Raw genomic sequence first — 115343 nt, forward strand, 5'->3', positions numbered from 1 at the left:
GGAAGTGGTTAAACATCCGGCACTTACAAATATTCAAAAGCGCCCTGCAGCTCAAACTTAAACTGTGATGAGTAAAGGTAACAAGCTGACGGGGCGCTTCTGAATGCAGACCTTAACTGGTCGCGTGGAGTAGTAAACCGCTGTTGATAGGTTTCTATGTGCAGTATGGAAACCCTGACGCAGTACCTTTAAATCTTTACGGAGTAGTTAACGTATGAGTGATGATCGTATGACTGTTATTCCCGATTTCTTCGGGGAACTGGATGCAGGTGTATTCCAGAATAAGTTTGCCGCAGCTCTGAATAACGTGGCATTAGGCGTCCTTAATAATGCAGGTAAGGGCAAGGTAACTATCACCTTAAACATTGAGCGCTTGAATAACTCAATTGAGGAAAAGCGAGTTGGCATCAAGCATACCTTGTCTTTTACCACCCCTACCCCTCGCGGTAAGTCTTCTGAAGAAGACACCACTGAAACGCCAATGTACGTCAATAAAGGCGGAAAACTGACCATTTTGCAGGAAGACCAAGGTCAACTGTTCACTCTTGCAGGGAAGCCTGACGGCAAGCTGTCAGCAGCCAAGTAACCCATCAACTCATTATTAATTTTAAGGAAAGAATTCATGACTCAATTAGACGCATCAGCAATTAAAGAAGTCCGTGATCTGGCACTGGCTGAACACTTAACGCACGACTTATCCAAAACCACATTCAGTGCAGTGGTTCTACCTGACGGTTATAAAATTCAGCGATTAGAACACCTGAACGGAATTCGTGACCGCTTTCGTGGTTCCATGATCACAACCAGCATTGATGATTTTGTTCGCTATTCCATTCAAAACGCCACGCTTGAATCTAATCCTGCAGGTTGCTTCATTAATGCAGATGCTATGGAAGCGGTCAGTATTTTTAATATTGGCAATATCGACCAGCCCGGCCATGCAGATAACACTGCATCAATTGTACTGAAGAAAACAGCTCCTTTCCGTGCCCTTTTGGATATTAACGGTCGTAAGAATCGACAGAAGGATTTAGCTGAATGGCTTATCAGCCCCCTGTTCAAACCGTATTAATCCACTTTGTCAGGCGACGAAGGGGTGAAAATATAAAACACTACAGGATTTATAACGATTGATGCGATCAAAAACTGAACGCTCATCTTGATCATTTCAGAAAAACCATCAAAATATAATAACCCTATCTTTTCCGCCATCATGAAAACAGGGAAAAGAAACAGAGCATGTATCAGAGCTGTAGTCAGCGCAAAAATAGCACACTCCTTTTTGACAGGCTTTCTTGCTTTACCTTTTGCAAACATTAACGCGGCAATCAAGCTGGCAATGGCCGTCGACGCCAGGCTAATAAGAGTAGTCGTGAGCTCAAAACGGCTACCAAATACATAGCCTGAGGTAATCATTACGATAAGAGCGATAGCATAAACGCCAATATATTTTATCATCAACTTTCCTTGTTAACGTTTATTTAAAACGTATAAATTCTGACTTTGATTATATGAACTAAAGTAATTACGGAGAATAATATCACTTCCCGCGCTATTTCTGATACGCATATTAAAACTTACTATTTTTTGCATGTAATTTTCTCTCACAATTAATACCGCTCATTACATCCCTCCGGAAAACAATCACAACTACAATTTAATTCATGTATCCAATGCGTCGCTTTATTCATTCTTCACGGATGATACACAAAGGGGATGACCTATGGATATTATTGAATATGAAAGCGTCGTCATCACAGTCTACGATGGTGACATTACAACGTCGCCACCCGATGGATTGGTTATTTATGGCGAGTTCGGGCGGCATATGCTTGGCATTGTCGAAAAAGGTAAGCTAAAAACGCTTAATGTTATTCCCTACCAGAGTATCAATGCCTTACTGGATGATTTAAAGAAGTTAAGTGGGCAGGAGCCGCATCATTAATGTTTATTATTGTCTTTTATCTCTGGAGGGAAGCAGAGAAAGCAGCAATACATACAACCTGATGCGACCTCTCTGCTTAAATGTAAATACTCAATACCAACATCAAGTCAGAGTGCTTTCCCGCAACAACTCCAGATAATCATATCCGTCGAAAGTAATACGTGAAATTGACCACTTATCATCCCCATTCTGTGCGGCAATAACATAGTGCTTATCGCATAACAACTGAATATGAGCTGCAACCAGTGCCGGATCGCGGTTTGGAAAATCTTTATTCGTAATAAATGGAGCGCCCAGCGGTTGCTGTTCAACTTTCGATAAAATGACTTCCAATAGCTCAAGATCTCTTTTCATCGCACGCCTCATGTGTCTGTCAGGGATTATTACTATTCTAGCAGCCAGTAAAAAAGTAGTGCGCAGCCTCCCGGCAAACTTTTTTAATTAGTCATGACCATCCGCTCACTATGTGACCGTCCTCTGATTTACCTGCTATTTGAACTCGTATAATTAAATTTCGGTTAGGCTAACAATAGGGATGTACTATGTTTCCAGAGTACCGTGATTTGATCACTCAGCTTAAAACAACCCACCCTCGTTTCCATTCATTGTTTGATAAACATAACGACCTCGACCACGAAATTCTTCGTTTACAAGCGCAGGGTGGAAATAGTCTTAACGACAAAATAGCCACATTGAAGAAGGAAAAATTGCGTCTTAAAGATGAGCTATACCGCATTTTACGTGAGGAGTCCCAGGCCAGAGCCTGATTGTAATATCATCGTTCAAATGCAAAAAACCCGCCAAAGAGCGGGTTATTGTTAAGCGTTAATGACAGATTGTTTCCACTTATTCCATCCAAAGCATACGCAATAGCTAATCCCGGCCGTTAAACTGACAGAAAAAATCAACAGGCTGTTCATTTCGTCAGGCGTAGACTGGGCTACCATTGGGGCAACAAAGCCAATAAATGCACCGGATAATAAGCTACACAAACAAGCCCAGAGAAAAGGCCAACCTTCCCGCAACATATATCCCGTCTGGATTGCCAATAACCCAAAGGGGATTAAACCAAACAGAAAAGCAACAAACAGCGGAACAAACATCATGGCTAATCCCAGAAAACCCATTAGCGCCTCCCCAAGATCGGGAAACTCATAAGTAATACAGCCAATAAAAACACAGAGTATTGGTGCAATAATGATATGAAAAAGTGCAATAAACACCCATGGCACTACTCTTTTATTAAATTCCATTTTTTATATTCCTGATATTGACTACTCAGTCCATCATAACAAGCTTATATCTATCGAATAACTGCCTGTTGTCACAGCATTTCTAAAGCAATAGCTAAATTTTTTAGCTATCCGGAGCAGTTCCACTAAAATTTCCGTTGCATTGCAAAATTGCCTCAATATACTATATGTATATACAGTATTATATGGATGCTACTGAGGTTCAAAATGCAAGTTGAAATTTCTATTCGTAAAGAAGATCCGTTACCGGGTGGAGCAGAAGCCGCATTAAAAGAAGAGCTGGAAAAACGTCTGCTATGCCATTTTGCCGATGTTCGCGTCAGAGTTCGGCGTGGTAGTGCTAATGATGTAACCGTACTTGGCGGCATGAAAACCGACAAAGAACTGGTCACTGAAATACTGCAACAAACCTGGGAAAGCGCTGACGACTGGTTCGAAGCCTACCAGTAAATAGAAAGCCCCCAAATCTTTATCAGAAATTGGGGGCTTTTGAGCTTGCTAAAGGGATTACCTTAACGGTTACTCTTCATCAGACTCTGGTGCTGCATCATCCGATGGCTGATTTTGCATTTCTTCGGTGTTTTCATCACCGCAGATGTTTTCATCATCATCTTCTTCCGGCTCAACAACACGTTGCAAGCCAACAACATTCTCATCTTCTGCTGTACGAATCAGAGTAACACCATGAGTATTACGACCCACTACGCTGACTTCGGATACACGCGTACGAACCAAAGTACCTGCATCGGTAATCATCATAATTTGATCGCACTGATCGACCTGAACCGCGCCAACTACACGACCATTACGCTCACTCACTTTAATGGAGATTACGCCCTGAGTCGCACGAGACTTGGTAGGATAATCAGACAATCCGGTACGTTTACCGTAGCCGTTTTGCGTGACAGTCAGAATTTCACCCTCGCCACGTGGAACAATCAGTGATACAACGCGATCGTCATCACTCAGTTTGATACCACGTACACCGGCAGCGGTACGTCCCATTGGGCGTACGCCTTTAATGGTGCCATCTTCCAGTTTCTCTTCTTCCAGGAAGCGAACAACCTTCCCTTCGGCAGAGAACAACATGATCTCATTAGTGCCGTCAGTTAAATCAACACCAATCAGCTCATCACCCTCATTCAGATTAACGGCAATGATACCGGCACTGCGTGGGCGGCTAAATTCGGTCAGCTGAGTTTTCTTCACGGTACCATTGGCGGTAGCCATAAAGACATTCAGACCAGCCTCATATTCGCGTACCGGCAGAATGGCGGTAATACGCTCATCCTGTTCCAGCGGCAGAATATTAATGATAGGACGACCACGAGCACCACGACTGGCTTCTGGTAATTGATAAACTTTCAACCAGTACAAGCGACCACGGCTGGAGAAGCACAGAATAGTGTCATGGGTGTTAGCCACCAGCAGACGTTCAATAAAGTCTTCTTCTTTAATACGTGCCGCTGACTTACCTTTACCACCGCGACGCTGAGCCTCATAGTCAGACAGCGGTTGATACTTCACATAGCCCTGATGGGACAAGGTGACAACCACATCTTCCTGAGTAATCAGGTCTTCAATATTAATATCGGCAGTATTCGCGGTAATCTCGGTACGACGAGGATCGTTATACTGATCGCGAATTGCTTCAAGCTCTTCACGGATAACTTCCATCAAACGTTCCGGGCTTTCAAGAATAAACAGCAATGCAGCGATTTGTGTCAGCAGCTCTTTATACTCATCCAGCAGTTTTTCGTGCTCAAGACCGGTCAGGCGGTGTAAACGTAACTCAAGAATTGCCTGAGCTTGCTGCTCAGTCAGATAATACTGACCGTCACGAATACCATACTCTGGTTCCAACCATTCTGGACGAGCCGCATCGTTACCGGCACGCTCAAGCATCGAAGCAACGTTACCCAGTTCCCACGGACGTGCCAATAAACCTGCTTTCGCATCAGCTGGCGTTGCCGCGGCACGGATCAGCTCAATAATCGGATCGATATTGGCCAATGCAATAGCCAAACCTTCCAAAATATGAGCACGTTCACGGGCTTTACGCAGTTCAAAAATAGTCCGGCGGGTAACCACTTCACGACGGTGGCGAACAAACGCCTCCAGCATCTCTTTCAGGCCCAGCAGTTTTGGCTGCCCCTGATGAAGCGCTACCATGTTGATACCAAACGTAACCTGAAGCTGAGTTTGTGAATACAGATTATTCAGCACCACTTCCGCTACCGAGTCACGCTTAACTTCAATAACAACACGCATACCATCTTTATCAGACTCGTCACGTAATGCACTGATGCCTTCAACTTTCTTATCTTTTACCAGCTCGGCAATCTTTTCAATTAACCGGGCTTTGTTCACCTGATAAGGAATTTCATGAACAAGAATGGTTTCGCGACCGCTTTTTTCATCAACTTCGATTTCTGCACGAGCACGAATATAAATTTTACCACGGCCAGTCCGGTAGGCTTCTTCAATACCGCGACGGCCATTGATGATGGCTGCCGTCGGGAAGTCAGGACCAGGGATATGTTCCATCAGCCCTTCAAGACTGATATTTTCATCCTCAATAAAGGCCAGACAACCATTAATCACTTCCACCAGGTTATGAGGTGGAATGTTGGTTGCCATACCAACGGCGATACCAGAAGAGCCGTTAACCAACAGGTTAGGAATTCTGGTTGGTAATACCGTTGGGATCTGTTCTGTTCCGTCGTAGTTAGGCCCAAAGTCAACGGTCTCTTTATCCAGATCCGCTAACAGGTCGTGAGCCATTTTAGACATACGAATTTCGGTATAACGCATCGCCGCGGCTGAGTCGCCGTCAATAGAACCGAAGTTCCCCTGACCATCAACCAGCATATAGCGCAATGAGAACGGCTGAGCCATACGAACGATGGTATCGTAGACCGCGCTATCCCCGTGTGGGTGGTATTTACCGATTACGTCGCCAACTACACGCGCCGATTTTTTATATGGTTTGTTCCAGTCATTACCAAGCACGTTCATAGCGAACAATACGCGGCGGTGTACTGGCTTCAGGCCGTCTCGAACATCTGGTAATGCGCGTCCAACAATTACGGACATCGCATAATCAAGATATGAGTTTTTAAGCTCATCTTCGATGTTGACCGGCATAATTTCTCTGGCAAGGTCGCTCATGGAGCCGCTATCCCTCTATTATTATCAGCCCGGAAAAGGTGCAAAATTATATCATATCTCGCGGCTTGTTTCTAATTTTCACCACGTTATCTTGCCCGAAAAGTATCGATAACAGCGTTTAATTTATTCCTGTTGCTCCCTCAGCCGCCCCAGTCATGTGTTGCATCGAAAAAATGCTTAATCGTTCAGGCAAGAATACATTCGACTTTGTGATGAAAAGCATCAACTACCGATGCAACGTAACCCATTCCCCATAAACTCATGTATAATTGCCTGCCCTGTAGCGAATTGTCGGATTACGCCTATGCACTCATCAGAAAATGTTGACCAGAAAGAGATTGCTAAATTTGAAGCGGTAGCTTCACGCTGGTGGGATCTTGAAGGTGAATTTAAGCCCCTTCATCAAATTAACCCACTGCGCCTGGATTACATTCAGCAACGTGCTGATGGCATATTCGGAAAAAGAATCCTCGATGTTGGCTGCGGTGGCGGTATTCTCTCTGAAAGTATGGCTAAAGAAGGTGCCAGCGTTACCGGTTTAGATATGGGCTCAGAACCGCTGTTAGTGGCGCGTCTGCACGCCATCGAAAGCGGAGTTCCTGTAGAGTATGTTCAACAAACCGTTGAAGCCCATGCGCTGGAAAATCAGGGGCTGTACGACATTGTCACCTGCATGGAGATGCTGGAACACGTACCCGATCCTGCATCGGTTATTCGCGCTTGTGCAAAGCTGGTTAAGCCAGGTGGTCACGTATTTTTCTCCACCATTAACCGTAATACCAAAGCCTGGTTAATGCTGGTGGTTGGTGCTGAATATGTGATGAATATGGTGCCAAAAGGAACCCATGATGCCAATAAGTTCATTCGCCCTTCCGAGTTGCTAAGCTGGGTCGATAGTACCACTCTTCGCGATCGTCATATTACCGGGCTCCACTATAATCCCCTGTTACAGACTTTTAAGCTGGGTGGAAATGTTGATGTAAACTATATGCTGCATTGCACTAATGAAGCTGAGGCATAACCATTAATATAGCAAGGTTATTAAACAACATATTTTCTGCATAACTCATTTTTATTTCTTGACTGATTAAGAAAACAACGGTTTGAAAAATTTTTACATCAAACCGTTAAAAATTTATTTACCATCTAATATCATAATAACCTAAGACCAGACGGGAACTTAGCGCGTTTATCCCAAAAGTTATCCACACAAATCCCTTGTTTTGTTCACTTGCAAAAAACCTCGCAGACCACTATCTTGTAGCTCATGCACACAACATCCACTATATATTGTGTTTTTATCGTGCAATTACACCTTAAAACCTTTTACCCATGCTGGTGTAAGCCATAAATTCTCACGGAAAGGTAGTATTACGCTATGAATCAAAGTCTATTAGTCACTAAACGCGATGGTCGCAAGGAACGCATTAATCTCGATAAAATTCATCGAGTCATTGATTGGGCTGCAGAAGGTCTGCACAACGTCTCCGTTTCTCAGGTTGAGCTTCGTTCGCACATTCAGTTTTACGATGGTATCCGAACTTCTGACATCCATGAGACGATTATCCGTGCTGCAGCGGACTTAATTTCGCGTGATTCTCCGGATTATCAATATTTAGCAGCTCGTCTGGCTATCTTCCATCTGCGTAAGAAAGCCTATGGTCAGTTTGAACCACCAGCGCTCTATGCTCACGTTAAGAGCATGGTTGAGAAAGGAAAATACGATAAGCATCTGCTGGAAGATTACACTCAGGAAGAGTTTGAGCAGATGAATGGCTTTATTGACCACTGGCGTGATATGAACTTTTCCTATGCGGCGGTTAAACAGCTGGAAGGGAAATATCTGGTACAAAACCGCGTTACCGGTGAAGTGTACGAGAGTGCTCAGTTCCTCTATCTTCTGGTAGCGGCGTGCCTGTTCTCCCGCTATCCGCGCGATACTCGCCTCGATTACGTAAAACGTTTCTATGATGCGATTTCGACCTTTAAGATTTCTCTGCCTACGCCAATTATGGCGGGGGTTCGTACCCCTACTCGCCAATTCAGCTCCTGTGTACTGATTGAGTGCGGTGATAGTCTGGATTCCATTAACGCTACTTCCAGCGCCATTGTGAAATATGTTTCTCAACGTGCCGGTATCGGTATCAATGCAGGACGTATTCGCGCTCAGGGTAGCCCAATCCGTAACGGTGAAGCATTCCACACCGGCTGTATTCCATTCTATAAGCATTTCCAGACCGCAGTGAAGTCCTGCTCTCAGGGCGGCGTACGCGGCGGTGCAGCAACGGTATTCTATCCCCTATGGCATTTAGAAGTAGAAAGCCTGTTGGTATTAAGAAATAACCGTGGCGTAGAAGAAAACCGCGTTCGCCATATGGACTATGGTGTTCAGTTAAACAAACTGATGTATCAGCGCCTGGTGAAAAACGAAAGTATCACCCTATTCAGCCCGTCCGACGTGCCGGGGTTATATGATGCATTCTTCGCCGATCAGGACGAATTTGAACGTCTGTATGTAAAATATGAAGCGGACTCATCGATTCGCCAGCGTCAGGTTAAAGCAGTAGAACTGTTCTCTCTGATGATGCAAGAACGTGCTTCAACTGGCCGTATCTACATCCAAAACGTTGACCATTGTAATACTCATAGCCCGTTTGATCCGACAGTGGCTCCTGTGCGCCAGTCAAACCTGTGCCTGGAAATTGCGCTACCAACTAAGCCATTGAACGATATCAATGATGAAAACGGTGAAATTGCCCTTTGTACTCTTTCTGCCTTTAATCTGGGTGCTATTGATAGCCTGGACGAGTTAGAAGAGCTGGCAACTCTGGCGGTACGCTCTCTGGATGCCCTGCTGGACTATCAGGATTACCCGATTCTGGCAGCTAAACTCGGTTCTATGGGTCGTCGTACTCTGGGTATCGGCGTAATTAACTATGCCTATTATCTGGCGAAAAATGGCGTTCGTTATTCTGACGGCAGCGCAAACGGCCTGACTCACAGGGCATTTGAAGCGATTCAATACTATCTGTTGAAAGCCTCTAATGAGCTGGCTCGCGAACAAGGCCCGTGCCCGTGGTTTAATCAAACTCGTTATTCTCAGGGTATTCTGCCCATTGATAACTACAAAAAGGATCTGGACTCTCTGTGCAATGAGCCGCTGCGCTATGACTGGGAAGCATTGCGCCAGAGCATCAAAACTCACGGCCTGCGTAACTCAACGCTCTCTGCCCTGATGCCTTCTGAGACTTCCTCACAGATCTCCAATGCCACTAATGGCATTGAGCCACCGCGTGGCTACATCAGTATCAAAGCATCTAAAGACGGAATTCTGCGTCAGGTAGTGCCTGATTATGAAAAACTAAACAATGGCTACGAGCTGCTATGGGATATGCCAAACAACGATGGTTACTTGCATCTGGTGGGTTTAATGCAGAAATTTATCGATCAGTCGATTTCTGCTAATACCAACTATGACCCAACCCGTTTCCCGGGCGGCAAAGTACCAATGAAACAGCTGCTGAAAGATCTACTGACAGCCTATAAATATGGCGTAAAAACCCTCTATTACCAAAACACCCGTGATGGTGCAGAGGACTCTCAGGAAGATTTACTACCAGCTAAGCAAGAAGATGATGGCTGCGAAAGCGGCGCATGTAAGATTTAATCATTTTCAGGGGGCACTTGCCCCCTATTACAGGGATATATTATGCCTCATACCTACACTACGTTCTCCCAGACTAAGAACGACCAGTTAAAAGAACCCATGTTTTTCGGCCAGCCGGTTAACGTCGCGCGTTATGACCAGCAAAAACATGAACTATTTGAGAAGCTGATAGAGAAGCAGCTCTCTTTCTTTTGGCGTCCTGAAGAAGTTGACGTTTCCCGCGATCGTATTGACTATCAGGCGCTGCCTGACCACGAAAAACATATTTTTATCAGTAATCTGAAATATCAAACTCTGTTGGATTCTATTCAGGGCCGCAGCCCTAACGTAGCCTTCCTCCCGCTGATTTCGATTCCTGAGCTGGAAACCTGGGTAGAAACCTGGTCTTTCTCTGAAACTATTCATTCACGTTCTTACACTCACATTATCCGTAATATTGTGAACGACCCGGCGATTGTGTTTGATGATATCGTTTCTAACGAAGAGATTCTCAAGCGCGCCAAGGATATTTCCGGCTATTACGATGACCTGATCACCATGAGTAACTATTATCATCTGTTGGGCGAAGGCACCCATCAGGTTAATGGGAAGTCAGTCACCGTCAATTTACGTGCGCTGAAAAAGCAGCTTTATCTGTGCCTGATGAGCGTCAACGCACTGGAAGCTATCCGTTTCTATGTTAGCTTTGCCTGCTCTTTCGCTTTCGCTGAGCGTGAGCTAATGGAAGGTAACGCCAAAATTATCAAACTGATTGCCCGTGACGAAGCACTACATCTGACCGGTACTCAGCATATGATCAATTTGATGCGCGCAGGTAATGACGATCCTGAAATGGTAGAGATTGCCAAAGAGTGCGAACAGCAGTGTTACGACCTGTTTGTTCTGGCGGCTCAGCAAGAAAAAGAATGGGCCGACTATTTGTTCCGTGATGGTTCAATGATTGGTCTGAACAAAGATATTCTTTGCCAGTATGTGGAATACATTACCAATATTCGTATGCAGGCAGTTGGTTTGACACTTCCGTTTGAAACTCGATCCAACCCTATTCCATGGATTAACGCCTGGTTAGTCTCTGATAACGTTCAGGTAGCACCTCAGGAAGTTGAAGTTAGCTCTTATCTGGTTGGTCAGATTGATTCTGAAGTGAATGCTGATGACTTGAGTGATTTTGAGCTTTAAGTATTGCATTATAATCTAACGTTAAAATGGCCTGTCTGAGACAGGCTATTTTTATGGTTGAAACAGCATCGCCACCCACTGTTCTTCTGATTTCATAAAGCCAATCTTATCCAGATTATTGCGTATTTCATCAGTACCTTCTGGCTGAAACTCAGAATACACGTTACAAATCAGCGTTTGATCTTGTTGAACTTCACAATCATCAACGGCAGTGACGTGCATCCGACTAATATCGGTTTTAACCATATCCATGGCCATTGGCGTACTGTTCTGTTGTGCATCCTGCAAAAATGCCGCTTTTACTGCCTCTTCCGCTTCCGGCACCGTGGGTGATAAAGCTGAAACCTCAGGTTTAGCAACGCAGGCCATCAGCAGTAAACCGATCGCTCCGGTACATAACATCTCGATTCCTTTCACCTTTCCTCCTATTTCTCAAATTAAAAATTAAAAATTAAGTTTTTCAGCATGATAGTTTAGTCATTTGAATATTTCCGTAGTTAACATCAAATTTCCACACTTTTTCGATAAAAAAAACACCGTTGTTACACGGTGTTTTAAATTCAATTGGATACAAGCAGAAGATTTATTGGTTATACCACCATCGGTGCCAGCATAAAGCCAAAAGCGACCCCTGCGACAATACCACCCAGCCCTGGCAGCATAAATGGGTGGTTTAATACATATTTACCCACTCGGGTGGTACCGGTGGTATCAAACTCCATTGCCGCCAGTGAAGTCGGATACGTTGGTAATACGAATACCCCGGTAACCGCTACATAAGATGCCAGAATGGCCCAGGTAGGAACCCCCAATGCCACCGCCAGTGGAATAATCAGCGGTGTAGTCGCCCCTTGAGAATAGAGCAGCGCACAGGTACCAAATAATACTAATGCCAATAACATTGGATATTGCGCTAATACATCACCAGCAATCGCCTTGATTTGTACCATATGAGCATCCACAAAAGTGGTTCCCAGAGTCACAATACCGAGAATAACCGCTACCGAACTCATGCCCGCTCTAAAGGTTGGTGCCAGAACAATAGAGGTAGTTGAGGTTTTACAAAATACCACCATCAAACAGGCGGCACTCATCATACAGATAATAATGATGTCTCTGGTTCCCATTGGTTTACCAATATCGAACCCGGGGCGCAATTGTGGGAACGCCGCCAGAACAACGATAGCTACCGTTGCCAGCAGGAACAGACCAACAGACAGTTTAGCCCCTTTGGTATCTTCCCCTTTTTTCTCTTCGTATTTACGTACTAAACCTTGCTGCAAACGTTCCAGATACACTTCGTCATCTTCAAGCTCACAACCCTGACGAGAAGCAATAAAAGCCGCCACCATCGCTGCCACAAATGATGCCGGTAAACAGACCGCCATCACCTGAATAAAGGTAACGCCGTTACCTTCCATAATAGTTAGCATTGCCGCCATTGCCGCACTGATTGGCGAGCCGGAAATCGCTATCTGGGATGCAACCACAGAACCGGCCAGCGTTCTGGAAGGCCGAATACCGGACTCTTTCGCCACTTCAGCAATAACCGGTAACGTTGAGAAAACAATAAATCCCGTACCCGCCATTATGGTCATAGTCCAGGTAATTATTGGAGCGATAATATTGATATATTTAGGATTGCGCCGCATAAATGCTCCGGCAACCCGAACCAAATAATCCATACCGCCTGCGGCCTGTAGTGCAGAAGCAGCCACTACCACAGTCATTATAATCAGAATAACGTCAACCGGCGGTGAACCAATAGATAATCCAAAACCTAAGGTTAATATGGCTAATCCCAGACCTCCACACAACCCAATACCAATACCGCCCATGCGAATACCAAAAAATATCGCACCCAATACCACAATAATTTCTAACCAAACCATGACAGGCTCCAATAGACAATTATTTGCCATTGATAATTATAAAAAATTTGATGTGTAATTATTTTGCCGACATTATTCCTCAGGCTGGCAATATAATTAATTAATCGCTTATTATTAGATTAATAAGTTATTTTTACCCACGCGATTTTCGTACCATTTAATTCCAGCACGCACTAATGATCCAGTTGAATCAATATATTTATTTGGATTATTTTTTACTTCATCTGCGAGTATTACCGGTACTTCTGTACAACCCAAAACAATGACTTCAGCACCTTGTTTAAATAATTGCTCCGCTTGCTCTTTCATTAAATATTCAGCCAATTGATTATCGCCAGACTTTAAAGCATAAATGCTTTCCATTACTTTAATCTGGCTATTTTCATCTGGTCTGATACATTCAAAACCCAGTTCCTCAATACTTTTTTGATATAATCCCATATACAAAGTGGCATTGGTTGCTAACAATCCTACCTTCTTTTTACCTGAGAAAATAACTTCCTTCATCGTGGTCTCAACAATACTTAGCATGTCCACATGACAAGCACTTTTTAACTCTGAAAACCAGTAATGCGCTGTATTACAAGGGATAACAATACATTCAGCACCCGCATCCTCCAGTCTTTTCAGATAATCCTGCATTACCGGAAGCGGTGATTGTCCGTGATGCATTAATGCTTCGGTTCGATCCGGAATATCAGGAATAGAAGAAATAATTAATGGAATATGTTCCTGATCGTTATGCGCAGCCGTATAAGTAACAAACTTATTAAATAAATCGACGGTTGCAGCCGGGCCCATTCCACCTAATACACCAATTAAACCTTTCACAATGAATACCCCTTAATAACTTTAATCAATTACTACGAGTAATCATGGTTAATTCGATTATTGCTCATAATAATTAACGTTATTAACTGTTATTTATCTTCTATGCTAATGACTAATATTTCGTTAGTCTGAAATTTGATAAACAATATTTATCAGGTGTATTCCAATAAGAGAAATGCAAGTATGTATGGCATGATGCAAAATCCGCATCAAGATGCGTCACAATTTGTTTTTTTGCTATGGCACAGATTGGCGTTTAATGCCAGTATAAGCACATGAATCCCCGTATCATCAAGTTCGATAGTTATCATTACAATATCAGCCTGATGTTAAAAACGAAGGGGCTATGCAAAATACAAATAATCATAGGTGATTTAAGTACCGTTAAGCTGCCAATACCAAAAAGTAGGGTGATAATAATAAAATGGCAACAACATCCCAAATTAATCAAATTGCTTCACAATAACAATAACTGAATTTAATTAACAAAGAAAACACATTAACTATTAAAAAATAAATTATATAGCAGGCGATAAAATGAAAAATATAGAGACAAAATGGTTGTATGACTTTTTAACCCTCGAAGCCTGTCGTCATTTTTCTCATGCCGCTGAGCAGCGAAACATTTCGCAACCGGCTTTTAGCCGTCGGATTAAAGCGCTGGAGTCAGCAATTGGTGTAGAACTGTTTGATCGCACTACTACCCCTCTCCAGTTAACGGAAGAAGGAAAGTTATTTCATTCCCAAACCCGCAGCCTGCTTCAACAGTTAGAGTGCAATCTTAGCGAGCTTTCCGGTCATAACTTATTAAGTATTCCTAATATTAAAATTGCCGCAGCCCACTCTCTGTCTTTGACGCTATTACCTAAACTGGTTCATTCGTTGTCAGATTACGGCGGGGAATTTGTTTATCATGTTGAAGCCATTGATGTGGTACAGGTGGTTAATACCCTGCGTGAAGGAAAAAGCGACTTTATTATTTCGTTTTACGATGAAGATCTGATGCAGTCTCCCTTCTGCTGCCTGAAGGTATTTGAATCTGAATTGTATCCGGTCTGTGCTGCCGACCCGCAAGGCAAACCGCTGTTTGATATCTACCAGCCTGAAGTACCCTTATTAAACTACACCAGCGCATCTTATATGGGGCGCCTCGTGAATCGTCGTCTGGGAGAAGTTGGGGCTATTGCACCACGTACTCTATTTATGTCCTCAATGAGTGAACTGCTAAAACATATGGCATTGGATGGCCACGGTATTGCCTGGCTACCTATCTATTCGGTAGTCAATGAGCTAAAAGAGAAAAAACTGGTTTGTCTGGATACACCGGAACTCACCGTTCCTATTCAGGCTTATATATATCGAATGGATACCCGCCTGAACAAAACTGCCGAATTGTTCTGGAGTATCTTGAAAAACAATATGCCAAAGAATTTAGATAATGGGTAAAGCCCCGCTGTCCATCTATAACAGCGGGATATTATCGCGACTAATGTGCCAACGTCTCCGCCTGCTCCAACCATTCATAACTGCCAAAAACATTCCGTTGGTTAAACCAGCGCGACAGCATATCCAGCGCCAGTGTCACACTGACATCCTGCTGAACTTTAATACTATGATTACGAGGCATATAACGTACTCGCTGGGCATAATGGCCATTCGGGGTGACTAATGCCAATGACAAACACTCATCGTGGCGAGATCCGATAACAATACTAATATCTGCCTGTTGCTGAATCGCTATCTGTTTTGCATTTTCCAGCAATGTCTCAAGGCTCAAGATATCAGTTGAAGGTCGAATTTCAGACTGAAGAATTGGTGCATTAACGGAGAACAGATTCCAGCTAAGTAGCCCTGCACTGAATTGTTCACTCACTGCCACCTTTAACCCACGTTCCGTCAGTTGACGGGAGATAATAGCCGGTAGACCTTCTGTTCCCTCATACAACAGATTCTCTTCAACCCCTTGCTTAACGATCTGCCAGTTTCTTAGCATCTCCTGACGCTGGCTTTCAGGCCCGGTCAACTTCAGTTCAATGATCGGCATGGAAGAACGATATCCCATTACGCAACCTTCTGGCAGCGTCAATACATCAAATTGTTGAGCCAGACTGCTCTCTGTACGGCCAAAGCTGGTTAAACGCAGGCAAAGTGGTGATGGCGGGAGACTATAGCGCTGTCGTAAACGGGGTAGGATCTGATCGTTAACCATGACTTTAAATTCTGATGGTACACCGGGAGTGAAAAACATCAGGCAATCATTAATGGTTAGCGCAAAACCACAGGCGGTTCCTACCGGATTATCAACCAATTCGGCACTTTCAGGGATCATCGCCTGTTTACGGTTAGTATCAGACATCACCCGACCCCGTGCCGCAAAATAGCTCTCCATACAGGCAATCCATTCCGGGTGCTCAATCAGAGATTCTCCGGCAGCAGTAGCCGCAGCCAGCGCACTCAGATCGTCACTGGTTGGCCCTAACCCACCATTAACGATCAATACATCAGCATATAGGCTACGTTCCAGTAAAACATCAACCAGGCTGTCAAGATTATCACCCACCGTTGTTCGCGTACTGAGCGGCAACCCGTGTTGAAAGAAGCAGTCGGCTAACCAGGCGGCATTGGTATCTACTATTTGCCCATGAAGAACTTCATCTCCCGTACTTAACATTTCTACCACTAACATCCGAAGACTCCCGTTTATGGTTATTCTTTGTATTCTCTGCAAATAATATCCACTATGTTACGCCTGATGACGCTGCTTATCAGCTAAAAATAGCACAGGCGGGTTGTTGCAGCGAATACGACGATAAAATCAGCACTCAGGCCAAATTTACATCAAACCAGTTTATTTATGTAAAGATAAAATTACACCTCGTATCAATAGTTTGACACCCACATTCATCTCACATACCCTACTTCCGTCTTCCGTCTTCCGGCTATCGTCTGTTTTTGATGGCTGTGTAATAAGAAAGTGCCAGCAAAATGGTACTTATCTAGCCGATTAACATAACTAAAAGAAATCGAGGTTCGTGTGAGGAATCGCACTCTGGGTAGTATATTTATCGTTGCCGGTACCACTATCGGCGCAGGAATGTTAGCCATGCCTCTGGCAGCGGCAGGTGTCGGGTTCGGCGTCACCTTTGCTATGTTGGTTATCTTATGGATGATGATGTGTTACACAGCCTTATTGCTGGTAGAAGTTTATCAGCATAGCCATTTTGATGACGGTCTGGGCACACTGGCTAAACGCTATTTGGGTGCCAAAGGTCATCTTCTTACCGGTTTTGCCATGCTGTTCTTAATGTATGCTCTGGTGGCTGCTTATATCAGCGGCGGCGGTGAATTACTGTTTGTCAGCCTGAAAGACACGGTAGGATTAGATCTTCCTCCGATTTCAGGCCCTCTACTGTTTGCCATTATTGGTGGTGGCGTTGTCTGCATTGGTACCCACTCCGTTGACCTGATTAACCGAATTCTGTTTAGCGCAAAAATTGTATTTTTGGTGATCATGCTATCCCTGATGATCCCACACGTTCAGGCAGTTAACCTGACCACCTTACCGCTGGAGCAAGGCCTGACGATTTCGGCGATTCCGCTGATTTTCACCTCTTTCGGCTTCCACGGCAGTATCCCAAGCATTGTTAAGTATATGAACGGCGATGTGGCGAAACTGCGCAAAATCTTTATTATCGGTAGCGCCATCCCACTGATTGCTTATATTTTATGGCAGTTGGCTACACTGGGTGCTATCAGTTCCAGCACCTTTGTGGGTATCATTGCCGCCGAATCGGGTTTGAATGGTTTACTGCAAGCGGTTAAAGAAGTGGTAAACACTCCAAGCGTTGAGATATCAGTACGTCTGTTCTCTGCGTTGGCGTTAGCGACTTCCTTCCTGGGTGTTGCTCTGGGGCTGTTTGATTATCTGGCGGATCTGTTTAAGCGTGCCAATAATACATCCGGCCGCCTGCAAACCGGGCTGATTACTTTCCTGCCACCTTTAATGTTTGCCTTGTTCTATCAAAAAGGCTTCATTATGGCGCTGGGTTATGCGGCTATCGCGTTATCTATTCTGGCACTGCTATTACCGGCCCTGTTAGTGATGCAATCCCGTAAACAGAACAAAGGTGGCTACCGTGTTCCCGGTGGTTCGTTAGGGCTGTTCCTTGCTTTGGCCTTCGGCTTCGCCATTATTCTGATTCAGTTTGGTATTGTATTTGGTTGGTTGCCGCAGACGTAATTATCGGCACCGGTTACTTTGTGAAAAATGAGCTATTGGTCAGTACTGATAGCTCATTTTTTTATCCCTTAGCGGTAAGCCTGTACGATACTAATCCTGGCGCTTAACATCCAGCAGCGGGTTTAGAATGTTAATGATTTCTGCTGTGCCCGTAATGTGAGAGCCTTCCTGAAAGGTAATAATCTTTCCCGGCCACAAACAGTGAGGATAACTGGAGGGCGACATAAAAGTGATGGTGCCCAAAACCTCGGCACCAGGCATGGCAACAATGGGTTCGATATACTCATGTTTTCCGCAGGTCAAATAGTCGCCCTTAATTAAATGGTCAGGTCGATAACCACTATAAGCTGGCGCCTTCCTTACCCCATTAAATCTAAAAATGACTTCGGCATCCGGCCCATGATCTTGCAGGCTCATAATCCCCCTCCACCAAAAGAATAAAACTTGTCCCATTCCCGGTTTTTATTATTAGCTAAAATCAGTGTGGTCGAAGGTAACTATGACTATCTATTTTTTATCCACAAGTCCAAAACTGTCACTTTCAGGCAATTATCATAAATAAAAGGCCTGACAGTGATTACTGCTTTATTTAATGCAAAATTTGGGACTTTTATCTCAAATAAAAAAGAATAATAACCTCAATAAAATATTTAAAATACAAATAGTAAGTCTGACAATTTTAATTGACATAATTTTGATTTTAAACAAATAACCACCTGATACCCCTCTTACTAAATCAGTACAGCAATGGTTTAATCATAAAGGTATGGCTACCTGATGATGCCAATCACTGCTAAAAATTTACAGAAGATAATTTCTTGTTTTTAGCAGCTATAAAAATAAACGTTCGTAATACCTTACAAACCATCCAGTTAATGCAATATTGGCAGCAGAAGCCCGTATCACAAGGCTCTGATACAAATTTGTCTATACTCTTATCATGCCAGTCAGGGTTCAGTACTTACCTACATTGGCTACGCGAATAGTCATAATAGGTAGTAACAATTGGCTATATTGGCCCCATAACTTTACTAATAGTCACAGTAGCAGGACCAATAGTGATGTTTTAGCTCTTTGTCAGTATGACGATAATATTTTGATGTTTAACAGGAGAAAGTAATGAGCGAAAAGAAACTAACCACGGCATCTGGCGCGCCGGTAGTTGATAATAATAATGTAATAACTGCAGGACCAAGAGGACCAATGCTGTTACAGGATATCTGGTTCCTTGAAAAATTAGCTCACTTTGACCGCGAAGTCATTCCTGAGCGTCGTATGCATGCTAAAGGTTCCGGTGCTTATGGTACTTTTACTGTTACACATGATATTACCAAATATACCCGAGCCAAAATCTTCTCCGAGATTGGCAAAAAAACCAATCTGTTTGTTCGTTTCTCTACCGTAGCCGGTGAACGCGGTGCCGCCGATGCTGAACGTGATATTCGTGGTTTTTCCATCAAATTCTATACCGAAGAAGGTAACTGGGATCTGGTAGGTAATGACACACCAATATTCTATCTGCGCGATCCACTAAAATTCCCGGACTTAAACCACGTAGTAAAACGCGATCCACGCACTAACCTGCGTAACCCAACCTATAAGTGGGACTTCTTCTCCCAACTACCTGAATCTCTGCATCAGTTAACCATCGACTTTAGTGACCGTGGGTTACCAAGATCTTACCGTCATATGCATGGTTTCGGCAGCCACACTTTCAGCTTTATCAGCGAAGACAACCAGCGTTATTGGGTTAAATTCCATTTCCGTACCCAACAGGGTATCGACAATATGATGGATGAAGAAGCGGCCGTAATGGTTGCCAAAGATCGCGAAAGCTCACAGCGTGATCTGTATGAAAATATTGAGGCTGGTAACTTCCCGAGCTGGAAACTGTTTGTTCAGATTATTCCGGAAAATGAAATTTCCAAACTGCCTTACAACCCATTCGATTTAACTAAAGTCTGGTTACATAAAGATGCACCACTGATTGAAGTCGGTGTGCTGGAACTGAACCGTAACCCGGATAACTACTTTGCTGAAGTTGAACAAGTGGCAATGAACCCGGCTAACGTAGTACCTGGCGTAAGCTTCTCCCCGGATAAAATGTTACAAGGCCGTCTGTTCTCTTATGGTGATACACAGCGTTATCGTTTAGGCGTCAACCATCATCAAATTCCGGTGAACGCACCTCGCTGCCCATTCCATAACTACCACCGCGATGGTGCCATGCGTGTAGATGGCAACAGTGGTAATGGTGCTACTTATGAGCCAAACAGCTTTGGTGTATTTAAAGAGCAACCAAACTTTAGCGAACCGCCACTAACTTTAGAAGGTGCAGCCGACCACTGGAATCATCGTGAAGATGATGACTATTTCAGCCAACCGCGCGCGCTGTTTAACTTGCTGAGTGAAGAAGAACACCAACGTATGTTCAAGCGTATTGCCGGTGAGCTTTGTGAAGTTCCGGAAAACATTCGTCAGCGTCAAATCGATCTGTTTACCAAAGTTCATCCGGACTACGGTAATGGTGTAGCTGAAGCGTTGAAGAAAATGAAATAATTTATTCAGACTTTGAAACCAGCGGTATAGCCTCGTTGGTTCTGATCTGAAGCGTTGAACCTCACCATCCGGTGGGGTTCTTTTTTTATGTGCCTCCCAATTTATTACTAAGACAAATCAGGATAATCGCCAACATGGATTGGCTAAATATTTATATATCTAAAATGCATATACAAACACATTAATTAAACCACCTAAATAAAAAATAAGATTAGACTTAAATTTAAAGCAATATAAATAAGCAATAAGTTAATTTAATAAATAATTGCCAATATAAAATAAACCCCCATCCATTTAACTTCCAATTCAATATCGACAAAGCTATTATGCTAATTAATAGAAATATCAGAAAAGGCTAACCATAGCCAAACCACAGCCTCCATGCAGATCTCACGCTCAGGCATAAAGTAAACTTTATTTAAATAAGTTAATTAATAGAACATTTAGATTAAAAACAAAACTTATATAAAACACCCATTGATAACCATATTTAATAATTAATAGTTTAGGATGGAACCTATTTATGTCCAATTTTCATTTAAAAAAAACATTAGCTATTGCTATCGCCAGTAGCCTATTCTCTTTTGAAAGTATTGCTGAAAATACGACAACCGGCACATCTTCAACCGGCACTTATCTGAGTGCTCAAAACGTTACCACTACTGAAGCATTACAAAATCAGCAGTATGGCGCCAGCCCGGGACTACTGGGAATTAATCTGGATTTGGGTTTTATCAATCTGGGTGAAGTCGGCCTGTTAGATACAAGCTCAACTAACTACAATAATGTCTCTAACTCGGCACTCAGCATCTTTAATCATGCTTCCAGCGCTATCAGTTTACTGGGGAGTGCCAGTGCAACTAATTATGGTAACGCCAGCCTTAATGGGCCACTCAGCAGTGGCGCAAATGCAATGGCGCTTATTGGCAGTGCCAGCGCCCAAAACAACGGTGATGTCTCTACTGGCGTTCTGAATATTTTCGGTCACGGTGCCAGCGCCATCAGCATTATGGGTAGCGCTACGGCAGAAAATACCGGTAATGCTCAACTTAATAGCCTGTTGAGTAGTGGCGCCAGTGCAATCTCTATTCTCGGTAATGCCTCGGCTAAAAACAGTGGTGAGGTCACCACCAATATTCTCGACGTGTTTGGCCATGGTGCCAGCGCCATCAGTATTATGGGTAGCGCTACGGCAGAAAACGAAGGAAGTGCTCACCTTAATAGTCTGTTAAGCAGCGGTGCCAGTGCCATATCCATTCTTGGTGACGCTTCAGCTAAAAATAGCGGTGAAGTCTCCACCAATATTCTCAACGTGTTTGGTCATGGCGCCAGCGCCATTAGCATTATGGGCGGTGCGACGGCAGAAAATACCGGCAATGCTCAACTTAACGGCCCTCTGAGTAGCGGCGCCAGTGCGATTTCCATCCTCGGTAATGCCTCAGCTAAAAACAGCGGTGATGTATCTACCAGCCTGCTGAATATTTTAGGTCACGGTGCCAGTGCCATCAGTATTACGGGCAGTGCGACGGCAGAAAATACCGGCAATGCTCAACTTAACGGCCCCCTGAGTAGCGGCGCCAGTGCGATTTCTATCCTCGGTAATGCTTCAGCTAAAAACAGCGGTGATGTGTCTACCAACCTGTTAAATATATTAGGTCACGGTGCCAGTGCCATCAGTATTGTGGGCAGTGCGACGGCAGAAAATACCGGCAATGCTCAACTTAACGGCCCTCTGAGTAGCGGCGCCAGTGCGATTTCCATCCTCGGTAATGCTTCAGCTAAAAACAGCGGTGATGTTTCTACCAATATCCTGAACGTGTTTGGTCACGGTGCCAGCGCTATCAGTATTATCGGCGGCGCTACTGCGGAAAATAGCGGTAATGCCAGCCTTAATGGTGCATTCAGCAGCGGAGCCAGTGCGATTAGCGTTATGGGCGATGCTACGGCTAAAAACAGCGGCAAAGTATCAACCAACATACTGGGCATTTTAGGCCACGGTGCCAGTGCCATCAGTATTATGGGCAATGCTAAAGCAACCAATGAACAAGGTGCTGAAGTTAATCTTAACGGCCCGTTAGGACATGGTGTCAGCGCTATCAGCATTGTCGGCAGCGCTACAACAGAAAACCACGGTAAAGTTAGCACCGGCGTACTGGATATTCTGGGGCATGGCGCCAGTTCTTTTAGTCTGCTGGGTAATGCTTCTGCCATTAATGGTGAAACCGGTAATATTTCGGTTAACGGGCCTCTGGGCCATGGCCTGAGTGCCATCAGTATTGTTGGATCGGCATCCGCAGAAAATGCCGGGGAAATCTCCACCGGTATGCTTGATATCTTCGGTCATGGAGCCAGTGCATTTAGTCTGTTAAGCAGCGCAACAGCAAATAACAGTGAAACCGGTAAAATTTCGGTCAACGGACCTTTCGGCCATGGTTTGAGCGCGGTAAGTGTTCTTGGTTCAGCATCGGTAGAGAATGCCGGAGAGATCTCGACCGGCGTGCTCGATGTTTTCGGCCACGGAGCCAGCGCCGTTAGTGTGCTTTCCAGCGCTCAGGCCGTTAACACCAGCAGTGGAACCATATCCACCAATGGTCTTTTTGGATCCGGATTAAGCGCAGTAAGCCTTATTAATACCGCAACAACAATCAATCAGGGCAACATTACTACCAGCGGCCTGGGTGCAATGGGAGCTCAGTCAATATCGCTGTTCTCTACTGCGCAATCTTCCAATGAGGAAAACGCCAGCATTACTACTCAGGGTGCGCTGGCTCAGGGCCTGCTCGCTTTCAGCCTGACTTCTCAAGCTACGGTCAGTAATGCCGGTTCAATTGAAACTAACGGTTGGCAGGCCCATGGCGCTAATGCCACCAGCATATTCAATACTGCCGTGGGAATTAACACCACAACCGGTGAAATAAAAACTGCCGGTGATACTGCTCATGGTATTAATGCGTTCAGTTTCACCTCGTTGGCTAGTGCAACCAATCAGGGGAAAATAACCACTCAGGGCGACAATGCCAATGGTATGAATGCGGTTAGTCAATATGGAAAAGCCAGTGCAATCAATGAAGCTAACGCCACCATCAACACCGCAGGTACTGATGCTCATGGTGCATATGCGCAAAGTACCCATGAAGAAGCGGTAGCGATCAACTCCGGTACTATATCAACCACTGGAGATGGCGGTAATGGCGCCAGTGCCATTAGCGAAGATGCCAAAGCCGCAGCACTCAATGACACTACCGGTATTATCCACACTCAGGGAAATAATGCGCACGGCCTGCTGGCTCAAAGCTATCAGGCGCTGGCAGTTGTCAGCAATTTAAATCAGATAGTCACTTCTGGTCACGGATCTAACGGTGCCACTGCCCGTAGTACCCATGGCGAAGCACAGGCAGAAAACCTCGGTTCAATTACCACGGCGGGTAATAATGCCGATGGACTGAATGCCCAAAGCCAGCACAACAAAGCCTTTGCCATCAACAAAGGAAATATCCTTACCGGGAGTGAAATCGCCGGTGGCATTATCATGGCAAAATCCGGTGAAAATGCCCACGGGGTCAGCGCCTATAGTCAGGATGACACCGCCATCGTGCAAAATGATAATAATGCAGAGGTTAAAACCTACGGTAAAGGCAGCTACGGTTTACACGCATACAGTGTCAATGCTGAGGCCTTAGCCGTTAATGACGGAACGGTTGAAACCCATGGTGATAATGCTTATGGCGTCAGCGCATTGAGTAATAAGAGCAGCGCCGATGCGCTCAACAGAAACGCTATTCTGACCACCGGTAATGGCAGCAACGGATTAAATGCAGAAAGTATTCAAGGTGTTGCTCAGGCAGTCAATCAGGGGAATGTAGAAACCCGTGGCGATCACGCTTATGGCGTCAATGCCATTACCCAAAACAGCCAGGCATACGCTTATAACGAAACCACGGGTAACATTATTACTCGCGGTAACAATAGCCACGGTCTGGCGGCCAGCAGTAATCTTGGTGCATTGGCGCAAAACGATAACACTATCGAAACGGAAGGTGACTACAGCTATGGTATTCACGCTTTCAGCAAAACCAGCCATGCTCAGGCAATCAATAACCAAAGTGTCATCACTCATGGTACTGGTGCCCGTGGCGTTAGCGCCGAAAGCGAAAGTGGTGACTCACTGGCCTATAACCAGCTAAACGTAGAAACCTTTGGTGTTGATGGCTATGGTTTAAGCGCAGTAAGCCAACGTAATAGTGCAGAAGCAATCAACAATGCTCAGGTCACTACCCACGGAGACGGTGCCATTGGTGTTCATGCCTCTAATATCAAAGGTACCGCTCTGGCGAAAAACCAAAACACCGTCACCACTTACGGTAATGATGCTCACGGCCTTTCAGCCTTTAGCCAACTGGCTCAGGCGCTCTCCCTCAATCTGGAGAACCAGATTATTACCACCGAAGGAATCAATGCCTATGGTATGCGTGCTGAAACCGAGAGTGGTAGCGCCCTGGCGCTCAATTTGGGTAATGTAACCACTCACGGACAATCAGCCTATGGGCTTGGCACCATCAGTAAAAGCGGAACAAGTGAAGCGCAGAATCAGAGTAGCGTAACAACCTATGGGAATAATGGTTATGGTATTTTTTCTCAAACCAACACCGGTTCTGCTCTGGCAACTAACTTTGCCAGCATCACGACTCACGGAGAGTCCGCCTATGGCATTGCTGCCCTTAGTCAAAGTGGAACCAGTGATGCAGTGAATCAAAGCAGCGTCATCACATACGGCAATCAGGGCTACGGTATTTTTGGTCAAACCGATACCGGCCGTCTGTCAGCTATCAATAACAATCAGATTATAACCTACGGTGATGGCGCTCATGGTATCGCATCCCTGTCAAATGTCGGTACCAGTCAGCTTGATAATAATGCCACCGTGATTACCAACGGCATCTCCGCTCATGGTATGCATGCTGAAACCAATACTGGCGATATCAAAATGCTCAATCAAAGCACCATTGATGCTCAAGGTGATGGTAGTCGAGGTATGAGCGCTCAGTTAAAGCCAGCCCAGGGTCAGGTAGCTAAGAGCCTGCTAATGGATAATCTGGGTCAAATTAACGCACAAGGGCATGGTATGTACGCTGAAAGCAGCGGCCCTGTTGGCAGCTTTCTGGTACGTAATACCGGAACCATCAATGCCACAGACGGAAGCGGAATACAGGCTACCACCGCAGCCGGTAACGTAACGGTGCAGGCTACTAACCAAATTAACGCCGGACAAAGCTCCGCGGGGGGCACCCATCACGGTATCTATGCTGCAACCGGTGCGAATGGTAAAGCCAGCGTTACCTACGATTCGGGGATCATCACCCTTTCGCCAGTATCTTCCGATATTACGCCGACGGGGGTGGGTATCTGGGTTGATGACTTATCTACGGGTAATACTAAGACTGCCGCAGAGATCAATTTCAACAACGGTTTTATCAATGCAGAGCAAGGTGCTGGTGGTATCGGCATGTCACTGTCCGGTACGGGGAATCTCAATATTGGTAAAACTGCCATGGTTCACGGTGGTCACTCATTTGGTATCGGCCTTGGCAGTGCGGTAGCCAGCGACAAAACTCGCCTGACAGTGAATAACTATGGTGTGGTTGACGCTATCAGCGATCGGGTTATTTACTCAACTGCCAATGCAGGACAGGTTACCGTCAATAACTATAACCAACTCACCGGCTCGGCTCAGTTTGGTTCCGCTGACAACACCATCAACAACTACAATCGCTTCCTGCTGCGTAACTATTCTGACAGCAATCGGGATGGATTACGCGATAGCTGGGGCATTGCTTCTGTGGATATGGGCAACGGCGGCAACAATACCTTTATTAACCAGGGAACCTTAGTTCTGGCAAATTCCGCCAACTATGCCATTAATCCGGTTAGTACTAACGAAATCTATGTACCAGCGGATCTCACCTCCAGTTATGCAAATACCGCTACCCTCACTCAGGGGCAAATGTTAGGCGTTACACTATTTGACCATTCAGGCGTGATTGACCTGACCGATGGAACCACTAATGCCGGTAACTCACTGGTGATTACCGGAGGGCATACATCAGGTAAAAATGGCGGTGGCGTATTTGTTTCTAATGGTGGTCGGGTTGTTGCCAATATGAAGGCCGATGACAAAGGAAAATCACTGTTTTCAGACGTCATGGTGGTCGACTCTGCGCGACTGGGAACCGGTGGACCAACAACCGTTGAAATCAATCATCTTGGTGAAAACACCGCCCTCGCCCCCAAAAATAAAATTTTGGTGGTTGAAAGCCTGAGTAATTCTGACGCAGGTGCATTCCAACTCTCCACTGGTCGTCAGTTATTTGGCGTTTCGGACTACGAACTGGAGTACAACACCGCGAATAATAACTGGTATCTGAATACTGATTATCGTTCTGAAATTGTACTGGCTTCAACCGTATTTCCTGTGGCTAATGACTATGCCTATACCATGTTAGGCTCACTGGATACCCGTCTTGGGCCGCAACATGTTCGCAATACACCGGCTCAACCGCAGATCGTACAAACCGGTGGTGATGCCTGTAAAAAAGAGGGACTGACGGCAAAAGAAGAAGTTGAATTGCTGATCTCCGGCATGTGTACACCGAAGGTGGTTCAGGCACAGGCCAAATCCGATAGTTCTGCTTATATTCCTGAAGCCTGGGGACGTATTATTGGTAAGAAAACGGAACACGGCTCGAATAATATCGAGAAAAACGGTGCCGGATACGATTCCTATCTGTCAGGCATTCAGTTAGGTCACGATATCTATCGCCGCGAAGGGGCGGATTCATCAATGGATCGTACCGGATTTTACTTCGGCTATGGCGATACCGAAACGGATATTGATAACGATCGTGGGCAGAATGCTGGTTCAACCGTCACTAAAGCTTATAGCCTCGGACTATACTGGACCCATCAAGGGCAACAGAACTGGTATACCGACACGGTATTGCAAACCACTTACTACGATGTAGAAGCAACCTCAAAGCATAGCGAAACCTTCTCTACTAACGGTGTTGGTGTTTTAGGTTCTGTAGAGAGTGGTTATGCCTTTAACTTCAATAATGGCGTAACCCTCGAACCACAAGCACAGCTGGCCTACCAGCATATTTCGTTTGATGATGCTAAAGATAATCACGGTAGTTTCAGTTTTAAACAAAATGATTCGCTGCGCGCCCGTACCGGTTTGCTTGTCAACCGTGACTGGTCATTAGCCAAGGATAGCAATAGCAAACCTCATTACTTGAGAACCTGGGCAAAAACCGACGTGTGGCATGAGTTTATGGGAGATGCCACCACCTACGCCGTGGATAAAACCGGTAAGCATTCAACACAATTGAAGCAGCCATCTAACGGCACCTGGGCGGAAGTCAGCGTTGGCGCCAACTACCAATACAATGACAGCATGGGATATTCTGCCGCTGGTAGTTACAGCAAATCTCTTGACGATCGGGATAATAAATCCTGGGGTGGTCAGGTAGGGGTTAATGTTAAGTGGTAAACCTGTTGTAATGCGATAACAATGTCCGATCCTCTGAACCCGCTGGCGCAATCCAGCGGGTTTCTTTTTCAGGCTTCCCATTCGCTCTCCATCGGTTAGAATAACCCCCTTCGCCCTTCTGCCATCAGCGGTAATTTCTGACTTATGATTCTGCTCATCGATAACTACGACTCCTTCAGCTATAACCTGTACGATTATCTATGTCAGTCTTATTCTGATGTGAGGATTGTTAAGAATGATCAGTTGCAGCTCAATGAAATCGCTGCTTTAGCTCCTGCGGCGATTATTCTTTCTCCCGGGCCCGGAACACCAGAGAATGCCGGTATTACGCTGGAGGTGATTCGCAGTTTTGCCGGTGCTATTCCGCTATTGGGGGTTTGTCTTGGCCATCAGGCAATTGCACAGGCATTTGGTGCACGTATTGTTAAATGCCCGGTACCAACCCATGGCAAAACCGAGTTAATCACCCACGATGGTCGTACCTTGTTTGCTCATCTTCCCAGTCCGTTGCAGGTTACCCGTTACCATTCGTTAATGGTGGAACCTTCTTCGCTACCTGAGGCGTTGGAGATATCGGCGATAACTCATGACGGTATTATTATGGGGCTACGCCATAAACAGTGGCCTATTGAAGGGGTACAATTCCATCCGGAGGCCATTCTGACCGAAAGCGGTTTGACGCTGTTGCAGCAATTTGTAACCACTTACACCAGTGAAGGAGCCTGATATGAAATTACGCTTTGATTTTAATCGTCAGGTTCAACTGTTTGAGCATCCGCTAAAAGTCATTACTACCTCTGAGCTCAGTGAAGTGACGGCAAAACTGGCGGAAGTTGAACAGGCCGTAGACAGCGGCCTGTATGCTGCAGGATATCTTGCTTATGAAGCTGCTGCTGCATTCCAGCCCTATTACCAAACGCCAGCGCAGGGTGATATGCCGCTATTGTGGTTTGGCCTGTATCAGCAACCACTTACTGACAACGCCTCCGATATACCCGAAGAATTATTCGAGAATATTTTATCGGAATGGCAACCGACTACCTCCACAGAGGCATACCGTCAGGCTATTCTGCGCATCAAATCAGAAATTGAGGCGGGTAATACTTATCAAACCAATTACACCATTCGACTGGAAGCTAAAGTCGCTAAGTGTGATGAACAAGGTTATGACCGGCTTTATCAACATCTACTTCGCGCCCAACAGGCAGATTATGCCGCCTGTCTGGATATCGGCCGTTTCAAAATTCTATCCGCTTCACCGGAGCTGTTTTTTCACTGGCGTCAGGGACGTTTGACCGCCAAACCAATGAAAGGAACCGCTAAAAGAGGTCTGGATGCTCAGGACGATCTGATGCGTCAGGAACAGCTAAGAACCTCAGAAAAAGATCGGGCAGAAAACGTGATGATCGTTGATTTACTGCGCAATGACATCAGTCAGGTGGCGATTGCCGGTAGCGTAAAAGTGCCTGCGCTGTTTGATATTGAACAATACCCTACCGTCTGGCAAATGACCTCAACCATTAGCGCTCAGACGCGTCCACAAACCAGCCTTACCGATATTTTCCGTGCGCTATTCCCCTGTGGCTCAATTACCGGAGCACCTAAAGCCAGCACTATGCGGTTGATATCCCAACTTGAGCCGCAGCCCCGGGAAGTCTACTGTGGAGCCATCGGTTATATCACACCAGATAAAGAAGCACTGTTTAGCGTTCCAATTCGCACGGTGATTATCGATACAGAGAAAAGCATCGCCCGTTATGGCGTAGGCGGCGGCATCACCTGGGATTCCACCGCAGAAAATGAGTATCAGGAAGTGATTAATAAAGCTCAGGTTTTGCGCGGTGTTACACTGCCTAAACAACTGCTGGAAAGCCTGTTGTTAAAAGATGGAGATTATCATCTTTTAGCGCTGCATCTTAAACGCTTATCCGCTTCTGCCCGCTATTTTAACTTTTTGTTTGATGCCGATAAGCTGACAGAGCAGCTACAGCAGTTAGCCACTGCCCACCAACAGGGAGAATATAAAGTTCGCCTGCTGTTGGAACAAAACGGTGAGGCGATATTAAGTTGTGATCCAATTACACCATTGACTCAGCCATTGATTGCCTGCTGGGCTCCTTTTGCGGTACACAGCGATAATAACCTGCTTTACCATAAAACCACCCTGCGGGATCACTACCCTGCGGCTACGCTGGATCGCGAATTTTTGCTGTATAACCAGCGGGATGAAATCACCGAGTTTGTAAATGGTAATGTGGTTTTATTGATTGATGGACAATGGTTAACTCCGGCAATCTCTTGTGGTCTACTGGCGGGAACCGAACGACAGGCATTATTGCAGGCGGGAACCATTCGGGAGGCGATTCTGACTAAAGTACAGCTCCAACAGGCACAGAAGGTCGGGTTTATTAATAGTGTCCGAGGGTGGCGGGAAGTTGTGTGGAGCAACGACTAATACAAGTCGTTAATAATCAAATATAGACAATCATAGCAACAGACTATGAATTATTCACATATCATCGAGATATGAATGCTGCCAGACCTCCAAATATTAAGTTGCTTTTTAACACTTGGAGGCGCTATTTTTATGACAAAATAATCCAGTTAATATGTTAATTTCATCAACTATATGAAAGTACTGTTTCCTGCAATTTTTCAGTAAAATTATAAATATCATCAATTGATTCTATTGGATGTCTGACTTCTGTTTTATCCAAATCAAATGTGCCTAAATATTTTTGAGCCCGATTAAAATGCAATCTGCAGATAGGTTTTCTATTATTATCGTCCAAAAGAATACCACAATAGCTTTGCGTATCTCTCATAGTAACTCGTTTTGCATCAACCGCAGTGCGCACGATAGCTTTTACTATATGATAACCATCGATTTCATCCTGAGTTGTTACAATCCGTTCATCTTCCGGAGACTCTTCCACATGTACGTCTGAGCTTTTCTCAGGAACAGCAGTGACCACTGGTGACTCAACAACATTGCCACTCATGGCTGATTTAAGACGTTCATTCACCCTATCGTTCAAATATTGATTTGCGGCCTTCCGAGTTAATTCACCAAACTGTTCTCTAACTTTCTGAGTTACCATGCCATCATAAACACGATTTGCAATGAATTTAATGAAATCATCTTCAGGAATTGTAAATTGTGTCGCAATCACTTTTTTAATTTGGCTCAAATATTTCAATTCCCCAGCGGCATTAATAATTGAGTCAACATCAAAATCAGATTTTGTAAGTTTTACCAGTTCAGGTACTGTATATTCATCAATATTGAGCAAATCCAGCTCTAAAAATGGTTTTTCGTCCATTTTATTGGATGCATCTAAATCTGTAAAAAACTTATAGACCTGACCATTGGTTAAAATAGCGATACGTGCATTTGTAACATGAAAATAACGAAATAACTGACCGGCATGGTTTAAATTAAGCGGCTCACCAATTTTTTTACATTCAAATAGCATTTGAACATTGCCATTATTTAAAATGGCATAGTCAATCTTTTCACCTTTTTTCGTACCAACATCACAAACATATTCAGGAATCACTTCTGATGGGTTAAAAACATCATATCCCAAAACAAAGTTGATAAATGGCATTATAAACGCATTTTTTGTTGCTTCTTCTGTCTGTATTGATGCTCCTTGTTGCTTAATTTTTGCAGCAAGATTATTTAATTTTTCGACAAATTCCATGATTATTCCTTTCACAGCCAGATAAAAATTACTGGTAATCAAAATTTCTGAAAACCATTATTACAAGAGTGAGGTAACTACATCATTTAATTTTTAAATAACATTAGAGCTTAATGAACTTATTGAGAATAAATAATATGAAATAGATGTCAATACAGATTATTTAAAACAAAAATAAAAATAAAAATAATAACCTAGTATAAATAACAGGTATATTAGAAGTAATTCTGAATATTTAAACAGTGATTAATTAAATATAATAATGGTGTTTATCATTTTTACTTTATATGCATCACCCATTCCTTCACCGCCAACCGGGAGATCTTAATTCCCCCCTGCTTCAACTCAGCAGGCAAAACATAGTAACTATCCGGGATCTGAAAACGGGTTATTTTACCTTCCAGCCATGAAGATAATTGAGATAAATCCAGCCCCGGTAATGCATCAACCACTGCCACCGGACGCTGACCGAATTCCACATCATCAACCGGCACCACAAATGCCTGTTCAATCAGAGGATGGGTCACCAGTACCCGCTCAATGTCTTCCGGCTGAATGCCTTCGCCACCGCTGAAAAACAGGTTATCCATACGCCCACAGATATACAGCTCACCGTTTCGCATCTCACCGCGATCGCGGGTATGGAACCAGCCCTGGCTGTCGCTTAGCGGTTGAATTTCTCCCTGCTGCCAGTAACCCAGCGCCTGACCGCTACCTCGCAGCCAGATTTCATTATCCACCAGCTGTAATTCTCTGCCGGGCAAAGGTATGCCTACACCGGCGGTTGCGTCGGCAGGTTTGGCGCAAGTCGTAGAGGCCATTTCCGTCATGCCATATCCACACCAGCAACTGATTCCTGCCTGCTGTGCGCGTTCGGTTAACTCGACGGGAATAGACGCACCGCCCAGCAACACCTGCTTAAGTACTAACTGATTGGCATCCTGTTCCAGCAAACGCCAAAGCTGAGTTGGTACCAGTGAAGCATGAGTACAGCCAGCCAGCGCCTGATCTAAAGGATGCATATTACGCTGCACTAACGTGGCACCTTTTTGCAACCAGCGCCATATTACCCCCTGCCCGGAAACATGAAATAGCGGTAGGGAGAGCAACCAACTGTCACCTGCGTCGAACTGCATTCGCTGTAATAACCCGGCGGCATTGGCTAAATGAGCTTGTGGGGTATGTACCGCGGCTTTAGGCAGCCCACTGGAGCCGGAGGTTAGCGTCATGGTCAATGGCTGAGCCGATGACCAGTCAGCCATCAACGATGTATCGGAATTATCGACAGAGAGCGGTTCAATATAAAATGAAGGCAGCGGCTTAACGCTGTCCGGCCAAGCCGCTGGATGGCTGCTCCAACCCCAGTCAATATTCAGAATGGGTAACAGTTGTGCCTGTAATGCGTCGGGTAATTGAGGATTGAGAGGTAATACTCTGGCACCCAGTTGTAAGATCGCCAGATACCCTAACAACAGTTCAGGGCTGTTTTTGCCGTTCAGCGCTACGCCCTGCCCGGCTCGAACACCATGATGATAAAACAGGCTACAAAGGGCATTAACTTCGTCAGCTAAACGCCGCCAGCTGATCGACTGCTGTTCTCTGATAATTGCCGTGGCGTTTGGCTGTTCACTTGCCCACTGCTGCCACGGCCAATGATTAAAAACAGTTGGAGTTAACGACGCCATACCACTTCCAGCGCATCAACATCCAGCACAGGGAGTTCACTGTCAGGCCACGGACGTACCAACTGCGATTGCATCAGTGACAGCGTGTCTAACCCCGGAATAGTATCCGGTGTCAGCCATGCGGCCATTCTTGCTAACTGGGTCAGACCAAGGCTGGTTTCAATGGAAGAACTGATCACAGCCATTAAACCCGCTTTGTGTGCCTGATCAATCAGCATATGGCAGCGTTGAATGCTACCCACCAACGTTGGTTTAATCACAATCGCCGCAACACCTGGCTCTGCTTCAACCTCAAAGTCAGCTTCACGCACGCTCTCATCCCATGCAATGGCAATGCCTGTTTCACGAGAAAAATCGCGGGATTCATCACGGGTTTTGCAAGGCTCTTCCAGAAACTGAATGCGATCCCGGAACTGAGGCTGAACATATTTGGCAAAACCATCGGCTTTCGCGCGAGTCCAGCTGCGATTAGCATCCAAACGCAGTTTCAAATCAGGAATGGCTTCCAGCAGCAGGTTAACAATCATGCCATCACGAACTGCTTCGTACAGGCCGACTTTAACTTTTGCCACTTTTTCGCCCGGCATGGCGCCCAATACCGCAAACAGTTCATCCGGATCGCCATTACACAGTGGTGCCTTGCGGTAATCTGCTTTTTGCGGCAGAAAGCCAGAGAGCTCCCCCATTGCACAGCTTAAACCAAAAGCCACGGAGGGCAGTGCGCTTTCAAACGCCTGTTCGCCGTTAACCCAACTGTGTAACCAGCCCAGTGTAGCGGCTTCCGCCTCTTCCAACGTCTCTTCAGAAAACTCCGGTAACGGGGAGATCTCTCCCCACCCCTGTTTGCCATTCTCTGTCAGGCAAACCAGCAAACCATCGCGAGTTTTTAGCCGTTGATTGCGCAGAATCACCCCTGCCTCCATCGGCAGGCTAAAACGGTAAAGTTCGACCTTGCGCATTATGGATTACGCTTAAATTTGCTGAAGTCCGGCTGGCGTTTCTCGTTAAACGCGTTGCGCCCTTCCTGACCTTCGTCAGTCATATAGAACAGCATGGTGGCGTTACCGGCCAGCTCTTGCAGACCCGCCTGACCGTCACAGTCAGCATTCAGAGCCGCTTTCAGGCAGCGCAGCGCCATCGGGCTATTTCTCAGCATTTCACGACACCAGCGAACCGTCTCTTTCTCTAAGTCAGCAACAGGCACTACGGTGTTAACCAGCCCCATATCCAGCGCTTCCTGAGCATTGTACTGACGGCACAGGAACCAAATTTCACGGGCTTTTTTCTGACCAACGATGCGAGCCATATAAGAAGCACCCCAGCCACCGTCAAAAGAACCGACTTTAGGGCCAGTCTGACCGAAAATTGCGTTTTCTGCGGCAATAGTCAGGTCGCACATCATATGCAGTACATGACCGCCACCAATGGAGTAACCGGCGACCGCGGCAATAATTGGTTTAGGGCAGGTACGAATCTGGCGTTGGAAATCCAGCACGTTCAGATGATGAGTACCACTGTCATCTTTATAACCGCCGTAATCGCCGCGTACTTTCTGGTCACCGCCGGAACAGAACGCCTTATCACCTTCACCGGTCAGAATAATGGTTCCGATATGATCGTCATAGCGGGCATCTGCTAACGCCTGGATCATCTCTTTCACGGTCAGAGGACGGAATGCATTACGCACTTCAGGACGGTTTATAGTAATTTTTGCAATACCGTCGGCTGATTTATGGTAACGAATATCCTGAAATCCTTCAGAGCAATCCTGCCATTCGATAGGTGCGTAGAGTTCCTGTTCACTTGGATAAAGCATAACTAGCATTCCTTCAAAAATGTAAGCAACTGTGCGGCAAAACCGTCAGGGTTTGCCGAATGTGCATTATGACCTGCTGCGGCTACAATACGCAGCGGAAAGTGATTTTCAAGCGCAATTTGCTGAAACTTTGCGTCCTGTTCACCACAGAGATAACAAAAAGGTATATTTCGCTGTTTTAACCGCGCATTTAACAATTCACCCAGAGGTGGCTGACAGCCTAACGACGTCGATTCCAGCATATGTGCCACATTATCGCCGTTATTGTGACTACGGCGCAAAATCAACTGCCGGCGGCTTTGATCGCTCAGATTGGCAAACACTGGCTGTTGATACCACTGAGATAACACCTCTGACAACGGCTGCTGGCGAAACTGTTCAGCCCAGCGACCGTCATGCTGTAAACGCGCCTGTCGTTCCGATTCAGAACTTAGTCCTGGGTTTCCCCCTTCGACCACCAGCCCGACTAATCCATCACTCTCACCAAAGCAGGTATGATACATCGCACTGCGACCACCGAGAGAGTAACCAATAAGAATATAGCGGTTAATATTACAGGCCAACAGCGTTTCAGCCAGTTGCTGACCTAACTGTTCGAAACCGTTAACACTGATATCCTGCGACTTGCCGTGGCCGGGTAAATCAATAGTGAGGCAAGACCAGCGGTTAAGATAAGGTAACACGCTACTCCAATCCTGCCCGTCACCCAGTAATCCATGAAGAAACACCAGCCAGGGCTGATGGTTATCTGCCGCAGCCGATGGATAGCGGGTTACTGCCAGCATCAGAAGCTCACCACATCGTTAACTAACTGACGCAATGTTTCAGCGCCATCGTGTGGAGCTACCTGTAATTCCAACAGCAAAACACCGCCCTGTTGCCAGTGAGCGTCTACGGTTTGTTTTACCGCCTGCCAGCTTTTTGGGTTGGCATAGGTTAAGCCAAACATTGCCGCAGCATGCTCAAAGTTTATGCCGTGCGGCATGCGATAGAAACGCTCTCTTTCCGCTTCCGGCGTTGGCAGCAGTGAGAAAATCGAACCGCCGTCGTTGTTCACCACCACCAATACTACCGGAGCAGTACATTGTTTCATCAACGCCAGAGAGTTTAAATCGTACAGCGCGGAGATATCGCCCAGTACTGCCAGCATCGGCTTGTTTGCCGCACGTTGAACCCCTGCGGCAGTAGAAAATAAACCGTCAATCCCGCTGGCTCCACGGTTACTGTATACCGGATAGCCTGCCGGTAACTGTGCCAATGCATCGATCAATCGTACAATCAGACTATTACCCGCCCAAAACACACCGTTTGCCGGCAGCAGCTCGCTTAAATGACAGGCCAGTTGCGCTTCACCAAACTGATGTGCCAGAGATTCGGTAACATGAGTGCGAGCCCGTGTGGCTAAGAGAGTAAGTTGGTCAGCCCATGGTTGCCGGGCTTCTGCCGGATGCAGTTTCAGCCACTCACTGATATCAGCCACCAAACGGCGACCACAATGATTCGCCGGATCTAAACGCCCGTTAATATGATCAATCAACCAATACTCTTTTGGACAACAGCTGGCTTGCCATTGCAGCATACGCTTACCGGTCAGGCTGGCACCAAATTGCACCACCATCTCGGCCTGTGCCAGTATCTCCTGCGCTTTGGGGTTATTCAGCCACAAATCCGCACAGGGTAATGGCTGCCCGCTACTGGAGAGCACATCCGCTAACAGCGGCCAGCCTAACGTTTTAGCCCAGGCGGCTACCTGTTTGCCCTGCTCTGCGCCCATGCGTGCCGCAACCACCACTCCACGACGCTGACGCCACTGAGGCCAGTCCGACTGTTGTGTCACCATGCGTTTGTTATCGTTAATTAGCCAGGGTTTATCGCCTTGCCACCAGTCGCCTAATGTTTCAGACCAGTCAGCATAGGCAGAAGCATCACCACCATACAGCGGCTCCGCAAACGGGCAATTAATATGTAATGCTCCCTGTTTCTGTTCACTTAGCGCTTGATCGAGCGTTGAGGCCAGCCATGCGGCTGAAATATCCGGCGTAGGTCGGGGTAATGACAATGATTTACCCGGATGGTCGGCAAAAATACCCTGCTGACGAATGGCCTGATTAGCACCGCAATCAATTAATTCAGGTGGACGATCGGCGGTCAGTAACACCAGACGCTCCCCTGTCAGACTGGCTTCAATCAATGCAGGATACAAATTTGCCACTGCCGTACCGGAAGTCACAATCACCGCAACCGGCTGACCGGTAACTTTAGCGATACCAAGAGCCAGATGGCCAAGACCGCGCTCATCAAAATGGGTATGGCAGGTTATTTTGGCGTTGGCCGCCGCTTCCAGTGTAAGAGAGGTAGATCGGGAACCCGGCGCAATACACACATGTTGAACCCCGTGGCGGGTTAATGTTTCTAATAGCACTGCCGCCCAACGGCGGTTAAACACACTTATCGACATGGGGAGTTCACCGAAGATCAGCTTAATCTATTGATTTAGCTGAAAAATAGAATCCATAATGGTCACATATATTACACTAAGCATGCAGTGGCGACAATGAAATGCCCGAATGGCGCGGGTTTGTCAGCAAACGTATTGATTTTTAAGTTAATCCTCATGCCATGGCAACTTTTCATCCATCCTGCCTGTAGCATGATTGTTATGAATTATGGCAATAGGGGAAGTTCAGAAACATTAAGATACATTTAGTTTCAGGTGATTACAGATGATTGAAATTGTCGCTAATTTAAACGAAATGCTGACCTGTCACCAAAAACCATTAACCGCTGTTCACTGCTTTCCGGATCTTCATCATGATCGTAGACTAACACTTTGAAATCCAGCAGCTTGGGAATAGCAGCATATTCCGGAGTTTGCAAAAACTCATTCATCACTTGCGCTAACAGATTCATCCAGTACTGATACTTTTGCTGTTTATCATCGGTATCAAAATATCGGTAATCCTCATCTTCCACACAATTCATACTGCTGAAACACTGATACTTCCAGTCTCCGGTATTGTATTTAAGACTTAAAATACCTTCATCAGTCTGATAATAGTCCTTACGCGCCCCCGTCTGATAGTAATGCAGGATCTCATTCAGATAGCCCTGAGTCGTCAGACATAAATTCAGTTCCACACCTTCCCAAATGTTACAGTCAAAGGCAAACGCGGAGAACACCTCTCCGGGATGTGCGTCAATAAATTGGCTAACTTCATTTCTGACAAATAACATCACTGCATTAAACGAGGCTTGATTGTCTTTATCCAAAGTGGATATCTCCGATCCATAGAGTACCAATTGATGATTTAGTGATAATACCAGTCAGGCTCAGTTTCATTCGCATCAGGGTGACTGTTAAATACTGGAACCAGAGTAGGATAAAACCACAAACTGGCTGGTGTTACGGTTTTACGATCCCAGAGTATCGCCCCTAAAAACCAAAAGTGCCAGAATTGTAACTTCGCATCGGGATTACTACTGAGCAGTGCGTCAAAGGTTTCAATTTTTCCTATGGAAATAGACAACCCTTCGCGATAGAGATCAAACACGAATTTGGAACAAAACTGACGGGAGGATTCATACTTAAAGCCAGTGTGATACAGCACTTTTAAACGTTCAGGCACCTTTTCAACCAGCGACTGTTTTTGTTGCTCGGTTAATCCCCCTTCCAGACGACGAACGCCGTAGCGCCCATCAACGGAACGGGAAACAAATTTAGTCAGCGTAGTGGTTTGGGACAGAGGAACTTTACTCTCCGCCACAATGTAATCCTTACCGTCATGGCCAATAATAATCCCAACGTGGTTACTCCAGCAGGCAGATGCGGCAGAAACCTGACGAAACAGTAAATTACCAATACAGGTAAATACCACATCACCTACTTCATAGGTCGTCGGATAATTAACGTTCATAGCGATTCCTTTAACTTACGGGACGTTGATTAAACAGAAATTTCCCACAAATTATCCAGTTAGCACTATTGAATCAATAACCTCGACAAACCTTTACTATCACTGACAAATCTGACAGTTCTGTCAGTTAATTATCCCTGCTTCTCCATCAGAGTGACTCTCTTCATCCTGCACTTCCAACACGTAATAAGCCACTGCGCAAAACAGCGAATTAAGCCTTCTCATATCCGCCAGCAAGCCCATATGCAGTGAACTGGTCTCCATGCTTTGCAGATTCTTATGATGCAGGCGCTCTACGTGCCCTAAAGAGTAACGCTGATTCAACAAACGAAAACGGTGCTTGGCGCGACGCAGGCGACGGGCATTATCAATATCACCGGACAGGAATACCGACATGGCTAAGTCCAGATTTTTAACCAGACGTAAATACAAAGTATTGAGTTCTTCCATGCCTTTTAAAGAAAAAGATTTACGTACTCCCAGCGATTTAGAAGATACCTCAGAGGTCATACGGTCAATGATCTCTCCCGCCTGTTCCAGATTTACCGCGGTATCAATAATTTCCGCCCAGCGGCGGGAATCCACCGTGCTTAAACTCTCTTGTGGCAGTCTTGCCAGATAGAGCTTAATCGCGCCGTACAACATATCCGATTCATCTTTCAAATGAGCCACTTCACGGCGGTGCTGCTGATTCCCTGCTAACACTTCATTAAAGCCCACCAACATTTGCTCTACCACATCCCCCAAACGCAGAGTTTCCCGTACCGCATTGGCCAGTGCCAGCGAAGGTGTATCCAATGCAGCACTATCCAGATAGCGAGGGGTTAACTGAGCGGCCATCGCAGGGTCTTCCGCTATCATACGGGTTGTCAGGCGAGCCATTGGATTAACCAGTGGCAACATCAAAATACAGCGCAGCAGGTTGTACAAGACGTGGAAATAGATCACCACTTCCGCAGCAGGCAGTGAGTACTGACGTAGCCATTGAGTCAGTACTGCGATCCACGGTACCACCAGCACACAACCAATAATCTTAAACAGCAGACTGCCCAATACCAGACGTCGCGACGTTGCTCCCTGTCCACGACTGCTAAGCAAAGCTAAGAAGCCGCTGCCCAGGTTGGAACCAATGACAATACACAGAGCAATATTAAGTGGTACCAGCCCGGTGGCAGCCAGCGTGGCGGTTAACAGCACTGCCGCCAGACTGGAGTAACTCACCATGGCAAACAGTGCGCCAATTAATAACGCTAAAACGGCATCACCAGCCAGAGAGGAGAAAACCTCCCGTACTGCGCTGGCCTGAGTAATGGGTTCGGCAGAAATGACAATCAGCTGCAGAGCCAGCAAAATCAACCCCAGTCCGATACCGGCTCGACCCACTTGCCCGATACGGGTTTTCTTCTGGCTTAAAAAGGTAATCACACCAAACAGAATCAAAAGCGGCGATAACCAGGAGAGATCAAAGGTTAGCACTCGCGCCATTAGCGCTGTACCCACATCCGCGCCTAACAGAATCACCAGCGCTGGCGCTAAACCAATTAGCCCCTGAGAGACAAAAGAGATCACCAGTAATGCTGTTGCGTTGCTGCTTTGCACCAGCGCGGTTACCCCCACCCCGGCAATAAATGCCCGCCATTTTTTTCGAATACTGGCGCTCAATATCCGACGAAGATCGGAACCAAACACCCGCATCACACCGGTACGAACAATATGAGTTCCCCAAACTAACAGGGCCACAGAGGAGAGCAAATGAAGCAAGGTCAGCATAGCAATGTCCTGTTATTCAATTTCAGAAGAACGCTCCTGTTTATTGAATGTAATAAACCACCTGTTTAATATTTAAAAATAGCAATAGAAGGCGCAGATGACGACGCCTTCAGGCTTATAGTTGAACTAACGATAATGATTCAAGTTATGATGAATAATCGACAACAGCTTCTGATTATCAACTGATTGTAGCACGGTAACCGGTTTACCCTGTGCCGGTGCGATACCCACATCTAAGCGAAGATTATGCGGATCGCGCTGCCAGGTAGTACCACGAGTTAATACCCCTTCCAGTGCCACATCGACATAACGGGACGTATAGGTAGCCACGCTACGATCCAACAACCAGGCGACAACTAACACATCATGGATCCAACAGCCAGGTAGCCCCCGAGTTTGAATGGAGTAATCCATCCATGGTCGTATAGTTTCCACCAGAAAGTGACACAGCGGCGTATCGATTTCCGCTATTTTATCTAAATCCTGATGCAACATTTGCGTTTGTACCGTGGCATCCATAGGAACCAGCGTAATATTAGCGCCGCTGGTCAATACCACATGAGCCGCTTCCGGGTCGACGCCAAAGTTAGTATCTTTAATATAACCATCAACGTTAAATACGCCGCCCATAATCACAATTTCAGCCACATGGTGAACCAAATCCGGATAGAGCTGGATAGCATGCGCAATATTGGTTAATGGGCCAATGGCGACTAAGGTAATTTCACCGGGATTACTGCAAATCAGTTGTCCTATTTCATGGGCTGCCAGTGGAGCTTCATAATCCGCCATGCGCAAGGTTGGTACCTGTTGCCACAGATTAGTCAAACCGCTGCGTTCGGCACCATGGTCTAGCTTATCCCGCCATGGGCCTGCCGGTTCAACCAATGCCTGTGAAGCACCCCGGCGTACCGGAATATTCAGTCCCAGGCGCTCCACTAATGCACGCGCCACCGAAAAACCCACCATACTGGGCGTATTACCAGAAACCGTCGTGATCAACTCCAGCGAAATATCCGGTGCAGCAATGGCTAAAGCCAGTGCCAGACCATCATCTACATTGGCACCAACCACGCCATTTCCCGGATCGCAATCAATTATTAAGCGCATAATTATCTTTTCAGTTTAGTCGAGTGAACCGCCCGCTGTGGCGAACACCCGCAGGATTCGCCTGGTTGTAGCTCAAAGGCAAACTCTTGTACGTTAGGAAAATCATTCCAATTCTTCAGCATCTCAATGGCCGCTTTAGCCATTTTGCTCACCGGTTGACGCACAGTGGTTAAGGAAGGCACGTTAAATTGTGATTCAACGGTACCGTTAAAACACACCAGCGCCAGCTCATCAGGTACAGAAATCGAACGCTCAGACAGGGCTCGTAAGCACCCTAAAGCCTGCAACTCATTAGTTGCAAATAAAGCTCTGGGCAGTTTGCCCTGCAACATCTGTTCTGCCGCCCTATACCCCCCCTCGCGGGTATAGTCGGTGGAAAAAATCCACTGCTCGTTAACCGTTAAACCATTTTGCTGTAGCGCATCCCGCCAGCCATTAATACGATCCTGTGTATTCAGCATCTCCTTCGGCCCGCAAATGATGGCAATATCGCGATAGCCATGTTCAATCAGATGCGAAGTTGCCTGAAAAGCCGCCGCTTGCTCATCTACGCGAATGGCACTCACCTTAAGTGCTGGATCGACCCGATCCAGCATCACAAACGGCGTACCACTGGCCTGAATCAGCTCAATATAAGGATGACGGTCAACGCTGGTGTACAGCAATCCATCCACCTGACGGTGCAACAAATTATTAATCAGCTCCAATTCACGTTGGCGGTCATCTCCTGCATCGCCTAATAACAATACCTGACCGTGGGTGAATGCCTCCTGTTGGAGAGCATGAGCCATAGAAGAAATAAATGGGTTAGAGATATTTGGCACAACCAGACCATAGGTACGAGTAGTTCCCGATGCTAAGGCTCTGGCTATGCCATTTGGCCGGTATCCTGTTTTTTTAATCGCCGCTAACACGCGCTCGCGAGTCGCTTCTGCAACCGGACGCGGCCCGTTATTGATCACATAACTGACCACGGCAACCGATGTCCCCGCTTCACGTGCCACATCGGAACGCGTTACGCGGCGAGAATATTGATTCAACACTGCGTTACTCACTTAATCTGCCTGGCAGATAAAAATAACTATGGTTATCAGAATTTTATACAGGATACCCAACCTGATTACGGAAAAATACCCAACTCAGACAATAACATATCATTTTGTCGGGAATTAATCGGCACACATCAGGCTATATTGCATCTTCCGGCAGGTTAAGATCGCGCCCCCGGGTTTCCGGCGCAAAAAAGGTTGCAACTAAACCGATACCCGCCATAAACACGAAATAGACCGCAATCGGCCACCAGTGACCGGTATAAGACAGCATGGCTGAAGCCACAAGCGGCGCCGTTCCGCCTGACATAATAGAACCCAGCTCTTTAGCCACCGCCATTTTAGTATAACGGTTAGTGACACCAAACAGCTCAACACCCCATGCTGCCTGTACACCAAAGATACCCAGTGATGCCAGCCCCATACCAACAATGATGGTAATCATCACAATAATCGGTTCGCGGGTTTCCAGCAGCATAAAGGCCGGAAATGCATACAGAACCAGCAAAATACAAAACCAGCGATAGGTAATTCGACGACCAAACCGATCGGATAGCCATCCGGCCAGCGGAATAATCAGGAAACCCAACAACGAAGCAATAAATACTGCCATGGTGGGTACTGACTTATCAACCATCAGAACTTTCGCCACATAGCCGATAATAAAGCCCTGAGCCAGATAGGAAGGTCCATTCTCACCAATACGTAAACCGACCATAATCCAGAAAGCTTTGGTACGTTTCCAGAAACTACGCGTATCTTTCTGCTTGACTTGCTGGTGCCCTTTTTCCATGGCTAAACGGCGCTGCTCTTCCAGAACCTGTTTTTGACGCTCAAATACCGGCGTTTCACGCATATGACGACGGATAAACAGCGCAACCGCAGCAATCAAAATACTGGACAGGAACGGTATACGCCATCCCCACTCCAGTAAGCTTTGCTTATCCATTTGCAACACAATCAGCCATACCAAAGAGGCCAGTAAAGTACCGCTGTTAGAGCCCAGTGCAATGATTGATGACACCAGACCACGTTTCTCAGCCGGGGCATACTCTCCCAACATCACAGCACCACCGGAAAGTTCTGCGCCAGCCCCCAGCCCTTGCATAAAACGCAGAAAGGCTAAACAGCCCGGAGCCCATAAACCGATAGTGGCATAACTGGGTATCAGGCCAATTAAGGTGGTTGAAGCCCCCATCAGCGTGATAGTAATCACCATCACTAACTTACGTCCTTTGCGATCTCCCAGCCAGCCAAACAACAATGCGCCAATCGGTCGGGCAATAAAGCCAACTGAATAGGTAGCAAAGCTGGAGATTAAAGCCACAACCGGAGTGGCGTTCGGAAAGAAGACATCACCGAAAATGATCCCCGCCGCCAGTCCGTATAGTGCAAAATCGGCGTATTCCATGGTGGTACCTAACCAGCATGAAAACGTCGCCCGCCAGAAATCCTTACGCCCTTCCTGTGTTGTCAGCCTCTCATCGGCTGCCGTCATCTCTGACGAAGCCTGAGGTAATGACTCAGAGCTATTTATTATTGTCATTCGTTATCCCCTGTGTGATACAGATTAACAGCCGGCATCCGGCGTGTTACTTGCCCATATAACCAACAAACTGACTGGCCAATTATCAATCAAGCACAATCATTTCGTTATGCTGCAAAGTTTATCTACCCGCGTAGATAGATCAAATCTACTCGCGTAGATCTTGAAGTGGCTCACAAAATGCGTTGTTTTTACCTGAGTAATGTGACAAGAAAATGAATGAACCTAAAAATGAATAACTAAAAAAGAGAAATTACAGCCAACGTCGCACTCGCTGACAATAACGCTGATAGTTCTCACCAAAAATCTCAGCCAGCGCCCTTTCTTCCGGAATGATTTGAAAGCGTGTAATAAACCCAATAAATAACACAACCCCTGCCAGACTCAGCAAATTTCCTAACCATAAACAGATGCTCAACAATAGTAACGCTAATGCCAGATACATCGGATTGCGGGAAAAAGCATACAGTCCGCTATCAACCAGAGTGGTAGCTGAATTGACTTTGACAGGATTTACCGTGGTCTTCTGGCGATAGAACATCGCCAGACTGGATAAACCAATAATACCGGAGGCCAGAAAACAGATACCAGACACCACCGACATTAAGGTAGATGCCGTTCGAAATGACGGGAACCACCAGTTAATTAAGCCAATAAGCAGCAAAGAGACAGCGAAAATAATCGGTGGTGGAAAACGTAGCTCAAGTGCTGAACATCTCATGGCTTGTCCTCTATTCTTCCAACAGCGTTCTCAACCCTGCTGCTTTGTTCTCTATTTCCAGCCACTCCTGCTCAGGGTCAGAACCCGCCACAATACCAGCTCCCGCATAGAGGTGGATATTACTGCCTTCCACCAAAGCAGAACGCAGAGAAACAGCGAACTCGGTTTGGTTTAAAGAGATATACCCGGCAGAACCGGCGTACCAGTCACGAGTAAAGGGTTCATGTTGCAGAATAAACTGACGAGCAGGTTCACGAGGAAGCCCCGCTACTGCCGCCGTTGGCTGTAATCGTTGCAGACTGTCTGCATCATTAGCTACCGCCAGCTCCGCGTGAATACAACGCCGCAGATGCTGCACTTTACGTAAGCGAACAATCTCCGCGGGCAGAACGTCAATGGCCAGAATACCACCGTGTAGCCGCTGGCAAATATCATCAACCACCAGCAGGTTTTCATGTTGATTCTTTTTATCCTGCATTAACCAGTCGCCCAGTTGTTTAGCCTGCTGGTTATCTGATGAACTGGCTACCGTACCCGCCAGCGCTTCGGTAGTCAGATGTTGGCCAACCCGTAAAAACAGGCATTCCGGAGACGAACCCAAAAATGCGGTTTTATCATCCATGCGCATCATAAAGTGAAAACAATGGTGATTGACTTTCTCACTGGCATTAAGAAAAGCCGCCGGATTTAGCGGTTCATTTAGCGAAAGCGTCGATTTACGAGCCAACACTACTTTTTCAAACTGCCCTTGTTGAATAGTTGCCAGTGCCTGATTTAACAGATCGCACCACCCCTGCTTTTCTGGCTGATGCTGCACCGAATTAACCGTTACATTAAGTACCGGTAACGGTTTGGAGGTGGTTAACTGCTCAATGCATTTTTGTGCAATAACAACATCGTCAGCCAGCGAGGTCTCGCTGTAAAGATTCACCACCAGCTTACCGCCGTCCATATCCCGCAACAGCTCAATACGAGGCAAGAACAATGCACTTTTTGGCGTGTTTAATGACGGCGTTTCTACCTGATCAAAGGTATTCAATCCCCAGATACGCATATCGGCGACGTTATTAGAAATCAAAAACTGACGGGCAGAATCCGCATCATTAAAGCGGATCACCTCACCACACACCGCCGCTTCTTCCAGATCGTCACGCTGACGCCAGTAAAACTGTGGAAAAATCGGCTGAGCTGCAAGCCAGCTAAGTAACGAGGTACGTTGCTGAAGCGTGAGGGAAACGGTAATTCGCTCCCGACCTGGTTCCGGGCGAGCAACTTCTTGCAGGCGCTTATGCAGCTGCGTCACCAGTTCAGATATTTGCTTCACTACAACCTCTCGGAGATAAAACTTAAAACCAGGGATTATACGGTGGATTGAATCGAAAATCAGATAAAAATAGATTGTCGCACAGGGTCATTTTTTAAAAACGAACTATTAATCAAAATTGGCTTTTGAAGATATTCCGCCCGTAATGACTGAGTGCTTATATTTTCATCGTGCACGGCCGGAAGACCATCGGTACTTTAGCGCCAAGTACGTCGGGCCTGGCCGGGTTAGGGGCAGTTATGAAACATTTGATGGTGTTTCACCCTTCAGGTCAACGCAAACGTTGTTCAAACAGGCTTTGCCTGTTTGTCCGGCAGCTAAAGCTGCTACGGGCACAACGTCAATATACGCTCATAGTCTTTACGGTCGGTATAGCCACTGAAACTGATACCTATAAATTAAAAATACCGGCAAACATCGCCGGTATTTTCTTCAAAACAACTACCAATTACATCATCGGAAACGCATACCGCGCCAGCTTAATCAGCGGCTCCGGATACAGACCGAAGAACAGCACCGCTAATGCCGACAGCAGAACCACCACACCACCGGCGGTTAACGCCCAGTTACTTGGCGTATCACGCTGACGCTCTTGCGGCGCTTCCAGATACAGGCTGACCATGGTACGCAGATAGTAGTAAAGACCAATCGCACTACCTACCACTACCGTAACGGTTAACCACCACAGGTCAGCACTCACACCGATTGCGATAACATAGAACTTACCAATAAAACCTAATGTCATCGGCACACCGGCCAGAGACAGCATCATCACGGTTAACACTGCAGACAGAATTGGTTTATGCCAGAACAGGCCGCGATAAGCATACAAAGACTCAGCATCCGGGCCGGTATACGGACTGGACATCAAGCTGACCACACCAAATGCGCCCAGGCTGGCAAACAGATAACCTGCCAGATAGACGTTGATGGTTTCAATTGATAGCTGATGACCCTGAACCGCAATTAGCGCTACCAGTAGGTAACCCAAATGAGCGATAGAAGAGTAACCCAGCATCCGCTTAATGTTGCTTTGGGTCAGTGCCAGAATGTTACCAAACAGGATGGAACAGAAGGCAATAATCGCCAGCACGGTACGAACCGACTCACCATCAGCCACCGGCGCATACATAAACATCCGCACCAGCGCACCGAAGATAGCAATCTTACTGGCGGTAGCCAAAAAGGTTGATACCGGAGCCGGAGCCCCCTGATAAACGTCCGGCGTCCAGAGTTGGAACGGCACCAGCGACAGCTTAAAGCCAAAACCAACCAGCATCATACCCAGACCAACAATCAGCAGCGGTTGATGCAGCACTTTATCGCTCATGCTGTGGCCCAGATCGGCGAAAGACAAGCCACCGGTTCCCGCATACAGCAGCGCCATACCAAACAGTAAGAATGAAGAGGCCGCAGCAGACAACACCATATATTTAATGGACGCTTCCAGTGAACGGCGCTGGCGATAGGCATAACCCACCAAACCAAACAGCGGCAGTGAAAGCAGTTCAATACCAATAAACAGCGATGCCAGATGGTTAGCACCAGCCAATACCACCCCACCCAACGCAGCGATCAGCACCAGCAGATAAAACTCTTCTTTATTATCCGGGTAGCCACTCAGCCATGGGTAAGCAAAGGTACAGGTTGCCAGACTAGCCAACAGCACCAGTGCGGTGAAAAAGATTGAGAATCCATCGATTCGTAACAGCGGGGTCACATCCGTAGCCGGTTGCTGTGCAACAATAAACAGCGAAAGCAGCGCAACGTTAAGGCCAATAACCGTAATCGTTGCATTAAGGAAGTGATCGCGTCGCCACGCAATGGACAGCATCACAACCACCACGGTCAATCCAACGATTAACAGCGGTAATAGAGAAAGCATATGTTGTGCAGTTAGTGTCATGGCGATTTACTTTCCTATAGACATGTCTGGAGATACGGAAGCCGCAGCGTTATACCATTGAGAAATGGTGCTCACCGCAGAGTGTGACGTATCCAGAACCGGCTGAGGGTAAACGCCTAACAGTACCAGCAACACCACCAGTAACAGCACCATGGACAGCTCACGCACGTTCATGCCTGCAATTGGTTTATCAGATTTTGGTGCACCGTAATAAGCACGTTGCATCATAACCAGTGAGTAAACTGATGCGAATACCAAACCAAACGTTGCCACCACGGTAATAACCGGAACTACCGGATAGCTTCCAAACAGAATCATAAATTCACCAACGAAGTTACCGGTTCCCGGCATACCTAACGTCGCTACAGCAAAGAACAGCGACAGCGCTGGTAAATAACGAATACGCTTCCACAGACCACCCATTTCACGCATATCGCGCGTATGCAGGCGCTCATACAGTTGACCACTGATGATAAACAGACCGGCAGCCGACAGACCGTGAGCAATCATCTGCACCACGGCACCCTGATAAGCCAATACGCTGCCGCTATAGATAGCGATCATCACAAAGCCCATATGGGAAATACTGGTGTAAGCGATTAAACGTTTAATATCGGTCTGAACAAACGCCATCCATGCACCGTAGAAGATCCCCAACACACCCAACCACATAGCGATTGGCGCGAATGCATGAGAGGCTTCCGGGAAGAACGGCAGGCTGAAACGCAGTAAACCATAAGCAGCGGTCTTCAACAGCAGACCAGCAAGGTCAACAGAACCTGCGGTTGGTGCCTGACTGTGAGCATCCGGCAACCAGCCGTGCAGCGGCACTACCGGCATTTTCATCGCAAAAGCGATAAAGAAGCCCAGCATCAGCAGGAACTGTACTTCGTAGGACATTGGCGTATTCAGCAAGTCTTCATAGTTGAAGGTCATCACGCCGGTGGCTTTGAAGTGAACAAACACCAGACCAACGATGGCAATCAACATGAACAGGCTGCTGGCCTGCGCATAAATAAAGAATTTAGTCGCTGCGCTAATGCGGGTTTTACCGTCAGATCCTTTATGCCCCCAGAGGGCAATCAGGAAGTACATCGGAACCAGCATAATCTCCCAGAAGAAGAAGAACAGGAACATATCGACAGCCAGGAACACCCCCATCACCCCGCCAAGAATCCACAGCAGGTTTAAATGGAAGAAACCCTGAGAGCGTTGACCTTCTGTCCATGAACAGAGAATAGCCAGCAGCCCCAGAAAAGCCGTCAATACAACCATCAGCAATGACAGACCATCTAATGCCAGATGAATCTGAATGCCAAGGCTTGGGATCCAGTCTACGCGGAATGGCTCAGCCAACCACATGTTCTGCGGAGAAGTGACGGTAAAACCGCTCTCCATCCACAGATACAGGGAGAGAACCAGCGTTAACCCCATCGATATCAGCGCAACATAACGAGGCACTTGTTTACCTAAGCGCTCGCTCGGCCAGCAAAGGAAGCCGCCGATAAAGGGTAAAAGTATTAGCCAAGGTAGTAGCATGGCGTTTTATGTCCTTTATTTGAATAAGCTTTATTTGAAAAACTACAAAATTTTTCTTTTGTTAAGTTATTCAGTTAAACCCACAATAACAGAGCCAATACGACCACTGCTCCCAAAGCCATTGACGCGGCGTACCAGCGCAACAGACCATTTTCACTGACTACCATCGTACGGTTACATAAGCGGACAAACATCGCCGTCAGGTTCATCAGAGAGTTCAGTGGATCGCGCTGTAACAACTTCGCCACGGCCAGATAAGGTTTAACAAACACCTTGTCATACAGCCAGTCGAAGCCCCACGCGTTATACCACCAGGTAGAGAGCAGTTTGCCCGGTCCGCTTTGTGCAATGCTGGTAACCAGTTGACGTTTGCCAAGGTACAGCACTGCCGCCAGTAAGATACCGACAATCGCCACACCACCGGAGATCATCTCTAACATCAGTTTGCCTTCTTCCGGCCATTCACGAACCGGTAACACACCGCCCAGCGGCAGCGCGAGGAAAGCACCCACTGCGGTTGATAACACCAGCAGCACGACCAGCGGTAACGTATGGGAAATCCCACCCACTGAATGCGCTTCGGTTTTCTCTTCACCGTGGAACACAATAAAGATCATGCGGAAGGTATACAGCGAGGTCAGGAATGCCCCGACTAAACCTGCCAGCATTAAGTTAAAGTGGCCTGATGCATAGGCTTCAAACAGGATCTTATCCTTACTAAAGAAGCCGGAAGTGACCATTGGTAATGCAGACAGTGCCGCACCACCCACCAGGAAGCAAACATACACCAGAGGGATCTTCTTACGTAATCCGCCCATTTTGAAAATGTTTTGCTCATGGTGGCAAGCCAGAATCACCGAGCCGGATGACAGGAATAACAGCGCTTTAAAGAAAGCGTGAGTCATCAGGTGGAAGATTGCTGCGTCCCATGCCTGTACGCCCAGCGCCAGAAACATGTAACCCAGCTGACTCATGGTTGAGTAGGCCAGAACACGTTTAATATCGGTTTGAACCAGTGCTGCAAAACCGGCCAGCAACAATGTCACACCACCGATAACACCCACCAGATTCAGTACCTCTGGCGTCAGCAGGAACAGACCGTTAGTACGGGCAATCAGATAAACACCCGCGGTAACCATGGTCGCGGCGTGGATCAGAGCAGAAACCGGTGTTGGCCCCGCCATCGCATCAGCCAGCCAGGTTTGTAACGGTAACTGTGCTGATTTACCCACTGCACCACCCACTAACATCAGGGTTGCCCAGTTCAGAGCCGTTGAACCTGCCGCAAATTTCTGCGGAGCCAGTTCCAGCATCTCACGGATATTCAACGTACCCAGTTCACGGAACAGGATAAACAGACCAATGGCCAGGAACACGTCACCTACACGGGTCACGATAAAGGCTTTCATGGCCGCTGCGCCATTATTTGGATTGGTATAGTAGAAACCAATTAACAGGTAACTACACAGCCCTACCCCTTCCCAGCCGAGATACATCAGCAGTAAGTTGTCGGCCAGTACCAAAACCACCATGCTGGCGATAAACAAGTTGGTATAAGCAAAGAAACGGGAATACCCCTCTTCACCACGCATATACCATGAGGCATACAGGTGAATGAAGAAGCCAACGCCAACCACCACTGACAACATGGTGACCGACAGGCTATCCAGCGTTAACGTCACGCTGATATCAAAGTTATCCACTTTCATCCAGGTCCAGAGTACCTGTTGAGATACTTCTGCCGGATTGCCCTGAGAGACAAAGCTATAAACTATCCACGCCGTAACCAGAGCTGCCAGACCGATAGAACCCACACCCACCGTAGCAGAGGTGTTCTCAGACCAGCGACCGCGGGAGAATGCCAACAGCAAAAAGCCCAGCAGCGGTAGCAAAATTGTTAGATATAGTAGGTTCTGGTTCATCCGCGCATCTCACTGACAGAGTCGACATTCAGGGTTTGACGACGACGATGAAGCTGTAATAACAGCGCCAGACCAATACTGGCCTCTGCCGCTGCAAGGCTAATCACCAGAATGTACATCACCTGTCCATCCGGCTGTTGCCAAAAGCTACCCGCCACTACAAACGCCAACGCTACGGCGTTGATCATGATTTCCAGGCTGATCAGCATGAATAACAAATTACGACGGATCAGCAGCCCGGCCAGACCCAGCGCGAACAGAATCGCCGCCAGTATCAGACCATGTTCCAATGGGATCATGCTTGTTCCTCCGTTTTGTTAATCGACGCTTCAGCACTCTTGTTCTCACGACCTAAGTGGTAAGCAACAACAAGACCTGCTAACAGCAGCATAGAAGCCAGTTCAACGGCAAGAACGTAAGGACCGAACAGGCTCACTCCTACTCGTTTCGCGTCTACCATATCCCCATAAATAGGTTGACCCGCTGCGCTATAGATACCAATGCACAGGATCACTAACAGCACCAGACAGAGTGCCGCAGGGCCAAGCCATACGCCAGGTTTCAGCCACTCACGCTCCTGATGGGTAACTGAATCACCAAGATTCAGCATCATCACCACGAACACGAACAGCACCATAATGGCCCCGGCGTAAACGATAATTTCAAGCGCACCGGCAAAGTAGGCTCCCAGCGAGAAGAACACGCAGGAAATAGCCAGCAGCGAGACGATTAAAAACAGCAGCGCATGCACCGGATTGGTATGTGTAATCACCCTTAGCGTTGCCAGAACGGCAATGGCCGCTGAAATATAAAATGCAACTTCCACGTTCCGCTCCTTTAGGGTAAAAGACTTTTCAGGTCGATTGGTTTAGATTCATTTTCCGCTTCGCCTTTACCCTTACCGTCAATCGCCATACCGGACATACGGTAGAAGCTATATTCAGGGTATTTACCCGGGCCAGAAATCAGCAGATCTTCTTTTTCATACACCAGATCCTGACGTTTAAAGTCAGCCATTTCAAAGTCTGGCGTTAACTGAATGGCCGTAGTCGGGCAAGCCTCTTCACACATGCCGCAGAAAATGCAGCGTGAGAAGTTAATGCGGAAAAACTCAGGATACCAACGGCCATCCTGCATCTCGGCTTTTTGCAGCGAGATACAGCCAACCGGACAGGCAACCGCACACAGGTTACAGGCTACGCAACGCTCTTCTCCGTCAGGATCGCGGGTCAGAACAATACGGCCACGGTAACGAGGCGGGACGTAAATAGGTACATCCGGGTACATTCTCGTGTCACGCTTATGAAACGCGTGCAGGAAAATCATCCACAGACTGCGCAGTTGGGTACCGAAACCAACCACTAACTCTTTTAATGTCATGGTTATCTCTCCCTTATTGCGCTTTGATCAGAATGATGGCCGCTGTAACCAGCAGGTTCAACAGCGTCAACGGCAAGCAAACGCGCCAGCCAAAAGACATCACCTGGTCATAACGTGGACGAGGCAATGATGCCCGCACCAGAATAAACATCATCATGAAGAAGCCAGTTTTCAGTGCAAACCACACAATCGGTGGTAAGAACGGCCCCTGCCAGCCACCAAAGAACAGCGTCACGATTAAGGCAGAAATGGTTACGATACCGACATATTCACCCACGAAGAACAGACCGAACTTCATACCGGAATATTCAATGTGGTAACCGTCAGCCAGTTCCTGTTCCGCTTCCGGCTGGTCAAATGGATGACGGTGACATACTGCGATACCCGCTATCACAAAGGTGACAAAGCCAAAGAACTGAGGAATAACAAACCAGACGTCTGCCTGTGCTTCTACGATATCGCGCATGTTGAACGAGCCGGTCACCGCAACAATCCCCATTAGCGACAAGCCCAGAAACACTTCGTAGCTCAGGGTTTGCGCCGAGGCGCGCATGGCACCTAACAGAGCATATTTGTTGTTACTTGACCAACCGGCAAACAGCACCGCATATACCGCTAAACCTGCCAGCATAAAGAAGAACAAAATGCCGATATTCAGGTCAGATACGCCCCAGGTTGGGGTAACCGGTACAATAGCGAAAGCCAGTAGCATTGAGCTGAAGGCAATAATCGGTGCCAGAGTAAAGATCATCTTGTCAGAGAAGTTGGGAACCCAGTCCTCTTTGAAGAACATCTTAATCATGTCTGCCACGATTTGCAGTGAACCAAACGGCCCTACGCGGTTTGGTCCATAACGATCCTGAAACAGAGATAACAGGCGGCGTTCACCGAAACTCATCAGTGCACCGCAGGTTACCACTACCAGCAGGATCACTACTGCTTTACCGATAGCAATCAGAGTATCCGTCACTTCCGGAGTCAGCCAACTCATACCGTCGTCTCCTTCAGGTTGTCAACGCGCTTGCCAACCAGAGCAGGAGAAATGCCCGGTAAGCCCAGAGGCAGACCAATAAAACCTGCTTCCAGCGCATCGCTGATTCTCACCGGCAGCTTCAGGTCGGAACCTTCGCAGCTGAACGCCACGACAGAACCAACATTGACGCTCAGTTTGGCGGCATCTTGTGGATTCAGCATCACGTAAGCCTCTGGCATACGTTGCTGAATCACATCGGAACGCTGTGACATTTCATCACTACCAAACAGATGGTAATAAGGTGCTACCTGCCAGCTATTTTCGCCGTTAGCGGCTACATTCACTACCGCATCAAAATAGGCCAGTTCGCCGCTTTCCGCTTTCTCAATCAGACGTACGCCCGGATCGCCAGAACGCAGTTTTCCACCCACTTCAGACTGGAATTTGTTCCACGCCTGTGGGGAGTTCCAGCCCGGAGCCCAGGCAAATGGAATCTGCTGACGATCGGCTTCAGGTGCGCTATAGCCTTCCATTGAATAAGCAAACGCAGTGTCATTATCCTGAGGCTGACGTTTTTCATGCACGCTGACATCAGCCATCATTGCGGTACGACCGCTGTAACGGTGAGGTTCACGGGCAATTTTCAGGCCTTTAATACGGAATGACGCATCCGGTGCAGCGTTAACGATACCTGCCAGTTGCGGGAACTCTTGAGCTACCGCGCTAACCACGTGATCCAACAGCGTCCAGTCAAGACGACGGCTGTTATACACGCTGTCCAGCGAATGCAGCCAGCGCCAGCTTTCCAGAATATAGCTCTTATGAGCAGCATCTTTATCATAGAACGAAGGTTCGTAAACCTGGAAGAAGCGTTGAGCGCGGCCTTCCTGATTCACCAGCGTACCGTCACTTTCTGCGAAACTTGCCGCAGAAAGAATTAGGGTCGCTTTATCCATCACTTCAGTACGCTGATGGTCAACAACAATAAGATTTTCAATTTTGGCCAGTGCCGCATCAATACGCGCTCTGGAAGCATGACGGTATAAGTCATTCTCCATCACGATTAGGGTATCGGCTTCACCACTTTCGATTTGAGTCAGCGCATCATCGATGGAGCTACCACCCATCATTGCCACACCCATGCTGTTGGCTTCTGCCGCAACAAAGGTGATACCGGTTTCCAGACCCTGCTTTTTCAGAGCCAGTGCAATATTGGTTGCTGCCTGAATAATTTCTTCACTGCCAGCACCGCTGCCGGTAACGATTAATGGTTTTCTGGCACCGGACAACGCCTGAACGATGATATCCACTTTGCTTTTTAACGATGCCGGTAAATCAGCTACCGCTGGCGCAGAACTGTCGATGCCGTGAGCAATAGAAAAACCTAAGCGAGCCTGCTCGGCAACGGAAGCGCTGTAGTTCCAGGCAGCAACATCATCAAGACGAGTGCTATCAATATTGGTCACAAACAGAGGATATTTCGCATGTTGACCAATGTTCTGTACCGCTGCGATTTGCCAGTCGGCAACGCGCTGGGCAGCTGCCATCTCGCGAGCTTTGCCTTTCACTGCCTGACGCAGTGCCAGAGCAATACGCGCACCGGTTTGAGTAACATCTTCACCCAGTACCAGTACCGCATCATAACCTTCCATCTCGCGCAGTGAGGGGGTATATAAACCGCTTTCACGCATTACTTTCTGCATCAGTTGAACCCGCGCTAATTCGCCGGCTTCAATACCGCTGGAGTAGTTCTCAGCACCAACCAGTTGGCGTAACGCATAGTTACTTTCCAGACTGGCACGCGGTGAACCAATACCGATGGTTTTCTTAGACTGACGCAGTACGTCTGCAGCACCTTCCATCGCCTGTTCCGGATTCAGGTGAATCCAGTCCTGACCGCGTAACTGCTGCGGACTACGTGGACGATCTTTCAGGTTAACGTAACCGTAGCCAAAACGACCGCGGTCACATAAGAAATAGTGGTTTACCGTGCCGTTGTAACGGTTCTCAATACGGCGCAATTCACCATAGCGTTCGCCCGGGCTGGTATTACAGCCGACGCTACACTGCTGGCAAATGCTTGGGGCAAACTGCATATCCCATTTACGGTTATAACGCTCGGAGTGCGTCTTATCGGTGAATACACCGGTAGGACAGACTTCCACCAGGTTACCTGAGAATTCGCTTTCCAGGGTGCCGTCTTCCGGACGCCCAAAGTACACGTTGTCATGGGAACCATATACGCCAAAGTCTTCACCGCCCGCATAATCTTTGTAATAACGAACGCAGCGATAACAGGCGATACAGCGGTTCATTTCATGGTTAATGAAAGGCCCCAGTTCCTGATTGTTGTGCGTACGCTTATTAAAGCGATATTTGCGGAAGCTATGACCGGTCATAACGGTCATATCTTGTAAATGACAGTTTCCGCCCTCCTCACAGACCGGACAGTCGTGAGGGTGGTTTACCATTAAGAACTCCACGACGGCTTCGCGGAATTTTTTGGCTTCTTCATCTTCAATAGCAATATAGCTACCGTCAGATGCCGGTGTCATACATGACATAACCAGACGCCCGCGTTTATCATCAGGCCCCTGGAACTGCTTTACCGCACATTGGCGGCAAGCGCCGACGCTACCGAGCGCCGGATGCCAGCAAAAGTAAGGAATATCGAGGCCGAGTGAGAGACATGCCTGCAGCAGGTTCTCAGCACCATCAACTTCGTATTCTTCGCCGTCTACATGAATCGTTGCCATAGTCAGCATGCTTCCTGTAGCCCGCAACAGCGGGCATATAACTTAAAAAATTCGTTCCCGGATCGTCGTCGTTTCTTTATATATAAATGACGCTTACCAACGCTGCTTCAGCAGGTTTGGCTGGATCCCGGCGATTGGATTCAGGTTATTAAAGGTTTTCACCTTAATACCCGCTTCAAACTCTTCACGGAAATACTTAATCGCACTCTGTAACGGCTCAACCGCCCCCGGCGCCAGTGCGCAGAAAGTGTGGCCCGGCGACAGGAAACGACACAGCTGCTCAAGGGTTTCAACATCACCCGGCTGGCCTTCGCCCTTTTCCAGTGCGGTCAGAATTTTCACGCTCCACGGTAAACCGTCGCGGCATGGTGTACACCAACCGCAGGATTCGCGCGCGAAGAACTCTTCGAGATTGCGAGTCAATCCAACCATACTAATTTTGTCATCAACGGCCATCGCCAGCGCGGTACCTAAACGGCTACCGGCTTTTGCAATATTGGCAAAGTCCATTGGTAAATCGAGGTGCGCATCGGTGAGGAAATCGGTTCCTGCTCCACCCGGCTGCCAGGCTTTCAGCTTTAAACCATCCTGCATACCACCGGCATAATCTTCCAGCAGTTCACGCGCAGTAATACCGAAAGGTAACTCCCACAGGCCCGGATTTTTCACCCGACCAGAGAAGCCCATCAGTTTAGTACCTGCATCCTGGCTCTTACCAGCAGACAGTCCGCGATACCACTCAGGGCCATGCTGAACAATAGAAGGCACGTTGCACAGGGTTTCTACGTTGTTTACGCAGGTTGGTTTACCCCATGCACCCGAAGTCGCCGGGAATGGTGGCTTAGAGCGAGGGTTAGCACGACGGCCTTCCAGTGAGTTAATCAATGCGGTTTCTTCACCGCAGATATAACGCCCTGCACCGGTATGAACAAACAGTTCGAAATCAAATCCGCTGCCTAAAATGTTCTTGCCCAGGAAGCCGGCTTTTTTCGCCTCTTCGATAGCACGACGCAGATGGTCGGCTGCTTCAATATATTCACCACGCAGGAAGATATAACCGCGATAGGCTTTCAGAGCAAAACCGCCAATCAGCATACCTTCAACCAGCAGATGAGGCAGTTGCTCCATCAACAGACGGTCTTTATAAGTGCCCGGCTCCATCTCATCTGCGTTACACAGGATATAGCGGACATTCATGCTTTCGTCTTTCGGCATCAGGCTCCACTTAAGACCCGTGGAGAAACCTGCACCGCCGCGGCCGCTTAAGCCTGAGTCTTTGACGGTAGAAACCACATCATCCGGCGCCATTCCCTTCAGGGCTTTTTCCGCACCGACATAACCGCTTTTGCTACGGTACTCATCAAACCATACCGGCTGCTGGTCAGCGCGCAGGCGCCAGGTCAGAGGATGTTGCTCTTCCGTCAGGATACGTTGAGTACCTAAAAATGTTGGCCCGCTCATTGATATTGCTCCAGTAGTTTCTCAATATCTTCCGGTTTCAGATGTTCGTGAGTGTCCTCATCGATCATCATACTTGGCCCTTTGTCACAGTTACCTAAACAGCAGGTTGGCAACAGGGTGAAACGTCCATCAAAGGTGGTTTGGCCCGGCTTGATATCCAGCTTTCTCTCAAGCGCGGCCTGAATCCCCTGATAGCCATTGATGTAACACACTACGCTGTCGCAATAGCGAATTACATGACGGCCAACCGGGCGACGATAAATCTGGCTGTAGAAGGTGGCCACACCCTCTACGTCGCTGGCAGGAATGCCTAATACATCAGCAATGGCCCCAATGGCACCATCAGGAACCCAGCCGCGTTTCTTCTGCACCAATTTCAGTGCTTCAATCGATGCCGCGCGCGGATCTTCGTAATGGTGTTTCTCGTGCTCAATGGCTTCCAGCTCTTCCGCACTCAGCGTGAAAATTTCTTTATCGGTCATAACTAGCGATCCACGTCTGACATAACAAAATCAATACTACCCAGATAGACAATTAAGTCTGATACCAGGCAGCCACGAATGACGGACGGGATCTGCTGCAGATGCGCATAGCTCGGCGTACGAACCCGGGTACGGTAGCTCATGGTGCCGCCGTCGCTGGTCAGATAGTAGCTATTGATCCCTTTGGTAGCTTCCACCATGCTGAACGATTCATTAGCTGGCATTACCGGCCCCCATGACACTTGCAGGAAGTGAGTAATCAAGGTTTCGATATGCTGCAATGAACGCTCTTTCGGTGGAGGCGTAGTCAGTGGATGGTCTGCTTTAAACGGCCCTTCAGGCATGTTATTCAGACACTGTTCCAGAATCCGCAGGCTCTGGCGTAGCTCTTCCACTTTCAGCATCACACGGTCATAACAGTCGCCGTTATAGCTGATGGGTACTTCAAACTCGAAGTTTTCATAGCCAGAGTATGGACGCGCTTTACGCACATCAAAGTCGACACCCGTTGCGCGCAGTCCGGCACCGGTCACACCCCAGGCCAGCGCTTCTTCGGCACTGTACTGAGCCACACCAACGGTACGGCCTTTCAGAATGGTGTTTTGCAGCGCGGCTTTAACATAAGAGTCAAGACGCTTCGGCATCCAGTCGAGGAATTCTTTTAGCAGCTTCTCCCAACCTTTTGGCAGGTCGTGAGCGACACCGCCAATACGGAACCAAGCCGGGTGCATACGGAAACCGGTAATGGCTTCAACGATGTCATAAATACGGGCGCGGTCACTAAAGGCGTAGAACACTGGCGTCATCGCACCAACGTCCTGAATATAGGTGGAGATATACAACAGGTGACTGTTAATACGGAACAGTTCAGACAGCATCACCCGGATAGTTTTCACTTTGTCCGGAACTTCAATGCCTGCCAGCTTCTCAACCGCCAATACATAAGGCATTTCGTTGATACAGCCACCCAGGTATTCAATACGGTCAGTAAAAGGTATGTAACTGTGCCATGACTGGCGCTCGCCCATTTTTTCTGCACCGCGGTGGTGGTAACCGATATCCGGTACGCAATCGACGATCTCTTCACCGTCTAACTGCATAATGATACGGAATGCACCGTGAGAAGATGGATGGTTAGGGCCCAGGTTGAGGAACATAAAGTCCTCATTTTTGGTTCCACGCTTCATACCCCACTCTTCAGGTTTGAAGGTTAGCGATTCCATCTCCAGATCTTCTTTGGCCTTGGTTAAGACAAAAGGATCGAATTCTGTCGCACGCGCCGGATAATCTTTACGCAGCGGATGCCCTTCCCATGTGTCCGGCATCATGATACGACGCAGGTTTGGGTGGCCATCAATCGTGATACCAAACATTTCCCAGGTTTCACGCTCATACCAATTAGCGTTAGGGAAAATGCCGGTCACGGTCGGCACATGCAGGTCGTTTTCCACCAGAGCGACTTTCAGCATAATGTCTTTATTACGCTCAACAGAGATCAGGTGGTAGAAAACGGAAAAATCCGCAGCCGGTAAACCGTTGCGGTGAGTACGTAAACGTTCATCCATACCATGCAAATCAAATAGCATGACATAGGGCTTGGGTTGCTTACGTAAGAAGGTCATTACCTCCAGAAGCTGTTCACGTTTAACCCACACCACCGGCACGCCAGTACGGGTAGGCTGAACGGTAAAGGCGTCTGGCCCAAAACGGTTGTGCAGTTCACCTATTACCGGATCATCGAGATGATCCCGTGTTTGCCAGGCGGGTTGGTCGCTCGCCTGCGTCATCGGTTCTGTCATAGTTGTTTTCGCCGCTCATTACTCAAATAAAATTCTGTTGCTAAAACACCCGCATTAACGGGCAGGTGCTTTGGCTAAAGTTAAATTTCGTCAGGGGTGCGCAGATTCGTGACGGCAATGCGCTCAGCGCGCTTGCGTTCTTTTTCTGACTGCATCTCTTTGCGATACACGCCCTGCTCGCCAACCACCCAAGAGAGCGGACGACGTTCCTGACCGATAGAATCACGTAATAACAGGAGTGCCTGCATGTAGGCTTCCGGACGCGGCGGACAACCGGGAATATACACATCAACCGGTATAAATTTATCAACACCTTGTACGACGGAATAGATGTCATACATGCCGCCAGAGTTGGCGCATGCACCCATCGAGATAACCCATTTAGGTTCCAGCATCTGATCGTACAGACGCTGAATAACCGGCGCCATTTTAACGAAACAGGTACCGGCAACCACCATAAAGTCGGCCTGACGCGGAGAAGCACGTAGTACTTCCGCACCAAAGCGAGAAACGTCATGAACCGCGGTAAACGAGGTCACCATTTCAACGTAGCAACAGGACAGACCAAAGTTAAAAGGCCAGAGCGAGTTTTTACGCCCCCAGTTAACTACATCATTCAGGGCAGTATCGAGCTTGCCCATAAAAATGCCTTTTTGAGCATCCTGTTCCAGGGGATCGGTGACAATTTCCTGTTTTTGTAGAGGATAACGATCGTTTTCACCGTCGAGATCTACGCGAGTGAGCGTATATTTCATCTTCAAGCCTCGCTGTTACTGCAAGTTACTGGGAATTTTTGCGCTGTTCTTAAGCTGCCGTTTGGAACGCTGTGGCGTCCAGTCCAATGCACCGATGCGCACCAGATAAAACAATCCGGCCAAAAGAACAAAAATGAAAATGGCTGCTTCGATGAAACCTATCCAGCCGCTTTCACGAACAGAAACAGACCAGGCAAACAGATAAAGGGCTTCAACATCGAAGATAACGAAGAACATGGCAACCAGATAGAATTTGGCAGAGAGGCGCAAACGTGCGGACCCTACGGCATCGATACCTGATTCATATGGCGTATTTTTGGTTCTTGCTCTGGCACGACCACCCAGGAAATAGGCGGCGGTGAGCATGAAGGCACACAGGCCCAACGCAATAACAATAAATACGGCAAAAGCCCAGTTATGGGCGAAAACTTCAGTGCTTGTAGGCATATGCTCTTACTACTCTTAGAAAAAATAGTATTTACCGGCTTGTTCTCAGGAGAGCCAATCCGATGACTACGACAATTAAAAGGAAAAATAAAACGCCTGCGCCTTGGTTGGGCTTCATTGTCTTACGCAATGATTAACGTGGAGTTTTACTCTTTTTTACAACAATTTGTCAACATCAACCAAACATTTACTAATACAAATCACAAAACAGAGATAAAACTGCTCGATCTAACTAAATCGAGTCAGCATAAAAATAACTGAACTCAATCAAGCGGCTATTCTGACAGAAATAGATATTTTTACCACCGTTGTAACAGAAGTTTTTCTTTGACACTCCGCACACCATGAAACATTTCTGGTACATACTGGAAATATTAGCGTTGCATCATTTCGCCACACGGCCTTTGGTAAGCATAGCTTCCAGCCAGATATTCGTATAGCTAATGGGGCGATTAAGAAATACTTTTTCCTGAAAATGAAAAAGGCGACTAATAAGCCGCCTTTAACACAAGTCTGTAACACCAATTGAAATAGTTACCCGAGGTAAACAAAAGTCATTATCAGGTTAACTATCGCTGCCACTGCCATTGGAATTGCCGTACGTTTTACTACCTGGAATGGCGAAACGTTGGCGATACCGGCGATAGCAACAATAGCGGCGGTAATAGGTGAAACCGTTCGCCCAAAACTAGTCATAATCTGCATTGGCAGAATCAGCGTTACTACATCTACTTTCAGGAAGGCGGCAATTTTTGGCGTTAAGGCCGCAAAGGAGAAGAACGCCGCATTACCGGAACCCATCAGGAATGCCGCCAGTGCAAGAATGAAGCTCATGACAATGATCATCGCTCCTACGCCAAAGCCTGCATTTTGTGCCGCCGTAATCAGCGTATCTACCGCTCCGACTTTCAGTAAACCGTTGGCAAAGACTTCACCACACACAATCAGTGAAACCACCAGAACAAACTGTTTACCCATTCCCTCAAAGAACAGCATAAAACTGTCCATTACCGCTTTAGCACTCTTCAGCCTAAAGTACTCAAACACTAAGGCCACAATGGTACTGATAATCATCGCCGTGGTGACATCCATTTTGATGCTGGAATGGAAGATTGGGCTGAAACCAATAATCAAAACTAAAGGCACCACCGGTAATAATGCATAGATGAGTGGCGGACGGCTGTGATCGTTATGGTCAATATTATCCAGCGTTTCCTGATTGAACACGAAACCTTCACGTTTATCCCACCAGCGTTGTGCAATAAAGTGGGTAACGGCTACCGCCAGAATAATCGGAATTGTCACTGGCAACTGATGGTGAACAAAGTAAACCGCCGGATCGAGCCCTGCCGTTTTAGCCGCCATAATAACGTTACCCGACCCCGGGCCGTGGTCGATAAACTGGCAGGTACCAATAACCGCCAGCGCAGACAGAGGGCTAACGCCAGTACGAATCAGAATAGGATACATGGTCACCATTAACAGCATTCCCAATCCTGCGTGGCTAGGAATAAAGATAACCAAAACCTGAGTGACCAGGAAAGAAACCACTAACAGTATATAAGGAGAACGAACCGCCTTTAATGGGCGTTCAAACACCGCAAATAGTGCTTTACTGGCACCCACATGATCCATATAACGGGAGAAACCCGCAATCGCCATCAGGGTCAGACCCAATCCTGCAAGCCTCGAACTTAATAAATCGCTAAAGACTTTAAAGATGTCAAAAAACTCAAAGTTGGTGGTGGTTTTTTCCGGTAATAAAGGCCCAATATCAAAAGCGACCGTTAACCCCATCAACAATAAACCACCCAGCAGCAGAACCGGTTGGGGCTTGTACCCCTTTGCCAGCATATAAATCACCAGCACCGTCACCAATAAGGCAAGAATAACGCCAAGCATAATTTTTCCTCATTAAATAGGTCTGAATAGTCGGGCTCCGGCGAGTGATGACTCCACGACTCACCCGCCGGATAACATCACACTTTCAGCGCCTGAATTCCCTGTTCTAAATCCGCCAGCAAATCACTCACCTCTTCCAGACCGATATGGAAGCGAATGAATTGCCCATGTTGGCTCCAGTCCGTTGCGCTGCGGGCTCCTTTAACGTTGGCCGGCAACACCAGACTTTCGTAGCCACCCCATGAAGCACCAATACCAAACAGATCCAGTGCATCGATAAAGGCTTCAGCCTGAGCTAAGGTGTATTGAGGGTGTAGCTCAATGGTTAGCAGGCCATTTAATCCTTTACAGTCGCGTTGATAGAGATCGTGGCGCGGGTGGTCTTCTAACCCAGGGAAATAGACTTTCTTCACTTCAGGACGCTGCTGTAACCACTTGGCTACTGTCATCGCGTTTTGACCGTGTACCGCCAGACGGGTAGACAGAGTTCGCATTCCCCGCAGAACCAGAGAGGCATCATCCGGGCTGCTTACCTGACCCAAAGCTTCCGGCAATTCGCCGATTTGCTTCCACGCCTGTTCATTGGCGACAACAATGCCCATCATCACATCGGAGTGACCACACAGGTATTTAGTTGCAGCAATAACTGAAACGTCAGCCCCCAGTTCCAGCGGGTTATATAGCCAGCCAGAACCCCACGTGTTATCTACTGCTACCGGTATATTGCGCTCATGGGCAATACGGCAGATTTCAGGCAGATCCAACATTTCATACAGCAGAGAACCCGGAGATTCAGCGAATACCAGTTGAGTTTCCGGACGCAGTTTGGCTTCAAAGTCGCTGCCGTCAGCCTTAAAGAAGTCGTAACTAATGTTGTTTGGTTTTAAAAAGTGGCTACAAATTTTGCGTACCGGTTCATACACTGAATCCGCAAACAATACGTGGCCACCCGCCCGGGCGTAGCCCATGATAGTCACAGCAATAGCCGCCAGCCCGGTAGGAAATAGCTGAGCACGATAACCACCTTCCAGTTCAGTAATTAATTGTTCTAATGCGAAAGCGGTTTCGGTACCCCGTGCACCGTAGCTCAGTAAACGCTCGGTTTCTCTACGCTTACGGGCATCGCGCCAGGTGGTAATTGAATCAAAAAGGATAGTGCTGGCCCGCATTACCGGCGGGTTAACCGGACCAATGTCTCGGGCTGGCCCTCTGCCACCATGAATAAGACGAGTTTTGCGCGTTTGAGTCATTATTATTTACTCCTTAGAAAGAATATTTCCGGATATATTTCCTTATTTCTCATTACAAATAAGAAATAAGGAATTAATGAAAAATATAATTGAATAGACTATAAATTCATTCAGCATATAAAAGAAAATCATCTTTGCTCAATTATTATTCAAATATATCCTTGCTACCTGAATTGAAACTACCACCGAAAAATTAACTAAAAAATCCAAATAAATTGAAATATTGATCGCGATCTCACTTTAATACATTAATTATTCTAAACAGTATTGAAGGTAAACTTATATGAGAAATAAATACAATAAAAACAATTAATTAAAAAATAAAACCACGGTTAGGAAATCATATTCAAGTTTTAACAAAGTTAGTTAAATGCCCATTTAACGACACATTAAAATTATTTAACAATGGATTAATATTACTAATGGAATATTAATCCGAAATACCTTGTTTATCTTTTATCGTTATTGGAAACTTAAAACCAAGCCATAATTTGGATTTACAAATTCATTACAGAATATTTAAAAAAATAATAACACCCTAATGAGTGTTATCTATTCCTTCGCATTACTAAAAAACCTATTTAAATTAGGAGATAAAATTATGTCTACCAGCGTTTTTGATTCAGTTCTACTGAAAAACCTGTGGTCAACCGAAGAGATGCGTCAGGTTTTTTCTGACGATGTGCGTATGCAGATGTGGTTGGATTACGAAGCAGCCCTGGCCATTGAACAGGCTAAGATGGGCATTATTCCTCAGGAAGCCGCCGATGAGATCGTCGCCTGTGCCAAACTTGAACATCTGGATATGGATTTCATCCTTGAGCAGGTTCGTTTAACTAAACATCCGCTGGTACCCACTATCCGTGGTCTGGAACATGCCTGTGGTAATGGTTTTGGTGAATATGTTCACTTCGGCCCCACCACTCAGGACGTCATGGATACCGGTATGGTATTGCAATTTAAAATGGCGCATAAAATCTTCCTGCGCGATCTGAAAGAAATTGGCCGCTCTTTACTCAAACTGTCGGAAGAACACCGTAATACCCCAATGGCAGGCAGAACATTAGCCCTTCAGGCAATCCCTATTACTTTTGGTCATAAAACCGCTATCTGGTTGGCTGAAATGATGCGCCATCACGAACGTTTAGTACAGCTGGAACCGCGTCTGTTTGTAGGTAGCGTAGTGGGTGCTGTAGGTACCAAAGCCTCATTTGGTGAAGGTGCCGACGAACTGGAACAGCGCGTACTGACTCGTCTTGGTTTGGGTACGCCAGAAATCTCCTGGCAGCCTGCCCGCGACCGCTTCTGCGAGTACGGTATGGTGTTGGGCATGATTAGCGCCACACTCGGCAAAATAGCCAATGAAATCCTGCTGCTGGCCCATAACGAATTTGATGAAGTCGCCGAGCCTTTCGCCAAAGGTCAAGTGGGCTCTTCCACCATGCCACATAAACGTAACCCGGCAATTACCGAAAACGCCGCCTGCGTTAGCAATACCCTGAAAGGCAATGTCTCTATTCTGTTAGATCTGATGAAACATCAGCATGAACGTGATGGCGCTATCTGGAAAATGGAGTGGAAACTGTTACCGGAAATCTGCCTGATGCTGTCCGTCATTATGGATAACATGAAGTTCACCCTCTCTGGCCTGCAAGTGAAGAAAGAGAAGATGCGCAGCAATCTGGATATTCTGGGTGGCTTTATGCTGGCAGAGCGCGTGATGTTTGAACTGTCAGAAAAACTCGGCAAGCAAACTGCCCATGAACTGGTGTATGAAGCCTCAATGCATGGTTTAGAAGATGGCGGCACTTTCAGTCAGGCGCTGTCAGACGATCCACGCATTAAAGCCGCATTGACTAAAGAAGAACTGGATGCGGTTCTGGATCCAACCACCTATGTTGGCAACGCGCCACAGCAAGTTGACCGCGTAGTCGCTGAAGTTAAAGCCAGCGGCTGGCTGAAGTAATGACCTCATCGGTGACAGCGGTTTAATCCTCTGTCACCGATTTAGCCCGACAGAGCCAATCTCAGTAAGTGGCCTTAGTGAGATAAGCCCTGAGAACCACTTGAAAGAATCTGGAAACACAATCATGACCCACAGTGAATATTTAAGTCAGTTTATTACCCAACAAAATTTTCAGTCTATTCCCGCTCAGGTTATTGAGCGGGCCAAACTTCATTTATTAGATACCTTTGGCGTTGCACTGGCGGGTTCCGTTCAGGCTAACGGTATCAACAGCCGCACCAGTCTGGTTGAAATGCCGCACACCCAGGGAGAATGCCGGATATGGGGAAGTCCATACAGGCTTTCTCCCGCCTATGCGGCAATGGCAAACGGTATTACCTCGCACGTGCTGGATTTTGATGATACACATACCGACTCTATTGTTCATGGTAGTGCAGTACTGGCACCGCTGGTTATGGCGCTGGCAGAAGACCTGAAGCTTGATAGTCGTACCATGCTGGCTGCTTATGTGATTGGCTGGGAAGTGGCTGCCCGGGTAGGTATTGCCTCCAAAGGATCGTTTCACCAGCGCGGTTTTCACTCCACCGCTATTGCCGGTGTGTTTGGTGCAGTAAGCAGCGCCGCACATTTACTCAAACTGAGTCCGGAAGCCTGTGCTCACGCCATTGGTTTAACCGGCAGTCAGGCTTCCGGCGTAGCGGAATACCTGACCAACAGCTCTTCAGCAAAGTGCTTCCATGCCGGTTGGTCTGCCCACTCTGGATTGATTTCAGCCTATCTGGCCAAAAGTGGTATGACGGGGCCTCTGACTATTTTTGAAGGCCGTTACGGGTTATATGTCACCCACGGTATAAAAGAAAATGCCAAACCGGCAGAAGTGTATGCTGAATTAGGCGAACGTTGGGAAATGATGCATGTCTCAATCAAACCATACCCATGCTGCCACTTCGCTCACGCCACTGTAGATTGCGCCCGTATGTTACGTCAGGATGGTATCGCGCCGGATAACATCGAAAGTATTCATTGCGTGGTCGACCCCATTGCCGCCGCGCTGATTTGCGAACCATTGGAAAACAAGTTTGCTCCACAGACCCCTTATGCCGCGAAATTCAGCCTGCCGTATCTGGTCGCCAGCGGCATCTACGATGATGGCCTGAATCTTTCATCATTCCAGCCGCAGCAGTTAACCCGCCCGGAAGTCTTGGAGATGGCAAAAAAGGTCTCTTACCGTTATTGCCAACCGGGAGAGATCCCCTTCCCAACCTACTTCCCGGGCTACATTGATGTAACGCTGAAAGACGGCACCATGGTTAGCAAACGTCTGGATATTAACTACGGTAATCCGGATAACCCGATGCAGCGTAGCGACGTAGAGCGCAAATTCCGCGACAGCGTAGCCGGTATCCTGACTCAGGAAGCCAGCGAAAAAATCATTAAACTGGTCAGCGATCTGGAAAACCAGTCCGTCACCGAACTGGCAAAACTCCTCACTGACACAGTGAAGTCATTCTAATAATAAAAAATATTATTTCCTTGTATACCCCTTGCCCTTATCTCACTCTAACCGTGATAAGGGCCTTTTTTATCAAATAAACTAACAACAAAATTATCGCCCCTAACCTCTCCAACGCCCTCGATCTTGATCTGACCTTGACCTTGACCTTTAACAAAGAGCACTGGAATTCAGCCGACAACTGAGAGAGGGTAGCACGCCAAACAGGGATGTTTGGCGAGGCATGGCTTCGTCTGGAACGAATCCATGCCGGTGCGTAAGCCCGAATGAAGGCGGAGGGAAGTCGCCGTCAGGCGACCTGGATTCGGGTGCGAAGGCGCGGGAGTGCAGAGGGCGCTCGCCCCAGCGCCCTTTGCTCGGCCACCTGCACGATAGCCAATCCAAACACAGCACTATTGGTGGACGAAACTAACGCAAAACTATATGTGAACGAAACTAACTCATATCTTAGCCAGTCATATCATCCGAATAATAATCATCCCCCTTCAACGACTCAAACAACACCTTCGCCGCCTTCTGCGGACTATTACTCCGCATATACAGGTTATATTTAATATCCGGTAAACGCGGCAAACCATCCGCCTCACCCAGGATCCTTAAATCATCCCCCAATAACTCAATAGAACGCGCCATAATTCCCAGCCCTGCCCGAACAGCGGCTCTGGCACCCGAGAGTGTGGTGGCTACATAGGCAATTCGCCAGGCAATACCCGCCTGCTCCAGATGATTAATTGCCATATTACGATAAGTACTGGGTTCATCCAGAACCACCAGCGGCAATGGCTCATCTATATTGAGTTCATAATTGGTCGCGCAGTACCACAAAGAAGGAGAGACCCGCAGTACTAAACTGGGGTAATCAACGCTTTCTACCGTAGAAATAGCCATATCCACTACGTCATTTTTCAGCATATCCATCAGAAATGGACTGCGTTTAACCACAATCTCAATCACCAACCGTGGATAAGCTTTAGAGAAACGGGAGAGCAACTCAGGCAAAATAGTATTTGCCGTATCATCCGGTGAACCAATGCGTAAAACGCCATCCACATCGTCATACATTAAAGACAAACATGCTTCGTCATTCAGACGCAATATACGCCTGGCATAGCCCAGCATTTTCACACCGTGTTCAGTTAGCGATTTATTGCGTCCGCTGCGACCAAATAACTCCTTACCAACCAACTGCTCCAAACGCTGCATCTGCTGGCTAACGGCAGATTGTGTACGATGTACGGACTCTGCTGCGGCAGCAAAACTATTACCTTCAGCCACGGCAACAAAGGTTCGTAACAGATCAAGTTCAAGATTAGGAATAGGACGTTTCAGATGTACCATAGTGTAACTCTTTCATTTCTCCACAGAACGACGAGGCGTACTCTGTAAGTTGATCATTGCTAAATTACGCCAATAACAACCAGGATTAAGTTACCTTATCCTACTCCCATACCTGACGCAAAGTTGATATAGCTACTGACATTCGCTAGAAAATACGCTTTTGGTAAAAAAGATAAAATGACTCAACAAATTATTCTGATTGAATCATATTTCACATATTTATTACCTCGAATTGATTAATTTAATGCGCTATTTGCTTGATTTTTAATCAGGCAATACTTGCTAAATCGCCAAATTTGGCCTTTAACACGCAATCAGACTGTCCTTACAACCATAATTAAGTGGATTAATTAGACCAAACATCCATTAATGAGCGATAAACCAGCTATTAAATCCAATTATTTGGTTTCAGCACCAAATTTTTGCATATTTTATGCTACTCCTATTGCGTAAAGGCCGCCAATCATGGACTATCCCCCTGAATGGTAATCCGCTGGATAATGGACTCAGCTTTAGTGAATAAATTGGGTTTATTCATTAAAGTTGAATTTAAATTCAAAATCAGCGTTTTTTTCCACATATTAACCTATTTTTGAACCAGACTTAGTTTTTTAAGATTCATTGATTTTATAAAAATTATCAATAAGTTACTGGTTGTTATTTAAGACAAGGAATAACACATGAACCAACGTTTGAGCCACGCCGATACGATTGGCTTAGGCTTAATGACCTTCGCTTTCTTTTTAGGTGCAGGCAACATTATCTTTCCTCCACTGGAAGGCCAATTAGCGGGTACCAATGTACTGTATGCCATGTTTGGCTTTTTGCTGACGGCTGTGGGCCTGCCTCTGGTATCAATTATTGCCGTTGCGCGCGTTGGTGGTGGTTTACCTTCCATGACCACTGACTTGCCAAAAGGCACCGGTACTTTTGCCGCCGTATTGCTGTTTATCATTATCGGCCCTGCTTTTGCTACTCCACGTACCGGTCTGGTGGCTTATGAAATGGCGATCAAACCGCTGATAGGTACGCTGGAAGATAACCAACTAACGCTGTCTGCTGATATCATCCTCGACAAAACACAGGCTATCATTACCAGTCTGTTTTTCGTGGCAACATTGTTCTTCTCCTGGAGCCGCGGCAAGCTGATTGATAACATCGGTAAGATATTAACGCCTGCTTTGTTCCTGTTGCTTATTTGTCTGGCTATTGGTGTCATCGTTGCACCACAAGGTACGCTTTCTACCCCTGCCGCCAGCTATCAGGATAACGCTTTTACTAAAGGTTTTATTGGTGGCTACAACACCATGGATACCTTCGCCGCCCTGATGTTTGGTATGTTGCTGGTAGATATACTGCGTAGTAAGGGCGTCACGGAGCCAAAGTCTACCTACAAATATCTGGTGATTGCTGGCCTGATCGCTGCTGCGGGTTTAGCCTTTGTCTATATCTCTCTATTCTGGTTGGGTGCGACATCGTCAACTGTAGCGCCGGGTGCAGAAAACGGCGGCGTGGTTTTGGCCGCCTATGTACAAGCGCTGTTTGGCCAGCCGGGTCAATGGATCCTTTCTGGGGTTGTACTGTTAGCCTGTCTGACTACCGCCGTGGGTCTGGTCAGTGCCTGTGCTGATTACTTCTCTACTCTGACTCCACTACGCTATCGCCAATGGGTGGTCGTGTTATGTATTATCTGTGCACTGGTTGCCAACGTGGGCCTGAGCCAGTTAATCGCACTGTCTGTACCGGTGTTATTAGCGCTGTATCCACTGACTATCGCGCTGGTTGCCCTGACATTTATTCGCCCGTGGTTACCAAACCCTAAATATGCTTTCCGTACCGTGATGTTTGTCGCGCTGATTTTTAGCCTGCTGGACGGTATGCGCGGCATTGCCGGCTTGCAGAACGTGGGTTGGATTAAATCCCTGCTGGATTCGCAAACTGAGTATATGCCGCTGGCAGCTCAGGGCATGGCGTGGGTACTTCCAACAGCGATAGTAATGCTGCTGGTATTCCTGATTCCCGGCAATAAAACCAAAACTATCAGCTAATCACTGGGATATATGAATATAAAAAGCAGCGGAAACGCTGCTTTTTTATTACCTGATGCAAGGCTTAGTCCGGTATCAGATTGATGAACAAGTCTATCAGTATCAGTTTGAGATCTTAAAATAGCCCATTAGAGGGAGGGATTGCCGTTGGGGTCGACTTGGCGTCAGCCAACGACAAGCAGGCGAAAGCCTGTTTGAACAGCGCTCGCGCTGGCTCGAAGGGCAAAACACCAAAGGTGTTTTATGACGGCTCTTAGGGAATTCAGGCCGACACACTCCGAATCTGAGTACAAATGCTCTTCCGGCCGGGCACAACGTTAGTATACGCACTTCAGATTTTACGGCCGAAATATTCACAAAAGCCAATCATGTATTAGCACCACGATAAAACCGTATATACATTCCCCATAAAAACACCCATCCACATTTTTTTAATGAAATTTATCAACCACCCCTTGCCATAAAGTATATCCAATAGTAGGATTCGCCATATACAAAAACATACACGACAATATACAACCTATAAAGTACTAAGGCGGTGTGGCATGACAGGGTCAAATGAATGGATCGATCTGACATCCTTCAAAAGCGGTAACTCTCAAGCGTTACGTTTAAAAAAAGAACTTTTGGATGCTGCTCCCGCCTTTGCATCAGGCGCGACTATGCGTCTGCTCTCAGACAATACCGGCATTATTGTCGCTTCAGATGAAAACCAGACGGAGCCTAAAGGCGACGATCCTATGGTTAACGCCATGCTGGATGCCGCAGAACAAAGCCTGACTGCACCAAAAATTATTAAGCCATCTGGCGAACCAAGCTCAAACAAAGTCATCGAGAAATCCCGAAAACTGGATAACGTTTGCTACGATATTCGCGGCCCGGTATTGAAAGAAGCCAAGCGTCTGGAAGAAGAAGGCAATAAAGTTCTTAAGCTGAACATTGGTAACCCGGCACCATTTGGTTTTGAAGCACCTGACGAAATTCTGGTGGACGTGATTCGTAATCTGCCAACAGCACAGGGTTACTGCGATTCCAAAGGCCTGTACTCTGCTCGTAAAGCCATTATGCAGCACTATCAGGCACAAGGAATTCGGGACATCACCGTAGAAGATATCTATATCGGTAACGGCGTGTCTGAACTGATTGTGCAGGCAATGCAGGCTCTGCTGAATATGGGGGATGAAATGCTGATCCCTGCTCCGGACTATCCGTTATGGACGGCGGCAGTCTCTCTGTCTGGCGGAAATGCCGTGCACTATATGTGTGACGAAGAGTCAGACTGGTTCCCGGACTTAAATGATATTCGTAAAAAAATCACCCCACGCACTCGTGGTATTGTGATCATTAACCCAAACAACCCAACCGGTGCGGTTTACAGCAAAGAGCTGCTGTTAGAAATTGTTCAAATCGCCCGTGAGCATAACCTGATCATTTTTGCAGACGAAATCTACGACAAGATTCTTTATGATGACGCACAACATCACTCTATCGCTGCGCTGGCTCCAGACCTGTTAACCATCACCTTTAACGGTCTGTCTAAAACCTATCGTGTTGCCGGTTTCCGTCAGGGTTGGATGGTATTAAGCGGCCCGAAAGAACACGCGAAAGGCTATATTGAAGGTTTAGAAATGCTGGCTTCAATGCGCCTGTGTGCAAACGTGCCGATGCAACATGCCATTCAAACCGCCATTGGTGGCTACCAAAGCATTAATGAGTTTATTCAACCGGGTGGGCGTCTGTATGAACAGCGTGACCGCGCATGGGAATTGATTAATCAAATTCCGGGTGTCTCCTGCGTGAAGCCCAAAGGTGCGCTGTATATGTTCCCGAAAATTGATGCCAAACGCTTCAATATTAAGAATGACCAGCAGATGGTTCTTGACCTGCTGCTACAACAAAAGGTTCTGTTAGTTCAGGGTTCTGGCTTTAACTGGCCATACCCTGACCACGTGCGCATCGTAACCCTTCCCCGGGTAGATGAACTGGAAATGGCTATTGGTAAATTTGCTAAGTTCCTGGAAACCTATAAGCAACAATAATATTCTTCTAATGGCGGTGTTTTCCACCGCCATTCATTTCGTCTCTGGTTGCTCTTTTCCCTGTATTCCCGGCTATTTTCTAAATATTCACACATTCAGTTTGCACTCAACGCGATAACTCCCCACAATCTAGCCTTGTTTTTTGCACCAACAGAGGTAGAACCATCATGAGCCAGACCCAAAGCCACTTTTTTGCCTATTTATCACGTCTGAAATTAATCAGTCGCTGGCCCCTGATGCGTAATGTTCGCACTGAAAACGTCTCTGAACATAGCTTACAGGTGGCGTTTGTTGCCCATGCTCTGGCGGTCATCAAAAATCGAAAATTCAATGGCAATGTGAACCCTGACCGAATTGCACTGTTAGCCATGTATCATGACGCCAGCGAAGTACTGACCGGCGATATGCCTACCCCAATCAAATATTACAATCCGCAAATTGCCCATGAATATAAGAAGATAGAAAAAGTGGCGCAGCTTAAACTGATTGAAATGTTACCCGAAGAGTTACAGCAAGACTTTCGTTCTGTTCTGGATGACAGCTACTACAGTGAAGATGAAAAACTGGTAGTTAAACAGGCTGATGCGCTTTGTGCCTATCTGAAAAGCCTGGAAGAACTATCCGCCGGAAATAATGAATTCACGCTGGCGAAACAGCGGCTGGAAAAGACGCTAAAACTTCGCCACAGCCCGGAAATGGAATATTTCATTAACGTATTTGTACCGAGTTTTAGTTTGTCGTTAGATGAGATCAGTGGGGATAGCCAGTTATAACTCATCAGTTGTGTTTAAACGGCGTTAAAATATTGCCAAATCTGAACCAGGCGCTTCAATCAATCGACAGTTTGCTATTTTCAGACAACCGCATAATACAAAAATGGATATTTCTGTTATGAGAGCACGGTTAATACTGATTTTTATTATCTTAATTAGCGTTCAACTCTCTGGTTGTATGAGCACGGTGGTTCGGGCCACTAAAGGGCCCAGTGCTCCCTTCTATCCTGGAACCAGTGTTAATGTCGAGTGGCTATTTACCAGTGATGAACAACAATGTGCTAATCAATCCAATCAACAGCTCTGCATAGATTTACTACATAATTTTAGCCGTCCTGTCGCCCTGCTCGATCTTCCCTTTTCACTGGTACTGGATACCTTACTGCTACCCATTGATGGTGTTCTTTATCTTACTCAGGAACCCCCGACCGTTGAAAATGGCCTGAATTGTCAAAAAATCAAACAATCGAACGGGGAAATTATTAAGACCTGCCGTTAAGCCTGAACTCATTTATACCGTCTTCAATGCCTGTGCTGGTGAACGCCGATAAACCAATATCGCTGGCAGAAGTAATACCACACCAATAATACCCCATATCATTGCTATCAACAGACCATCCTCGGGTTGAATAGTGACCGGTAGTTTTATGCCATACAATGAAGATATACTCTGCGATATCCATAGCGTCACCAGATAACCCACTGCTACCCCAAGTACAATCCCGATACTCATCATTAACATCAACCCACACCAAATTAATGCCACAATGCCGCGTTGCGGTGCACCGAAAGCGCGTAATGCGCCAAATTGCCGTTGACGTTGCTCAAGATGCACTATGATGACCATCAAAATGGCAATTAACACCAGAACCTGGGTTCCCATTGCCATCAGGGAGAGAACCTGACGAGCATCCCCTAGCGTACCGTACAAACGAGTTAATACTTCGCCGGGGAAAACCGCCAGACTTTCACCGGAACGATATTGCGATCTGAGTTGATAGGCTCCGGCAATACTTTTCGGCTTAACGACTACCGCAGAAACATCGCCTCCATGGTGGTGTATTTCATCATCTGCATGACTTTCATGTTCTTCAGCACCATGTACTGCCCATACAGCAGTGATAGGTACCAGAATTGCTTTATCCCAGGCATCGCCAGAGGCTGACAATACGCCGGTAACAGTATAATTGACTGCCTCATGTTGATGAGCACCTTCACTACCAACCTGCCCATGAATAGGAATAACTTTATCACCCACAACAAGCCCGGTTGCCGCGCCAACAATGGCGCCATACTCACTGCCAAATATTGTATCTTTATGGTTCTGGCCATCATTACCGTACTGTATATCCCTGCCCCGCAACAGGTCGTCATCAGTTCCGATAATGGGCATGCCTTTATAGCTGTCACCAAAAGCTAATGGTGATGCTGACTCGACTAATGGGTGCTGTTTCAGTTCATCCAGATAATGATGGGGTAACAATGGTAACAATGAAGGCTGTAAAAATACGCTGGATAGCACCAGTTGAGTTTCACTTCCTGCGGCACCAACGATTAGATCAAAACGATCTGCCGCTCTGGCACTTCCTTCCCGCAACGCTCTTTCTTGCAAATTAACCACCATACTGAAAGCCACAGCGGCGGCAATCAACAGGGTAAGAATCAGTGTTCCACCCCACAGACGTTTAAAATCGGCATAGATAATTTTAAAAGGAATCATAGTGTTCTTCCTGTGGTGATATCTTTAACCGGACGACCATTTTCCAGCGTAATTCGCCGACGCATTTCATCACTTAAACGAGGATCATGTGTGATGCATATCAGGGTCGATTTCGACAGTTTTGCAAACTGAGTAAGTAAACGGATAACTTCCAATCCGTTATTGGCATCCAGACTGGCGGTCGGCTCATCGGCAATGACAATTTCTGGTTTACTCAGCAGCGCACGGGCTATTGCCACCCGCTGTTTTTCACCACGAGATAAGGTATCTACTACCTGCCGGTGCTGCCGGATACCCACCTGCTCCAGTAACTCAGCGGCATGTGTTTTCAATGATGAAGGCAAACGCCAGTGATGAAAACGTGCCGGAAGTAAAACATTATCCAGAGCGCTCAATCCGGGATACAGATGAAAGTCCTGCATCACCAGACCGACATTCGTTGCCCGCCAACGATCCCGCTGGCGCTCCGACATACGGCCAATATCTTTACCGTCCCAGAAAATTTTACCGCTACCGCTGCGTTCAAGGCCGCTAATGGCATTAACCAAGGTAGTTTTTCCACTGCCGGAAGCACCGGTAACCGCTACATGAGCCCCTCCGGGCACAACCAGTTGTGAAATATTCAACGCCGCCTGAGCACTACCGTTAAATCTGACCTGTAGCTGATTAATAAACAGTTCTGACATATACCTACTCCTGACTAAAGTTCGCTAAATTGCGCATCTCTCAGGCGCAGCAGACTGACAAATCCCGTCTCTTTATCGCGCCAGGTTCCATACTCCAGCGTACCGGTTACTTTTATCATGCTATTGTTTTGTACAAAGGTTTGGCGCTTGGTGAGATAGACCACCAAAATATCTTCCGGCCAGTCCGCATCCGAAGAGCAAAACGGACAAATTGCCATCGGCATTTTGGTTAAGACAAAAAACTGGGATTCAGCTTTGATAGGAGGCGCCATAAAGCCGGTGATTTCTATCTGTTGGCCTGACAGCTGTTTTACACGATCGGAAAACTCCAGTCCCAACACGCTTACTTTGCTATAAAACTGCTCGAAGGTGAGAGTCGGCTGGGCTCTTAACGGTGATACTACAAACAGTATCAGCAGCAACCATTGGCAATAGCGCCAGCCAGAAAAACCGCCGGGAGTGCCCCGGCGATTAAGAACAGAGTATCTTGTCATTATCACCCCTGTTTACCATGGCCTAATGACAATGAATCAACAATTACACGGAATAATTCAGTGTTATCCATATAGCCATGAATCCGCTCTGCTCCGGGGCCTGATGCCTGAACAATCATGTCATCAACGGAGTGCACCCCGGTATCGGTATTGCGAGGGATATTACCGGTTCTTAATACGGCTCCGGGTATGTCTTTGTATATGGCGTTGGCAATATACTCTCCCTTCTCATTTTGAATTGCGGGCACAAAACGTGCATCCAGCTTAGGTCTGAAGGTTTCATAATGATCAGGGAAGTTATTGAAGAATACCGCTAAGCGTTTAGAAACATCGACCCTGTCCGGATAGCCGTCACCGTCTTTATCTGCATAGTTTGGATAACCAGCAGTTTCATATACGCCTACCTTCTCGCGCATATCATTGCCCGGTTTATCATCATCAACGGTTCCGACAATGGAGATTCCGTGAGTATGATCGCCGGTAACAATAATCAGCGTATCCGGATGGGTTTCAGCAAACTTCTTAGCAATAGCGACTGACTGATCCAGCATAATGGTGTTATAAGCCGCACGCTCCCAATCCAATGGATGTGAGGCTTTATCAATTAGCGCTGACTCAACCATCAGGAAGAAGCCATCCTGATTTTTTGACAGTACATCCAGTGCAGTTTGGGTCATTTCCGTCAGATCTGGCTGGTCGGGAAACTTTTTAGTTACATCATTTTTCAGAAAGCGTCGGTCCAACACATCATCCATATTGCCTGTATGGAACAAGCCGAGTAGCTTATCTGCTCCGGAGCCCTGCTTTTTCAGCTCTGCTGCATTGGTAACCAGTTGGTAACCAGCCTGCTGGAAACGTTCAACGTAGTTTTGGTTATCTTTACGTTTAGAACCCGGTGTAGTTTCTGGCAGAAAATAGGCCGAACCGCCGCCCAGCAAAACATCCGGCTTAACGTCATAGAACATACTAACGATTTCTGCTTTATCCGCACGACGACGAGTATGGGACAACACAGCCGCTGGTGTGGCATCCTCCAGCTCGGCATCACTGACGATGCCCACCGACATATTGGTAGTGCGTTTAATCAACTCGCCCAGTGTTTCTTGCTTTGGATGATTAAGGGAGTCTTTCGCCCGACTGACATAAACCCCTAGCGCATTCACGCCAGATTTATGCCCCGTCATGTAGGCACTCATGGTGTTAGCACTATCAGCCGCAATAGAGTCAGTACTCGATGTACCAATAAATGCCATATTGGTTAAATCATCAATGGCCAGACGACCGTTAGCTTTACCTTCAGTGATACCTTTTGACATCACTCTGGCAGCGGTTCGATGAGCCACTGACAGGCCATCACCAATAAACAGAATGACGTTTTTAGCCTGACGCTTTTCCGGCGTTTGATAAACATTCCAGCTTACTGTGCCTTTTTCATCACCCGCCGAGACTTCAACGTTGTAATCACCCGGGGTAGCAATATCAACATTCTTTATTACCAGTGATGAGGCGTTAAGACCATCTTCATCTTTAATAAATTCGCTTTTTTGGTTCCAAACCTGTTGATAGGATTTTCCATTAATCTTAACGCTGACCTGATCGGGATCGACTTGCTTGTCAAATTCAACCTTAAAGTCAAATTTACCACCGGTTAACATGGTGGCCCTATCGATTGGATAGATAGTCACGGCGGATGCCGTAGCGGGAATAACCACAGGGACTAACGCAAAAGTGAGAGGAATCAACCAACTTGCCTTCATAACATTCTCCTGATTTTTATTTTTCAGGTGCAGGTTACTCAGACTGAATGTCAGTTTTATGAACGATATATGTCCAATTTATGTCTTAGAACGGAAACAGTAGCGGAATAATGACCACACTCACCACCATCACCAGTAAAGTGAACGGCACGCCAATACGCAGGAAATCGCTAAATTTATAACCACCAGGCCCAAGCACCATGGTGTTTACCGGTGAAGATACCGGTGTCATAAAGGCGGCTGAAGCGGCTATCGCTACCACCATGGCAAATGGTAGAGCAGACACCCCCATCTGATTTGCAGCACCAATAGCTATAGGCGCCATCAATACGGCAGTGGCAGTATTGGAAATAAACAGGCCGATTACCGCGCACAGTACAAACAGGCTAAGCAGTACCACCCTGGGGCCCATATCGCCAACGGCATCCATCAATCCTTTTACCACCAAATCGATACCACCGGTTTTTTGTAACGCATGAGCAAAAGGCAGCATACCAACAATCAAAATAAGTGTTGGCCAGTGGATAGATTTATAGGCGCTTTCCATATCAATACAGCGGAATTTCCCCATTAACAGACAGGCCAACAGTGCCGCAATCACATTAGGCACAATGTCTGTCACCATCAGGAAAATCATCAGAATCAGGCACAATAACGCGTGAGGAGCCTGACTGGTAGCTGGTGCAACTTCATCCACCTCGGCAGGAAGATTCATGACCAGAAAGTCACGGGTATTACTCTGCAATTGACGAATCTGGCGCCAGTCACCTATCACCAGCATCATATCGCCAACTTTTAGCTCTTCATCAATCTGACTGGCTTCAATCAGTTTGCCGTTGCGCCGGATACCAATCACATTAAGATTGTAGCGAGTACGAAACCCCATCTGTCGCAAGGTTTTACCAATATATTCAGATTCAGGAACCAGTGACACTTCCGCCATGCCGACTTCGCGAGCCTGTTCAGAGAAGTATTCCCCACGCAAAATCATCGGTTCCAGTTGCTCTTCGGTACAGAAATGTCGTACATCCGCTTCCGGATCAAACATATCCACCAGCAGAATGTCATGCACCCGCAGTTCAGTGGCGGCAAAAGCACCTATCATTACCCGGCGAAATTTACGCCAGCGTTCAATACCCACTACGTTAGCACTGTAGCGGGAACGCAAATGTAGTTCATCCAGCGTACGACCAATTAACGGGGAACCGGGGCGAATAGAGAGGCGTCGGGCACGACCGCTCAGCTTATAGTCATGAATTAGGTCACGCATGGTACGTCGGGTTCGGGACTTAGCTTTATCCTGACTTACCGGTTTCACCAACCAGGGACGTACCAGCAGCATATAGCCGATCCCCATCGCCAGAATCACGATACCGATGGGTGTTACGCTAAAGAAATCAAACTGCCCCACGCCATAACGTTGTAATTCACTGTTCACCACCAGGTTTGGCGGTGTTGCTACCAGCGTCATCATACCGCTGATTAATCCGGCAAAGGCCAGAGGCATCATCAGGCGGCCTGGCTCTCTCTCCATGCGCGATGAAACGCTCATCACCACAGGAATAAAGATAGCCACCACACCGGTGGAGCTCATAACTGAACCCAATCCGGCTACCGCTAACATCAGCAACACCAACAGTTTAGTTTCACTGCTGCCGGCAACCCGAACCAGCCAGTCGCCCACCTGATAGGCAATACCGGTGCGCACCAATCCTTCGCCAATCACAAACAGTAGCGCAATCAGAATAACGTTGGGATCACTGAAGCCAGAAATAGCTTCAGGTAGCGTCAGAATGCCGCTGGTAACAAAAACGGTAATCAATAGCAGAGCAACCACATCCATCCGCACTTTATTGGATATGAACAAGATTATTGCGATAAATAAAAAGCACACCACCCAAAAAAGCTGGCTATCGGCTAGCGTACCCATCGTTGTCAATAATCGCTCGATCACTGCGGCTCCCTTACTGGTTATCTGAACGTTTTTGCCCCATACATAAATATTATCGAATACTAATCGTGATAAAACATTGGCTTTAAGATATTTTTTCAGCCTGCCTGTAAAGTTACCCTATTTTTCCATCAATAAAGGAACAATATATGCGATTTAACTGATTAAAATAGAATAAAACACATCCTCAACCTTATATCAATCAAAAACCGAAACATTCAGCATAAACAAGGAGATTAGTCAGAAATGTCATCAGCATGTTAATAAAAAAGCCCCAAATTATGGAGCTTTCTTATCTTTATACCGCTAATCATTCATTTAATTAATCAAATTGAATTCTGGCAATGTTATCTGAATAACTGACATGTAACTGTTGCAACGTTTTTAGCGATTTATCCACCCGGGACAGCTCAGGGGTATTTGCAGGGGCATTTACCGCGATCACCTGACAGCCAGCAGCCAACCCGGAAGCCAATCCTGCTGCCGCATCTTCAACCACAACACAGTCTGATGGAGCCAAACCTAAACGTTCTGCACCGAGCAAATAGGCATCAGGTTCAGGTTTACCTCTGGCTACCAGCTCTGCGGTAACAAACACCTCAGGGAAAGGTATTCCTGCGGCTTTGCTGCGGGCATGAGCGATAGGAATGGTACCCGAGGTTACAATCGCCCAAGGCACCTTCAGTTCATTCAGGCGGTTAAGCAACTCAATAGCACCCGGCAAAGCTTCCACACCCTCTGTATCAGTCGCTTCTATTTGTTCCAGTCGGTCAAACTCTTTTTTGATCGCCTCTTCACTTTGGCCTGCCATAAAATGGCGCAGTGACGTTATTGCCTGCTTACCGTGAATAAAATCGAGCATCTCCTGCGGTGCAACATTCAGACGTTCAGCAACCCCTAACCATGCACGTTCAACCACCGGCAAAGAGCTAACCAGCGTGCCGTCCAAATCAAAAAGAAAACCTTTGCAATTCAAATTAATATTCTCACTGGCAAAACAAAAAATCAGTGACCGGCATTAGCCGGCCACCATATTAATAAAGAAGAGATGCCATCAGGCATTAATGATTTGAGAAATCTCAATAGCGCATAAGTGGTACTGACGCGGACAGGATTGCCAGATAGCCAGCATGCGCTGATATTTATCCCACATCTTAGTTTGTGAGTTAAAGCCATGGGTTCCTGAATCAAAGTGGGTATAGCGCCCTTCTGTATTCACCAGGAAGCGAACATAGCTGAGATAGCGGGCTTCAGTTGCGGCATCAAAACCAAGGAAATTGATACGGCGTTCATCAATCTCGGCTTTATCTTTCAGATTTTCACGCAGATTCTCAAAGGAGACTCCCAACGCGTGATGCATTTCCATAATATTAATAATAGTGCGGCAGGTCTCTTCTGAAAGTTCACCAAACTCGCGCTCCAGTTCCTTCATCTGCAAACCAAAACCACGTTCAATAATTGTCTGTAACCGACGATAGCGTTCCGCGTTATCCGGGTCCAGCATGGTCATCATTTTATATTGGTTTGAAAGGATTAGCCGTTGGGCATTAGTCATTTCCACGATAACAACTCCTGAGATTCAAAAACAAAAAAGAATTCTGTATGTGAATAAACGTCATCACGAATGGATAGAGAATGGCATATTGCGCAACAGAGTGATACCCATTCAGTGTAATTTTTTGTTTACCCGAGCGGGTGACAAATAAAGGAGGGAAAATCGATCCGTAGCGTAGCTTCTGAGCAACATCAGAAGCCCGCACGTTTAACTAAAGCTCATCCAGAAAAGTTTTATCTAATTGATTAAAAGCATGCTTAAGCAGCTCAGCCAAGTGTTGATAAGTTGGCTCTTGTTCTAAAGGCGCAAACTCCTGCCCGGCTTCCGCCAGCTTCTCCCGCAGTTGTAAAAACCACTGCTTCAGTGATGGCGGTAATATTGAGATAGAACGCTGGCCTAACCACCACAGCCCCTGCATTGGTAAACTGCAGGCGAAGATCGCAGTGGCGACCGCAGGCCCTAATTGTCCGCTCATCGCAATTTGCCAGGCAAGGGTAAAGATAGCAACAGGCGGCATAAAGCGAACACCAAAGCGCGTTGCCGTGGTGATACGGTTTTCCGGGAACACCGCAGACAAACGTTTTTCGTTTGGCCAGGTCTTCATATAAGTCTGCCCACGCTGAAATATTTGAATCCAACGGATAGGACCTGATGAACGTAGCATTTAATTTGCCGCCTTTGATTCCGGATCTATCGATATGTACATTATGTTGCGTTCCGGATTATAATGCACATTCAAAAAATTCTGTAAATTTTAAAATAAATGCACAAAAAACTTGATGCAGTTTAATAAATATCAATTTAATTTGCATTTCTGTTTTATTTTTACTTAGCCAGGTATTATCCTGACTAAGGCCTTATGGCCAATTTTTTTGTTAGGGATAAAACAATACCAATAACCTGTTTTCAGGCAATTGTGTACAATAATAAAACGCGGGTACGCAGCAAACTTGGTGATAAAGGTTCAGCCTCACCGATTAACGCTACGCTTGCCCTATTTTCGTTTTTCAAATCACAAAATTAAATAGGTACTTCTCATGTCGAGTAAGCTGGTTCTGGTTCTTAACTGCGGTAGTTCTTCTCTGAAATTCGCCATCATTGATGCTGCCAATGGCGAAGAACACCTTTCTGGTTTAGCCGAGTGTTTCCACCTTCCGGAAGCCCGTATCAAATGGAAAATGGACGGAAGCAAACACGAAGAAGCCCTTGGAGCAGGTGCTGCACACAGCGAAGCTCTGAAATTCATCGTTAATACTATTCTGGCTAAAAAACCAGAACTGTCAAACAACCTGACCGCTATCGGTCACCGCGTTGTTCACGGTGGCGAGCAGTTTACTCAGTCAGTTGTTATCAATGCTGATGTGCTGAAAGGTATTCAGGCTGCGTCTCCATTCGCACCACTGCATAACCCGGCAGGCCTGATCGGCATCGAAGAAGCATTCAAAGCGTTCCCATCTCTTAAAAATAAAAACGTGGCCGTTTTTGATACCGCTTTCCATCAAACAATGCCTGCTGAATCTTACCTGTATGCTCTGCCGTACAGCCTGTATAAAGAGCACGGTATTCGTCGTTATGGCTTCCACGGTACCAGCCACTACTATGTCAGCCGTGAAGCTGCAAAAATGCTGAACAAACCAGTAGAAGAGCTAAACGTTATTACCTGTCATTTAGGTAACGGCGGTTCTGTTGCAGCTATTCGTAACGGTGAGTGTGTAGATACTTCTATGGGTCTGACTCCGCTGGAAGGTCTGGTTATGGGTACCCGTAGTGGTGATATCGATCCTGCAATCATTTTCCATCTGTATGACGTAATGGGAATGAGCATGGAACAAATCAACAAGATGCTGAACAAAGAGTCTGGTCTGCAAGGCCTGACCGAAGTCACCAGCGACTGCCGCTATGTTGAAGATAACTATGCACAGAAAGAAGATGCCAAACGTGCGATGGATGTATTCTGTCACCGTTTAGCAAAATATATCGGTGCTTACACTGCACTGATGGACGGTCGTTTGGATGCAGTTATCTTCACCGGTGGTATTGGTGAAAACGCTGCAATGGTTCGTGAACTGGCACTGGGTAAACTGGCTCTGTTAGGCTTTGAAGTCGACCACGAGCGCAACCTGGCAGCCCGCTTTGGTAAGTCAGGTAACATCGCAAAAGATGGCACTCGTGCAGCACTGATCATCCCAACCAACGAAGAGTTGGTGATCGCTCAGGACGCATCTCGTCTTACCGCGTAAATAACGACAATAACACCGTCAGCTCAGGCTGGCGGTGTTGTTTTAGCCAAAGCATAACCTAAAGAGGTTTCGTCGTGTCTCGTACAATTATGTTAATTCCTACCGGCACCAGCGTCGGGTTGACCAGCGTCAGCCTGGGTGTCGTTCGCGCTATGGAGCGCAAAGGTGTCCGTTTAGGCGTTCTTAAGCCCATTGCACAATCCCGCTCAGGTGCCGATGTGCCGGACCAAACTACGACTATTCTGCGTGCTAACTCCAACGCCGTAACGGCTGAACCACTGAGCATGGTTCAGGTTGAGAGCATGTTGAGTAACAATAAACAAGACGTGCTGATGGAAACGATCGTTGAACGTTACCAGGAGTGCGCAAAAGACGCTGAAGTCGTTCTGATTGAAGGTTTAGTTCCTACTTCTCACCATCAATTCGTTAATGCCCTGAACTATGAAATCGCTAAAACGCTGGGTGCAGAAATCGTTTTTGTGATGGCATTAGGTAATGACTCCCCTGCCCAGTTGAAAGAGCGCATTGATTTAGCGCGTTCTAACTTCGGTGGCAGTAAAAATGAGAACATCACTGGCGTTATCATCAACAAGCTAAATGCCCCGGTTGATGAACAAGGTCGTACTCGTCCTGATCTGTCAGAGATGTTTGATGATTCAGCCAGCAAACCCGCGATTAGCGTGGTTGATACCGCTCAGCTGTTCACCAATTCCTCACTGCCGATTTTAGGCTGCATTCCGTGGAATCTGGACTTGATTGCCACCCGTGCCATTGATATGGCCCATCACCTGAAAGCACGTATCATCAACGAAGGTGACATTCGTACCCGTCGTATTAAAAACGTGACTTTCTGTGCCCGTAGCATTCCTAATATGTTACTGCACTTCCGCCCAGGTTCACTGTTAGTGACTTCTGCCGATCGCCCTGATGTTCTGGTTTCAGCCTGTCTGGCCGCGATGAATGGGGTAGAGATTGGTGCAGTACTGTTAACCGGCGGTTACGCTATTGATGAGCGCGTACACAAGCTGTGCGAGCAGGCTTTTGAAACCGGCTTACCGGTATTTATGGTTGATACCAACACCTGGCAAACCTCTCTGTCGCTGCAAAGCCTCAGTCTGGAAGCGCCAGCCGACGACCATCAGCGTATTGAACAGGCTCAAAACTATATCGCTAACCATATCAACAGCGAATGGATTGATACCCTGACAGCAAACAGTGAAGGCTCACGTCGCATGTCTCCTCCTGCGTTCCGCTATCAGTTAACTGAGCTGGCGCGTAAAGCAGGCAAGCGTGTTGTTCTACCAGAAGGTGATGAACCACGTACTATCAAAGCTGCTGCTATCTGTGCTGACCGCGGTATTGCACAATGTATTCTGCTGGGTAACCCGGAAGAAGTCAGACGTGTTGCGGAAGCTCAGGGCGTTGAACTGGGTAAAGGCGTAGAAATTGTTGACCCGGCTGAAGTACGTGAAAACTATGTTCCACGTCTGGTTGAGCTGCGTAAGAGCAAAGGCATGACTGAAGTCGTTGCTCGTGAGCAACTGCAGGATAACGTGGTACTGGGTACCATGATGCTGGAGCAAAACGAAGTTGACGGTCTGGTATCTGGCGCTGTTCACACTACGGCTAACACTATTCGTCCACCGCTACAGTTAATCAAAACTGCACCGGGTAGCTCTCTGGTTTCTTCAATCTTCTTTATGCTGTTACCTGAACAAGTTCTGGTATACGGTGACTGTGCGATTAACCCGGATCCAACGGCAGAACAACTGGCTGAAATTGCTATTCAGTCTGCTGATTCTGCAGCTGCCTTCGGTGTTGATCCTCGCGTTGCAATGATCTCCTACTCTACCGGTAACTCCGGTACCGGTAGCGACGTTGATAAAGTACGTGAAGCGACTCGTCTGGCTCAGGAAAAACGTCCTGACCTGGTAATCGATGGCCCGTTACAGTATGACGCTGCCATTATGGAAGATGTAGCAAGATCTAAAGCACCAAACTCTCCGGTTGCAGGTAAAGCTACGGTATTCATCTTCCCTGATCTGAACACCGGTAACACTACCTATAAAGCGGTTCAGCGTTCAGCGGATCTGGTCTCTATCGGCCCAATGTTACAGGGTATGCGTAAACCAGTTAACGACCTGTCTCGCGGTGCGTTAGTGGACGATATTGTATACACCATCGCATTGACGGCTATTCAGGCTGCACAAAACGAAGGTTAATTCTCTCGTTTATTGGTGAAAAAAATGCCGGATTTAATATCCGGCATTTTTATTTGGTCAACTCACTGAAAACTATTAGAACTCATATAACATCAAACTTGATGCTCAACGCTCTCTGCCATTTCTTGCTGCTCAGGATTACGCGTCACCCACAAATTAAGCGCCTTCACAGAATCCGGAGTAAACTCATCCGCGCGTTGATTGATCTCTTCCAGCGTTAACCAATGAACGCTCTCAATCTCTTCTTCCTGCAGGGCAAATGGGCCATGAGTAATACAGCTAAACAGAGCTCCCCAAACCATGCAGTTATCTGACTCATAGTAAAAAGTACCGTGATCGGCAAATGGCACATCCGCAATGCCTAACTCCTCTTCCGCCTCGCGACGGGCTGAAGTCAGCATATCTTCCCCTTGCTGAACAACACCACCTGCCGTGGCATCAAGCCATCCCGGGTAGAAGTCTTTATTATCGGTACGACGCTGTACCAATATTTTTCCCATACCGTTATGAACCACAATATAGGTTGCCCGATGACGTAAATTCTTTTGCCGCATTTGCTGGCGGGTTACTTGGGCCATCACATTGTTATTTTCATCAACAACATCGACCCACTCAACCTGTTCGGCCTGGTTTTGTTCTTCCATCTGTTAAAACCTTTTCTCTAAAGATACCTGAATAATGGGCTCTTGTTGTTGCAAGCTTAACACCTGTAACACACCATCACTCAACATACCAAAACTAGCCGGATATCCACCTTTAGGCAGACTGGCAGATCCCGGATTTAATAAGTAAATATTCTCACGCTTTTCAGCCTGAGGTATGTGCGTATGGCCATAAACAAACACATCCCCGGTACGTAACGCAGGGAGTTTATCCGGATGATAATGATGCCCATGGGTTAAAAATAACCGTCGCTGTTCAAGTAGTACCTGTTGCCAGGTTGCCTCTATCGGAAAGTGTAATAGCATTTGGTCTACTTCACTATCACAATTCCCCCGCACAGCCATGATTCTATCAGCAAACTGATTAAGATACAGTGCTACTTCAGCAGGATTATAGTTATCCGGCAATGGGTTGCGAGGGCCGTGATATAACAAATCACCCAATAAAATTAACCAGTCAGCACCGGAATCCTCAAAATGTTTTAACACCAATTGAGTTGCCGATAAAGAACCATGTAAATCAGATGCAAACATCAATTTCATCAGTGAATCTTCCTGAATACAAAATCAATCAAGATTGAAGTTTAACCAGTAACCATGAACTGAAAAATATTAAATAAGAATAACGCACATTTTACTGAATAAAAAAGGCTTGTCCCGGCATAATATACTCATTGGTCACAGGGAAAAAACCAGTAACTATATTAAACCAGTAAAATTTATGACATGGAGGGAACTATGATTAAATTTTATTACACCCCAATTCCCGATGGGAAAAAGATCGCTATCTTTCTCGAAGAGCTTGAACTGTCTTACAGTATACATCCTTTCAAGCTCAGCAGTGTCGACTACCCGCTGCAAACGCTGACGACATTATCGCCTGAAGAGAGAGGGCCAATTATTATTGATCCAAAACCGCATACGGGTGAGCCTCCGTTAACGCTTTATGGAGCAAGTACTATTTTGGTGTATCTGGCGGAAAAGAGCGGTCATCTGGCTTCTTTTGGGCTTCGCCATCGTTACGATGTGCTGCAGTGGTTATTTTGGCTGGAAAACAAATTGATGCCAACACTGGAGAATATGGAGTATTTCAGCCACCACTCTAAACGTATCATCCCCTCAACCATTGAGCTTTATCAAAATGAAACCATCGGGGTCTATCGGTCACTTAACCAAAGTCTGACCACGAATATGTATATTGCAGGCGATCGCTACAGTATTGCTGACATTGCTCTATACCCATTAGTTGACGATTATCAGAAGCAACGCATCGACTTACAGGACTACCCTGCCGTCAATAACTGGTACCAGCGAATAAGTAAACGACAGGCAGTTGTTATAGCCCGGCGGATAGACACCGAATGGCAATTAAAAAGCAAAATGGAGTAAAAACACAAAGTTGTGAGCGATCATAATATTTTATGTCAACTATCCGCTATGATAAGTAGATGCTAGACGGTTTTATTCCTTACGACTGCTTCAGGAGATCGCCCATGCATATACTTATTACTGGTGCTACCGGACTTATCGGTCGTCATTTGACCAAAAGCCTGTTATTGCAGTCCCACACCATTAGCGTGGTTAGCCGTAATATTGAAAAAGCCAGAGCACAGTTTGGTGACAGCGTCAGCTATCTCAATACTCTGGATAATCTGAAAAATCTTGATAATTTCGATGCGGTGATCAATCTGGCGGGAGAGCCTATTGCCGATAAGCGCTGGACAGCGGTACAGAAAAGGCGATTGTGTAATAGCCGCTGGCAATTAACCGCTCATCTCAGCAAGTTGTTCCTCGATAGTCACACACCTCCGGCGGTATTTATCTCCGGCTCTGCCGTTGGTTATTACGGCGATCAGGGGCAAAGCGTCGTTACTGAGGACGAGCCTCCGCATCCGGAATTTACTCATACTCTCTGCCAGCGTTGGGAGGAAGAAGCCCTGCTGGCAAAAAGCGATCGTACTCGCGTTTGCCTGCTGCGTACCGGAATTGTGTTATCGACCGAGGGCGGAGCTCTCAGCAAAATGTTGCCAATCTTTAAAATGGGTCTCGGAGGCCCATTAGGTTCCGGCTTACAGTATATGCCGTGGATTCACATTAACGATATGGTCAATGCCATCCAGTTTTTGCTAACCACACCGAAACTGGAAGGTCCATTTAATATGGTTTCTCCTTATCCGGTGCACAATGAACTATTTACCGACCTGTTAGCCTCCGCTATCGACAGGCCCCACTTCTTCCGCACTCCGGCCTTTGTTATTCGCTTGCTGATGGGAGAATCAGCAGTATTAGTACTTGGAGGTCAGCATGCGTTGCCAAAACGGCTGGAAGAAGCAGGATATCACTTTGAGTTTAACAACTTAGAAAAGGCGTTTGAGGATCTGTTTCCGAAGAGTTAATCACAGGAAAATGAATTTCGCTCATTTCCCTTGAGTTAGCCAACACCGATAAGCCTGTTCTGGTGCTTATCGGTGTTCAGACTCAGTATTTACTCGAGTATGCTACTCACCTCAGGCATGTTTAGCTCGACGCTCAGCAATAAAAGACACCAGGAATATTGCCCCAATCAAATCAAAGAACCCCATCGCAATAAACAGTGGATTAAAGCCTATCTTATCGGCGGTAACACCGATCAATAATGAGAACAGAAAGCTGGCGATCCAGGCAGCAGAACCTCGCATGCCATTCACTGTTGCCATCTGACCTTTATCAAAAGAGTCCACAACCAGCGCACTCAACATACAAGAGATAATCTGATGACCAAAACCACCGATAGAGATCAAGACAATAGCAATGTAGGGATCTTTCGTCACCGCAACCAGAGCCAGAGAGAGCATCATAAAGGCACCGGTAACCGAGCTGGCCACCACTGAGTTGGTACGTGAGCAGCCAAACCAGCGAGCATACAGTTTCGTCAGATAACCACTGGCAACACTGCCCAGATCCGCCGCTAAAAATGGCAGCCAGGCAAACATAGCAATCTGTTTTAAATCCATACCCCGTTCGTTAGCAAGATACAGAGGAACCCAGAAGCTTAGTACCGCCCAGGCGGGTTCAGCCATAAATGCCGGTATGGCAATACCGTAAAAACGTTTGTTTTTTGATACGGTTTTCAACGCAGTAAAGAATGGCAGTTTCACCGCGGGCGCTTCGTTATCCTGTTTGATGAATGCCAGCTCTTCTTTACTCAAATTCGGATGTTGTTCAGGGTTGTGATAGAACAACCACCAAAGAATAACCCACACCATCGCCAGAATACCGGTAAACATAAATGCACCCTGCCAGCCAAAAGAGGCATGTGCAAAATAGATAATCGGCGGAGCCAGCATTGCACCAATAGAGAAACCTACCCCCGCCCAACCGGCAGCAACCGGACGCTCCTTTTTAGGGAACCACTCTCCAATGGTTTTGGCGTTAGCCGGTGTGGCTGCCGCTTCAGCACCACCCATCATAAAACGTAAAATAGCCAATTGTAGCCAGCTTCCCGCTCCTGCATGCATCATACAAACAATTGACCAGACAATGGCACATACCAGAAAGCCCAGCTTCAGACCTATCACATCAATTAACCAACCGCATATTGGTTGAAAAACCGTATAAGCTAACTGAAACGCACCAACAATCCATGAATATTGCTCGGTGGTAATACCCAGACTATTTTTTAACTCCGGAGCCAAAATACCAAGTGAGTTACGGGTAATGTAGTTAACGGTGACGCCCATCAAAAACAGTACCAATACCCACCAGCGCAGGTTACGGATGGTTCGCGTGGCCTTCACTGCGGTCACATCCTGATTTATTTCAGAACTCATTTTGATCTTCTCCTTGCCGCGATAATAATCAGCGTTGGTATGACATCCCTCTGGCTGTCACTCTCTTTAACCATCTGATTAATTGTTTTTTTATTTAAATTTTTTGCGTAGAGAAGCTAAAAGCTATTCGACAAATCGAGCCTAAATGAGTTATAAATCGGCCAATAGTAGATTCGTTGCAATAATTTTCATCAGCCTGAAATAATTGAATAAACATTTAGTTAAACGGCTTTAAAAATGATGAACACTCAAAGATGAAAAAATTTTCATTTGCAAAATGGGCATAGATCACAGAATGAGTAAAAAGCTAAAAATAAGCGAAATTGCTGCCCAAACCGGGCTGTCTATCAGCACGGTTTCAAGGGTATTAGCAGGGAAAGCCAACACCAGTGAAACGGCAAAACAACGAATTCTGGCCTGCGCACAACAGAATGGTGTATTGCAAGGAATGGCGGCAGGACGTTTATTGCTTAACAATCTGATGATATTTGCCCCTCAACGTGCCTTTGACGAGCGTCTGGATGTATTCTATTACCGCGTCATTCAGGGCATCAGCAAAGCGCTAAATTCCCATGAAGTACGATTACGCTATTGCGCATTGGAAGAATTGGATAGTGATACCAACCTGTTTCTGACAAAAATGAATGAGCCCGATACTGAAGCAGTATTCTTGCTTGGTATTGATGATCCCCATATTCATGATTTGGCAGTGGACTTGGGTAAGCCATGCGTTCTGATAAACTGCCGCGACCGTAAGATGCGCCTGCCGGGCGTATCCCCTGATAATCAGCTTATTGGTGAATATGCCGCAAGTTACCTTTTCGAACTGGGACATAAAGAGGTAGTTAACTTACTGTGCCTGCGACGCCACACTATGGAGCTTCGTCTTGCAGGCATCCGTGATGCCTGGGAAGCGCATAATCTTCCTTTTGATGACGATCGGCATCTGATCACCGCACAAAGCTTTAGTGCAAAAGAAAGTGAACAGCTTATCTGTGATTATCTGGCTACCACCCCACGGGATAAATTACCCAGTGCGTTACTGGTAGGTGGAGATTTTATGGCTGCGGGTGCCGTCAGCGCGCTGCAAAAAGCGGGACTGCGGGTTCCTAATGATATTTCGGTAATGAGTATTGACGGCTTCAATCTGGCGGCAATTCATGATGTACCGTTAACATCTGTTCACGTGCCGCGCGATCAACTTGGTGAAGAGGCTGTACATATTCTTCAACAGCGCTTGATTCGACCACAGGCTCCCATCGGAAACTTATTACTAAACGGTACTCTGGTAATCCGAGAGTCGGTACGCCGTATTCGCCCGAACAAAAGCCATACGGCAGTGCGTAATGATGGGTTGTATGATGAGTAAGATTTTAGTTGTTTCAGAATCAATGGTTATGAATTAACCCTATATCCTGAAATCAGAAAAATCTTTCATGGATAGCCTTATGGCTTACTGCCCTGCCAACGTTCAAACAGGTCTTGTTCTAACTGAATATCCAGCTGGTCCAACACCCGGTTTACCGTTTGATCAACAATATCCTGCACGCTTTGAGGCCGGTGATAAAACGCCGGAGCCGGAGGCATAATCACTGCCCCCAATTCTGCCGCCTGCGTCATTAATCGCAAATGTCCCAGATGCAATGGCGTTTCCCGCACACATAACACCAGTGGCTTACGTTCTTTCAGCGTCACATCCGCTGCACGGCTTAATAAATCATCAGTGTAACTGTTTACAATGGCCGACAGAGTTTTCATCGAGCATGGCAGAATCACCATACCATGGCAACGAAACGAACCGGAAGAAACCGAAGCCGCAATATCCCGCACATCATGAACCACTGAAGCCAATGAGGTGACATCACGCAGGCTATAATCTGTTTCCATCGCCAACGTTTGACGGGCAGCATTACTGACAATCAAATGGGTTTCCACATCAGCACAACTTTGCAAAACCTGTAACAGGCGAACACCATAGATCGCACCACTGGCGCCAGAAATACCGACAATCAAACGTTTCATAAGAAAACTCTTCGCATTCGCTGAATCATGACAGGACTTTGCCGTAATCAGGACACTTTATCAATCAGAATCCTATTGGGTAATAACGCTTATGAATAAAAAATGCCGCACTGATAATTTCAGCACGGCATTTTCGACGCTCAATCACTACTAGCTACCAATCTACCCTTCGTTATACAACTCCAGGTTTTCGGCATTATGATGGTCGACGTCAGCCTTAGCATCATCATTACGCAAGGTGTCCAGATAATCGAGGTAGTTTTGGTCGATATCCCGCGTGACATAAATACCATCGAATACTGAGCTCTCAAATTTCTCAATATCATGATTATCTTCACGTACTGCCTCAACCAAATCGTCCAGATTCTGGAAAATCAACGCATCCGCACCAATGATTTGATTAATTTCTGCCACTTCCCGACCGTGGGCGATTAACTCATTGGCGGTTGGCATATCAATACCGTAAACGTTAGGAAAACGTACTTCAGGCGCCGCCGATGCCAGATAAACCTTTTTAGCGCCAGCTTCGCGAGCCATTTCCACGATCTGTTCTGAGGTGGTACCGCGCACAATGGAATCATCCACCAGCAACACATTCTTATCGCGGAACTCAGCGCGATTAGCGTTAAGTTTACGGCGAACCGACTGTTTACGTGCCTGTTGGCCCGGCATAATAAACGTCCGGCCCACGTAACGATTTTTCACAAAACCCTGACGGTAAGGTTTGTCGAGAATACGGGCAATTTCCAGCGCGATATCACAAGAGGTTTCCGGAATCGGAATCACGACATCGATATCCAAATCGTCCCACTCGCGGGCAATTTTCTCACCCAGCTTTTTACCCATACGAACACGAGCGCTGTATACGGAAATCTTGTCGATAAACGAGTCCGGGCGGGCAAAATAAACATATTCAAACAGGCAAGGATGGCTCTGCGGATTATCGGCACACTGTTGAGTAAACATTTGCCCCTGTTCCGACACGTAGATAGCTTCTCCCGGCTCTACATCACGCAGGAACTCAAAGCCCAGGGTATCCAACGCCACGCTCTCAGAAGCGACCATATACTCGATACGGCCGTCTGCCAGTTTACGTTTGCCAATCACTAATGGTCGAATACCATTAGGATCGCGAAACGCCAGCATGCCGTGACCAATAATCATTGCTACACAGGCATAAGCACCGCGAATCAATTTATGAGTATTGCGAACCGAGGTGAAAATATCTTCAGGCGTTAACGGATAGTGGCGGAAGTTATCCAGCTCGCTGGCCAGAATATTCAACAAAACTTCAGAGTCGGAGGTGGTGTTAATGTGGCGACGCGCCACTTCAAACATCTTATGCTTCAACTCATGGGCATTGGTCAAATTACCATTGTGCGCCAGAGAGATACCATAAGGAGAGTTCACGTAAAACGGTTGAGCTTCGGAAGCACTGGAGCCACCAGCGGTAGGATAACGAACATGTCCAATCCCCATATTCCCCTGCAGGCGATGCATATGCCGCATCTCAAACACGTCTTTTACCAGACCGTTGGCTTTTCTTAAGCGAAAATTGTTATTTTCATCAATAGTAACAATACCCGCTGCATCCTGCCCACGGTGCTGAAGCACCGTGAGCGCATCATAGATGGATTGGTTGACTGGTGTAAAACCAACAATACCGACAATACCGCACATGCTGTCTTTTCCTCATCAGTATCACCCCACGTCCACCCTGACGAAAATGTCTATTGCGTAACGTGAGGCAAGAAACTCGACGAACTTTGCAAGTAGTCAAAGAACCACTTGATAATATGACTAAATTGCGGGATCAACTGGGACTGTACCCAGTCTGTACTTTGAGAAAACGATGTAAATGAATCAAGGAAAAACAGTAACGCCGCCACAATTAGCACACCTCTTAAGGCACCAAAGCAGATGCCCAAAACGCGGTCCGTGCCGGAAAGTCCGGTATGTTTAACCAGGGAACCTATTACATAGTTAACAATAGCACCCACAATCAATGTCGCAATAAATAGCGCGGCAATAGCAATTCCATTACGTACCAACTCATCCTGAAACTGCGTAAAATAAACTGTCAGGTAAGGGTAAAATTGGCTGGCTACAAAAAATGCCGCTACCCAGGTTACCAATGACAACGCTTCACGAACGAATCCCCGAATCAGGCTAACCAGCACTGAAAAAACAATGATGCCGATAATGGCATAGTCAACCCAGTTCAACATATGTACATCCATGTATTCATAATGTGGTACTTCATAAAATCAGCCTATGTAAATGCTACGCCGTCTGATTTGCAGCGCATTCTAACAGAAAAAGAAAACGTTTGCGTATCGTTTTTCCACTTAAGCAAACGTTATCGTCCGGTACTATATGCTTTAACTTGTCCACTAAGACCCGTCAGTCGATGTAAATCTGATAGTGATGCTTCAAGCTTCTGTTTTGAAGGATCAGGGCCAACCACTAAACGGGTAATCTGCCCCTGAACCGGCGTTGCCGGGATCGTATACACTCGGTAACCTGACAAACGCAAGGTAGCAACTAACTCATTCACCTTATCGGCATTTTTGAATGCGCCAAGTTGCACAATATAAGCCTGACCTACTGGCGGTTTCTCTACCGGCTTAGTAGCTGGCTCGGTCGGTTTAACCGTTGGTTTAACTTCCGGTTTAGGATCTGCCGGCTTCACCGTCGGTTTTGACTCCGGCTTAGGCTCTGGTTTTGGTTCAGGTTTAGGCTCGGGTTTAACTTCTGGCTTTTGAGTTGGCGGTACCACTTCCGGAGGTAACGTTGCCCCACCATTATCTGTCGCTAGCGGTGGAGGCGTGATGGCACTCGGTTCAGAACCGTTCGCCGTATCCGGTGCAGTAGCACCCGTATTAACCGGAGGTAGATTATGATTTACCGAAGGCAGAATCTCTGTGTTTTGATCGTCTCCCTCTTTAGGTACCAGAGGAATCGATGCAAACTCATCTTCATAATGTTTTTTCTTACCATCGAACAGGCTGGGAATAACAATGACCCCAATGGCGACAATAATTACTGCCCCCACCAGCCGGTTCTGAAATTGACTAGCCATCCTGCTCTCCTGTGTATGACTCCAGCGCTTCCATCACGTGTGCGACCGTATGGAAGGAACCACAGACAATAATGGTGTCCTGACTACCGGCATCCTGCAGCGCCTGATTCCAGGCCTGTTTAACATCAGGGAAGATACGTGGTTGCGGTAAATACTGAGCCAGCTGTTCAGCTGTGGCACCTCGAGGCCCTTCCAGGGGAGCGCAGTACCATATATCCACCTGGGGCTTCAGTAATGCTAAAGTGCCTTCGATATCTTTATCTGACAGCATACCGACTACTGCGTATACCTTTCCACCCTGCTCAGGCAATGCCGCCAAACGCTCGGCTAAATAGCTTGCAGCATGAGGGTTATGGGCCACATCAAGAATTCTTAACGGTGACTGACCAATAGTCTGAAAACGACCCGGTAATGCTGCTTGTTTTAGCCCCTGATAAATTGCATCATCTCCCAGACTCAGCGAGGAGTAATGCAGAGCTGCCATCGCTGTAGCCGCATTCGCTAATGGTACATTTGGTAATGGTAATGAAGTAAGTTGTTCCCCACTTACCTGCCAGCTCCAGCTGTCTCCCGCAGGGCTTACATCAAATGACCACTCATAGCCACGACGATAGAGAGGTGCATTAAGCTGATGAGCCACATCAGCAATGCTCTGTGGCATCTCAGGTTCGCCCACTACAGCCGGATGTTCTGAGCGGAAAATACCCGCTTTTTCACGACCAATACTTTCGCGATCGAAACCCAGCCAGTCAGTATGATCCAGGGCAATACTGGTAACAACAGCTACGTCGGCATCAACAATATTTGTTGCATCAAGACGACCGCCCAGCCCAACCTCCAGAATAACTACATCCAGTTTGGCTTGCTTAAATAGCTGAAATGCTGAAAGCGTGCCAAACTCAAAATAGGTCAGCGAGGTTTCTCCCCTTCCCTGTTCAATCAGGGAAAAAGCCTGCGTATGGTCGCTTTCTGCCAGTTCCTGTCCCTGAATTCTTACCCGTTCGGTATAACGAATCAAATGGGGAGAACTGTATACGCCAACGCGATAGCCCTCCGCCATCAAAATCATTTCCAGTGTTCGGCAGGTAGTCCCTTTGCCGTTAGTTCCGGCAACAGTAAACACATAGGGAGCAGGTTTAAGCAGGTCAAGGCGCTCGGCTACGGAACGAACCCGTTCCAAACCTAATTCGATAGCCTTGCTATGCAGGTGTTCGAGATAATAAAGCCACGAGGCAAGAGGCGACGTGGCTTGTGGTGTTTCCAGATCTTTCATGATTCCCGTTCACTTAGCTACGGTGTTATTTTGCACAAACCGGCCAAAAGGCCGGATTGTACAATTATCATTAGTAAATCGCCGGTTACTCTTCCGCGTCTTTCGCAGGCTCTGAAGGTTCGACCTGAGTTTCAGCCTCATGAGGCAAAGGCTGACCAGTCATCTTGGCCAGCAGGCTGGCTAAACGCTGACGCATTTCAGGACGGCGGACAATCATATCAATTGCCCCTTTCTCAATCAGGAACTCACTGCGCTGGAAGCCCGGTGGTAACTTTTCACGTACGGTTTGTTCAATAACCCGCGGACCGGCAAAACCGATCAATGCTTTTGGCTCTGCCACGTTGATATCGCCCAGCATTGCCAGACTGGCAGAAACACCGCCCATGGTTGGGTCAGTTAATACTGAAATATAAGGCAAACCACGCTCTTGCATTTTAGCTAATGCTGCACTGGTTTTAGCCATTTGCATCAGGGAGAACAACGCTTCCTGCATACGGGCACCGCCGCTGGCAGAAAAACAAATCAGTGGGCAATTATCTTCCAGCGCCTGCTCAACACCGCGAACAAAACGGGCACCAACCACTGACGCCATTGACCCCCCCATAAAAGAGAATTCAAACGATGCAACCACGACCGGCATTCCGTACAGGGTGCCTTTCATTACTACCAGCGCATCTTTTTCATCAGTCTCTTTCTGTGCTGCAGACAGACGATCTTTATATTTTTTAGAGTCTTTAAACTTCAGCAGGTCTTTAGGTTCAAGCTCACTACCCAGCTCTACTTCGCTGCCTTTATCCAGGAAGCTGTGCAAACGAACCCGGGCACTCATACGCATATGATGATCGCACTTAGGACAAACGTCCAGATTGCGATCCAGTTCAGCACGGTAAAGCACCTGACCACAGCTGTCACACTTGGTCCAAACCCCTTCAGGGATACTAGCTTTGCGCGTTGGAGCGCTGCTCTTACTTAAAATTCTTTCAATCCAGCTCATTGATGACCTTTCTGTTTAAACCTAGCGTACTGCTGGTCTGTTATTCAGACGGATATCTTCCCGTGATAATGACAGTCATTGTCTGACACAGGTATATGACACAAATAATCGCCCATTAAACCATAACGCTCCGATAGAGTGGACTAAAAACTTACCGGAACCCTTTATTCTGTATAGCGAAAATCATAACCACATGAATTATTAGGTATTTTTATTTTTTGCTGCCGCGCGACGATGACGAATAACTTCAATCACACCCGGCATGACGGAAATAATAATAATCGCTACTATCAATAACTTTAAGTTATCTTGCACAATCTTTAAATCGCCAAAAATATATCCTGCATAGGTGAACAGCACAACCCAGACCACTGCCCCAATCACGTTATAAGTAGCAAAATGACGATAACTCATATGTCCCATACCGGCAACAAATGGGGCAAATGTCCTTACTATCGGCACAAATCGAGCCAGGATAATGGTTTTTCCACCATGACGCTCATAGAACTCGTGGGTTTTCACCAGATAGCTTCTGCGAAATATTTTAGAGTCAGGGTTTCTAAATAGTTGTTCACCAAACAGTTTACCAATCGTGTAGTTTACCGCATCACCTAAAATAGCTGCGGTAATCATCAATGCCACCATGGCATGAACATTAATATCATTTCCCGGCAACGCCGATAACGCACCAGCGACAAATAGCAGCGAATCTCCTGGCAAGAACGGTGTTACCACTAAACCGGTTTCGCAAAACAGAATCAAAAACAGGATGCCGTACACCCACATACCGTAATTTTCAAAAATCTGTGCTAAATGCACATCGATATGGAGAATGAAATCAATTAAATAAGTAATGTAATCCATAGCAGGTGTTAATCATCCACAAAGGTTGTTATCTAAAAAAAGCGGGCCTAAGGGTAAGTCAGGTAACTCAAAGCGTTCCGGGTAATCCACGGCCACTAAATACAGACCTTCCGCTTTTGCTGTTGCAGCGGCCAACGTACGGTCTTTGGCTGCCAATAGTTCGGCTATCCAGTGTTCATCCTGATTGCCACAACCCACTTCCAACAGGCTGCCAACAATATTTCTCACCATATGATGCACAAACGCATTGGCCTTTATATCTACCACTACATAGGCCCCCTGTCGCGTGACATTTAAATGATTTACATTTCGCCACGGCGTACGTGACTGGCACTGTACTGCCCGAAAGGAAGTAAAGTCATTTTCCCCTAACAGATACTGGCCGGCACGATGCATACGCGTTTCGTCCAGCGGTAAATGAAAGTGGGTAACACCACTGCTTAAAATGGCGGGACGAAAACGATGGTTATAAATAATATAGCGGTAACGTCGCGCCGTTGCACTGAAACGGGCATGAAAATCCTCATCAACCCGTTTAACCCAACGTACAGCAATATTCTTTGGCAAATTGGCATTCACGCCCATGGTCCAGGCCACATCCTGCCGTTGAACGTCAGTTTCAAAATGGACAACCTGCCCGGTAGCATGTACGCCGGCATCAGTACGACCAGCACAAAAAACGGATATTGGCTGGTTAGCCACTTGAGTTAATGCCTGTTCCAAATGCCCCTGCACGCTGGCAACTTCCTGTTGACGCTGCCAGCCGTAATAGGCACTGCCATCATACTCAATGCCTAATGCAACCTTGGTTTTTCCCGCCTCTGACATCAGTAAAAATACTCCTGAGTCAGGCTCTCCGCCGTTTTAACCATCATTAATGCGCCGCCAAAACGGATATTGTCAGCCACTGACCAGAACTGAATCTGTTCAGGAATGCCATAGTCATTACGTAAACAGCCAACGCTTAAATGAGGATTGCCGGTTGCATCACCAACCTGAGTGGGATAATCATCACTCTCGCTCAGTTGAATATCTTCAGCATTAGAGAGCTCATCGTAAGCTTCTTCAGCCGACAATGGGCGTAACCCTTCCATATGTACTACTTGTGCATTGCCGTAGAATACCGAGGACTGAATACAAGAAATGGAAATCGCCAGCCCGTCATCTTGCAGTACTTTACGGGTTTCATCCACCATACGACGTTCTTCTCTGACGCTTCCCTCTGAATCGGGTAACAATGGCAGCAGGTTAAACGCCAACTGCTTGTTAAAGAACCCCTCTTCTACCGGCAAGCCGTTTAGCAGACGCGCACTTTGACCAGCCAGATCGTCAACGGCTACTTTACCGTGTGCAGACGCAGATAACATCGCTGTCACTTGAAGTCGGGAAAGTCCTGCAGCTTCAGAAAGTGGCTTAATTGCTGTCAATAACTGACTGGTTAAACTATCGGCTACGGCAACAATATTACGATTACGGTATTCCGCCAGCGCATGATTATTTACGCCCGGCACCACCAAAGGCACCTCCGGCTCAAGAGAAAATACGCCGCTGTTATCAATGACCAGACATCCACTGTTTGCTGCTTCATCGGCATAGCGAACTGCCGCTTCCGTTCCGGCAACAAAAAAAGCCAGTTGGGCCTGCGACCAGTCAAATTCAGCAGCATTCTGTACCACGATACTTTTACCATTAAAACGTAGCGTTTCACCGGCGGTACGTTCACTGGCTAAAAGATACAGTTCTCCTACGGGGAAATTGCGCTCCTGTAACAGTTCTAGTAAAGCTTCACCTACTGCTCCTGTCGCCCCAAGTACCGCAACTTGCCAACCATCAGTCATGCTGAACTCTCCAAATCGTCACATGTATTGCACATCACAGCAGGTTCTGTCTTCTTGTGGGAAAACAGAACCTGCTGTGGAATCATTTTAAATCGGGTGTTATCGATATCTGACGCTAAAACCAAGCTGCTGAAGCTGAGTGGCTGTATCAACATTATCACACTCAACGGTCAGAGAAGACCACTCTCTGCGTTCGACATACTCTTTACGTAAACGGTCAAACTCACCGCGTTGGCCTGCCACTTTTCTTAATGGCGCGTCATCACGGCGCACATCATACACCAGATGCACTAATCGTTTTAGCCTGTGTTCGTCTAATTCACCATTAAAAGTAATATGGTTAAACTCAGCCTGAGGTAACAATGAAGAGAGCTCGATACTTTTCGGCTGCCCCATATATTCACTCAACGCATGATAGATCTGAGTAGTGCCACGCGCCTTACCCTCCAGCGAGTAACCGGCTATATGAGGCGTACCAATATCTACCCGCGCCAGCAATGGTAACAATAAATCTGGTTCAGGTTCCCAAACATCAAGAATGGTACTCAACTGCTTACCTTTTTCTAACGCTCGCAATAAAGCAATATTGTCGACTACCGCACCACGGCTGGCATTAATTAAAATACGCCCCGGAACCATAGCTGCCAGTACTGACTCATCCACCATATGGAAGGTCTTGTCCTCACCATCTTTATGCAGAGGGGTGTGGAAAGTCAAAATATCAGCCTGTTGCACCAGCGTTTCCAGCGGTAAAAACTCCGTACTTTTTTCTTTACGAGCACGTGGTGGATCGCATAACAGTGTTCGGATACCTAACGCTTTCAAACGGTTATTTAATCGTGAGCCAACGTTACCAACGCCAACAATACCGACGGTTTTATCTCTGAGTTGAAAACCATCACGTTCAGCCAGCATCAACAAGGAAGAGAAAACGTATTCAACAACAGCAATCGCATTGCACCCCGGCGCTCCCGAAAAGCCAATACCATGTTGCTTAAGCCAGATATCATCAACATGGTCAGTGCCTGCTGTTGCTGTACCCACAAAGCGAATCTGGGAACCACTGAGCAGCTCACCATTAACTTTGGTAACCGAACGCACCATTAGCACATCGGCATCCGCTAAGCGCTCCGTGTTTAACTGCCGTCCGGCAACTAAACTTACCTCTCCCAACTGCCCGAAAAGTTCGCGGGCATAAGGCATATTTTCATCAGCCAAAATTTTCACGTTATTTTTCTCTTATCTGCTCAGCATGAGCAGAACTCGTTGGTGTGGATTAAAAGCTCTTCATAATAAAACATGGCAACATCCCCTGCGAATCACTATTATTAGCTGCTTTTCCGGTTATGGGTATCCCTGATATCACTATATTTGCCATATTGTCAGTCAGACAATCCAGAACAATGTAATGAAGAATACCCTGAATGTATATGCTATTTCCCCGATTACAGGGAGATCAGACAGAAACAGTTGATGGAGTGATTATGAAACGTGCGGTGGTTGTTTTTAGTGGTGGTCAGGATTCTACAACCTGCCTGATTCAGGCACTAACACAGTATGATGAAGTTCATTGCGTCACTTTCGATTACGGGCAACGTCATCAGGCTGAAATTGATGTTGCCAGAACGCTGGCTAAACAGCTCGGCGCTACTGCTCATAAAGTACTTGATGTGGGTTTATTAAACCAGTTGGCAATCAGCAGTTTAACCCGCGATAATATTCCCGTTCCCACCGGTGTGGATGATGGTGTTCCTAATACTTTTGTACCCGGCAGAAATATCCTGTTTCTGACGCTGGCAGCCATCTATGCCTATCAGATCAAAGCACAAATCGTGATCACCGGCGTATGTGAAACCGATTTCTCCGGCTACCCTGATTGTCGTGATGAGTTTGTAAAAGCACTGAATCATGCGGTTGCGTTAGGCATGGACTATCCGGTGAACTTTGAAACCCCGCTGATGTGGCTGGATAAGGCAGAAACCTGGGCGTTGGCCGATTATTACGGCAAACTGGAGCTAATCCGCCACCAAACCCTGACCTGCTACAACGGTATCCAGGGAGATGGCTGTGGTGAATGCCCGGCCTGCCATTTACGTGCAAATGGCTTAAAAACTTATCAGGATAATCGCCAGCAGGTCATGACGCAGTTGAAAAGCAAATTGATGTTAAGTTAAGTTTTTTGATAAACACCACGCCATTCTGGCGTGGTGTCACTATGTTACTTCATCGACATTTATCAGAACTCAGAGCTTCAGACGCGTTAAGTTACGCTCAATGGTTGCAGCACCAATACCGGGTACTTCCTGAAGTTGTTCAATGCTGGCAAAAGGCCCATGCTGCTCCCGATAGTTCACAATACTCTGCGCTTTTTTCAACCCTATCCCTAACATCACTTCTGCCAGTTGCTCTGCTGTTGCCTGATTAATACTGACCTGGGCATTATCTGATGCTTTCTTCCCTTTACCGGGCGTTACTGCCTCCGGTATTGGTGCTGTTACTACCGATGCCGGAGGCGTGCTCTCTTTCACCGGTGCTTTATCGGCAAAGACCGAACCGCTAAGTGGTAGCAACAACACACCGAGAAACAGGCAGTGGCGTAAAGTCAGAACTGATTCTTTCATATGCATATCCTTTGGTTATTAAACTGTGCCTTATGGTCACAGCCATAACAGATTGCCTGCCTCTGAGATTCTGTTAAATTCGGGGTTTTCAGATATGCAAAAGGCCGCGTGCGCGGCCTTTGATTATGATGAAACGTTACATATAAATGTGATGCATGCCGCACCAATTACTGAATGTTAGCTAAATCACCCATTTTGATTTTTGCCTGTTGGCGCAGGTTACTGATCAATGCATCCAGTACCACACCGCTATCCTGATTGGCCATCTGAGCGCTAAATGCTTTTAACGATGCAGCATCCATTTGACCCGGGTGAACCGCATCCAGAGCAACTAAAACGACATTATCATTCTTATCGCTGGATACGCCGTAGGATGGTTTACCCTCTTTTGGCAACGGTAGCGCAAATACGCTCTCAGCCAGTTGGGCATCATCAGACATACGGGTAATCACTTTCTTATCACCAAATTTCACTTTGGCAGCCTGAAGTGCTTCATCACCTTTATCAGTTTTCAGTGCAGCTACCAGTTGTTCTGCTTGCTCACGCGCCATTTTGATGACGTTCTGACGTTTCAGCAACTCGGTAATATCGGCGGAGACTTCTTCAAACGGCTGTACGGCTTCCGGGCGATGTTCAACAATACGCAGAACAAATGCGCGATCCCCTTCTACTGTGATTAAGTCGGAGTTAGGGCCAGGAGCACCTTTCACACCAAACAGATCGCCATTGAAAATCGCCTGAACCACTTCAGGATAAGCCAGCTCTTTCGGCATGTTGTCGCGAGACAACCAGCCGCTTTCTACCGCTTTCAAACCCGATGCTTTTTCTGCCGCATCCAAAGACAGATTATTGCTGGCTGCGCCATCCATTATCTTGGTCTGAATATCTTCAAACTTGTTATAAGATTTATCCTGTAACAGGTTTTTAGTAATTTCAGCTTTCACTTCTTCCAGAGGTTTCTCTTTTGCAGCCTGAATATCGTTCAGACGAACAATCAGATACCCCATATCAGAGTGAATAACATCCGACAGTTGACCTTTTTCGGTTAATTTTGCTTTAGCAATATCATCAGGCACGGCAGCTGCCGCTAACCAGCCTAATTCACCGCCTTTAGCTCCGGAATCTTTTTCCAGTGATTTCTCTTTTGCTAATGCAGCAAAATCACCACCGTTTTTCAGCTGAGCTAATATATCTTTAGCATCACTCTCTTTTGACAGCACAATGATGCTGTAGCTGGAACGAGGAGCCTGAATATATAACGGCTTGTTCTTGGCATAGAAATCGGCAACTTCCTGATCGCTGACTTTGATATCGTCCGTCAGTTTCGCTGCATCCACTTCGATATATTTAACCCTTGCCATTTCTGGTGCGGTAAAGCGGCTCTTATTCTGGTCGTAGAATGCTTTAACTTGCTCCGCAGTCGGCGCCACTTCAGGTTTAGCTTCCAGCGCTTTCATATCGATGCTGGCAACACGAACATCACGCTGTTGTTGAATCAATGCCACAACAGATTCAGTTTCAGCCGGCAGAGCGAAATTAGTCCCCGCAAACGCCGCTAACAGTTGTTGACTCAACAATTGCTTACGTGTCATTTCTGCATACTGCTCAGGGGCAATCTGGAAACGGTTTAATAAGTCACGGTACTTGCTGTTATCAAACTTACCGTCAGTCGCAAACTCAGGAGATGACTGAATAGACATTTTAACCTGATCGTCACCAATCGCCATGCCAATTTTAGCGGCATATTGGTCAAGTAACAGGTCATTAATCATGCGGTTAAGTACTTGCTGACGCATTTGCTTCACGTATGCTTCATTACCTGCCAGCTGAGAGAACTGTTCACCAAGCTGTTGCTGTAAACGAGCACGTTCATTCATGACTGACTGCTCAAACCGGGCGCGATCAATTTCTTGTCCGTTTACTTCGGCAACGTAAGAATTTGAACCGCCAACCAGGTAACTACCCACGCCGGTCAAAACAAACGATAGCATAATCAAAGCAAGGATAACTTTAAGCACGACACTATTCGAGGCCGCGCGTAGATTGTCCATCATAGGGTGACAACTCTCCGCTGTAATAGGGCTAAACCATGAAACATAGATAGGGTTGACCGCCATCTGACGATTTACCAACGGGTCTATATGTTTACTGCCAGAATTAAAGCTTATCTGACAGATGGCTATAAGTTTATATTAACCTTCAAAAAAAGGCGTAAAAAAAGCGCATCATTTGATGCGCCTACATTCTATCAGTTCATTGCCTTAAGGTAATACCTTACATAGCAAAAACCCAAAAAATCTTAGTTAACGGCGTCTTTCAGCGCTTTACCTGCGCGGAATGCCGGAACTTTTGCTGCTGCAATTTTGATTTCTTTGCCAGTTTGTGGGTTACGGCCAGTACGGGCAGCACGCTCACGAACAACAAATGAACCAAAACCAACCAGAGAAACTTGATCGCCATTTTTCAGAGCGTCAGTTACTGCATCAATGATTGCGTCTAATGAGCGGCCAGCTGCAGCCTTAGAAATATCTGCTCCCGCAGCAATTCGGTCGATCAGTTGTGATTTGTTCACTATAAAATCCCCTTTACGATAAATTGTCGTCCCTGATCATCGATAGGGATACGACGCCACTGCTGTTATATCAAGCAAAACAAGCGATAGCAAGTCAGCCTGCGCACTAATTTAACGGTACATAAAAAAAGTGGCAAGAGAGAAATCCCTTGCCAGCCCTAGTTTTATCAAGAATATTTGCTCTACATCACTTTTTTGATGCTTTTACCGCCGCTGATGACTTCTTTACAGCTACTGGCGCAGCGCCAAACGGTGGATTTTGTAGTGCAAGCGTCAGCACTTCTTCGATGCGTTCTACCGGATGAATGTCCAGATCGGCAATCACGTTTTCCGGAATATCTTCCAGGTCGCGCTTATTTTCTGCCGGGATCAGTACAGTCTTAATTCCACCACGATGAGCAGCCAGTAACTTCTCTTTCAGTCCACCGATTGGCAGAACCTGACCACGCAATGTAATCTCACCGGTCATAGCAACATCTGCACGCACCGGGTTCCCTGTTAAACAAGAAACCAACGCGGTACACATGGCGGTACCGGCGCTTGGGCCATCTTTTGGCGTCGCACCTTCCGGCACGTGAACGTGGATATCACGTTTCTCGTAGAAATCACCGTTAATACCCAGTTTCTCGGCGCGGGCACGTACTACAGTAAGCGCAGCCTGAATAGACTCTTGCATAACTTCACCTAATGAACCGGTGTAAGTCAGCTTACCTTTACCTGGTACACAGGCGGTTTCAATCGTCAGTAAGTCACCACCTACTTCAGTCCATGCCAGCCCGGTTACCTGACCTACACGGTTTTCATTATCCGCACGGCCATAGTCAAAGCGCTGAACCCCCAGAAACTCTTTCAGGTTGTCCGCATTCACCGTAATGTGTTTCACGCTCTTATTCATCAGCAAGGTTTTAACGGCCTTACGACAAACTTTAGAAATTTCACGTTCTAAACTACGAACGCCAGCTTCACGGGTATAATAGCGAATCATAGAAACAATCGCTGAGTCATCTAACGTTAACTCACCTTTCTTCAGCGCATTACGCTCAAGCTGCTTCGGTAACAGGTGCTGTTTAGCGATATTTAACTTTTCATCTTCGGTATAGCCCGACAGACGAATCACTTCCATACGGTCCAACAGTGGCGCAGGAATGTTCATCGAGTTAGATGTCGCCACAAACATAACGTCGGACAGATCATAATCCACTTCCAGATAGTGATCGTTAAACGCCACGTTTTGCTCCGGATCCAAAACCTCTAACAGAGCTGAAGCCGGGTCACCGCGCATGTCGGAAGACATTTTGTCAATCTCATCCAACAGGAACAGCGGGTTTTTCACCCCAACCTTGGCCATTTTCTGAATCAGTTTGCCCGGCATTGAACCAATATAGGTACGACGGTGGCCACGAATCTCAGCCTCATCACGCACGCCACCCAGTGCCATGCGCACATATTTACGTCCGGTCGCGTTAGCGATGGACTGGCCGAGAGAGGTTTTACCCACGCCCGGAGGCCCAACTAAGCAAAGGATTGGCCCTTTAATTTTGCTGACCCGACTCTGAACCGCTAAATATTCAAGAATCCGGTCTTTCACCCGGTCAAGACCATAGTGATCGGTATCCAGAATCTCTTGCGCTTTGTTCAGGTCTTTTTTCACTTTGCTACGGGAATTCCATGGAACCTGAAGCATCCACTCGATATAACCGCGTACCACCGTGGCCTCAGCGGACATCGGAGACATCATCTTCAGCTTCTGCAATTCAGCTTCGGTTTTCTCCCGCGCATCTTTCGGCATTTTCGCTGCTTCGATTTTGCGCTTAAGGGTTTCTATCTCATCTGGCGCATCGTCCATTTCGCCCAGCTCTTTCTGGATGGCTTTCATTTGCTCATTCAGATAGTACTCACGCTGGCTTTTTTCCATCTGTTTTTTAACGCGATTACGGATACGTTTCTCAACCTGCAACAGGTCGATTTCAGACTCCATCATCGCCATCAGAAATTCCAGACGTTCGCCGACGTCCACCATTTCCAGCACGGTTTGCTTGTCACTCAGCTTCAGTGACATGTGCGCGGCAATGGTATCCGCCAGACGAGCAGGATCTTCGATTCCATTCAGGGAAGTAAGGACTTCCGGTGGAATCTTTTTATTTAACTTAATATAACCATCAAACTGATTGATAGCAGTGCGGATAAGTACTTCCTGCTCCTGCTCATCAATACTGGCACTCGGCATATATTCTGCCTGTGCAGAGAAATGCTCGCCGTTATCGGCCAGCATGGTAATACGAGCACGCTGTAAACCCTCGACCAGTACTTTTACCGTACCGTCAGGCAGTTTCAGCATTTGTAAAATAGAGGCAACGGTTCCCACCGAAAACAGATCGTTAACACCAGGATCATCCATAGTGGCATCTTTCTGCGCGACCATCAGAACCTTTTTATCCTGATCCATCGCCGCCTCAAGGCAACGAATAGACTTCTCCCTTCCAACAAACAGTGGAATAACCATGTGTGGATAAACCACTACGTCTCTTAAGGGCAGCGCAGGGATTTCAATGCGTTCGGAACGCTCAGCATTCATAGAGCTCTCTCTTTGTTCGTTTTCCGCCAACTGAATACATTAACGGAAATGGGGGGATACGTTATTAACGTAGTACATGAAAGAGTATATGGGGACTATTCAATTACATTCAACGGTAGATAAAGATAAAAAAACAGGAGGATATTATCCCCCTGCTTTTTTCACTGCTTACAACGCCATTTTCAGCCCTATTTTATTGAAAACTGACAATGGTTTTATCGATTACTCACCTGACGCCTGAGCTTCCGCCTGGCTGTAGATCAGGAGTGGATCGGTATTATTTTCAATAACCGAAGCATCAATCACTACTTTATCAACGTTTTCCATGGAAGGAATGTCGTACATGGTGTTAAGCAATGCCGCTTCCACAATTGAACGCAGGCCACGAGCACCCGTTTTGCGTGACATCGCTTTTTTAGCGATGGCTTCCAGCGCTTCATCACGGAACTCCAGCTCAACGTTTTCAAGGTGGAATAACGCCTGATACTGCTTGGTTAACGCATTTTTAGGCTCTTTCAGAATCTGAATCAGCGCCTGCTCATCCAGTTCACCCAGCGTAGCCACTACCGGCAGACGACCGATAAACTCAGGGATCAAACCGTACTTGATCAAATCACCCGGTTCAACCTGCTTAAACAGCTCGCCTTCAGTTGCTTTGTCGGATGCTTTTTTCACCGTTGCACCAAAGCCGATACCGGTACCGGTTTCAATACGCATGCCGATAACTTTATCCAGCCCGGCAAACGCACCACCACAGATAAACAGAATCTTAGAGGTATCTACCTGTAAGAACTCTTGCTGTGGATGTTTACGTCCACCCTGTGGAGGAACAGCAGCAATGGTACCTTCAATCAGTTTCAACAGCGCTTGCTGTACGCCTTCACCGGAAACATCACGGGTAATAGACGGGTTGTCTGATTTGCGGGAAATCTTATCGATTTCATCGATATAAACGATACCACGCTGAGCCTTCTCAACATCGTAATCACATTTTTGCAGCAGCTTTTGAATGATGTTTTCAACATCTTCACCCACATAGCCAGCTTCCGTTAATGTGGTTGCATCCGCCATGGTAAATGGCACATCCAGAAAACGTGCCAGCGTTTCCGCCAGTAATGTCTTGCCGCTACCCGTTGGGCCGATCAGCAAAATATTACTTTTACCTAATTCAACATCGTGACTGCTATCACTATTACGTAAACGCTTATAGTGATTATAAACCGCAACCGCCAGAACCTTTTTAGCCTGCTCTTGCCCAATCACATAATCGTCAAGATGCTGACGGATTTCATGTGGTGTAGGCAGTGCATTGCGCTCTCTGTGTGGGATTAATTCTTTAATCTCTTCGCGAATAATATCGTTACATAAGTCGACACATTCATCGCAGATATACACTGACGGACCAGCGATTAACTTGCGAACTTCGTGCTGGCTTTTACCACAGAAGGTGCAGTACAGCAGCTTTCCTGAACCGTCTTTGCCCTTATCTGTCATCAGTAAACCTCATAAATTTAAACTTTCTTTGTGCATCCTGCTTCACTTTCCCTGACGCATACCCATATTCGGCAGCTACTGCCGCCTACCTGTTTATATTAAGTGTAGGCGCTAAACAGACTCAATGTCAGGGATAATGATTATACCCTTGAGGTAACGATCTCATCGATCAAACCGTATTCCAACGCTTCCTGAGCGGACAGGAATCTGTCGCGATCGGTATCACGTTCGATATCTTCAAGTGGCTTTCCGCTATGATGGGACATCAGCTGATTCATTTTAGCTTTGATCTTCAGGATCTCTTCCGCATGAATCTGAATGTCTGAAGCCTGCCCTCTGTAGCCACCTAATGGTTGGTGGATCATGACGCGAGCATTTGGTAAACATAAACGTTTGCCTGCCGCACCCGCCGTTAACAGGAATGCACCCATTGAACAAGCCTGACCCAAACACATGGTACTAACATCCGGCTTAATAAACTGCATGGTGTCATAAATAGACATACCAGAAGTAATTACGCCACCCGGTGAGTTGATATACATGAAAATATCTTTTTCCGGGTTTTCAGCTTCCAGAAACAGTAACTGAGCCACAATTAGATTAGCCATATGGTCTTCAATCTGACCATTAAGGAAAACGATACGTTCCTTTAACAGACGAGAAAAAATATCGTAAGAACGCTCCCCGCGGGAAGTCTGTTCAACCACCATTGGTACTAACGCCATGTGAGGTGCCATAGGCTGTTCCATATCTGATGAAAAATTATCTAACTTGCCACTGTAGGACATTGGGGTCTCCTGATAGAAAAATGGCCCGGAAACAGAGCCTCCGAGCCATATTTGCAGAAGAATAGCGACTAAGTCAACTTTCTGTCTGCTCTCAAAGCATTATCATGCAGCTGGAGTCTGGTTCATTAGCTCGCTGAATGACATGGCCTTTTCAGTTACTTTAGCATTAGCCAGCAGTGTTTCTACTGCTTCTTCTTCCAAAGCAACATTGCGCATGTTGTTCATCAGTTCACTGTTCTTATTATAGAACTCAATTACTTCTTGTGGATCTTCATACGCAGAAGCCATTTCTTCAATCAGTGCATTAACGCGAGTCTGGTCAGCTTTTAGTTCATTCTTACGAATCACTTCGCCTAACAGTAAACCCACTACAACGCGACGTTTAGCTTGCTCTTCGAACAGTTCGCGAGGTAATTCCATCGCTTGCTGTTGGTTGCCACCAAAACGTTGTGCTGCTTGTTGACGCAGTACGTCGATTTCACCATCAACCAGTGAAGCAGGAACATCTACATCATTGGTTTTGATCAGACCGTCGATAACCTGAGTCTTAACGCGGTTACGGATAGCGCCTTTCAGCTCGCGTTCCATATTTTTACGAACTTCCGCTTTTAAGCCATCCAGAGTACCGTCAGCAACGCCAAAGCGAGAAATAAACTCCGGAGTGAATTCTGGCAGCTCACGCTCTTCTACTTTCTTCAGAACGATAGCGAACTTAGCCGCTTTGCCTTTCAGGTTTTCTGCATGGTAGTCATCAGGGAAGTTAACGTCGATAGTAAACTCTTCGCCTTTCTTATGACCCACAATGCCTTCTTCAAAGCCTGGGATCATGCGACCCTGGCCCATGGCCAGTACGAAATCAGCGGCTTTACCACCTTCGAACTCTTCACCGTCAATAGAACCGGTGAAATCTACCGTTACGCGATCTTCAGCTTTAGCCTGGTCATCAGTCTCTTTCCAGATTGCTTGCTGCTTGCGTAAAGTATCCAGCATGGTCTCAACGTCAGCTTCGCCCACGTTAACCACTGGTTTTTCAACTTCAATGGTATTTAAGTCTTTCAGTTCTACTTCCGGATACACTTCAAACTCTACAGAGTAGTTGAAGTCTTCACCCAGCTTGTATTCGCCCGGTACATATTTCGGTGCGCCAGCCGGATTGATTTTTTCTTTGATGATGGCATCAATGAAATGACGCTGCATCAATTCACCCAGCACGTCCTGGCGCGCAGAAGCACCATAACGCTGAGCGATAATATTCATTGGTACTTTTCCTTTACGGAAGCCGTCGATACGTACTTTCTTGGCAATATCTACCAGCTCTTTTTTTACTGCTTCTTCAATCACGTCAGCCGCAACAGCGATTGATAGACGGCGCCCTAGGCCTTGAGTTGTTTCAACGGAAACTTGCATCTTGTTACCTCAAAAAATCACAGTGCTCGGTCAACTCCAGAAGCGATTTTCAATATTGCACCAGGCAAATTTGAAAACGTTTCTTAAGACCGGGACGGCCGCGCTTACGGTACCCTATCCCTTATTGTCGGAAGCATCCCGAATAAAGTCCGGAAAATTAGACGCAGCATTATAGCCGCGCATTGATGATGAGTCGAGAAAAGAGAGGGAGTTAGTACCAGATAAATCGTGATTCAGTTCCCGAAACGTTACCCAACCGATGGTTATTGCCCTGTTTTATGGATATCAGGCTCCATTTCCATTCTGATTCACCGCTATGAAAAACGGCTACCGCCATGACACTCAGGTGAGTCTGGTACGGAATCCTGCTGTTTCTGCCATTCGTCAGGCGTATAGGTATGCAAAGCCAGTGCATGAATTGGCTGTTGCATCTCCTGAGCCAGCAACTGATAAATCACACGATGGCGAGCAATCAGACGCTGCCCGACAAAGCTGTCAGAGACAATCACAACTTTAAAATGGCTTTCTGAACCCGCCGGTACATTATGTTGATAACTTTCATTGACCACTTCAATAAACAGCGGCTTCAGCACGGCTAACTTTTGTTTAATAACGTCTTGTATCATCAGGTTATCCAACTTATCTCTTGTCGATTTATTGCTGTTTTTGAGTTTTGTCTTTTTATCATCAATGCAATTAAAGTACATCATTAGCAATCTTGCCTGTCATACGCTGTACTTTCTCTGATTTTATCCTGTAACAGGAAAAGCCAGCATAATGCTCTTTTCCTCAACCGTTGCAACTATAGGGTTTACTTGCCAGTCTACCGTTAGCTCAACGTTGTTTGTCGAGTCGGAGCCGTTATCATCAGACTGTAGCGGCTCCCAATTACGCAAATAACATGTCGCCACACCACTATCATCAATATGGGTAATCTGTATAAAAAATACCTGCCTGGAAACATGATGGCCTTGATGAACGGCATAACCCAACAAGGTTCTGCATTGGCCAGAGCTAAAAATAGACCACTGACCATCTTTAACTGTCATATCACGATTTAAACTAATACTTTCAATTGCATAAACATGACCACTTTCACTTTCCACCACATTATCAAGATCTAAAACATACTTTCCTGTGTTGTTACCATCAAGATAGAGCACATAACAACAACTGTTCAATACCCGCTCGGGAGAACAAAGGGTACGTAAATTTGTTGGCAACGCCAGTCTGGCTTCTAAAATAGCGCCACTGTTTAATTGGTAGCTTAGCTTTTCCGGAATTGAGGCAGGCACTAATTCGGGTAGTAACCATATTCCTCTGAATTCACGTAACATAACCTTTGTACCCAGCGTTAAAGATTCAAGCAATAAAGGCATTGATTTGGGGGAATTAACCAGTTGCAAATAACGTTTAGTTAATTCCGGCGCATCAAAAAAATATAAACATCTATCCGATTCACTATAAATGACCCAACGTTGATTTTTGCGGGCGTCCATCATTGCGATACGATACTGACCTTCAGCCAAATCTACCCACTCAG

At 46.7% G+C, this 115343-nt stretch carries 95 protein-coding genes (1 of these 95 running past the window's edge); 26 read left to right on the forward strand and 69 right to left on the reverse strand.

Features of this window, described 5'->3' with window-relative positions; genetic code table 11:
• Nucleotides 1–214 precede the first annotated feature (214 nt).
• Together I2494_RS16490 and I2494_RS16495 are read left to right on the forward strand one after the other, a co-directional pair.
• Nucleotides 215–586 (forward strand): hypothetical protein, encoded by a 372-nt coding sequence (locus I2494_RS16490; RefSeq protein ID WP_218468086.1) that lies wholly within the window; start codon nt 215–217, stop codon nt 584–586.
• 36 nt (nt 587–622) lie between these two features.
• A complete protein-coding gene (locus I2494_RS16495) occupies nt 623–1072 on the forward strand; it encodes a DUF2303 family protein (RefSeq protein ID WP_218468085.1) in 450 nt (149 codons plus the stop codon).
• On the opposite strand, the gene I2494_RS16500 is transcribed toward I2494_RS16495, so the two are convergent.
• Nucleotides 1069–1458: a hypothetical protein gene (locus I2494_RS16500; RefSeq protein WP_218468084.1), complete on the reverse strand. Its 390-nt coding sequence runs from the start codon at nt 1456–1458 to the stop codon at nt 1069–1071. The two genes, I2494_RS16495 and I2494_RS16500, sit on opposite strands and share 4 nt — an antisense overlap.
• 265 nt (nt 1459–1723) lie before the next feature.
• Between I2494_RS16500 and I2494_RS16505 the strand changes: the two genes are divergently transcribed.
• A complete protein-coding gene (locus I2494_RS16505) occupies nt 1724–1945 on the forward strand; it encodes a hypothetical protein (protein ID WP_218468083.1) in 222 nt (73 codons plus the stop codon).
• Between the two features lie 102 nt (nt 1946–2047).
• Here the strand turns inward: I2494_RS16505 and I2494_RS16510 are convergent, their stop codons facing one another.
• The gene (locus I2494_RS16510; protein ID WP_218468082.1) at nt 2048–2299 is read right to left on the reverse strand and encodes a DUF2513 domain-containing protein; all 252 of its coding nucleotides are present in this window, start codon (nt 2297–2299) and stop codon (nt 2048–2050) included.
• A 188-nt stretch (nt 2300–2487) separates the two neighbouring features.
• Between I2494_RS16510 and I2494_RS16515 the strand changes: the two genes are divergently transcribed.
• Nucleotides 2488–2712: a YdcH family protein gene (locus tag I2494_RS16515; protein WP_218468081.1), complete on the forward strand. Its 225-nt coding sequence runs from the start codon at nt 2488–2490 to the stop codon at nt 2710–2712.
• A 51-nt stretch (nt 2713–2763) separates the two neighbouring features.
• Here the strand turns inward: I2494_RS16515 and I2494_RS16520 are convergent, their stop codons facing one another.
• On the reverse strand, nt 2764–3198 hold the full coding sequence (locus tag I2494_RS16520) for a hypothetical protein (protein WP_218468080.1): 435 nt from the start codon (nt 3196–3198) through the stop codon (nt 2764–2766).
• A gap of 207 nt (nt 3199–3405) precedes the next feature.
• Here I2494_RS16520 and I2494_RS16525 point away from each other — a divergent pair, with 207 nt between their 5' ends.
• The gene (locus I2494_RS16525; RefSeq protein ID WP_218468079.1) at nt 3406–3648 is read left to right on the forward strand and encodes a DinI-like family protein; all 243 of its coding nucleotides are present in this window, start codon (nt 3406–3408) and stop codon (nt 3646–3648) included.
• Between the two features lie 69 nt (nt 3649–3717).
• Here the strand turns inward: I2494_RS16525 and gyrA are convergent, their stop codons facing one another.
• A complete protein-coding gene (gyrA, locus tag I2494_RS16530; protein WP_218468078.1) occupies nt 3718–6369 on the reverse strand; it encodes a DNA topoisomerase (ATP-hydrolyzing) subunit A in 2652 nt (883 codons plus the stop codon).
• A 304-nt stretch (nt 6370–6673) separates the two neighbouring features.
• Here gyrA and ubiG point away from each other — a divergent pair, with 304 nt between their 5' ends.
• The 3 genes from ubiG to nrdB all read left to right on the forward strand — a co-directional run bounded on the left by ubiG (nt 6674) and on the right by nrdB (nt 11215).
• Nucleotides 6674–7390: a bifunctional 2-polyprenyl-6-hydroxyphenol methylase/3-demethylubiquinol 3-O-methyltransferase UbiG gene (ubiG, locus tag I2494_RS16535; protein ID WP_218468077.1), complete on the forward strand. Its 717-nt coding sequence runs from the start codon at nt 6674–6676 to the stop codon at nt 7388–7390.
• A 357-nt stretch (nt 7391–7747) separates the two neighbouring features.
• The gene (gene nrdA, locus I2494_RS16540; RefSeq protein ID WP_218468076.1) at nt 7748–10036 is read left to right on the forward strand and encodes a class 1a ribonucleoside-diphosphate reductase subunit alpha; all 2289 of its coding nucleotides are present in this window, start codon (nt 7748–7750) and stop codon (nt 10034–10036) included.
• 42 nt (nt 10037–10078) lie between these two features.
• Nucleotides 10079–11215: a class Ia ribonucleoside-diphosphate reductase subunit beta gene (gene nrdB / locus I2494_RS16545; RefSeq protein WP_218468075.1), complete on the forward strand. Its 1137-nt coding sequence runs from the start codon at nt 10079–10081 to the stop codon at nt 11213–11215.
• A gap of 51 nt (nt 11216–11266) precedes the next feature.
• Here the strand turns inward: nrdB and I2494_RS16550 are convergent, their stop codons facing one another.
• The 3 genes from I2494_RS16550 to cuyB form a co-directional block, all read right to left on the reverse strand.
• Nucleotides 11267–11632, reverse strand: a complete 366-nt coding sequence (locus I2494_RS16550) for a hypothetical protein (RefSeq protein WP_218468074.1) — start codon at nt 11630–11632, stop codon at nt 11267–11269.
• 173 nt (nt 11633–11805) lie between these two features.
• A complete protein-coding gene (locus I2494_RS16555) occupies nt 11806–13107 on the reverse strand; it encodes an anaerobic C4-dicarboxylate transporter (protein WP_218468073.1) in 1302 nt (433 codons plus the stop codon).
• Between the two features lie 114 nt (nt 13108–13221).
• Complete coding sequence (gene cuyB / locus I2494_RS16560) at nt 13222–13938, reverse strand: cysteate racemase (protein WP_218468072.1); 717 nt, start codon at nt 13936–13938, stop codon at nt 13222–13224.
• A gap of 537 nt (nt 13939–14475) precedes the next feature.
• Between cuyB and hypT the strand changes: the two genes are divergently transcribed.
• Nucleotides 14476–15384: a hypochlorite stress DNA-binding transcriptional regulator HypT gene (hypT, locus tag I2494_RS16565; protein WP_218468071.1), complete on the forward strand. Its 909-nt coding sequence runs from the start codon at nt 14476–14478 to the stop codon at nt 15382–15384.
• A 40-nt stretch (nt 15385–15424) separates the two neighbouring features.
• Here the strand turns inward: hypT and I2494_RS16570 are convergent, their stop codons facing one another.
• Nucleotides 15425–16624 (reverse strand): nicotinamide mononucleotide deamidase-related protein YfaY, encoded by a 1200-nt coding sequence (locus I2494_RS16570; protein ID WP_218468070.1) that lies wholly within the window; start codon nt 16622–16624, stop codon nt 15425–15427.
• A gap of 348 nt (nt 16625–16972) precedes the next feature.
• Here I2494_RS16570 and tyrP point away from each other — a divergent pair, with 348 nt between their 5' ends.
• The gene (gene tyrP / locus I2494_RS16575) at nt 16973–18178 is read left to right on the forward strand and encodes a tyrosine transporter TyrP (RefSeq protein ID WP_218468069.1); all 1206 of its coding nucleotides are present in this window, start codon (nt 16973–16975) and stop codon (nt 18176–18178) included.
• Between the two features lie 90 nt (nt 18179–18268).
• Here the strand turns inward: tyrP and I2494_RS16580 are convergent, their stop codons facing one another.
• The gene (locus I2494_RS16580) at nt 18269–18595 is read right to left on the reverse strand and encodes a hypothetical protein (protein ID WP_218468068.1); all 327 of its coding nucleotides are present in this window, start codon (nt 18593–18595) and stop codon (nt 18269–18271) included.
• Between the two features lie 702 nt (nt 18596–19297).
• Here I2494_RS16580 and I2494_RS16585 point away from each other — a divergent pair.
• The 4 genes from I2494_RS16585 (at nt 19298) to pabB (ending at nt 30738) form a co-directional block, all read left to right on the forward strand.
• Nucleotides 19298–20737, forward strand: coding sequence for a catalase (locus tag I2494_RS16585; protein WP_218468067.1), 1440 nt, complete (start codon nt 19298–19300; stop codon nt 20735–20737).
• A 523-nt stretch (nt 20738–21260) separates the two neighbouring features.
• Nucleotides 21261–28283 (forward strand): autotransporter outer membrane beta-barrel domain-containing protein, encoded by a 7023-nt coding sequence (locus I2494_RS16590; protein ID WP_218468066.1) that lies wholly within the window; start codon nt 21261–21263, stop codon nt 28281–28283.
• Nucleotides 28284–28427: 144 nt separating this feature from the next.
• A complete protein-coding gene (locus I2494_RS16595) occupies nt 28428–29009 on the forward strand; it encodes an anthranilate synthase component II (RefSeq protein WP_218468065.1) in 582 nt (193 codons plus the stop codon).
• Nucleotide 29010: 1 nt separating this feature from the next.
• Nucleotides 29011–30738: an aminodeoxychorismate synthase component I gene (gene pabB, locus I2494_RS16600; RefSeq protein ID WP_218468064.1), complete on the forward strand. Its 1728-nt coding sequence runs from the start codon at nt 29011–29013 to the stop codon at nt 30736–30738.
• A 166-nt stretch (nt 30739–30904) separates the two neighbouring features.
• Here pabB and I2494_RS16605 read toward each other — a convergent pair whose 3' ends face one another.
• The 29 genes from I2494_RS16605 to metC all read right to left on the reverse strand — a co-directional run bounded on the left by I2494_RS16605 (nt 30905) and on the right by metC (nt 65497).
• Entirely contained in the window at nt 30905–31990 is a 1086-nt protein-coding gene (locus I2494_RS16605; protein ID WP_218468063.1) for a type I restriction endonuclease, read from the reverse strand.
• A 278-nt stretch (nt 31991–32268) separates the two neighbouring features.
• Nucleotides 32269–33675 carry an o-succinylbenzoate--CoA ligase gene (gene menE / locus I2494_RS16610; RefSeq protein ID WP_218468062.1) on the reverse strand — a complete coding sequence of 469 codons (1407 nt, stop codon included), beginning with the start codon at nt 33673–33675 and terminating at the stop codon, nt 32269–32271.
• On the reverse strand, nt 33663–34634 hold the full coding sequence (gene menC, locus I2494_RS16615; RefSeq protein ID WP_218468061.1) for an o-succinylbenzoate synthase: 972 nt from the start codon (nt 34632–34634) through the stop codon (nt 33663–33665). Before menC ends, menE begins: the two co-directional genes overlap by 13 nt.
• Nucleotides 34634–35491: a 1,4-dihydroxy-2-naphthoyl-CoA synthase gene (gene menB, locus I2494_RS16620; protein ID WP_140919320.1), complete on the reverse strand. Its 858-nt coding sequence runs from the start codon at nt 35489–35491 to the stop codon at nt 34634–34636. The genes menC and menB overlap by 1 nt, the downstream gene beginning before the upstream one ends.
• 2 nt (nt 35492–35493) lie before the next feature.
• Entirely contained in the window at nt 35494–36276 is a 783-nt protein-coding gene (menH, locus tag I2494_RS16625; RefSeq protein WP_218468060.1) for a 2-succinyl-6-hydroxy-2,4-cyclohexadiene-1-carboxylate synthase, read from the reverse strand.
• Complete coding sequence (gene menD, locus I2494_RS16630; protein ID WP_218468059.1) at nt 36276–37949, reverse strand: 2-succinyl-5-enolpyruvyl-6-hydroxy-3-cyclohexene-1-carboxylic-acid synthase; 1674 nt, start codon at nt 37947–37949, stop codon at nt 36276–36278. The genes menH and menD overlap by 1 nt, the downstream gene beginning before the upstream one ends.
• Before the next feature lie 281 nt (nt 37950–38230).
• Nucleotides 38231–38761 (reverse strand): DUF4303 domain-containing protein, encoded by a 531-nt coding sequence (locus tag I2494_RS16635; RefSeq protein ID WP_218468058.1) that lies wholly within the window; start codon nt 38759–38761, stop codon nt 38231–38233.
• Between the two features lie 38 nt (nt 38762–38799).
• Nucleotides 38800–39405: a YebB family permuted papain-like enzyme gene (locus I2494_RS16640; RefSeq protein WP_218468057.1), complete on the reverse strand. Its 606-nt coding sequence runs from the start codon at nt 39403–39405 to the stop codon at nt 38800–38802.
• A 123-nt stretch (nt 39406–39528) separates the two neighbouring features.
• The gene (locus I2494_RS16645) at nt 39529–41175 is read right to left on the reverse strand and encodes a Na/Pi cotransporter family protein (protein WP_218468056.1); all 1647 of its coding nucleotides are present in this window, start codon (nt 41173–41175) and stop codon (nt 39529–39531) included.
• A 126-nt stretch (nt 41176–41301) separates the two neighbouring features.
• Entirely contained in the window at nt 41302–42285 is a 984-nt protein-coding gene (locus I2494_RS16650) for a nucleoside hydrolase (protein WP_218468055.1), read from the reverse strand.
• A gap of 2 nt (nt 42286–42287) precedes the next feature.
• Complete coding sequence (locus I2494_RS16655) at nt 42288–43340, reverse strand: LacI family DNA-binding transcriptional regulator (protein WP_407657923.1); 1053 nt, start codon at nt 43338–43340, stop codon at nt 42288–42290.
• A 133-nt stretch (nt 43341–43473) separates the two neighbouring features.
• Nucleotides 43474–44880 (reverse strand): MFS transporter, encoded by a 1407-nt coding sequence (locus I2494_RS16660; RefSeq protein WP_218468054.1) that lies wholly within the window; start codon nt 44878–44880, stop codon nt 43474–43476.
• A gap of 253 nt (nt 44881–45133) precedes the next feature.
• Nucleotides 45134–45601, reverse strand: a complete 468-nt coding sequence (locus tag I2494_RS16665) for a methyltransferase family protein (RefSeq protein WP_218468053.1) — start codon at nt 45599–45601, stop codon at nt 45134–45136.
• A 10-nt stretch (nt 45602–45611) separates the two neighbouring features.
• Nucleotides 45612–46925 (reverse strand): isochorismate synthase MenF, encoded by a 1314-nt coding sequence (gene menF, locus I2494_RS16670; RefSeq protein ID WP_218468052.1) that lies wholly within the window; start codon nt 46923–46925, stop codon nt 45612–45614.
• Between the two features lie 448 nt (nt 46926–47373).
• Nucleotides 47374–48831, reverse strand: a complete 1458-nt coding sequence (gene nuoN, locus I2494_RS16675) for an NADH-quinone oxidoreductase subunit NuoN (protein ID WP_140919329.1) — start codon at nt 48829–48831, stop codon at nt 47374–47376.
• 6 nt (nt 48832–48837) lie between these two features.
• On the reverse strand, nt 48838–50370 hold the full coding sequence (gene nuoM / locus I2494_RS16680) for an NADH-quinone oxidoreductase subunit M (RefSeq protein ID WP_130590927.1): 1533 nt from the start codon (nt 50368–50370) through the stop codon (nt 48838–48840).
• Between the two features lie 74 nt (nt 50371–50444).
• Nucleotides 50445–52292 carry an NADH-quinone oxidoreductase subunit L gene (gene nuoL / locus I2494_RS16685; RefSeq protein WP_218468051.1) on the reverse strand — a complete coding sequence of 616 codons (1848 nt, stop codon included), beginning with the start codon at nt 52290–52292 and terminating at the stop codon, nt 50445–50447.
• On the reverse strand, nt 52289–52591 hold the full coding sequence (gene nuoK / locus I2494_RS16690) for an NADH-quinone oxidoreductase subunit NuoK (protein WP_108901855.1): 303 nt from the start codon (nt 52589–52591) through the stop codon (nt 52289–52291). The genes nuoL and nuoK overlap by 4 nt, the downstream gene beginning before the upstream one ends.
• Nucleotides 52588–53118, reverse strand: coding sequence for an NADH-quinone oxidoreductase subunit J (gene nuoJ / locus I2494_RS16695; RefSeq protein ID WP_130590929.1), 531 nt, complete (start codon nt 53116–53118; stop codon nt 52588–52590). The genes nuoK and nuoJ overlap by 4 nt, the downstream gene beginning before the upstream one ends.
• A gap of 11 nt (nt 53119–53129) precedes the next feature.
• A complete protein-coding gene (nuoI, locus tag I2494_RS16700; protein WP_108901853.1) occupies nt 53130–53672 on the reverse strand; it encodes an NADH-quinone oxidoreductase subunit NuoI in 543 nt (180 codons plus the stop codon).
• Nucleotides 53673–53685: 13 nt separating this feature from the next.
• Nucleotides 53686–54663: an NADH-quinone oxidoreductase subunit NuoH gene (nuoH, locus tag I2494_RS16705; RefSeq protein WP_130590930.1), complete on the reverse strand. Its 978-nt coding sequence runs from the start codon at nt 54661–54663 to the stop codon at nt 53686–53688.
• Nucleotides 54660–57401, reverse strand: a complete 2742-nt coding sequence (nuoG, locus tag I2494_RS16710; protein ID WP_218468050.1) for an NADH-quinone oxidoreductase subunit NuoG — start codon at nt 57399–57401, stop codon at nt 54660–54662. The genes nuoH and nuoG overlap by 4 nt, the downstream gene beginning before the upstream one ends.
• A gap of 93 nt (nt 57402–57494) precedes the next feature.
• A complete protein-coding gene (gene nuoF, locus I2494_RS16715; protein ID WP_218468049.1) occupies nt 57495–58862 on the reverse strand; it encodes an NADH-quinone oxidoreductase subunit NuoF in 1368 nt (455 codons plus the stop codon).
• Nucleotides 58859–59344, reverse strand: coding sequence for an NADH-quinone oxidoreductase subunit NuoE (gene nuoE, locus I2494_RS16720; RefSeq protein ID WP_140919334.1), 486 nt, complete (start codon nt 59342–59344; stop codon nt 58859–58861). Before nuoE ends, nuoF begins: the two co-directional genes overlap by 4 nt.
• 2 nt (nt 59345–59346) lie before the next feature.
• A complete protein-coding gene (gene nuoC, locus I2494_RS16725) occupies nt 59347–61143 on the reverse strand; it encodes an NADH-quinone oxidoreductase subunit C/D (RefSeq protein ID WP_218468048.1) in 1797 nt (598 codons plus the stop codon).
• 80 nt (nt 61144–61223) lie between these two features.
• The gene (locus tag I2494_RS16730) at nt 61224–61898 is read right to left on the reverse strand and encodes a NuoB/complex I 20 kDa subunit family protein (RefSeq protein WP_108901848.1); all 675 of its coding nucleotides are present in this window, start codon (nt 61896–61898) and stop codon (nt 61224–61226) included.
• A gap of 15 nt (nt 61899–61913) precedes the next feature.
• Nucleotides 61914–62345: an NADH-quinone oxidoreductase subunit A gene (locus tag I2494_RS16735; RefSeq protein ID WP_108901847.1), complete on the reverse strand. Its 432-nt coding sequence runs from the start codon at nt 62343–62345 to the stop codon at nt 61914–61916.
• A 534-nt stretch (nt 62346–62879) separates the two neighbouring features.
• The gene (gene dcuC / locus I2494_RS16740) at nt 62880–64247 is read right to left on the reverse strand and encodes a C4-dicarboxylate transporter DcuC (protein WP_218468047.1); all 1368 of its coding nucleotides are present in this window, start codon (nt 64245–64247) and stop codon (nt 62880–62882) included.
• A gap of 77 nt (nt 64248–64324) precedes the next feature.
• Nucleotides 64325–65497 (reverse strand): cystathionine beta-lyase, encoded by a 1173-nt coding sequence (metC, locus tag I2494_RS16745; RefSeq protein ID WP_218468046.1) that lies wholly within the window; start codon nt 65495–65497, stop codon nt 64325–64327.
• Nucleotides 65498–66098: 601 nt separating this feature from the next.
• Here metC and purB point away from each other — a divergent pair.
• Nucleotides 66099–67463 carry an adenylosuccinate lyase gene (gene purB / locus I2494_RS16750; RefSeq protein WP_218468045.1) on the forward strand — a complete coding sequence of 455 codons (1365 nt, stop codon included), beginning with the start codon at nt 66099–66101 and terminating at the stop codon, nt 67461–67463.
• A 124-nt stretch (nt 67464–67587) separates the two neighbouring features.
• Nucleotides 67588–68976, forward strand: coding sequence for an MmgE/PrpD family protein (locus I2494_RS16755; RefSeq protein WP_218468044.1), 1389 nt, complete (start codon nt 67588–67590; stop codon nt 68974–68976).
• A 447-nt stretch (nt 68977–69423) separates the two neighbouring features.
• On the opposite strand, the gene I2494_RS16760 is transcribed toward I2494_RS16755, so the two are convergent.
• Complete coding sequence (locus I2494_RS16760; protein ID WP_218468043.1) at nt 69424–70314, reverse strand: LysR family transcriptional regulator; 891 nt, start codon at nt 70312–70314, stop codon at nt 69424–69426.
• A gap of 680 nt (nt 70315–70994) precedes the next feature.
• Between I2494_RS16760 and brnQ the strand changes: the two genes are divergently transcribed.
• From brnQ to I2494_RS16780, 4 genes are all read left to right on the forward strand, one after another.
• On the forward strand, nt 70995–72362 hold the full coding sequence (gene brnQ / locus I2494_RS16765; RefSeq protein WP_218468042.1) for a branched-chain amino acid transport system II carrier protein: 1368 nt from the start codon (nt 70995–70997) through the stop codon (nt 72360–72362).
• 545 nt (nt 72363–72907) lie between these two features.
• Nucleotides 72908–74401: a pyridoxal phosphate-dependent aminotransferase gene (locus tag I2494_RS16770; RefSeq protein ID WP_228350997.1), complete on the forward strand. Its 1494-nt coding sequence runs from the start codon at nt 72908–72910 to the stop codon at nt 74399–74401.
• Between the two features lie 167 nt (nt 74402–74568).
• Nucleotides 74569–75174, forward strand: coding sequence for a 5'-deoxynucleotidase (yfbR, locus tag I2494_RS16775; RefSeq protein ID WP_218468041.1), 606 nt, complete (start codon nt 74569–74571; stop codon nt 75172–75174).
• A 118-nt stretch (nt 75175–75292) separates the two neighbouring features.
• Nucleotides 75293–75673 (forward strand): YceK/YidQ family lipoprotein, encoded by a 381-nt coding sequence (locus I2494_RS16780; protein WP_218468040.1) that lies wholly within the window; start codon nt 75293–75295, stop codon nt 75671–75673.
• A gap of 12 nt (nt 75674–75685) precedes the next feature.
• On the opposite strand, the gene I2494_RS16785 is transcribed toward I2494_RS16780, so the two are convergent.
• The 8 genes from I2494_RS16785 to yfbV form a co-directional block, all read right to left on the reverse strand.
• Nucleotides 75686–76894, reverse strand: a complete 1209-nt coding sequence (locus I2494_RS16785) for an ABC transporter permease (protein WP_218468039.1) — start codon at nt 76892–76894, stop codon at nt 75686–75688.
• On the reverse strand, nt 76891–77580 hold the full coding sequence (locus tag I2494_RS16790; protein ID WP_218468038.1) for an ABC transporter ATP-binding protein: 690 nt from the start codon (nt 77578–77580) through the stop codon (nt 76891–76893). Before I2494_RS16790 ends, I2494_RS16785 begins: the two co-directional genes overlap by 4 nt.
• A 14-nt stretch (nt 77581–77594) precedes the next feature.
• Nucleotides 77595–78074 carry a hypothetical protein gene (locus I2494_RS16795; RefSeq protein WP_218468037.1) on the reverse strand — a complete coding sequence of 160 codons (480 nt, stop codon included), beginning with the start codon at nt 78072–78074 and terminating at the stop codon, nt 77595–77597.
• A 2-nt stretch (nt 78075–78076) separates the two neighbouring features.
• Nucleotides 78077–79831, reverse strand: a complete 1755-nt coding sequence (locus I2494_RS16800) for an alkaline phosphatase (protein WP_218468036.1) — start codon at nt 79829–79831, stop codon at nt 78077–78079.
• A gap of 85 nt (nt 79832–79916) precedes the next feature.
• The gene (locus I2494_RS16805; protein ID WP_218468093.1) at nt 79917–81761 is read right to left on the reverse strand and encodes an SLC13 family permease; all 1845 of its coding nucleotides are present in this window, start codon (nt 81759–81761) and stop codon (nt 79917–79919) included.
• Between the two features lie 343 nt (nt 81762–82104).
• A complete protein-coding gene (locus tag I2494_RS16810) occupies nt 82105–82758 on the reverse strand; it encodes a sugar phosphatase (RefSeq protein WP_218468035.1) in 654 nt (217 codons plus the stop codon).
• A gap of 78 nt (nt 82759–82836) precedes the next feature.
• Nucleotides 82837–83343: a YfbU family protein gene (locus I2494_RS16815; RefSeq protein ID WP_218468034.1), complete on the reverse strand. Its 507-nt coding sequence runs from the start codon at nt 83341–83343 to the stop codon at nt 82837–82839.
• A 205-nt stretch (nt 83344–83548) separates the two neighbouring features.
• Nucleotides 83549–84001, reverse strand: a complete 453-nt coding sequence (gene yfbV, locus I2494_RS16820) for a terminus macrodomain insulation protein YfbV (RefSeq protein ID WP_130590988.1) — start codon at nt 83999–84001, stop codon at nt 83549–83551.
• A gap of 373 nt (nt 84002–84374) precedes the next feature.
• Here yfbV and ackA point away from each other — a divergent pair, with 373 nt between their 5' ends.
• Nucleotides 84375–85577, forward strand: a complete 1203-nt coding sequence (gene ackA / locus I2494_RS16825) for an acetate kinase (RefSeq protein ID WP_218468033.1) — start codon at nt 84375–84377, stop codon at nt 85575–85577.
• 74 nt (nt 85578–85651) lie between these two features.
• Nucleotides 85652–87799: a phosphate acetyltransferase gene (gene pta / locus I2494_RS16830; RefSeq protein ID WP_218468032.1), complete on the forward strand. Its 2148-nt coding sequence runs from the start codon at nt 85652–85654 to the stop codon at nt 87797–87799.
• Between the two features lie 92 nt (nt 87800–87891).
• On the opposite strand, the gene yfcD is transcribed toward pta, so the two are convergent.
• Complete coding sequence (gene yfcD, locus I2494_RS16835) at nt 87892–88443, reverse strand: NUDIX hydrolase YfcD (protein WP_218468031.1); 552 nt, start codon at nt 88441–88443, stop codon at nt 87892–87894.
• 3 nt (nt 88444–88446) lie between these two features.
• A complete protein-coding gene (gene yfcE, locus I2494_RS16840; RefSeq protein WP_218468030.1) occupies nt 88447–89004 on the reverse strand; it encodes a phosphodiesterase in 558 nt (185 codons plus the stop codon).
• Nucleotides 89005–89199: 195 nt separating this feature from the next.
• Here yfcE and I2494_RS16845 point away from each other — a divergent pair, with 195 nt between their 5' ends.
• Together I2494_RS16845 and I2494_RS16850 are read left to right on the forward strand one after the other, a co-directional pair.
• Complete coding sequence (locus tag I2494_RS16845; protein WP_218468029.1) at nt 89200–89850, forward strand: glutathione binding-like protein; 651 nt, start codon at nt 89200–89202, stop codon at nt 89848–89850.
• Between the two features lie 104 nt (nt 89851–89954).
• The gene (locus tag I2494_RS16850) at nt 89955–90857 is read left to right on the forward strand and encodes a TIGR01777 family oxidoreductase (protein ID WP_218468028.1); all 903 of its coding nucleotides are present in this window, start codon (nt 89955–89957) and stop codon (nt 90855–90857) included.
• A gap of 111 nt (nt 90858–90968) precedes the next feature.
• Here the strand turns inward: I2494_RS16850 and I2494_RS16855 are convergent, their stop codons facing one another.
• Complete coding sequence (locus I2494_RS16855) at nt 90969–92270, reverse strand: MFS transporter (protein ID WP_218468027.1); 1302 nt, start codon at nt 92268–92270, stop codon at nt 90969–90971.
• Nucleotides 92271–92565: 295 nt separating this feature from the next.
• Here I2494_RS16855 and I2494_RS16860 point away from each other — a divergent pair, with 295 nt between their 5' ends.
• Nucleotides 92566–93639: a LacI family DNA-binding transcriptional regulator gene (locus I2494_RS16860; protein WP_218468026.1), complete on the forward strand. Its 1074-nt coding sequence runs from the start codon at nt 92566–92568 to the stop codon at nt 93637–93639.
• A 77-nt stretch (nt 93640–93716) separates the two neighbouring features.
• Here the strand turns inward: I2494_RS16860 and I2494_RS16865 are convergent, their stop codons facing one another.
• The 10 genes from I2494_RS16865 to pdxB form a co-directional block, all read right to left on the reverse strand.
• Complete coding sequence (locus tag I2494_RS16865; protein ID WP_218468025.1) at nt 93717–94292, reverse strand: UbiX family flavin prenyltransferase; 576 nt, start codon at nt 94290–94292, stop codon at nt 93717–93719.
• 162 nt (nt 94293–94454) lie between these two features.
• On the reverse strand, nt 94455–95972 hold the full coding sequence (purF, locus tag I2494_RS16870; RefSeq protein ID WP_218468024.1) for an amidophosphoribosyltransferase: 1518 nt from the start codon (nt 95970–95972) through the stop codon (nt 94455–94457).
• Between the two features lie 50 nt (nt 95973–96022).
• Nucleotides 96023–96517, reverse strand: a complete 495-nt coding sequence (gene cvpA, locus I2494_RS16875) for a colicin V production protein (protein WP_130593616.1) — start codon at nt 96515–96517, stop codon at nt 96023–96025.
• Nucleotides 96518–96651: 134 nt separating this feature from the next.
• Nucleotides 96652–97374, reverse strand: a complete 723-nt coding sequence (gene dedD, locus I2494_RS16880) for a cell division protein DedD (RefSeq protein ID WP_218468023.1) — start codon at nt 97372–97374, stop codon at nt 96652–96654.
• Nucleotides 97367–98647 (reverse strand): bifunctional tetrahydrofolate synthase/dihydrofolate synthase, encoded by a 1281-nt coding sequence (gene folC, locus I2494_RS16885; RefSeq protein ID WP_218468022.1) that lies wholly within the window; start codon nt 98645–98647, stop codon nt 97367–97369. The genes dedD and folC overlap by 8 nt, the downstream gene beginning before the upstream one ends.
• An 85-nt stretch (nt 98648–98732) precedes the next feature.
• Nucleotides 98733–99641: an acetyl-CoA carboxylase, carboxyltransferase subunit beta gene (gene accD / locus I2494_RS16890; RefSeq protein ID WP_218468021.1), complete on the reverse strand. Its 909-nt coding sequence runs from the start codon at nt 99639–99641 to the stop codon at nt 98733–98735.
• Nucleotides 99642–99842: 201 nt separating this feature from the next.
• Nucleotides 99843–100505, reverse strand: a complete 663-nt coding sequence (locus I2494_RS16895; RefSeq protein ID WP_218468020.1) for a DedA family protein — start codon at nt 100503–100505, stop codon at nt 99843–99845.
• A gap of 12 nt (nt 100506–100517) precedes the next feature.
• On the reverse strand, nt 100518–101333 hold the full coding sequence (truA, locus tag I2494_RS16900) for a tRNA pseudouridine(38-40) synthase TruA (protein ID WP_130591002.1): 816 nt from the start codon (nt 101331–101333) through the stop codon (nt 100518–100520).
• Complete coding sequence (locus I2494_RS16905; RefSeq protein WP_218468019.1) at nt 101333–102343, reverse strand: aspartate-semialdehyde dehydrogenase; 1011 nt, start codon at nt 102341–102343, stop codon at nt 101333–101335. Before I2494_RS16905 ends, truA begins: the two co-directional genes overlap by 1 nt.
• Before the next feature lie 99 nt (nt 102344–102442).
• Nucleotides 102443–103570: a 4-phosphoerythronate dehydrogenase PdxB gene (gene pdxB / locus I2494_RS16910; protein ID WP_218468018.1), complete on the reverse strand. Its 1128-nt coding sequence runs from the start codon at nt 103568–103570 to the stop codon at nt 102443–102445.
• Nucleotides 103571–103827: 257 nt separating this feature from the next.
• On the opposite strand from pdxB, the gene queC reads away from it, so the two are divergent.
• Nucleotides 103828–104517 carry a 7-cyano-7-deazaguanine synthase QueC gene (gene queC / locus I2494_RS16915; RefSeq protein ID WP_218468017.1) on the forward strand — a complete coding sequence of 230 codons (690 nt, stop codon included), beginning with the start codon at nt 103828–103830 and terminating at the stop codon, nt 104515–104517.
• Nucleotides 104518–104586: 69 nt separating this feature from the next.
• Here the strand turns inward: queC and I2494_RS16920 are convergent, their stop codons facing one another.
• The 9 genes from I2494_RS16920 to I2494_RS16960 all read right to left on the reverse strand — a co-directional run.
• The gene (locus I2494_RS16920; RefSeq protein ID WP_218468016.1) at nt 104587–104964 is read right to left on the reverse strand and encodes a ComEA family DNA-binding protein; all 378 of its coding nucleotides are present in this window, start codon (nt 104962–104964) and stop codon (nt 104587–104589) included.
• A gap of 167 nt (nt 104965–105131) precedes the next feature.
• Nucleotides 105132–107018 (reverse strand): peptidylprolyl isomerase, encoded by a 1887-nt coding sequence (gene ppiD, locus I2494_RS16925; RefSeq protein WP_218468015.1) that lies wholly within the window; start codon nt 107016–107018, stop codon nt 105132–105134.
• A 245-nt stretch (nt 107019–107263) separates the two neighbouring features.
• Nucleotides 107264–107536, reverse strand: a complete 273-nt coding sequence (gene hupB, locus I2494_RS16930; protein ID WP_218468014.1) for a nucleoid-associated protein HU-beta — start codon at nt 107534–107536, stop codon at nt 107264–107266.
• Between the two features lie 187 nt (nt 107537–107723).
• Nucleotides 107724–110111 carry an endopeptidase La gene (lon, locus tag I2494_RS16935; RefSeq protein ID WP_218468013.1) on the reverse strand — a complete coding sequence of 796 codons (2388 nt, stop codon included), beginning with the start codon at nt 110109–110111 and terminating at the stop codon, nt 107724–107726.
• Between the two features lie 222 nt (nt 110112–110333).
• Complete coding sequence (gene clpX / locus I2494_RS16940) at nt 110334–111605, reverse strand: ATP-dependent protease ATP-binding subunit ClpX (RefSeq protein WP_218468012.1); 1272 nt, start codon at nt 111603–111605, stop codon at nt 110334–110336.
• A 140-nt stretch (nt 111606–111745) separates the two neighbouring features.
• Nucleotides 111746–112393, reverse strand: a complete 648-nt coding sequence (gene clpP, locus I2494_RS16945) for an ATP-dependent Clp endopeptidase proteolytic subunit ClpP (RefSeq protein WP_130591009.1) — start codon at nt 112391–112393, stop codon at nt 111746–111748.
• A gap of 102 nt (nt 112394–112495) precedes the next feature.
• Nucleotides 112496–113800, reverse strand: a complete 1305-nt coding sequence (gene tig / locus I2494_RS16950; protein WP_218468011.1) for a trigger factor — start codon at nt 113798–113800, stop codon at nt 112496–112498.
• 314 nt (nt 113801–114114) lie between these two features.
• Entirely contained in the window at nt 114115–114426 is a 312-nt protein-coding gene (gene bolA / locus I2494_RS16955) for a transcriptional regulator BolA (RefSeq protein WP_218468092.1), read from the reverse strand.
• Between the two features lie 123 nt (nt 114427–114549).
• Nucleotides 114550–115343, reverse strand: partial view of a hypothetical protein gene (locus tag I2494_RS16960; RefSeq protein ID WP_218468010.1) — the 3' portion only. The gene runs 364 nt beyond the window's last position; only the last 794 of its 1158 coding nucleotides appear in the window; its start codon lies beyond the right edge, outside the window; the stop codon is at nt 114550–114552.

This window comes from Limnobaculum allomyrinae (assembly GCF_016649425.1).
Taxonomy (GTDB): domain Bacteria; phylum Pseudomonadota; class Gammaproteobacteria; order Enterobacterales; family Enterobacteriaceae; genus Limnobaculum; species Limnobaculum allomyrinae.

Excerpts from the sequence above, each read along its gene's own strand:
- I2494_RS16490 (WP_218468086.1), top strand. The coding sequence starts at position 215 with ATGAGTGATGATCGTATGACTGTTATTCCCGATTTCTTCGGGGAACTG.
- I2494_RS16495 (WP_218468085.1), top strand. The coding sequence starts at position 623 with ATGACTCAATTAGACGCATCAGCAATTAAAGAAGTCCGTGATCTGGCA.
- I2494_RS16500 (WP_218468084.1), bottom strand. The coding sequence starts at position 1,458 with ATGATAAAATATATTGGCGTTTATGCTATCGCTCTTATCGTAATGATT.
- I2494_RS16505 (WP_218468083.1), top strand. The coding sequence starts at position 1,724 with ATGGATATTATTGAATATGAAAGCGTCGTCATCACAGTCTACGATGGT.
- I2494_RS16510 (WP_218468082.1), bottom strand. The coding sequence starts at position 2,299 with ATGAAAAGAGATCTTGAGCTATTGGAAGTCATTTTATCGAAAGTTGAA.
- I2494_RS16515 (WP_218468081.1), top strand. The coding sequence starts at position 2,488 with ATGTTTCCAGAGTACCGTGATTTGATCACTCAGCTTAAAACAACCCAC.
- I2494_RS16520 (WP_218468080.1), bottom strand. The coding sequence starts at position 3,198 with ATGGAATTTAATAAAAGAGTAGTGCCATGGGTGTTTATTGCACTTTTT.
- I2494_RS16525 (WP_218468079.1), top strand. The coding sequence starts at position 3,406 with ATGCAAGTTGAAATTTCTATTCGTAAAGAAGATCCGTTACCGGGTGGA.
- gyrA (WP_218468078.1), bottom strand. The coding sequence starts at position 6,369 with ATGAGCGACCTTGCCAGAGAAATTATGCCGGTCAACATCGAAGATGAG.
- ubiG (WP_218468077.1), top strand. The coding sequence starts at position 6,674 with ATGCACTCATCAGAAAATGTTGACCAGAAAGAGATTGCTAAATTTGAA.
- nrdA (WP_218468076.1), top strand. The coding sequence starts at position 7,748 with ATGAATCAAAGTCTATTAGTCACTAAACGCGATGGTCGCAAGGAACGC.
- nrdB (WP_218468075.1), top strand. The coding sequence starts at position 10,079 with ATGCCTCATACCTACACTACGTTCTCCCAGACTAAGAACGACCAGTTA.
- I2494_RS16555 (WP_218468073.1), bottom strand. The coding sequence starts at position 13,107 with ATGGTTTGGTTAGAAATTATTGTGGTATTGGGTGCGATATTTTTTGGT.
- hypT (WP_218468071.1), top strand. The coding sequence starts at position 14,476 with ATGAAAAATATAGAGACAAAATGGTTGTATGACTTTTTAACCCTCGAA.
- I2494_RS16570 (WP_218468070.1), bottom strand. The coding sequence starts at position 16,624 with ATGTTAGTGGTAGAAATGTTAAGTACGGGAGATGAAGTTCTTCATGGG.
- I2494_RS16580 (WP_218468068.1), bottom strand. The coding sequence starts at position 18,595 with ATGAGCCTGCAAGATCATGGGCCGGATGCCGAAGTCATTTTTAGATTT.
- I2494_RS16585 (WP_218468067.1), top strand. The coding sequence starts at position 19,298 with ATGAGCGAAAAGAAACTAACCACGGCATCTGGCGCGCCGGTAGTTGAT.
- I2494_RS16590 (WP_218468066.1), top strand. The coding sequence starts at position 21,261 with ATGTCCAATTTTCATTTAAAAAAAACATTAGCTATTGCTATCGCCAGT.
- I2494_RS16595 (WP_218468065.1), top strand. The coding sequence starts at position 28,428 with ATGATTCTGCTCATCGATAACTACGACTCCTTCAGCTATAACCTGTAC.
- pabB (WP_218468064.1), top strand. The coding sequence starts at position 29,011 with ATGAAATTACGCTTTGATTTTAATCGTCAGGTTCAACTGTTTGAGCAT.
- I2494_RS16605 (WP_218468063.1), bottom strand. The coding sequence starts at position 31,990 with ATGGAATTTGTCGAAAAATTAAATAATCTTGCTGCAAAAATTAAGCAA.
- menE (WP_218468062.1), bottom strand. The coding sequence starts at position 33,675 with ATGGCGTCGTTAACTCCAACTGTTTTTAATCATTGGCCGTGGCAGCAG.
- menC (WP_218468061.1), bottom strand. The coding sequence starts at position 34,634 with ATGCGCAAGGTCGAACTTTACCGTTTTAGCCTGCCGATGGAGGCAGGG.
- menB (WP_140919320.1), bottom strand. The coding sequence starts at position 35,491 with ATGCTTTATCCAAGTGAACAGGAACTCTACGCACCTATCGAATGGCAG.
- menH (WP_218468060.1), bottom strand. The coding sequence starts at position 36,276 with ATGCTGGCAGTAACCCGCTATCCATCGGCTGCGGCAGATAACCATCAG.
- menD (WP_218468059.1), bottom strand. The coding sequence starts at position 37,949 with ATGTCGATAAGTGTGTTTAACCGCCGTTGGGCGGCAGTGCTATTAGAA.
- I2494_RS16640 (WP_218468057.1), bottom strand. The coding sequence starts at position 39,405 with ATGAACGTTAATTATCCGACGACCTATGAAGTAGGTGATGTGGTATTT.
- I2494_RS16645 (WP_218468056.1), bottom strand. The coding sequence starts at position 41,175 with ATGCTGACCTTGCTTCATTTGCTCTCCTCTGTGGCCCTGTTAGTTTGG.
- I2494_RS16650 (WP_218468055.1), bottom strand. The coding sequence starts at position 42,285 with ATGCGCTTAATAATTGATTGCGATCCGGGAAATGGCGTGGTTGGTGCC.
- I2494_RS16660 (WP_218468054.1), bottom strand. The coding sequence starts at position 44,880 with ATGACAATAATAAATAGCTCTGAGTCATTACCTCAGGCTTCGTCAGAG.
- I2494_RS16665 (WP_218468053.1), bottom strand. The coding sequence starts at position 45,601 with ATGAGATGTTCAGCACTTGAGCTACGTTTTCCACCACCGATTATTTTC.
- nuoN (WP_140919329.1), bottom strand. The coding sequence starts at position 48,831 with ATGACACTAACTGCACAACATATGCTTTCTCTATTACCGCTGTTAATC.
- nuoM (WP_130590927.1), bottom strand. The coding sequence starts at position 50,370 with ATGCTACTACCTTGGCTAATACTTTTACCCTTTATCGGCGGCTTCCTT.
- nuoL (WP_218468051.1), bottom strand. The coding sequence starts at position 52,292 with ATGAACCAGAACCTACTATATCTAACAATTTTGCTACCGCTGCTGGGC.
- nuoK (WP_108901855.1), bottom strand. The coding sequence starts at position 52,591 with ATGATCCCATTGGAACATGGTCTGATACTGGCGGCGATTCTGTTCGCG.
- nuoI (WP_108901853.1), bottom strand. The coding sequence starts at position 53,672 with ATGACATTAAAAGAGTTAGTGGTTGGTTTCGGTACCCAACTGCGCAGT.
- nuoH (WP_130590930.1), bottom strand. The coding sequence starts at position 54,663 with ATGAGTTGGCTGACTCCGGAAGTGACGGATACTCTGATTGCTATCGGT.
- nuoG (WP_218468050.1), bottom strand. The coding sequence starts at position 57,401 with ATGGCAACGATTCATGTAGACGGCGAAGAATACGAAGTTGATGGTGCT.
- nuoF (WP_218468049.1), bottom strand. The coding sequence starts at position 58,862 with ATGAGCGGGCCAACATTTTTAGGTACTCAACGTATCCTGACGGAAGAG.
- nuoE (WP_140919334.1), bottom strand. The coding sequence starts at position 59,344 with ATGACCGATAAAGAAATTTTCACGCTGAGTGCGGAAGAGCTGGAAGCC.
- nuoC (WP_218468048.1), bottom strand. The coding sequence starts at position 61,143 with ATGACAGAACCGATGACGCAGGCGAGCGACCAACCCGCCTGGCAAACA.
- I2494_RS16730 (WP_108901848.1), bottom strand. The coding sequence starts at position 61,898 with ATGAAATATACGCTCACTCGCGTAGATCTCGACGGTGAAAACGATCGT.
- I2494_RS16735 (WP_108901847.1), bottom strand. The coding sequence starts at position 62,345 with ATGCCTACAAGCACTGAAGTTTTCGCCCATAACTGGGCTTTTGCCGTA.
- dcuC (WP_218468047.1), bottom strand. The coding sequence starts at position 64,247 with ATGCTTGGCGTTATTCTTGCCTTATTGGTGACGGTGCTGGTGATTTAT.
- metC (WP_218468046.1), bottom strand. The coding sequence starts at position 65,497 with ATGACTCAAACGCGCAAAACTCGTCTTATTCATGGTGGCAGAGGGCCA.
- purB (WP_218468045.1), top strand. The coding sequence starts at position 66,099 with ATGTCTACCAGCGTTTTTGATTCAGTTCTACTGAAAAACCTGTGGTCA.
- I2494_RS16755 (WP_218468044.1), top strand. The coding sequence starts at position 67,588 with ATGACCCACAGTGAATATTTAAGTCAGTTTATTACCCAACAAAATTTT.
- I2494_RS16760 (WP_218468043.1), bottom strand. The coding sequence starts at position 70,314 with ATGGTACATCTGAAACGTCCTATTCCTAATCTTGAACTTGATCTGTTA.
- brnQ (WP_218468042.1), top strand. The coding sequence starts at position 70,995 with ATGAACCAACGTTTGAGCCACGCCGATACGATTGGCTTAGGCTTAATG.
- I2494_RS16770 (WP_228350997.1), top strand. The coding sequence starts at position 72,908 with ATGACAGGGTCAAATGAATGGATCGATCTGACATCCTTCAAAAGCGGT.
- yfbR (WP_218468041.1), top strand. The coding sequence starts at position 74,569 with ATGAGCCAGACCCAAAGCCACTTTTTTGCCTATTTATCACGTCTGAAA.
- I2494_RS16780 (WP_218468040.1), top strand. The coding sequence starts at position 75,293 with ATGAGAGCACGGTTAATACTGATTTTTATTATCTTAATTAGCGTTCAA.
- I2494_RS16785 (WP_218468039.1), bottom strand. The coding sequence starts at position 76,894 with ATGATTCCTTTTAAAATTATCTATGCCGATTTTAAACGTCTGTGGGGT.
- I2494_RS16790 (WP_218468038.1), bottom strand. The coding sequence starts at position 77,580 with ATGTCAGAACTGTTTATTAATCAGCTACAGGTCAGATTTAACGGTAGT.
- I2494_RS16795 (WP_218468037.1), bottom strand. The coding sequence starts at position 78,074 with ATGACAAGATACTCTGTTCTTAATCGCCGGGGCACTCCCGGCGGTTTT.
- I2494_RS16800 (WP_218468036.1), bottom strand. The coding sequence starts at position 79,831 with ATGAAGGCAAGTTGGTTGATTCCTCTCACTTTTGCGTTAGTCCCTGTG.
- I2494_RS16805 (WP_218468093.1), bottom strand. The coding sequence starts at position 81,761 with ATGGGTACGCTAGCCGATAGCCAGCTTTTTTGGGTGGTGTGCTTTTTA.
- yfbV (WP_130590988.1), bottom strand. The coding sequence starts at position 84,001 with ATGCTACGTTCATCAGGTCCTATCCGTTGGATTCAAATATTTCAGCGT.
- ackA (WP_218468033.1), top strand. The coding sequence starts at position 84,375 with ATGTCGAGTAAGCTGGTTCTGGTTCTTAACTGCGGTAGTTCTTCTCTG.
- yfcD (WP_218468031.1), bottom strand. The coding sequence starts at position 88,443 with ATGGAAGAACAAAACCAGGCCGAACAGGTTGAGTGGGTCGATGTTGTT.
- yfcE (WP_218468030.1), bottom strand. The coding sequence starts at position 89,004 with ATGAAATTGATGTTTGCATCTGATTTACATGGTTCTTTATCGGCAACT.
- I2494_RS16845 (WP_218468029.1), top strand. The coding sequence starts at position 89,200 with ATGATTAAATTTTATTACACCCCAATTCCCGATGGGAAAAAGATCGCT.
- I2494_RS16850 (WP_218468028.1), top strand. The coding sequence starts at position 89,955 with ATGCATATACTTATTACTGGTGCTACCGGACTTATCGGTCGTCATTTG.
- I2494_RS16855 (WP_218468027.1), bottom strand. The coding sequence starts at position 92,270 with ATGAGTTCTGAAATAAATCAGGATGTGACCGCAGTGAAGGCCACGCGA.
- I2494_RS16860 (WP_218468026.1), top strand. The coding sequence starts at position 92,566 with ATGAGTAAAAAGCTAAAAATAAGCGAAATTGCTGCCCAAACCGGGCTG.
- I2494_RS16865 (WP_218468025.1), bottom strand. The coding sequence starts at position 94,292 with ATGAAACGTTTGATTGTCGGTATTTCTGGCGCCAGTGGTGCGATCTAT.
- purF (WP_218468024.1), bottom strand. The coding sequence starts at position 95,972 with ATGTGCGGTATTGTCGGTATTGTTGGTTTTACACCAGTCAACCAATCC.
- dedD (WP_218468023.1), bottom strand. The coding sequence starts at position 97,374 with ATGGCTAGTCAATTTCAGAACCGGCTGGTGGGGGCAGTAATTATTGTC.
- folC (WP_218468022.1), bottom strand. The coding sequence starts at position 98,647 with ATGAAAGATCTGGAAACACCACAAGCCACGTCGCCTCTTGCCTCGTGG.
- accD (WP_218468021.1), bottom strand. The coding sequence starts at position 99,641 with ATGAGCTGGATTGAAAGAATTTTAAGTAAGAGCAGCGCTCCAACGCGC.
- I2494_RS16895 (WP_218468020.1), bottom strand. The coding sequence starts at position 100,505 with ATGGATTACATTACTTATTTAATTGATTTCATTCTCCATATCGATGTG.
- truA (WP_130591002.1), bottom strand. The coding sequence starts at position 101,333 with ATGTCAGAGGCGGGAAAAACCAAGGTTGCATTAGGCATTGAGTATGAT.
- I2494_RS16905 (WP_218468019.1), bottom strand. The coding sequence starts at position 102,343 with ATGACTGATGGTTGGCAAGTTGCGGTACTTGGGGCGACAGGAGCAGTA.
- queC (WP_218468017.1), top strand. The coding sequence starts at position 103,828 with ATGAAACGTGCGGTGGTTGTTTTTAGTGGTGGTCAGGATTCTACAACC.
- I2494_RS16920 (WP_218468016.1), bottom strand. The coding sequence starts at position 104,964 with ATGAAAGAATCAGTTCTGACTTTACGCCACTGCCTGTTTCTCGGTGTG.
- ppiD (WP_218468015.1), bottom strand. The coding sequence starts at position 107,018 with ATGATGGACAATCTACGCGCGGCCTCGAATAGTGTCGTGCTTAAAGTT.
- lon (WP_218468013.1), bottom strand. The coding sequence starts at position 110,111 with ATGAATGCTGAGCGTTCCGAACGCATTGAAATCCCTGCGCTGCCCTTA.
- clpX (WP_218468012.1), bottom strand. The coding sequence starts at position 111,605 with ATGACAGATAAGGGCAAAGACGGTTCAGGAAAGCTGCTGTACTGCACC.
- clpP (WP_130591009.1), bottom strand. The coding sequence starts at position 112,393 with ATGTCCTACAGTGGCAAGTTAGATAATTTTTCATCAGATATGGAACAG.
- tig (WP_218468011.1), bottom strand. The coding sequence starts at position 113,800 with ATGCAAGTTTCCGTTGAAACAACTCAAGGCCTAGGGCGCCGTCTATCA.
- bolA (WP_218468092.1), bottom strand. The coding sequence starts at position 114,426 with ATGATACAAGACGTTATTAAACAAAAGTTAGCCGTGCTGAAGCCGCTG.